We start from the raw sequence: 115,343 nt of genomic DNA on the forward strand, positions 1-115,343 counted from the left end.
GGCGGCGCGGAATGTTGAATATCATAGAGAAGCCCATGGCCGAGATGGCTGCGGCAGCAGCGTAGCTCAGGTAAGAGTTGTGGGGTATCATGGGTATGGTGTAGAACTGCGTGAGGTCGAAGTTGGACAGCTTGAGGAAGAACGCTATACCAAACGACATGGCCACAATCATGAGGAAGGTGTTGATGGCGCGCGTGAGTCCTACTTGTATGTAGTTGTCGAGCATGTCGTCGACAAAGTTGATGAGTGGCACACCTGGCACAATGAACAGGGCACAAGCCAACAGGGGGTGAAGCGGTGTGCTTGTCCACGATGAGGGCAAATAGGTGGTGGCCCAGGCTATTACGGTGCTGATAAATGCTGCAATGGCAATGCCCATGTAGTTGTTAAGCCCCTTGCGCAGCATCAAACCGCGCAGGTACATGCCAATGGCTGCTGCAAACGAGGCGTAGAAAAAGGCTGTCCAGTCGCAACCGAATTGTATGCAGAAACCGCCGCACGCAAAGCCGGTGCCAATGGCCACTTGTACGGGGGTGTAGTTGCGGGGACGGTTGGCTATTTCTTCAAGCTCCTGGGCGTACTGCTCAATGCTGTAGTCCTGGCGTATAGCCTTCCACGAGAGTTTGCTGATGAGCGAGATGGTGGTCATGTTGATACCATGCTTGTTGCAGCGTTGGAACTTTGTGAAGGAGTGTTCGTCGTCGCTGAGGTTTACCATCAACATGTTGAACTGCACGTAGATGTGCAAGTGTTCCTCGGGCAGTCCGAGGAAGGCTGCAACACGGTTCATGTTGCGTACAATACGGTTGGTGTCGGCCGCACTTTCCACCAGTAGCTGACCGGTGCGCAGCAACAAGTCGAGTTTGTGACGGATTAGCTGCTCTCTTGTCAGTTCAGAGTTGGTTGTCATTCAATAAAGTTTGTGTGATTTTGTATTTCTGGCTGCAAAATTACAAAAAAATGTGCATAACGCCTTTATGTACAGGTGATTAAACCCGTTGGTGTTACAGGTTAGCCGGTGCGTTTGTACGCATGGCAAGCATGATTGCCTCGCCGACCAGGGCTATGTTTGCAAGTGCGTAGTGTTTCTTGTTGCCCGATGATAGCGTATTTCCACAAATCTCGGCGGTGCGGAGAATGTTGCTCCTTACCTCATTGTCATTGAAAAAGGTGGCAGCTCCTGTTGAGAAGGCTGTTCCAGAGGGGCTCAGTCCCATGATGACGGGGCCTGCATCGATGTCCATACCGATGATAGGAGAATGGTCGAGCCATTCCTTCTTTGCTTTGTCCACCCATGTGTCCACAGTAGACGCGTATTCCCCTTTGTTGAGCGCAGCGTATTGCTTCAATGCTACAATAGCAACAAGCATGTCTGGCATGTAAATAAGCTGTCCGGGATTTAGCTGTGTCAGAAATGTCACTTTCCCTGCTGCTGCGATGAAAGGCAAACAACAGCCTGAACGATATGGCAAAAGTACAAATAAAATCAGAGAAATGGGAGCACTTGCCATCATGGCGCAATTATATGCTCTCAACTTTCGGATTTAGCAAGTGCGGTACGAATAACGGCGGCGACCGGTTGTAGTAAACATGTGAAACGACCGATATATATGCTTGCTTCGAACGTAGTAAGCATTTACTTCGAACGTAGTAAGCATTTACTTCGAACGTAGTAAGCATTTACTTCGATCGTAGTAAGATAACTTAAGTCGCGTATTTGAGGTATGACTTACACGTAAAGTCGTTGACTTGTCAATTTGTTTGATAATCCGGTCAGCGCGTAACTAAAATAAATTTGTAACTTAGCGGCATAATACGAATGACTAAAAAATGCAACAATGAAAAAGACAACTGTTGAAGCTTTGGCTAAAGAGAATGCCTTTGAACTGATAGGCAAGGAATGGATGCTCATAACCGCTGGCAATAAGGAACACTGCAACATGATGACGGCCTCGTGGGGCGGCATAGGTTGGCTGTGGAACAAGCCTGTGGCATTTGTCTTTGTACGTCCGGAACGTGCCACCTATCCGCTGATTGAAGAGAATGAATACTTGACACTCTCTTTCCTTGGCCACAGCGAGGCCATGCGCAAGGTGTACAATTTCTGTGGCTCAAAGTCGGGACGCGACTATGACAAGGTGAAGGAGACCGGACTGACTCCCGTTGTAACGGAACACGGTGCCATAGGTTTTGAGGAGGCTCGACTGACCATAGAGGGTCGCAAAATGTTCCGCACGGAGCTCAAGGCCGACGAGTTTGTTGACAAAGAGGCACTTGCACGCTGGTACAATGACCAGCCGGGCGGTTCGCTGCACACCATGTATGTGGTGGAGATAGAAAACGTTTACGAATAAGCATGCCGTTACTACAAATAACAAACGGGGTGACGCGTCACCCCGATTATCGTTTGGCCGAGCCGCTCAATCTGACAATAGAGGCTGGCGAGGCGCTGGCAATTTGCGGCCCTAATGGTGGCGGCAAATCGCTGCTGGTGGATATTATAACTGGTGCTCACCCGCTGCTGGGCGATGCGGCACGGTATGACTTTGGTGGCAATAATGCTGACCGCGTGGCCGATAATGTGCGGCTTGTGACCTTTCGCGATGTGTATGGTGGCAATGAACCGGCTTACTATCAGCAGCGCTGGAACCAGACCGACGAGCAGACGTTTCCCACTGTAAGCGAGGTGCTGCAGCAGGCTCGTACAGCTTGGACTGACTTGCACCAGGGCACTTCGCCCGAGATAGACTTGGACTTGCTGGCCGAACTGGGTATGGACGAGCATGCCGACAAGCCTATTAACCAACTGTCGAGCGGCGAACTGCGACGTATGCAGTTGGCCAAGATGCTGATGTCGTGTCCGCAGATGCTTGTGATAGACAATCCTTACATCGGCCTTGACAAGGACGCTCGCATGATGCTGACGCGGGTGCTCGGGCTGTTGGCACAACGTTTGACGCTGGTGCTGGTGGTGAGCCGTCCGGCCGATGTGCCGTCGTTTGTAAAGCACATAGTTTATGTGGACGGCAAGCGTGTGAGTAATTTGCTGCCCGCCACCGCTTATGCTCAGATAGAGCAGGACGGGGCACGCATGGGTGAGATGCCGGCTTTTACCCCGCCAACCGAGGAACGCTTTACACCGGCTGCCAGCAATGAGGTGATTGATTTCAGACACATCAACATACGCTATGGCCAGCGCACCATATTGAAGGACTTGAACTGGCTGGTGATGCGGGGCGAACACTGGGCCTTGACCGGCGAGAATGGGGCGGGTAAAAGTACGCTGCTGTCGCTGGTGTGTGCTGATAATCTGCAAGCTTATGCCTGCGATATCAGGCTGTTTGGCAATAAGCGCGGGAGCGGTGAAAGCATTTGGGACATAAAGCGCCGCATTGGTTATGTGTCGCCCGAGATGTACTCGGCCTACCGCAAACCGCTGCCGGCTATTGATATTGTGGCAAGTGGATTGCGCGACACGATAGGGCTGTATCAGCATGCTTCGGAGGCTGAACGCGCTTGTTGCAAGGCGTGGCTCGCGGCCTTTGATGCCTCGCACTTGGCCGATCGTAACTATATGACGCTGTCGTCGGGCGAGCAGCGCTTGATTATGTTGGTACGTGCCTTTGTCAAGAACCCGGATCTGCTTATTCTTGACGAGCCTTTTCACGGGCTTGACAACCGTCACCGCAAGCGCGCTCAAGCCATTATAGACTGCTTTATGCGCAATACGCGCAAGACGCTTATCATGGTTACGCATTATGAAGAAGAGTTGCCTTCGTGCATCGACCACCGGCTGGTGCTGAAGAAACACCGGTGACGAACTCCTTGCCCCGCTACTTTGCCTGCAGCAAAAGGGGCTGTACCATGCCATGCGGCACGCCTAACTTGATAGCTTTGTCAAGGTCGGTGCGTGCCGCTTTTTTCTCGCCCAACCGCAGCAGCATCTTGGCCCGCTCAATATAGTAGGCGCTCTCGTTGGGCTGCAGTTCAACAAGGCGGTCGTAGTCGGCACGTGCAAGGGCTGGCATGTTGAGCTCGGCCTCTACTGCGGCACGGGTGCTGAGGGCATCTACCATGTCGGGGTGTGCCGACACAATAAGGTTAAGGCGGTTGAGTGCCTCCTTGGGCTGGCCCATTTGTTGCAGTGTCAGGGCATCGAGTATTTGCGCGTTGGTGTTTTGCGGGTTGGCTGATATGATGTGCTGCAGGTCGGCATGGGCTTCGGTAAAGAGTCTCAACTGATAGCGGGCTGCTGCGCGCACAAAGCGTGCACGTTCAAGCAGCTGGGGCGTGATGCCGTCAAGTTCGGGCTGGTCGAGCACTTGTTGCGCATCGTCCTGTGCCTCGGCGGCACGCCCAAGTTGCAGGTTGGCTTCGGCGCGCGCCAAACGGGCATCGAAGTAGTTGGGGTAGTCCTTGATGACAGCGGTAAGTTTTTCGACCGCTTGCACGTTTCGACCGCGTGCCATGTCTACCAATCCCAGGTTATACTTTATTATATGATTGCCTTCGGCAGCGGGACGCAGTTTCAGTGCCTCATTAAACAAGGTTTCGGCCTGCCCCAAGGAGTCGGCGTATAGGGCGTTGAAGGCGCGCCGCAAATTGTCAACATACGCCAGGGAGTCAGATTGCTCACGCTTGTCGGTATGTTGCTCGCGTTTGTAGTCGTCCACCGTCTTCGACCTGATGCCTCCTTGTCCGCGTTGCAGGGGAATGATGGTCTGGGCACCGAGCGTGCCAGCAAGGAAGATGCTTGCAAACAATGCCAAGGGTCTTAATATATTGTTCATAGCATACATATTGTGTAAAAGCGGCACAAGCGGCACTGCATACTCATGCTGTGCCGCTTGTGTCTTTCTGTATTGTTGCGCTTATTTCTGTTTCTTACTTTCTCTTCTCCATCACGATGGCGTCAATCACGGCAACAGCGGTGACATTGACGATGTCGCTTACCGAACTTTCGAAGTCGGTAAAGTGGATAGGCTTGTTAAGTCCCATTTGGATAGGGCCGACTACTTCGCCATCGTCTTCAAGCGCCTTTACCATCTTGTATGATGAGTTGGCAGCAGAGAGGTTGGGGAAGATGAGTGTGTTGACATCTATGCCCTTGAGGCGGTTGAAGGGGTACTTTTCATCGCGCAGGTCTTTGTCCATGGCAAAGTTGAGCTGCATTTCGCCGTCAATGGCCAAGTCGGGCATTTCGTTGTGCATGCGTTCAACCACGTGTTGCACACTGAGTGCGCTGCCGTCGTTGTCTGAGCCAAAGTTTGAGTATGAAAGCATGGCGATAGACGGTGTACGGTTGAAGAAACGTACTGTTTCGGCAGAGAGGCGTGCAATGTCGTAGAGCGTGTCTTCGCTCGGGTGGCGGTTGACAAGTGTGTCGGCTACGAACAGAATGCCTTTCTTGGTGTTAATCAGGTGCATTGTGCCAAAGTGGTTGTAGCCTTCGCGCACACCAATAACCTCGCGTGCCACCTTGAAGGTGTTAGAGTATTTGGTGTAAAGACCCGTGATGAATGCATCGGCCTCGCCTGTCTCTACCATCATCATGCCAAAGTAGTTGCGCTCGTACATTTTGTCTTCAGCCTCTTGGGGGGTATAACCCTTGCGCTCCATTTTCTTGGCAAAGATTTGCGCATAGCGGTGGCGGCGCTCGTTTTGGGTGTCGTTGCGCAGATTGAGTATTTCAATGCCTTCGAGGTTGAGTTTCAGCTCTTCGGCAATTTTGCGTATTTGCACATCGTTGCCCAATAATATGGGGAAGCAGATGCCCTCCTCCTTAGCGCGCACAGCGGCTTCGAGCATGGTGGGGTGTGTGCCTTCGGCAAAAACCACACGCTTGGGGTTGCTGCGTGCTGTGTCGTAGAGGTTCTGGGTAAACTTGCTTTCTTGGCCCATCAATTCGCGCAGGTGCTGGCGGTAGGCTTTCCAGTCCTTGATAGGTGTGCGTGCCACTCCACTGTCCATTGCGGCTTTGGCAACGGCCATTGAAACTTCGGTAATCAAACGCGGGTCGACGGGTTTGGGAATAAAGTAGTCGGGGCCGAAGGTGAAGTTGCGCACGTGGTAGGCGCGGTTGACGATGTCGGGCACCGGACGACGCGCCAGGTCGGCAATGGCACGGGCCGCTGCCATCTTCATTTCTTCGTTGATGGCACTTGCTGCGGTGTCGAGTGCGCCACGGAAGATGTAGGGGAAACCAATTACATTGTTGATTTGGTTGGGATAGTCGGTACGGCCTGTGCTCATCAGTACGTCAGGACGTGCTGCTGTGGCGTCTTCGTAAGAGATTTCGGGCACGGGGTTGGCCAGTGCAAAGATGATAGGATTGCTGGCCATAGAGCGTACCATGTCTTGTGTGAGTACATTGCCCTTTGACAAACCTACAAATACATCGGCGCCATTAACGGCTTCGGCCAAGGTGTGTACGTCGGTGCGTGTGGTGGCAAACTCACGCTTTTGCGCATTCAAATTGTCGCGGTCGGCTGTAATAACACCTTTGGAGTCGAGCATCACTACGTTCTCCTTTTTAGCACCAAAGGCACAGTAAAGGCGTGTGCACGATATGGCGGCTGCACCTGCACCATTGACAACAATCTTGACGTCTTCAATCTTTTTGCCAGCCACTATAAGGGCGTTGATAAGGCCTGCTGCCGATATGATAGCCGTGCCGTGCTGGTCGTCGTGCATTACCGGTATGTCGAGTTCGGCCTTGAGGCGTTGTTCTATTTCGAAGCATTCGGGTGCTTTGATATCCTCGAGGTTAATACCGCCAAAGGTAGGCGCTATGGCTTTAACAGCGGCGATAAACTTTTCGGGGTCTTTTTCGTTCACCTCAATGTCAAAGGCATCGACGCCTGCATATATCTTGAACAAGAGACTCTTGCCTTCCATCACCGGTTTGCCGCTCATGGCGCCTATGTCGCCCAGTCCGAGCACGGCGGTGCCGTTAGAAATGACGGCTACCAAGTTGCCCTTGTTTGTATAGCGATAGGCATCGTGCGGGTCCTTTTGAATTTCAAGGCAAGGTTCTGCCACGCCTGGTGAGTATGCCAGCGAAAGGTCGGTTTGAGTGCGGTAGGGTTTTGTTGGTACAATTTCGATTTTACCGGGCTTGCCCATTTCGTGGTAGTGCAAGGCAGCCTCTTTTGTTATCTTTACCATATAATAATAGGGTCGTTAAGAGTGTTAGTTGTTACTATTCGCAAGCAAATTTACGATTTTTGTTTTATCGTGCGCGCTTGGCTATGCACAATTTTACTATTTGCTCTCATTTTGTGAAAGGTTATGCAAGAGGAAAGAGAAAGTCGTGCTATGGCGGGGTAGGGGCTGGCAGTTCTAGATTATTCTAGTTGTTCTAGATTTTCTAGAATATCTAGAATATCTAGAATTTCTAGAATATCTAGAACGTCTAGAACCTCTACTCATACCATATTCTTCATGCTATGGCGGCGCCTCAAGCTTTGCCCTTTAGCTTTGCTATTTCAGCTTTAAGGGCGGCTATTTCATCGGCTTGCCGATAGTAAGCGGCCAGGGCGCGCTGTTTGAGGTTGTTGTAAGCCTTTTGCCATGCTTCTGCTTCAGACTGGGCTTGCTGCAATGCTTGCTTGATGGCAGGTAAACTTGTTTCTAACTGCTTGAGACGCTCGTCTTGCTTATTGCGGAACCCCGTGCGTGCACGGTGCATGCGCTCCTTTATGCCTCCCTGCGTGATGAATTCTTGCTCAAGTTTCTTTAAGAAACTCATCATCATCTTGTCTGTCATGTGGCAGAGCGTGAGCGCATAGTTGCACATCTGCTCGTCAGTCCACTGGTCAAAGTAGGGCGCGTAGTCTTGCAGCTTGTTATGGTAGCGGCAGTATTTGAGCATAGGCTCGTATTGAGAGTGCGATGCGGTGTAGATTTGCTTATGACGTGATTTGAGATAATCCTCAAAGTCCTCGCGTAGCTCTTTTAACGAGGCGCGTGCCACGTTGAGCAGTTTCAGTTGCATCTCGGTTGACGTTACACCATCGGCAAGCCCTTCTACGATGTTTTGTTTGCACGAGCGTGCGGCCTGTATCATTTGGTCACGTGTGCGGTCCTTGTAAAGGTGTATAAATCTGTTGCAGAAGGCAAACGACAGCTGATAGATAACGTCAGACTTTTGATAGAAAAACAATACGTCCCAATTCGTTTGGCGGGTCAGTACTGGTTGTTCCTCGTAGTTTTCCATGGCGTGTGTCGTTAAGCAAAAGGCTGGCGCAACAAATAGTATGCTCTATTTATCGCGTCAGCCTTTTCAATATATTGTATTATCTGATAACGAGTTGTGACACCCTTATCAAGCCAGTGCTAAGTCAACCACCTTCTTTACGGCTTCTTCAAGTCCGCTGGCGTCTTTACCACCGGCAGTGGCAAAGTGGGGTGCACCGCCGCCGCCGCCCTTGATGAGCTTGGCTGCTTCGCGCACGAGTTGGCCCGCATTGAGCTTTTTGCTCTCAACAAGGTTCTTGCTTATCATGACAGTGAGCAAAGGCTTGCCTTCGTGTGTTGAACCAAACACGCACAAGGTGTCGTTGGGCAATATGCCTGACACTTGGAAGGCGAGGTCCTTGACGGCGTTAGGTTCGATAGCAGTAGGAATGACATACTTGATCAGACGTACGCCGTCCACATCGGTGGCACTGGCCACGAGTTTGTCGCGCAAGGCAACAAGTTGCTCTTTCACATAGCTCTCAACCTGTTTCTTCAAACCGTCGTTCTCCTCAATCGTCTTCTTGATGACAGCGGTAAGGTCCTTGGCATTGTTGAAGAATGACTTGAGGTTGCTCATTACGTCTTGCTGTGCGTAGACGCTCTCCTCGGCAGCCTCGCCAGTGATGGCTTCGATACGGCGTACGCCGGCGGCCACACTGCTTTCGCTAACGATGCGGAACAGGCCAATGCGTCCGGTGCTCTTGGCATGGCAACCACCGCAAAATTCTACGCTGCTGCCAAATTGTACCACGCGCACCTTGTCGCCATACTTTTCGCCAAACAGGGCGATAGCACCAAGTTTCTTGGCCTCCTCCATGGGCACGTCGCGGTGGTCTTGCAATGGAATGTCCTCGCGTATGCGGCGATTGACGATGCGCTCCACCTGGCGTAATTCCTCGGGAGTAACCTTCTGGAAGTGTGAGAAGTCGAAACGCAAGTAGTCGGGGGTGCAAAGTGAACCTTTTTGCTCCACATGCGTGCCGAGCACCTCGCGCAACGCCTGGTCGAGCAAGTGGGTTGCGGTGTGGTTGGCCTCACTGCCGCGGCGCATCTTTACGTTCACCTCAGCATGGAAGGTAGCCTTGGCGTCGGCGGGCAATTTCTTTGTAAGGTGTATTGGCAAGTTGTTCTCGCGCTTGGTGTCGAATATCTCCACCTTGTCGTTGCCAGCCACGAGTACGCCTTGGTCGCCTACCTGACCACCCATTTCGGCATAGAAAGGAGTTTGGTCGAGCACCAATTCGTAGTAAGTTTGCTTTTTCTGTTGCACACGGCGGTAGCGCAAAATGTGGCAGTCGCACTCCGTTACGTCCCAACCCTTAAATTCTGTTTCACCTTCGGCAAGGATTACCCAGTCGTCGGTTTCAACAGCCGCAGCGTTGCGGGCACGTTCCTTTTGCTTTTGCATTTCGGTGTTAAAGCCTTCCTCGTCAACCTCCATGCCATTTTCGTGGCAGATGAGTTCAGTCAAGTCGAGCGGGAAACCATAAGTGTCGAACAGTGTAAAGGCCTTTTCGCCGTCAACCACCGTCTTGCCCTCCTTCTTGGTCTGTGCAATCACGTTTTCAAGCATGTTGATACCAGTTGAAAGCGTGCGGAGAAAACTCTCCTCCTCCTCTTGCATCACACGGCCGATAAGCACCTGCTGTGCCTTGAGTTCGGGGAAAGCTTCGCCCATTTCATGCACCAAGGTAGGTACGAGTTTGCAAAGGAAAGCTTCGCGCTGGCCCAAGAAAGTGTAGGCATAACGCACGGCACGGCGCAAAATGCGGCGTATCACATAGCCAGCCTTGGCATTTGACGGCAACTGGCCATCAGCTATTGAAAATGAAATGGCACGCAAGTGGTCGGCAATTACGCGCATGGCCACATCAATCTTCTCGTCCTTGCCATATTCAAAGCCCGACAATTCGCCAATCTTCTTGATGATGGGCTGGAATATGTCGGTATCGTAGTTAGAGTTCTTGCCTTGAATAGCACGCACCAGTCGCTCAAAGCCCATGCCCGTATCAATCACATTCATGCCCAGTGGCACGAGCGAACCATTGGCTTTACGCTCAAACTGCATGAACACGATGTTCCAGATTTCGATAACCTGGGGGTCGTCCTTGTTCACGAGTTCACGTCCTGGCACCTTGGCCTTTTCCTCGGGTGTACGGCTGTCAAGGTGTATTTCTGAGCAGGGGCCGCAGGGACCTGTGTCGCCCATTTCCCAAAAGTTGTCGTGCTTGTTGCCGTCAATAATGTGGTCGGCAGGCACGTGCTTGGCCCAATACTTGGCAGCCTCGTCATCGCGGCTGAGGCCTTCTTCCTTCGAACCCTCAAACACCGTCACGTACAAGTCCGCCGGGTTAAGGTGCAACACGTCAACCAAATACTCCCAGGCATAGTCAATGGCACCCTCCTTAAAGTAGTCGCCAAAGCTCCAGTTGCCAAGCATCTCAAACATGGTGTGGTGGTACGTGTCATGTCCAACCTCCTCCAGGTCATTGTGCTTACCGCTCACGCGCAAGCACTTTTGCGAGTCGGCGCGGCGGCGTGGCTCGGGGTCGCGTTGGCCAAGGATAATATCTTTCCACTGGTTCATACCAGCGTTGGTAAACATCAGAGTGGGGTCGTCCTTAATCACCATCGGAGCAGACGGCACAATGGTGTGTCCCTTCGACTCGAAAAACTTCTTGTACGAGTCGCGGATTTCGTTAGCTGTCATCATTATTATAATGCGTTTCTTCTTTTTAGTTTTGTTTGCAAAGTTAGTGCAAACGATATGTAGTGCAAAGCAAAAGCCCAAAAAACTTGCTCACGGAGCAACCAGTATGCCCAAAATACCGGTCAAACCCCTCCGACAGCGCAAAAAAAGACACGCAAATGCTTGTATTTCAGAAAAAAGCAGTACATTTGCAGCCGATTTAGAGTCCGCTGGGGCCAAACAAGAGACTGCGGGTGCAGTCCGCCTCCCGGAAAAACCCGTTTATACATATAATACAAATGTACGCAATCGTAGAGATTAACGGTCAGCAGTTCAAAGCAGAAGAGGGCAAGAAGCTCTATGTAAACCACATCTGCGGTGCCGAAAACGGCCAGACTGTTGAATTTGACAACGTGTTGTTGATTGACAACAACGGCGACGTAAAGGTAGGTGCTCCTACTGTAGAAGGCGCCAAGGTAGTATGCGAAGTAGTATCTCCGCTCGTTAAGGGTGAGAAGGTGCTCGTTTTCCACAAGAAGCGCCGCAAGGGCTATCGCAAGCTCAATGGCTATCGCCATCAGTTCACTGAAGTGACAATCAAGAACGTAATTGCTTAATCCTTAAAAGTTTTAGAAAGAAATGGCACACAAGAAAGGTGTAGGTAGTTCTAAGAACGGTCGTGAATCGGCTTCACAGAGATTAGGCGTTAAGATTTGGGGTGGTCAGACCTGCGTTGCTGGTAACATCATCGTACGCCAGCGCGGTACTGTACACTATCCTGGTAAGAACGTAGGCATGGGTAAGGATCACACTCTCTTCGCCCTTGTTGACGGTGTAGTTACCTTCCACCGCGGTCAGCGCGACCGCAGCGTAGTTTCAGTTGAAGAAGCTAACGCTTAACGCACTACATCAGTAAGAGACTCCTACTGAAAAAAGCATTCAAAAGCGGATATGCTCCCACACATAGCGGGGGCAGTCCGCTTTTTTGCTGCACAATAGTCATATAACAAAATGGGTAGTTATATTATAAAAGAGGCCATGCCTGATGATGCTCAGGTGATAATGCAGCTTGTTGATGTGGCGCGCCGCACGATGCAAGAGAATGGTAACCCCTGCCAATGGCCAGAGGGTTATCCGTCAAGCGCAGTCATAGATGACGACTTGCAGCGTGGCGACTGCTATATTGTATGCGACGCCGCAGGCAAAGTGGTTGGTTCGTTTGTGTTGCGTCAAGGCCCCGACCCGTCATACGGGCACATATACGAGGGTAAATGGTTAGACGACAGCATGCCTTATTACGTGATACATCGTGTGACGAGTTTGCCAGCTGCGCACGGCGTGTTTTCGGCCATAGTAAGTTACTGCATACAGCACTCCGACAATTTGCGCATCGACACCCATCGCGATAACCACATAATGCGGCATTTGGTTGAGAAATACGGCTTTACCTATTGCGGAATAATCCATTTAAGTCGTGCACGTAGCGCAGAAAGATTAGCTTATCAAATGATAAGCCGCAATGTTTGTAAAGTACCGCAATGAATTTGCAGCGTTTTGCCAAATGCCGGAAATAAACACTGAGGGCGTGTCAAGAAAGAGAAATAAGCCTCTCTTCTTGGACACGCCCTTAAGCATTTGTTAGTTTGTTCTGTATGTATTAGAACATCTTTTCGGGATAAACACCGTCGTCGGCCAGCTTCTGGAACTTGGCTACTACGCCCGGACGATCCTCGGGATAAGTTACGCCAAACCACTTCGAGGTAGTGTCGAGCACCTCGCAAGTAGCCTTACCCTTGTGGATAAGTTCGTCTACCATCAAAGGAATGAAGAATTCGCTCTTGAGGTTCTCCATGTTCTTCGGGTCTGAAAGGAAAGTCTTGAAGAACTCCTTGCTGTAAGCAAAGTAGTCGGGAGTAAAGCCCCAGAAGTTCATTGACACAGGAGTGTTGTCGGGGATAGACACCCATTCGTCGTTGTCGCCAAGATACTTAACCACACCGTCGAAGCGCTGGATCTTAGTGCGTTCAACTACTGATGTAAGGTGGTGGTTAGCGTCGTTCTCGCACACGCCACGGCTTACGGTACCGCTGTCTGAAAGGGTGTTGCCTACGCGGAAGCCTACCATAGAGTACTTGCCGGTTGAGCCTTCGGGCAGTTCAGAGAGCCATTTGCCCATTACCTGGAAAGCGTCGCGGTCATAAAAGTCGTCGCAGTTGATTACGGCAAACGGCTCGTTGATTACGCTTTCGCCCATCATCAAGGCGTGGTTAGTACCCCAAGGCTTTGTACGCTCTGCAGGACAGGTGAAACCTTCGGGCAGTGCATCGAGGCTCTGGAATACGAGTTCGCAAGGAATGTGGCCTTCGTACTTTGAAAGGACGATGCGACGGAAATCTTCTTCAAAATCCTTGCGGATAACGAATACCAACTTGCCGAAGCCTGCGTGAATGGCATCGTAAATTGAATAGTCCATGATGGTTTCGCCGTGAGGGCCGAGTTCATCAAGTTGCTTCAAGCCGCCGTAGCGGCTACCCATGCCTGCTGCCAGGAGAAAAAGTGTAGGTTTCATTTTGATTTGAAAGATATTATGTGTTGTTAGATGTATTGTCGCATTTGTCTGGTGTGCATGCACAGAGCTTTGTCACGCTGCATGTAGCACTTTGACTTGTCAAGTTGCAATGCAAAAGTAACAAATTATCATGAAAGCGCAAATTACAAGCCCGCCTTATTTATAAATATTTATTGCTGTCCGGCGAAACGTAACCATGCTAACAGACTCAAGCATCAAGCACCAAACGCTACCTCTAATGGGGGCGACGCGTCTCGCGTCGGGGTAAGAAAAAGCTATTATTTAGCAGCGTTCGTGTTTTCCTCTTTTCTCTATACCGACGCGGGACGCGTCGCCCCCATTAGTGCTTGCGTTTTTTTGCAGCCCCCACCCAAAGCCCCCCAAACGCTACTTTTTCCAGCTTAGAACCTTTATAAATAGGACTTCATGCGCTTTATTCCTCACAATACGGCTTGAGCACGAAATTCACGCCTGTAGCTGCGGCATCTTGTGGGGTGTCGGTGTGCTGATACATCGTGCCTTGCAGTATGGGGTAGCCTTGTGTCGTCACATCGTTGGCGGGCTGGGCCACTTGTTGCATCGAAAAGTAGCACCCCTCGCCCTTAGCCACATACACCAGTGGCCCCCATTGCATGGCAGTCTGGTTGTAGACGGGTGCCATGCGGTTATGGTCGGGTGTGGTGGCTGGCTTGATGTATTGTGCTTGTAGTGGCAGGTCAATGTACACCTCGTCAAGGTTGCGCCAGGTGCGGGTAATGCTTACATAGCCCTTTGAGTCGATAGTGAGCGGTGAAAGTTCGTGACCGTTCACATAGATAGTGGTTTGCGTTGGCTCGGCGCCTACATATATATAAGGAGTGTTAGGGCGTTGAGCTGTCCAGTCGGGCATACGCACACGCATCGTCATGGCAATGCCTTGGGCGGGCATGTGCATGAAACGGAATTTTACGCTGCCCGAGCGTGGCATGTCGGTTATTTGGTCGAGTGTGAAACTTCCCTCCTGATGCGGAATGCGTGTGGTGCTGTTAGCGTAGAGGTTGACGTACAAGTCACCCTCGTTGCTGGTGGCATACATCATGCCCGGCAGGCAGAGCAACATTTGCGCCGCCTGCAGTTTGTCGATGGTGCCGCGTGGCTCGAGCGAATCATTCACAGTGTGCATGACGGCGTTGAATATGGCCCTTTCGGCATAGTCCATGTAGTCGGCGTGCCCTTGTGTCAGAAATAGTTGGCGCGCCAGGTCAATCCACCGCGCGGCAGCCAGCCCTTGCGGTGCACCGAGGTCTGTGCCCGAACCGCCCACGCAGTTGCGGTCGTGGGTGCCGTTTTCCCATTGCTTGAAGGCCTGCTTGCGTTGCTGCCATTCCAGTCGTGTCAGACGCAGATAGGGTGGGGCAATGGTCGAGTCTGTTTGGTAGGCCAGTGTGCGCAAGTCGTGGCCGTCGTAGCCCCAAGTGGCCACACTGTCAGCCGGCACAAAGCGCAACGGACGTTTGAGCCAGGGCGTGGCGGCCGACAGACTAAGGGCTGAGAGTGTAAAGGCTATGATAAGCGTGAGAGTCTTTTTCATTGTGTGTCAGTGTAGTGCGTTGCAAAAGTATAAATTAAAATCTGCTTAGCCTTTATGTTGCTGCCATATTTAGCTCCACGTATGAGGCGGTACACTTATTTCGCCTTATTTAATAGCTTTTATGTGTAGGCTTTCGCTTTTTCTGTCTACTTTTGCACATATACAACAATGCGCTGGCGCGGATAGTTCATTGGCATCTTGTGCCGGCGTGTGCTAATTATAATTATGAAACGCTTGATACTTTGTGTGTTGTGCCTGTTGGCAGGCTTTACAAGCCTTATGGCACAAACCAAGAATGATAATTCGTCGCAGCACCGCGTGTGGAATGACGCCTTTATGCAGCAACAGCGTGCCGACTCGTTGACGCGCGACTCATTAACCCGCGACTCGCTGAGTGTGCCACTGCCCGCGGAGAGTGGCATCACCGCCGAACTGCCGTGGAATGTGCCCGTGGTCAACCTTGGTGCCTATGGCATGGGCGGTTATGGTGCCTTGTATAATGATTGGGGTTGGCGCCTGCACGAGGGCTTCAATGCCCAATTTGGCTTGAGTGTCAGTGCCGGTCTTGGCAAGCATGCCCCCAAGGGCGTGGGCTTTGGCCAAACGGCGGCCTTTGCCTACCTCAAGCCGCTCACCCCGCGCCTGTCGGTGGCAGCCGGCGTGTTTGCCACCAACTTTGACTGGGGCAGTTGGCGGCGTACCGATGTGGGCATAGGCGGTGTGGTGGCTTACAAGGTGAACGACAACATCAACTTGTACGCTTATGGTCAGAAAACCTTTTTGCCCCGGCAGACCGACCTGTGGGGCCGCCAAGTGCGGCGCGACCCCTTCCCCGTGTTTTTCGATGTGCCGCGCGACCGCATAGGGGCAGCGGCAGAGTTCAAAATAGGTAACAACGCCATGATAGGCGTGAGTGTGGAACACCGTAGTTATTGACAGACTCAACCCGTTGACTCATCACCCCGTCAACTCAAAACTATTAAGAAAAAGATGAATAAAGACGTATCGCTTGTTCAGCAGCTGGCTCTGTTGAAGAAGGAGTACGAATATGAGAAACAGACATTCCAGCACGACACCGAAATGATGGGCATCGACCGCAAGGTGAAGCGTGGCGACTGCTGGTTCCCTATAACGGTCGGGCGCAGTTATTATAACTCGCTCGACCGCTTTGTGGTTGAAATAATGCGTCCGTCGGGCACCGACATAGAGCACAACTTTGAGTATGGGCGCCAGGTATGTTTCTTCTCGCAAGATGGTGCCGGCTTGCTGCATTACCTCAGTTTCCAGGCCACGGTGAGCTATGCCGAAGCCGACCGTATGGTGGTGGAACTGCCGGGCGAGGGTGCTTTGGCACAATTACAGAGTTTGGAGCGTGCTGGTGTGCAGTTGCATTTCGACGACTATTCGTATCGAGTGATGTTCGATGCCCTGCACCATGTGATAGAGGCAAAGGGCAACCGTCTGGCGGCCTTGCGCGACATGTTTCACTCTGCGGCCCCCGTCAGTTGGGGCGCTGAGAGCGCCGTGCCGTTGCGGTTGCCGTGGATCAATGCATCACAGGAGGCGGCTGTGCGCGATGTGTTGCGTGCCAAGGACGTGCTGATAGTGCATGGCCCTCCCGGTACGGGCAAGACCACCACCCTGGTTGAGGCTGTGAGCGAGGTGCTGCGCCGCGAACCACAGGTGATGGTCTGTGCACAGAGCAACACCGCGGTTGACTGGATGTGTCAGCAGTTGGCCGACCGCGGCATATCGGTGTTGCGCATTGGCAACCCCAGCCGCGTGACTGAGGCCATGCTGGCCAACACCTACGAGCACCGCTTTGAGTCGCACCCCGACTATCCCGATTTGTGGCAAGTGCGCCGCAGCATACGTCAACTTTATAGCATGCCGCGCAAGGGGCGGGGTGAGAACTTTCATCAAAAAATAGCCCGGTTGCGCGAGCGTGCTGACGAATTGGAAATGCGCATACGCCATGCCTTGTTCGACCAAAGCCGCGTGATAGCCTGCACGCTTACGGGGGCCGCCAACCAGCTGCTTGCCGGACAACACTACCATACATTGTTCATCGACGAGGCAGCACAGGCACTCGAGGCCGCCTGTTGGATACCCTTGCAAAAGGCCGACCGCGTGATACTGGCTGGCGACCACCAGCAACTGCCCCCCACTGTGAAGTGTGCCGAGGCCATGCGCGGTGGTTTGGGCCGCACGCTCATGGAGCAGGTGGCACACTGCAAGCCTGAGGTGGTGAGGTTGCTGCGTGTGCAGTATCGCATGAACGAGGCGCTGATGCGTTTCTCGTCCGAATGGTTCTACCACGGACAGCTCGAGGCTGCGCCCGAGGTGCGCAATCGCTCATTGCTCGACTATATTGACGACCCCTTGGTGTGGGTTGACACCGACCAGGCCCATCTTGAGGGCGAGGCTGTGCCTGAAGCCGACAATGAGGGCGTGGTGTTGAACCACGAACAGTTTGTGGGCAGTTCGTACGGTCGCATCAACAAGCGCGAGGCCGAACTTACCATGCAGACGCTCAAGGCGTATGTAGAGCGCATGGGGCGCCACCGCTTGTTGGAGGAGCGTGTCGATTTCGGCATTATTTCGCCCTACCGTGCCCAGGTGCAGTATTTGCGTGGATTGATAAAGCGCGATGCTTATTTGCGTCCGCTGCGCGCGCAGATTACTGTGAACACAGTCGATGCCTTTCAGGGGCAGGAGCGCGATGTAGTGATGGTGAGCTTGGTGCGTGCCAACGAGGCGGGTCAGATAGGTTTCTTGTCTGACCTCAGACGCATGAATGTGGCCATAACCCGTGCCCGCTACAAACTCGTCATACTCGGTTCGGCGCAAACGCTTTGCAAGCACACGTTTTACAAAAAACTGTTTGACAGCTGCCAGCACGTATAGTGCGATGGGGGGGTAAACGTAAAGAAAGTTATGCAAATTTGGAATGCCATTCCAAATTTGCATAACTTTTGCGCGTCATTGTGTAGTCGTATGGGTACAGTTTCCTGTCCGACGGCGCAAACAAAGTTATAGCTTCTATATAACAAAGTTCAAATATCATCTTTGTTATTATCTCAACTTGTTTGACATTCTGGCAAAGGGAACTGTCCGGTAAAACCATACTGATATTGTCGCTCACGGATCGCACCGATTGCACGGATTTTTTAGCTCGTGCAACGTGCTTTAGCACCACGGAGATGACGGATTTTACGGATTTTGTGAGCATTGCATGCTCACTTCGCTATTGGCCCGTAACGTACCCGTGGCGAAATACGTTAGCACAGATTGTGTAGTAAGGGACCTGGTTGCAGCAACGAGCTAATGGCGAAGTGAGCATGCAATGCTCACAAAATCCGTAAAATCCGTCATCTCCGTGGTGCTAAAGCACGTTGCACGAGCTAAAAAATCCGTGCAATCGGTGCGATCCGTGAGCGATAATATCAGAATGGTTTCACCGGACTGCAATAACTAAATAATAATAGCTGCATCTTTTCCCCGGGACGCGTCGCCCCCATTAGTGCTTGCGTTTTGTGCTTGCATTTAGTGTTCGCGTTTAGTGCTTGAGTTCGTTCGCGTGTTTACATTTCACCGAACAGCAATAATTTATAAAAGGAACAAGACAAAAAAGTTGCACTTGGGACCATCTACCATACTACAAAAGCTTTACTTACCGTGCATCTTACACAAACACGTTGCAACTCATTGGCTATCAATACTTTTCTCAGTGTAAGATGTTACTGAATCCACCTACACGCAACCTGCACAATCTACACACCCCATATACTGCCGCACGTCACAAACACGGGAGGGCGATATCACAACATAGGGGAGCAGAAAAGTCTGTTGCTCCGACAGATTTTTCTACGTCCCTTTGGCGTAAACCCCGCCGCATACGTCCAAACCGACTGCGAAGCAAAGGGGTGGGGTGTGTAAGATGTGTGCAGGGGCGTGTAAGATACTTTGAAATCATCTTACACTCTTGAAACCTCTGTGTATCAACTTGCTACGCACAAAAAGTGTAAGATGGCAGTAAAAGCACATGCACTCTTTTATAAGAGGAATGACGGGGAGGGAACAAATATTTGTGTACAAGTTGTACACTTCTTTTGATGGGTGCAATGCCTTGGTAATGCAAAGGCTCACAGACAGTCGTGTATTTAATGCTGTCTGTGAGCCTTCATTTAGTGTATGCACATTGCATCTTTCCCGCGTCCAGAGGTTGCTGAAAAATGCCCCGACGCGGGACGCGTCGCCCCCATTAGAGGTAGCGTTTGCAGCTTGAGTTCGTAAGTATGTGAAACCAACAATGTGTGTTACTTCAAGTCAAGTTCGTCAAGCACATAGCTGCTGCCGCCAAACTTGTCGATGATGAAGAGCACGTAGCGGATATCCACGTTGATGCAACGCTGCAAAGCAGGGTTGAACTTGAGGTCGGAACTGAGGCTCTCGATGTTGCCGTCGAAGGCCAGACCAATGAGTTCGCCTTTGGCGTTGAGCACACCCGAACCCGAGTTGCCACCAGTGATGTCGTTGTTTGAAAGGAAGCATGTGGGCAACTTGCCGTCCTCGCGGGCGTAGCGTCCAAAGTCCTTGGCTTGATACATGGTGCGCAACTTCTCGTTGATAAAGTAGTCGCTCTCAGTTTTGCTCTCTTTCTCAAACATACCGTCGAGCACGGTGTGCCAGTCGTAGTAAACGGCATCGCGTGGTTTGAGGTCGGTAATGTGGCCATAAGTCATGCGCAGCGTAAAGTTGGCATCGGGGGCCTTGCTCCAGTCGTACATTTCGCAAAGGCCACGCACATACACCTTGTCCAGTGCACTGCGTTTGGCAGCGTAGGCAGCGAGTGCACCGTTCAGGTTGTCGGCACGGTAGCTGTTAAATGCAGCCATTTGCTGGTAGAGCGGGTCGTTCTCGATAAGGCTGAAGTCATTCTTGGCCAGAGCATCGGCCAGTTTGGTGCTGTCGGTAAATACCGACTGGCTGTACACCTTGTCGATGAATGCACTCCAATCCTTGCCATCGGCCATGTAGGCAGGCACGGCATTAAGTTTGTGATTCTTGATAAAGTAAGGTGTGAGCAGTTTCACCTTGCCCTTGTCAATGTCGAGGTTGAGCGGCTTGATGGTGCTCAAGTATTCGCGCATAATGCTTTGCTTGGCCGCCTCGATGTCCTTGGCCTTGCCATTTTTCAGAGCCTTGCCATAAGCATCAAGTGTATGTTTCGACATCCACAGGCTTTGGTCGGCCAGCGTGATGCGGTAGAGTGAAGCGTCGTGCACCAGGTCGAGGTTGGCAGCGCAGAGGGCGTCGATGCTGTCGATGACGGTAGCATACTCAGCCTTGCCGCTCTGCTTGGCAAAGGCACGGAAACGGGCCTCTTCGGCTTTCTTCTGGTCGATAAGGTGAGTCTTCTCCACCGACTCGTTCATGCCGCCAAAGTTTTTGATGCTGTTACCCCATGAAAAGTATTCGTCCTCAAGCAACAAGCGCAGTGAGTCGCTTTGGTCCATGAGGTCCTTGTAGTATTTGAGCAGCGGATTGCCGGCCAACACGATGGGAGCATTGGTGCCCTGGCAGCGCAAGTTGACCTCGGAGGCAGTAAGGTAGCGCGAGGTAGAACCGGGGAAACCCATAATCATGGTGTAGTCGCCCTTGTCAACACCCTTGAGCGAGATGGGCAAGTATTTTTTCACCTTGAGTGGCACGTTATGCTCGCTGTAGGCTGCAGGTTCGCCATTTTTGTCGGCATAGATGCGGAACATGGCAAAGTCGGCGTTCTGGCGTGGCCATACCCAGTTGTCGCTATTGCCACCAAACTGTCCGATGTTATAGGGCGGATTGGCCACAAGGCGCACGTCCTGATAGGTCTGTTCGTAGAATATGTAGAACTGGTTGCCACCGAAGTAGGGCACAATGCGTGCATTCATACCCTTCTTCTTGCCAAGGTCGCTCTTTTTGAGCATCTTGGCAGCGAGCGGTTCAAGAAAACCATAGCTCTGCATGGTATACTCGTCGGCCTTTTTCTTTTTAGCTTCGGCGTTCACTTGTTTAGTTACATCGGCAATGCGCACCACGAAGGTGAATGTCAAGCTTTCGGGTGTGCGCAGTTCCTCAGCGCGGTTGTGCGCAAAGTAACCGTCCTTCATGTAGTCGTGGCCAATGCCGCTCATCTGGTGCACGTAGCTGAAACCGCAGTGGTGGTTGGTGAGCACAAGGCCGTCGGGACTTACCACCTCGCCGGTGCAGCCACCGCCAAATATGCCGATGCACTCGCGCAATGAGGGCGCAGTCTCGCTATAAAGCGCTTCGGGTGGCAGTTGCAGGCCAGCCTTGCGCAGCGAGTCCTCGAGGTGTTGTTGTTTCATAAGTTTGAGCAGCCACATGCCCTCGTCGGCACGTGCGCCCGTCAGGCTCAGCAGCAGGGCCGAGCACAAAAGTAATAACTTCTTCATTATATTGTATGTGTGGGTTTGCCAATAAACAACTTGGTCACTGTCGCCAGGGGTAAAACGTTACCCCGGCTTAATGATGGGTGGGGCAGGACCTTTGCATAGGCTTTGGCCTTCCCCCCCTCTCTCTCCAGTGCCTTCAGAGTGCGTTATTCTCGGCCAGGAATTGGTCAATCATTTCCACCCCCTTCAGGGTGGCGCACCCGCGTATGTAGGGCAGAATGGTGTTAAGAAATATCTCGCCTTGCGAGTATTGGTCAGCCAGTCCGTTTTGTATGCACACCTCCATTGTGGACAACAAGAGGCGTGTGATGATGTGAAAGTTGACGCCTTCGCGAAAAAGGCCCTGTTTGATGCCTCTCTCTAAAAAGCTCACGGCTTCGTCCTCCTGTTGCTGCTTGTTGCGTGCAATATGTTCCTTTATGCGTGGATATTTGGTCAGGTCGGCGAAGAAACTTGGCACAATCTCGTCAAACTCCTTCATCTTTGCCTTGAATATGATAAGCAAAAAGTCGAGCACATTGGCCGACTGCGATATGATGGCGGCCAAATGGGTGCGCACGTCGCCCTCGTGTTTGATGACACAGGCAAGCAGCAAGTCCTCTTTGTCGGTAAATAGTTGGTATAGTGTGCGTTTCGACATCGACAACTTATGCGCAATGTCGTCCATTGTGACATTGCGTATGCCTTGTGCGTGAAACATCTGCGTGGCTGTTTCAATCACCGAGTTGCGTGCGTCTTCACGCTGTGTGTTAGTTTGACTTTGAGCGGTCATATGACTTGCTGTTTGTAGGAGCCATGTAGTACTTGGCGCCGGTTGGCAGAGGCTTTGTGATGCAAATGTACAAACTTTTCTGTAACTAAGTAATGGTGAAAGAATAAGTTGGCCAATTTTGACCTGTATTTTTGTTGGTTCCGTAATTTGGAAGAGGGAGAAACGCGCTGCAAAAAACGCAAGCACTAATGGGGGCGACGCGTCTCGCGTCGGGATAGAGAAAGGAGAAAAATACAAACTATACTAAATAATAGCTGCATCTTTTCCCGACGCGGGACGCGTCGCCCCCATTAGTGCTTGCGTTTTTTACAGCGCGTTTCAGGCAACTTAAAATGCAACAAAAACGGTCGCGTTTTTGATGCCAATTTTGAACACCCTACCAGTAAGGGCAAAAGCATTACTGTGTGCTTTGGACTTTTAACGGGCAGCAGTATTACTTTCCGCCATTACCAAGTGCCGCGTCAGCGTGGCGATTGCCAAAAATAGTCGGCATTGGTAGTGTTATAGCCAGAGTAACCGGGAGCATTGACACCCTTGAGCGTGATATATTGCGGTTGCCAGCGACAGGCCTTTCCCTCGTTGTTGGCGCCAAAGCGCAGGGGTGTGTTAATGTAGTAAAGGTTCTTGCACATGTATTGGCGCAGGTATTCGTCAACGTTTGTTTTGTTCTCGTGGTTCCAGTTGGCATAGTCGTTGATAAAGAGCGGACTGCCTTTGACAAGCCTTTCACGCACCTCGCCGGGGTGCAGCAACAACCCGTTCTCGTCCATGACATAAGCGTCCCAAGTAGGGTCCATCCACACCCATTTTTGCAGAGAGTCGCTCCATGCCACACAGATGACATGGCAGTCGCTATCCTCGGTATAGTCCTTGGGCACACAAACGAGGTAACGTGCTGGAATGCCTACCGACTGGTACATTTCGCAGAGCATGATGGCCATGAACCGGCAGTTGTAACTGCGCTTCTCGCTTTGAGCCAGCGCATAAAGGTCGGGCGCATTGTAGGCACATTTCGGCCAATCGCTGCTGCCGTCGTGCCTTATGTGGTCGTGCAGCCAGGTCATGATGCGCTTCATGCGGTCGATGTCGCTGCCTTGGCCTGCTATGCTGTCAACCTTGAGCAGGCGGCGCGTGCGTTGCAACAGACTGTCGGCAGGGGTGTCATAGACAAATGCGGGCAGGTCAGTATGGGTTTGATCGTATGCGCCGGCATCAATTAACTCTTGGCGATAGATGGCTGTCGGTCTGTTGTCAAGGGCTTGCGCCAGTGAGTCTGTGGCGTCTTTGTAGGGCTCAAAATTATGTATCTTGGCCAACAGGTGCATTGTACGTATGACCGAATATGCCTGACCTGCTATTATAGGGTTGTCCACTTGTAGCATGCGCTTGCCCCATTGCATAATGCTTGCGTAGGTTTCGGGCCACAGTTTGTAGTTTGCCCGCTGGGTGCTGTCGGCATTGGCCAGCCAATCATCGTCGAGCGTGTTAATAATCAGCGCGTTGTTGGTGTAATGGGTAAATGCTTGGCACGCCTCGGGCTGCGTACATTGTGCCGAAAGACAAAAGCCGTTGATCGTGATGTCGTGCAGTTTGTCACACTTTGCGGCAATGGCGGGCCCGTCAATTGACAGCGTGATGTGGTTAAAGTGAATGCTTTGCAGTTCGGGACATTGGCTGAAAGTGTAAGGGGCTACAAAGCCTGTGATACCATTAAAGTTTACTGTGCGCAAACTTGGCCAACCCACAAATGTGTATGATGGCACGCGGTCAACATCAGCCACTTCGACGTGTGACAAATTATTGCAATAGGCAAAGGCTCGGTTAAGCACATCGGTGCTGACATTGTGGCATTTGCCCGTATATACGGTGGTGAGCTTCATGTTCAGCTTATAGGCATCTTTGGCCAGAACCACGTAGTCGGGCAGTTTGACAGTGCGTATATGGGTGTTGGCAAAGGCTCTTGTGCCGATGCTGTCGGTAAGGGCCGGTAGCAATATGGAGTCAATGGGGCACTCGTCAAACAAGCCTGCGGGTATGGCATGGGCCGAGGTGATGGCATAGCTCGTGTTGTCTTTTGTCAAGAAGGGCTTCCCTCCTGTGGCAAAAGTGACCTGTTGCAAGTCTAACTGATGTGTTATGGCAGGCACAGCGTTGCCCGCCGTGTCGCGTCCACAGAGTTTTCGCAGGTAGGCAAGGTCAGCGTTATTGAGCGTGCCTTCAATGCGCAGACCTTGTTTGCGTTGCAATTTGGCCTCCTTTACGCGTGCAGATAATGTGCCGCACCGTTTGACTTTTACTTTCAGGTAGTTATCGGCATACGCCGAACACGGCAGGGCCGCAAGGCATAAGTATGCCACAATGGTTCTAATGTTTGGAAAGTGCATGGTATGTAGTAATGAGTTGATGAGTTGATAAGTTGATAAGTTGATAAGTTGATAAGTTGACGGGTTGACCCGTCACCCCGTCACCCCGTCAACCGTAATACATAAAACGTCTGCATTGTAGCTCGTGCTGCAATGCAGACGTGATATGTGTTGGTGTTCAAACCAATGTTAATAGGAACACCCCTGCTTTAGTGTCGTGGCTTATGCCTGCACGTAGTCGTTGATGTCGGCAGGGTTGAGGTTCATTACAAAGGTGTGGTGCTTGGCAATTTCAGCCTCTGCAAAGTTGGCATACACACGCACGCTCTTGCCAAACATGTCGGCATTGGCAGTGGCGTTGTGCAGCAACAAGTGGAGCATGATGACATCGGCAGCCATCTCCACAAGGTGACGGGCGCAAAGGTCGTGGAAGGGCTGGTCGGCCGCTTCCTTCACGTGGGCCACAGCCTCCTCAAACTTGTCGGCCATAGCCTTGGCACGTGCCTGTATGCCCTTCAATTCCTCGCTCACTTCGGCCTGCTCAAACTCACGCATCTGTGCCAGATACGAGCCATTGGTCACATAGCGTATGGCTGCCACCACTTGCAGTTGCGTGGTGCCCTCGTAGATAGAGGTGATGCGGGCGTCGCGGTAGTAGCGCTGAATAGGATACTCCATCATAAAGCCCGAACCGCCGTGAATTTGAATGGCGTCGTAGGTGTTCTGGTTGCAGTACTCCGAGTTCATGCCCTTGGCCAGCGGGGTGAGTGAGTCGGCCAGTTTGGCATACTTCTTTTGCTCCTTGCGCTCCTCGGGCTCGAGTTTGCGCTCGCGGGCAATGTCGTCGAGTGCCTTGTAGATGTCTACATAGCGTGAGCACTGGTAGAGCAGGGCACGACCGGCGTCGAGCTTGGCCTTCATGAGTGCCAGCATGTCGTAAACGGCCGGGAAGTTGATAATGGCCTTGCCAAACTGCTCGCGGTCGCGGGCGTATGCCAAACCTTCGTTGTAGACAGCCTGCGATATGCCCACGCTCTGTGCCGCAATGCCCAGGCGGGCACCATTCATCAGCGCCATCACATACTTGATGAGGCCCAGCTTGCGGTCGCCGCAGAGTTCGGCCTTGGCATTTTTGTACACCAGCTCGCAGGTGGGGCTGCCATGAATGCCGAGCTTGTTTTCGATGCGGCGCACGTTCACACCGCCTTCGTTTTTGTCGTAAATGAACATTGACAGACCACGGCCGTCGGTAGTGCCCTCCTCAGAGCGGGCCAGCACCAGGTGCAGGTCGGCATCGCCATTCGTAATAAAGCGCTTTACGCCATTGAGCAGCCAGCAGCCCTCCTCCTCAGAGTAGGTGGCCTTGAGCATCACGTGCTGAAGGTCCGAACCGGCGTCGGGCTCGGTAAGGTCCATCGACATGGTTTCGCCTGCGCAGATGCGCGGAATGAAACGGCTGTGCTGGTCCTCGTTGCCAAACTCGTAAAGTGTCTCAATACAATCCTGTAAACTCCAGATGTTGCCAAATCCGGCATCGCTTGCAGCCACCAACTCGGCACACATGGTGTAGGGCGTGATGGGGAAGTTAAGACCGCCAAAGCGGCGTGGCATGGTCATACCGTTGAGGCCAGCCTTGACCATGGCGTCAAGATTGGCAGCTGTGCCGCTGGCGTAATGTACGCGGTCGCCCTCATGGTGAGGCCCTTCAAGGTCTACGCCCTCAGCATTGTCGGCAATGGTAGTGCCGGCCAGTTCGCCGGTGATGTCGAGCACGCGGTCGTAGTTGTCCATCGCGTCGTCAAAGTCGAGCGGCGCATAGTCATATTCGTCCTTGTCGCGGAAGTTGCGCTCTTTAAGTTCCACGATACGCTTCATGAGCGGGTGGTTAAGCTCAAAGCGCAGTTCTGCGTGGTCAGTATAATTATTTGCCATTGTTTTACTTGCTGTTACTCTTGTAATACTTGATAAGTTTAGGTACAACTTCTTCAACCGAGCCTGTGATGATGTAGTCGGCTATTTGGTTGATGGGGGCCTCGGGGTCGGTGTTGATAGAGATGATGATGCCGCTCTCTTTCATGCCGGCCACGTGCTGAATGGCACCGCTTATGCCGCAGGCAATGTACACCTTGGGACGGACGGTCACACCTGTCTGGCCAATTTGCAGGTCGTGCTCGCAGTAGCCGGCATCAACGGCTGCACGGCTGGCACCAACCTCGCCGTGGAGTTCCTCTGCCAACTTGCGCAACAAGTCAAAGCCCTCTTTTGAGCCTACACCGTAGCCGCCGGCCACAATGATGGGCGCTCCCTTCAAGTTGTTCTTGGCCTTCTCCACATGGCGTTCAATCACCTTGACCACGTAGTCTGTCTCGGGCACAAATTTAGCCACGTCTTCATACACAATCTCGCCATTGTAGTATTCGGCCACCTTCTCGGCCTTCATCACGCCAGAGCGCACGGTGGCCATTTGGGGACGGTGGTCGGGATTAACGATGGTGGCCACAATGTTGCCACCAAAGGCCGGACGAATTTGGTAGAGCAAGTTGTCGTAGTGCTTCTTGTTCTTCTTGTCGTCAAAATCGCCAATCTCGAGTGCCGTACAGTCGGCAGTAAGTCCGCTGGTGAGCGATGACGACACGCGCGGACCGAGGTCGCGGCCAATGACCGTGGCCCCCATCAGGCAGATTTGCGGTTTCTCTTGCTTGAACAGGTTGACCAAAATGCTTGTGTGAGGCTTTGAGGTGTAGGGAAAGAGTCCTTCGGCATCAAACACGTGCAGCTTGTCCACGCCGTATGACAGGATATCCTTTTCAACGTGTCCCTTAATGCCAGTGCCAGCCACTACGGCCTCGAGCTGCACACCCAGCTCGTTGGCAAGTTTGCGACCCTTGGTCAGGAGTTCGAAAGACACTTCCTCAACCGTGGTCTTATCTATTTCGCAATATACAAATACGTTATTCATAGTGCTTTATCCAATAGTGTGGCTGTCCAACAATTCTTTTACTAAACTCTCCACATCGGCATCGCTGCCAGTGAGGCGCTTGCTTTCCTTGGCCTTGAACACGATGTTCTGCACGGCCTTCACCTTGGTGGGTGAGCCGGCCAGACCGCATTGGGCAAGGTCGCCGTCTACATCGGCCACACTCCATTGGGCAATGGTCAGATAAGGCTTCTTGTCATACTCCTCGGCATAAGGCAGCCCTTCGGCGGGGCGCTCCATGGGGGCAGAAGCACGTTTGTATTTCATCACCAGTTTGGCGTTGCACGGACGGCAGGGCGCCGCGTTGCCGTTAACGGTCAGCAAAATGGGCATCGGTGCTTCCACACGCTCTATGCCACCGTCAATGTGGCGTGTTACCACCACCTTGCCGTCCTTCACCTCGTCCACACTTGTGACGTAGGTCACCTGGTTGAGGTCAAGTTTCTGGGCCACCTGCGGGCCTACCTGTGCGGTGTCGCCGTCAATGGCCTGGCGGCCGCCCAGCACGATGTCGGGCACACCAATCTTCTTGATGGCCTGTGCCAGTGCATAGCTCGTGGCCAGCGTGTCGGCACCGGCAAAAGCACGGTCGGTGAGCAAATAGCCACCGTCGGCGCCGCGATAAAGACCTTCGCGAATGACCTCAGTGGCACGCGGAGGGCCCATTGTCAGAATATGTACTGTCGAACCGGGGTTCTGCTCCTTCAGGCGCAGGGCCTGCTCAAGAGCGTTGAGATCTTCAGGATTAAAGATGGCAGGCAGAGCGGCACGGTTGACTGTGCCCTCGGGAGTCATCGCGTCCTTGCCCACATTGCGGGTGTCGGGTACTTGCTTGGCAAGCACAACAATTTTCAGACTCATATCTTTCTCTTTCTGTATGTTGTTAAGATTGTTATTACTCAGCTTTTTGTGCCTTGCAAACGATGTGCATACCTTGTGCAAGGCATGGCAAAATTACTCTTTTCTGTTAATCATGCAAAGTTAACTTGTCGTTTTTTGCTGCTCGCGCCAACATCGTGGCATTTCGGAACACGCAAAAGGGGCTTTCCTGGTTTCGCCAATGCGCCCCCTAAATCAACTATAGCGGGCTGACGCCGTAGCGTTGCTTGTTAGCTGCTAACGCGCCAAGCAACTAACAACCCCCGCTACGGCGTCAGCCCATTAGCAATTTAGCACATTGCCACATTAAGCGCTGGTTTTATTGGAAATCAATAATTTCGAGCACATTTTTTGCCTCAAAGCATTGCCGAGCGCATAAAAAGTCGTAAATTTGCACCGCTTTTCCACCAAGCCGCTGTCGGGATGCAGAGTTCCCCGTTAAGCTGGGTCGGGACGGACAACAATACATTTAATTACCCATCAAAGAAATGGCAGATTTAATTAAGATTGCTGAAGAAGCTTTTGCTACCGGCAAGCAGTTCCCCAAGTTCAAGGCAGGTGACACTGTAACAGTAGCATACAAAATCGTCGAAGGTAACAAGGAGCGTATCCAGTTGTATCGCGGTGTTGTTATCAAAATCAACGGTCACCAGGACAAGAAGCGTTTCACAGTGCGCAAGATGTCTGGTACTGTAGGTGTTGAACGTATCTTCCCCATCGAATCACCGAACATCGAAAGCATCGAGGTGAACAAGATTGGTAAAGTACGTCGTGCCAAGTTGTACTACCTCCGTGCCCTCACCGGCAAGAAGGCTCGTATCAAGGAAAAGCGCACTGCGCTCAAGAACGACTAATTTACGTTCACACACATATTTCTGGTGTCTTCAAGGGATATCACGAAATAAAAAGAACAAACTCCGCAACCCCGAACGGGTTGTGGAGTTTTTTTGTTATTGCTGCCCGGTAAAGCGTAAACATGCGAACGGACTCAAGCATCAAACGCTACCGTGATGGGGACTTACTTTTTCAAAAAAATCATCTGCAACGCCTGTTTATGGGCATTGCAGATAAACTTTCCATCTTGTTTTGTGTCTTACCGGACAGCACTAATAGCAAATCTATTGGAAAGTGTTATTTAATGATCTTCCATTCGCCTCCATTACGTGAGCCTCCGATGCGAATTATCCGACCACTTTGTTTCAACTTTTTGATATGGTAAGCAACGCCATCTTCAGTTATGCCACATACAGACGCTATCTCCTTGGCAGTTACCTTGGGATTGTTACCTATTATTTTGAAAATAGTTTCCGTAGTATTGGTAGTTGTTTCCGTAGTATTAGTAGTAGTTTCCGTAGTGATATTTTTGCTGTTTCCCAGTTTAAGATATGTCTCAATCCGATCAGGGTTATTCTTTTCCTCAACTATAGGTGTACTCCAACCATTGTCTTTCCAACCTTTCGCTATTACATCTGCACCAGTGCCACCTTTCTCGCCAATACCCAAGAAAACAAACATCTTTTGAATGACAGGATTTCTGCACACACTGTGTCCTCCTTCGTAGTATTCTTCCATGCTCACAAGCATTGTACCTGGGTTTGACAATACTATACGGTCGAAATACCTGTCTATAACAATGTTGCCTCTCACTGTATATGCTGCATGAATGAGACTGTTGGCAAAAGCTTCTCGCAAAGCTACATGAGCCGTGGTTGTGTTGTTCCTCATCTGCTTATTGTCAAGGCTGAATGGTACTGGCAAAGCGTGTTGTAGTAATGGTAGAACACGGGTAAAAAACTGGTAAAGGTTGGCTTCCCACGTTCCATCGGGATATATACGATTTGTCCAACGTATCTGAGGGTCATCACTCAGATGTTCACGATAGTCGGGAAAAAACTCTTGGCAACACTCAGGGTCGGTAATGCTGTTGGTCTTGCCGAACATAAGCATTCCTGCAACTGTAAAACCTTCGGTTGAAGTGGCTCTATCTTTACGATAGGCACCAATATTTTCCATAAACTGTTTGTCGTCTATCTCTGTCCAAGGATGATTTTCGTGTTTGATATTGTATGCACGACGGTACTGGTGTAGAGTCGGCATATCAATGTCATCAATGGAATATCCTCGTAGGATTCGAGAATCAGCAGATGCCTTCATGTTGTTGGCATCTGAATACATCTGCTTTATCTCATCATCAGTACAGAGATAATCGCCCTCATCTCTACGTTTGTAGGTGTGTCCAAATGGTGTGAGCGTAAGATGTATCGGACGCAAATCGTATTGAGCGCGAGGTATCCTGAAGGCAAGTAGATATTGCCCTCCGTCAGTCTTTATTTCTTCTATGTCGCTCTCAACCAACAGCGGAATATTCACGCACGATTTATTGTGTGCGTCGTCCCAAAACTGTTTCCTGTATTTTGCAATAAGTTCCTCAGAAAGACCGTCTGGCGTGAATTTATGATTTTTCTCTTTCACTCCCAAGACAATTGTTCCGCCGTTAGTGTTGGCTAATGCAGAGAAAGAACGCCAAAATTCAGCTTTTGGAAAACCGCCAGCAGCTGACTTGTATTCCACTTCGGTGTCTTCCTTCAGTTGGAGTTTTAAGCGTATTTGATCTGCTATGTTCATTGTATATTTTGAGCATTAAAATGACTATGCTTCGACTAAGTTTTTAAGCTACGATATCTGTTGGGTTCCGTCAAAATTCGACGTAATTATTATCGTTCCGACGGATAGACTTAAGCTTTGACGGAAATACATTGCTTTTCGTCAAAATTCAACGGATTATTACAAAAGGTGCCAATTACAACCATCTGTTTTAATCATCTTTTCCCAATTCATAGCCTTAAACAAATCTCCCAATAGTCGTAGTAGTTGTTTTTCCGCCTTATTTTGTAAGGCATATTAGCCAATGGCAGCGGAGCTTAGAACGGGTAACCAATGGCGAAGTGCAGGCCGAGGCCGTCCTTAAAGCGCTCGATGTTATAAAAGCCCGATTTGGCAGTTTGGTAGGGCGCGTGCAGGGCAATGCCCACGTCAAAGCGCAACACCAAAAAGTTGAGGTCGTAACGCAAACCGGCACCCGTGCCGAGCGCAATGTGCTTGATGGTAGATGTGGTGATTTGTGAGCCTGGGCGCATAGGGTCGTTGCGCAGCGTCCACACATTGCCTGCATCGAGGAATATGGCTCCGTGCAGGTCACCAATCAAGCGGGCACGCAGTTCGGCGTTAGCCTCCAGCTTTACATCGCCTGTTTGGTCCATGTACGAGTATTTCGAGTTAACCGGGCGATATGAGCCAGGACCGAGGGAACGCACGGTGAAGGCACGTACACTGTTGGCGCCGCCCACATAGAATTGGTCTACATAGGGTGCACTGTTGCTATTGCCGTAGCTGTATATAATGCCTCCAAACACACGTGTGGCAATGTTGATGTCCTTTGTCAGCTTAAACAGCTTGTGTGCCTCGGCTGTAAACTTTACGTATTGCGCAAAGGGGTTGCCAAACAACTCCTTGTTCTTTTTATTAAACTTCTGTCCGGCGGCAGCGTAAATGGCCGAGGTAATGTTGCCCGCCTCCTTGAAGGCAAGCTGCACCCACCAAGGGTTGGTGCGCCACGAGCGGCTTTGGTAAGTAAAGGAGTAGCTGAGCGATGGCACAAACTGGTCGCGCATCGACACATACAGGGCCGGGTTGGCATTCATTATAGAGTCGAAGGTGTGCGTCGTGTGGTTCAGTTTGTCAAAGTCGAGGCTGAAGAGTGTCAGGTCGTGCTGTGCCGTCTCGCGTTTGTACCAATGATAATTGGCGCTGAGGCCCATGCTCACCATGTTGAAAAAGCGCGAGCGGTTCTTCCAGTCAGCATCAAAGGCAAACTGCGTGGTGGCTGGAAAGCGCACCCGTCTGCGGCTGATGCCAGGGAATACAAAGCGTGGAAATTTGAAAGCCAGCTGTGTGCCCAGTTCATAAGAATTGAGCAGCGAGTTGCGCCCGTTGGCACCAGCCCCCGTTTGCCACTCATACGAGCCAAAAATCTTGAACGACACCTTTTCGCCCCCTCTGAAGGCGTTGCGCTTGGCCAGTTCATACGATATGCCCGGGCCCACCTGTTGGTTGCTCTTCAGCGTGGCATTCATTTCGAATGTCGAGTCGTACAGTTTGTCCATCACCGCCGACACCACGAGGTCGAGCGTGTCACAAGTGGCAGTAGTGTCGCGTGGCACATAACTCACGTCCATTTGGCTCAGCACCCCGAGCTGGCCAAGTTTCTCAACCGTCATCTTCTGGTCGCTCAAGCGGTACATCTCCCCCTTGCGGTGTGTAATGGCATGGCGCCACATGTTGGCGCGCAGTGGCATCTTTTTGCCAGCAAAGTAGTAAGTGTAGCGGCGTCGCACAAGTTGTGTGTCGAGCGGTTCGCCGTCGTAGTTGCGAATGCTGATATATGCGCGCCCCATATACCATGGGTGGTCCGCCTTGGCCGGTCGGTTGTCTACGGGCATAACCTGCAGCTGCACAAAGTTTTTGCGTTGTGTCGTGTCAGCGCGGAACGTTGTGTAGTTAGCATTAAAGTAATAGTAGCCATTGTTGCGCAGCAGCGTTTCAATGCGCGTCTGCTCCCCCGACAGGTTCACCACGCTAAAGGCATCGCCCGTTTTCAGCAGTTTGTCCTGCTCGTGCAGCCTGATGAGGCTGTCCATGGGGGCAGGGTAGTTCAAGTACGCTATCGAGTCAAGACGGTAAAGCTGCCCGGCCCGCACATTATATGCCACCTTCGCCTTTTTCGGGTTCTTCAACGACAGAATGTTATAGTCCACCTTGCCATGAAAGTAGCCATAGTTGTGCAGCGTGTTGGTTGCCACCTTGGCACGCATCTCGGGACTTACCTGGCTCACAAGCACTGGTTCGGTGCCAAAAGTCTTGTATATCCATTTGCCCAGTCCGCCTTGGGCGTCATACAACCCGTTGTGCACCCAGAGTCCGATTTTCCAGGGCCAGCTCATGGTAGACGAGCCAAATATGGCATTGTTGGGCGGATAAGCCAGCACGGCGTCCACCTCGGTTTTGGCAGTGGCAAAATCAGCCTCAGTCTGTGCTTGTGCCGCCTTTTGCGCCTTGCGTTCCTCCTTAGTCAGTTTCTTTTTGTTATTAACAAGCAGTTCGTCGGCCCCCAGTGTGCTCTTGCCTTCGATTACACTGTTAATTTTCGACACCGCGTCGGCCACCGCCGTAATCACCCCCACCGAGTCGCGTCCCTTTTTTCGCATCATGGCCGGGTCGTCGGCGTAGGTTATTTTGTCAATGCCCGTATACAGTTGTTCGTCGTCGGGCAAGGCGCGTGTAGTTGAGCAGCCAGCCAGCGCGAGCAGCAGTCCGCAGAGTAACAAGCCGCACGGCACATTGCAAAGTTTATGTTTGTATGTCATCATGTAGTGCTTCATTATCAGTTCTTGCCAGCTGTTTTCTTTTTACTCTTGTTGCGGAATATAAAGAGTTCGCCCAGTTTATCAGTTTTGCGGCGCAGCACAAGGCCGGCTCCCGTCTTGGTCAGCTGTCCTTCGAGCGGGTCTTGCGTGTCGCGGTCGTAGAAAGCCTTCACGTAGCGTGTGGCACCCTGGTCAAGGCGGTATTCCACCGACACATTATTTATAAAGCTCTCCGCCGAGTTCGTGGCATCGGCCCCAGTCGACACCTTGCCGCCAATAATCACACTGATGCGGTTGCCCCAGAAGCGTTTGGCAAACTGGAATGAGTAGTCCGTGGTCGAAGTGCCCGTTTGCGATGTGCCGCTCTCCACGCCCAGGTTAATGTCGATGGTTTTGAGAGCCGACCCCGCAATGTTCTGTATTTCGCTTTGCAAAAAGGCATTCAGCGCATTGTTGGCCTTAAAGCCCGAGCCCGACATCATCGTTTCGTCGGTCATGTACATGCCCGTGGCCATCATCGTTACCGCAGCCTTGCCGCGCTGTTCGGCCGACATGCTGGCCAGTTGGTTCTGAATGTTAAGGTCCTCGGGTGCCTCAATCGTAAACTCCAGTCCCATGTCGTTGAGCGGTTTGGTTATTTTTACTCCCACGTCAAAGGCCACCGAGCGTTGTCTATCGTCCTCAGTCACCACCGCCTTGGTGCGCTCCTTGGCAGCGATGTTAAGCGTCGGGTTCATGACATCACCCGTAAACTGCACAGACGACCCCTGTACAATTTGGAATGTTTTGAGCGGAATGACAGGCAGCTGATACTTCATTTCGCCGCTGTTGGTTGTAAAGAGTCCCGTCATGCGCATATCGCCCTGTTGCGTCATGCGCAGCGTCATGTCGCCGCCGCCCTCCAGTTTTACATAGCTCTGTCCGTCGTCGCTCAGGTTGCAGTGGAAGATGGCCGCATCGCTGATGCTAATGCCCATTGTGATGTCCATGCCGCCGTCCACAGCCTTTTCGGGTTGTACCGTCTGTGTGGAGTCCTTAAAGTTGGTAAACTGCACCAAGTCGTGCAAACGGTCGTCCACCGACAGCGGCGAGTCCTTTAATATATAAGTCACGTCCGTGCGGTCGAGCACCTCCAGTTTGCCGCGCAACGACAAGTTGTCGGTAGTGCCCTTCAGTGTGCCCACATAGTTGGCATACACCTTGCCAAAGAGCATTGACTGCGCCTTTTTGCGCGTGTTGATAAGTTCAAAGTTGTTCGCCCTCATGGCAAAGTCCATGCGCATACGTTCAAAGTCCGACATGTCAAATGTACCGTTCAGTACCATAGGCTCCTTACCTGTTGAGAACAGGCGGTAATCGCTGAAAATGATGCGGCTGTCCTTAATGTCGAGTGCCCGTTCGTCTGTGCGCAAGTCAAAGCCATACACGTCCGAGTAAATGTGTGCCGAGTCGAGGTCGAGCGAGCCGTTAATCACAGGCTTGTCCAGTGAACCATTCACCCTCAGGTCACCTCCCGCAATGCCCTTGAGCACCACGTCGGTGCCGGCCATAAAGCCGTTAAGCATTTGCAGCGGAAAGTCGTGCAGCTGTGCGTCGCCCTCAAAGGTGCCACCGTTGCGGTCAAAGTAAGTACCGTTGCATGCCAGCACCTCCTTGCCGTTAGAGCTGATAAAGGCCGAGGCCTGGTGTTCGCCGCCCGTTTTGGGCAGATACACGGCATCGATGCCCACATTGCCTAAAGGCATGTCCTCATACTTAAAGTTGTCAGCAGTGAGCGATGCCATGGCCGACAACTGCTTGTGCTGGCTGTCGTCCGTCACGTGCACATCGCCGCTCAGCATGCCGCTCAGTTTGGGCATATAGGGCAGTACAGCCGAAAGTTCGCCCAGGTTCACCTGGTTCACACTCACCGTCAGGTCGTTCACCGAGTCCTTGGGTTCACCATATATTTTAAGGCCCGTGCCGTCGTCGGCCAGCAAGTCCACGTCGGCCCGTATGCTGTTGTCCTTGCCAAGGAATATGTAGTTATCCTTGTTCACCTTAAAGTTGCGGTAAGCCAGCACTGGATTTTCGGGATAAAGGTGAATGTTCATTCCGCCGTCAACCAGAGCCGCCTGCAGTCCCACGTCCACACCGCGTTCGCCCTCGCTGTCGTAGTAACTCAGTTCGATGCCCGCCCCCGAGCGCATGACATACGACCTCATGCGCACCTCGAGCGGGTTAGGGTTCTTCTTGCCGTTCTTCACCAAGCCGCGCATCTGCACACCGGTCGAGTCCTGAAATATATGCGTGTCGATGGTGTCGAGCAGCAGTGCGCCCACATTCAGCGCCCCCATGCGTGCATCGCCCGTCATGCCCACATGTGGGTCGGTGTTAAGGTTGACGTAAGCCGACGAGAAAGAGTAGCCCTTCATGCGGGCAATGTTGTAGAGCGGATTGTCGCGTCCGGCGTCAAGGTAAAAGGCCATGACGGGCAGGTACGTTTTAAGTCTTTCCTGGTCAATGTTATAAGTCTTCGCCTCCTTTTGCAGTTCGTTGGCAAAGCGTGCCAAGTGCGTGCCAAGGTGCGGTATGTCGCCCTTGGCCCCAAGGCGCAGTCTCAAGTCTCCGGCCGAAATGTTGGCAGTGGTCGTGTCGCGACTTGTGGCCAGGTCAAACAATATGTCCTTGGCCATGGCACTCATGCGCTGTGTGGTAAAGTGGTTGTTGGCAATGCTGCCGCTCAGCGCGTAGGCCGTAAAAGCCTTGTTGGCAGTGGCCTTGATGTCGATGTCGGTACCAAAATACAGCGTGTCGGCCGTCACCCCAAGTTTTTTCAAGTCAATGTTAGGCAGCGAAGCCTTCACCGCCACCTCGTAGTTATGTCGGCCGAGCAGCGCCTCAATGTGGCCATTGCCCTGCAGCAGCGGGTTGTCGGCCTCAAAGTGTGCCACCGCCTTGCCTCCGCGTAAATTGGCTTTGACACTGATGCCCCCAAGCGGATAGCGCTCATAGCTTAGCGCGTCCACCTTGGCGTCAGCTGTCAGCGAGGCCCGTGGCGACATCACGTCCCACCCCGAGCCCGAAGCCCGCAGTGAGCCGCTGAATGGTCCCACCGGCACACCGCGCACAATGCTGGCTATGGGCAGTTGGTGCGCCGTGGCCGCCACCCTGTACGTTTCGCGTTTAACGTCCAGTTTAGCCTTGGCCGCCAGTGAGCCGCGTCCAATGCCCGCCTTGATGTCAGCATCGTAGCGGCTGCCGTTAAACGCCGCCTTGCCGCGCAGACTCAGTCCATCGGGCACATTGATGCTCTGTTTGAGCGACGCCGGCATAAGTTGGCGCACAGCGGCCATACTCTTGGTGCGCAGGTTAAAGTTGAACTTGCCGTTGCGCCAGTCCTTCGTCACATAGTTGGTGTAGCCGTTGGCCGAAGTCTGCAGCACCCCGGGCATGTTTAGCGTGAGCGAGGGCAGCCTCAGGTGGTCAATGTTACCGCTCACGGTGCCCTTAATGGCTAGCGGCTTGTGCGGCAGCGCGCGCAAATAAGCCTTGTCCACATACCCCGTGGTCAGGGTGCGTATGTCGTCATAGCCAATGCTGGCGTCAACCATGGCCTGGCAGTGTCCGCCCTTGCCTGCGCTGAACGCCTTGAAGTCGAAGGCCACATCGGCATCAATGCGCGAGGCCGGAGTGCGCAGTTGCAGAGCCGGCAATCGCAGTTGCGTAGTGTCCATGTACACACTGCCGCTCAGCCGCGTCACGTCAAGTCCGCACTTCTCGTGCAGCGTCAGTCCGCGCAGTCCGGCTCGCAACACCCCCTCATTGTTATAGCTCAGTGTGTCGAGCATGAGCGTTAAGCGTTTCACCGCTATGTGGTTAGGGTCGATGCCCGCCACGGGCTTAATGTAGGGAATGTCGTAGTTTACATCACAGTCTTGCAGTTGCAGCGTCTTCACCGCATAGTAGTTGCGTCCCGTGTCAAAGGCCCCGCCGCGCAGTGCGGCCCGTCCCAGGTTGGCATAAATGCGCATCGAGTCGCCCGGCATTTGCAAGTGCACTTTGCTGCGTTCAATATCCACCTTCTTCACTGCAATGTTCCATTTCGCCTTGCTCTCGGTAGTATCCTTTTTGGCCGTGTCGCTCAGTGTTACATAAATGTCGGCATCGTGCAGACGGGCATGGTCCAGGTTAACGAGTTCTTTTTCCCAGTCCACGCCGTGTGCGGCCGCTGTCAGTTGGCCCGCATGTCCCTTAATGCGAGTGTCCGAAATGTAGCTTTTCGTGTCAATCACCAGTCCATACAGTTCAAAACCGTCCACATCGGCCCGTCCCTCAAACAGAGGCATGAGTTTAACGTTCAACCGCAGACGGTCGGCATTGAGCAGTGTGTCGCCTTTTTCAACGGCAGTCATGTGGTGTACGGCCAGGTCGAGTGGAAAGGCCAGTCTCACTTTGTCAATGCGCACGTCCATGCCCAAGTTGCCCGACAGGTAGTTGGCCACTTGGTGCACAGCAAAGTTTTGCACGGGGGGTATGTATAGCAGTATGGCTAACAACAAAAAAAGCGCGATGGGGGTAGCCACCGTTATGCCGAGCCATTTAAGTGCTTTCTTTATAGGTTTCTTCATGTTGCAAAGATAGTGCAAACCGAGAGCAATACAAAACAAGCTTGCTTGTTTTTACTCAACTTCCGGATTTAGCAAGTGCGGGCTGAATCATCGTGCAAGGCGAATGCAATCAAGCTTGCTTGAATTGCTGAGCCGCAGCCGATGATGTCAATAAAGGCCCAAGTATTTACTTAGCCCAGGGCAAGCGAAGCGGCACCCTGGGTTGATATGAACGCAAAAGTTACGCCCTGTAAGGGCAGAAGTAACAGAGCTTTTACTTTTGCCCTTACAGGGCGCGACTGCTTCAACACGCGATACCCAGGGTGCCGCTTCGCTTGCCCTGGGCTATGAAGAACATTGGGCCTTCAGCCCGCACTTGCTAAATCCGAAACTTTAGTTATGTAGCTTATGTTTTCCGCGCTAAGCGGCTGACACAAACGTTATATCTTATGTTCTTTTGTTCTTATGTCCTCCGCGTTAGCGGTTCGCTACGGCGTCAGCCCTTATGTTTCTTTGGCCACGCGGACGTTAGTCCGTGGCCAGCCGCGCAGCGGCCTTTTGTGTATCTTATGTAAACTTATGTTGCTTATGTTTTCCGCGCTAAGCGGCTAACACGAACGTAAATTCTTTTGTTCTTATGTCCTTTTGTTCTTATGTTCTCCGCGTTAGCGGCAAACCTTATAGAGCGTAGCATTCTGTTAAGCATTCGTTTCATGGTAGTCAATACAATTTGCTTTATTACAAAAGTAAAGTGCTGCAAAGGTAACACCGAGGCATTGCATTCAACAAAAAAAGTGTACAATTTGTACACAAATATTTGTCCTCTCCCCGTTATCCCTCTTGTAAAAGAGTGCGTGCGTTTTTACTGCCATCTTACACTTTTTGTGCGTAATAGATTGATATACAGAGGTTTCAAGAGTGTAAGATGATTTCAAGGTATCTTACACACCCCTGCACACATCTTACACACTACACCCCGCAGCCAAGTAGCCGATTTGTACGTATGCGGTGGGCCTTACACCACTGGGACGTAGAAAAATCTGTCGGAGCAACAGACTTTTCTGCTCCCCTATGCCGTGACATCGCCCTCCCGTGCTTGTGCCGTATGGCAGCGTGTGGGGTGTGTAGGATGCGTGTAGGTGATATTGGCAGCATCTTACACTAAGCAAAGTGTTGACAATCAATGAGTTGCAGCGTGTTAGTGTAAGATGCAAGATACACTGTAAGTAAAGCTTTTGTAGTATGGTAAAAGCCCCGCAAGCACTAAACGCAAGCACTAAACGCTACCACTAAACGCAAGCACTAATGGGGGCGACGCGTCCCGCGTCGGGCATTAAGGAAAAGACTCATACTCCAAATAAAGGCTCACAAACAGTGCTAATTACAGGCGCAGTTTATGCTATACGACATAAATTAAGGAGTTTTATAGTGATTAAGGCAGTGCCAAAGTGCGCAAACTGTTTACATTTGCGGTGTCTGAAATATAAAGTACTACACACACTTAACCCGTTGGTGGAAACCTTGGTTAACGGGTTAACAATTTGACAGGTAAACAAGTAAGTATGCCATGCGCTGCTTATCATGTCAAGACTTGAATAGTTAGCAACTTAAAAAGGCTTGAAAAACTTACCCGTTAACCCGTTAACTCGTCGACTTGTTTACCAACACATTATTGCAACCTACTATTTATGAAAAAGTTAGCATTCTTACTCATAATGGCCCTTGGCACACTTACGGCCTCGGCCCAAAAGACACCCCATGCCATTGGTGCGCACTTTGGTGGCTCAACCATCGACCTTGAATACCAATATCACTTTAGCAAGCGCAACTTCCTCGATCTGACAGCGGGCGTGTTCAACCTCAGCGACGGCTTTGCCCTGCAGGGCGTTTACAACTGGAACATCAAGCAGTGGCCCGGCTGGACGCCACGTTTCGCCACATGGAAACTGTGGGGCGGCTTTGGTGCTGGCGTAGGCTATTACGACCACGACGACTACGAGGGTGCATTCCTCGGTCCGGTAGGCACATTAGGGTTTGGCTTTACGCTGAAAGATGTGCCTTTGACCCTTGGTGTGGACTATCGCCCCATGGTAGCCATCAACTTTGGTCATGGTGATGCCTTGATAGACCGCGGTTTCCGCAATATCGGTGTCACGCTGACATACAGATTTTAGCACAACGTGTGCTGCGTCCGCCGTCTTGCCCGAAAGTCATTCGGGTGAGGCGGCGGAGGTTTTTGGGTGCGTATTTATTATAAACGTAAAGTGCGAACGGTTTCAAGCATCAAACGCAAGCACCAAACGCAGGCACCAAACGCAAGCACTAATGGGGGCGACGCGTCTCGCGTCGGGATAGAGAAAGGAGGAAAATACGTACTCTACTAAATAATAGCTGCATATTTTCCCGACGCGGGACGCGTCGCCCCCATTAGTGCTTGCGTTTCTTCAAGCACCAAACCCCGCCACAAAACGCTAGCTCTAATGGGGGCGACGCGTCTCGCGTCGGGATAGAGAAAGGAGGAAAATACGTACTCTACTAAATAATAGCTGCATATTTTCCCGACGCGAGACGCGTCGCCCCCATTAGTGCTTGCGTTTGGTGCTTGCGTTTAGAGGTAGCGTTTGGTGCTTGCGTTTAGAGGTAGCATTGGGTGCTTGCATTTGGTGCTTGCGTCCGTTCACATATTTACGTTTTACCGGGCAGCCCAAAAAGAATTAATGGAGGCTGCGTCTCCACGAGCCTCCATTAACCAACACAAAAACTAAACTAGACTTAACTAAACTATTTGAAAGCGTTATCATCACGACAACTTGATAATGCAAATATATAACAATGTTATTAACAAACAAAGGTTTTGCAAAGAAAACTTTACAAAACCTTTGTTTTTAACATTTTGACGTGCTGTTCAGCATAATATTATCGAGAATAACCATGGCCGCCATGGCCTCGACAATGGGCACGGCGCGGGGTAATACACAGGGGTCGTGGCGGCCACGGGCCTTGAGGGTAGTGGGCTGTCCGTTGATGTCGACCGTTTGCTGCTCGCGCAACAGGGTGGCCACGGGTTTGAAGGCTACACGGAAGTAGATGTCCTGCCCGTTGCTCAGTCCGCCCTGAATGCCGCCGCTGTGGTTGGTGCGGGTGGTGATGCCGCCGTGGCCGTCGGGCACAAACACGTCGTTTTGCTCACTGCCGCGTGCGCTGACTCCGGCAAAGCCCTCGCCATATTCAAAACCCTTGACGGCATTGATGCCAAGCATGGCGGCTCCAAGCTGTGCATGCAACTTGCCGAAGGCTGGTTCGCCAAGTCCTACGGGGCAGCCTTCGATAACACCAGTGATGATGCCGCCAATGGTGTCGCCCTCGGCCTTGACGGTGCTGATGAGCTCGGCCATTTGTCGGGCTGCAGCAGGGTCGGGGCAGCGCACGGGGTTGCGCTCAATTTCGGCAAAGTCGTAATCCTTGTAACTGCCGCTCAGTGCGATGGAACCTACTTGTGAGGTGTAGGCTGTGATGCGTATGCCCTTTTGGCGCAGCACCATCTTGGCAAAGGCTCCGCCTACCACGCGGGCTATGGTTTCGCGTGCCGAGGTGCGTCCGCCGCCGCGGTGGTCGCGTATGCCGTACTTGGTTTGATAGGTGAAGTCGGCATGTGAGGGACGGAACACTCGGCGCATGTTGTCGTAGTCGGACGAATGCTGATTTTCGTTGCGTACCAAAAAACCTATGGGGCAACCGGTGGTTGTGCCCTCAAACACGCCCGAAAGGATTTCGACTTTGTCGCCCTCCTTGCGGTCGGTGGTGAGTTTGCTCTGACCGGGTTTGCGGCGGTCGAGTTCGTGTTGTAAAAAGTCCATGTCAACCTTTATGCCGGCTGGCATGCCGTCGATGACGCCGCCTATGCCGGGCCCGTGGCTCTCGCCAAAGGTTGTGAGGCGGAATATTTGGCCAAAAGTGTTCATGTAGTAGGGGGGAAAAGGGTTAGTGGGTTAATGGGTTATGGTGTAACGGGTTAACAAGTTGTTTGGCTCACTTGGTTAGGCTTCGCTGTGTCAAACAGTCGTTACCAGCCCTGTGTGAGGTACAAAACATATCAACTTGTTAACCCGTTATCCTGTCATGTTGCTAAGCAGGTATTTTCGAACACCTATTTACTTGTGGCAACCGCAACCTTCGCCGTGTTCGTGCTTGCCGCAGCATTCGCCTTCGCCATGCTCGTGCTTGCCGCAGCAGCCTTCGCCGTGTTCGTGGTGATGGCCACCGCAACCGCCTTCACAACCGCCTTCGCAGTCGCCGCCGCAGTTGCAGCCTTCGTGGTTGATGAGCGCTTGAATTTCCTCGTTAGTGGCATCGCGCATGGTTACAACCTGGCCCTTGAAGTGGAGGTCCTTGCCGGCGAGCGGGTGGTTGAGGTCGATGATGACGGTGTTGTCTTTGAGCTCGAGCACAAGTCCCTGAAAGCGCATGCCGTCGGCATTAACCAGGGGCAGTACGGCGCCGGGGTAAACCATGTCTTTGTCGAAGCGGCCGTTGATGGCAAATGTCTCCTTGGGCAATTCGATGACGTGGTCCTGCTCGTAGGGGCCATAAGCCTCGTCAACTTTCAGCACAAAGTCGAAAGCTTCGCCTTCGGTTAGGGCCAGTATCTTGTTTTCAAAAGAGTCGAGTGCAATGCCAAGGCCCGAGATAAACTGGAAGGGGTGCTCGATGGGAGCCTTCTCAACCAATTCGTGAATGCCTTTGTCGTTGTCGGTGTACAGTTCGTATGCTACTGTTACATACTTGTTCGGTGTCTGTTGTTCCATAAATAATAGTTGGTGCGTCTGGCCCGTGGCAAGTACGCAATGTTATGGGGCGTTAGCCCTTTTATTGATAATAAGATGATGCTTGTGCTTATGCCAGTTCGAGGTCGAACTCCTTGCGCAGCATTTCGAGTGCGGGATAGCGTTGCAACATCGACTTGTAGCGCTCAAGACGGCTTGTGGCGCGGCGCGGCATGTTGTTGGGTGCTATTTCAAAGTGCAGCGTGATGTAGTCGTTGCGCAGTTGTGTACGCAGATAGTTCATCAGCGATATTTGCTCTTGGCGCATGGTGGCCTCTACCAGTTCGTTTTCGACCACCGCCTTAACGCTCCAGGTTTCGGTGTCGAGTTTGAGCGGCATGCTTTTCATGCGGCCGGCGGTGGCAGCCTTCTCCTTGGGCAGCTGCTGTGCGTAGCGAAACCAGTAGTAGGTCAGGCGGTCGTCGTTGAAAGGCGTATTAAGCTTTTCGGCCGGCTGTTGCGCGGTGGTGGCCTGTGTGGCTCTGGTGGCTGCTGGCGCTTTGCCCGTGTTGTTCTGCTTTTGCAGCTCCTCGCGTATGGACAGCACTTTGACATTGTGTGTGATGCGCTTGCCGCTGTTATTGGACGCGGCAACGAGTTGCTGGTAGGTGCTTTGTGTGGCCAATATGCCGCTGGGGGTATTGGCAGGGCTTGCTGCAGCCGGTGTTTGCGCGGCAGGTTGTGCGGTGGCAGTGTGAGGGGTGGTACCGTTGGCGGCAGGGCGTGCGGCAGCCACTTGGGGCGTGGTGGTGGAGATGGGGCGCGCAGCTACGGCTGAGCCAGCGGCTGCATGCTTGAATATGGGTTTAAGTCGTCGTGTAGGGCGACGCCCACACCCCGTGTCGTCATCGCCCACGGCTGCTTGTGCCACCTCTATCAGCGTGAGCTCTACCAGCAGGCGCTTGTTGCGGGCTGTGCTGTAATGCCTGTCGCAGTCGTTGCACAGCTTGAGGGCGCGGTAGAGCAGTTTAGGCTCGCAGCGCTTGGCTTGCTCGTGGTAGTTTTGGCGCACACGCTCGCTCACATCGAGCAAGGGGAGCGTCTGCTCGTCGCGGCTCATGAGCAGGTTGCGGAAGTGGGTGGCCAATCCGCCAATGAAGTAGTTGGCCTCGAACCCTCGGTTGAGTATGTTGTTGAGCTTTGTCATGGCCGTGGGAATGTCGCCTTTGATGAGCGTGTCGGTCATGCCAAAGTATTCGTCGTAGTCGAGCACGTTGAGGTCTTCGATCACCTTTTGGTAGGTGATGTTCCCCTCGCAGTAGCTTGTCACCTGGTCGAATATGGAGAGCGCATCGCGCATGCCGCCATCGGCCTTTTCGGCAATGACGTGCAGTGCTTCGGGCTCGTAGGTGATGCCCTCCTTGCCAGCCACATATTCGAGGTGCTTGATGGTGTCGGCCACGGTGATGCGTGCAAAGTCGTATATCTGGCAGCGGCTCAATATGGTGGGCATGATTTTGTGCTTTTCGGTAGTGGCAAGCACAAATATGGCGTGTGCGGGCGGCTCTTCAAGCGTTTTGAGAAAGGCATTGAATGCAGCCTGCGAGAGCATGTGCACCTCGTCGATGATAAACACCTTGTAGCGTCCTATCTGTGGGGGAATTTGCACTTGTTCAATCAATCCGCGAATGTCATCGACACCATTGTTAGATGCGGCATCAAGCTCGTGTATGTTGTATGAACGTTGCTCGTTGAAGGCTTTGCAACTTTCGCATTCGTTGCAAGCTTCGCCGTTGGGAGTGGGCGAGAGGCAGTTGATGGTTTTTGCAAAAATACGCGCACAGGTGGTTTTGCCCACACCCCTTGGCCCGCAAAACAGGTAGGCGTGTGCCAATTTGCCTTGCGATATGGCGTTTTTGAGTGTAGTGGTAAGTGCGTGCTGGCCAACCACGCTGTCGAAGGTGGCGGGCCGGTATTTTCGTGCAGATACGATATAGTTGCTCATGTTGCGATACGGATGACTAAGTTGCACAAAGGTAGTGTTTTTTTTTGATATGTGTGCGACGGCAAATTGCTAAGTTGAAAAAAAGGCAGTACCTTTGTGCCGTCAATTAACCCAGCCCCGTTGGCATACTTGATTGGCGGACTGGCGGTGCGAGGCGTTGCCGGCCGGGTATTTTCGGTCCTGCCATGGGGCTTAAGGGTGGCTCTAATAATAGTAAACCATTATAGCAAAATGTCATTCTCTTACATCTTTTCGCGATTAGACGTGCAGCAGATAGCAAGTGCTTTTATCGTATTGTTTGCCGTCATCGATGTATTGGGGTCGACCCCTGTGTTTATCACCCTTAAGCAGCAGGGGCGCCCTGTCAATGCTTGGAAGGCTACGCTCATCTCTCTTGGCTTGTTGCTTGGCTTCTTTTTTGCCGGTGATGCCATGCTGCGACTGTTCAACGTAGATATTGCCTCATTTGCCGTGGCAGGTTCGTTGGTCATATTTCTCATGTCGCTTGAGATGATACTTGATGTGGTGATATTTAAGAATATGGGCCCTATCAAGTCGGCCACGCTCATACCGGTGGTGTTCCCCCTGTTGGCAGGTGCGGGTTCGTTTACAACACTGTTGTCGCTGCGTGCAGAGTATGCCACCGTCAACATATTGATAGGTTTGTTGCTCAACATGATTTTTGTATTTATCGTGTTGAAAGCTACCGAGAAGGTGGAGCGCATCATATCGCCCGCAGCCATCTACCTGTTGCGCAAATTCTTCGGCATCATTCTGCTGGCCATATCGGTACGTTTGTTTACCGCAAACCTGAGCACCCTGATGCAGAATTTGGGGTAGCAGAGTGTGCAGACGAAATGTCGTTCGTTGCCATTTCTGAGGTGGGGAAGCTTTAACGAATTGAATGATGGTTAAGAGAACCCTCCAATAGAATAGCCATGCTTTGTATGAAGCGTTATGGGGCTAAAATCAAAGGGAATGCCTTGATTTCTGAAAATCAAGGCATTCCCTTTGACTGTGTTTGCAATGGTCTTATATAAATAGTCAAAATGCACTCGAAATTCTGTTCTGATTGTAAAAAGACGTGTTCAGACAAATACTCTGTGTAAATGTGGTTCTCAAAAACATAATTTGCATTTGGGAAAACGATAGCGTGCGAACAAGCGCAAGCACCAAACTCTACCATTAAACGCGACCATTAAACGCTACCTCTAATGGGACGCGTCGCCCCCATTAGTGCTTGCGTCTTGTAGTAGCGTTTAGTGCTTTACCTGTTAACCCGTTAACTTGTCAACTTGTTTACTAATTCCGCCAACGCGTAAACCTTATGTTATTCAACCTTCTTGGCCGTTTCAATTATTGTATCCACCCCGCGCTGGTAATCCTCGTCGGTTATGTCGACCTTCATGTCGGGGTCGATACCCATTTCGGTCAGTTGCATCTGGCGGTCGTACATGGGGCAGGCCGAGAAACGTATGCCCCAACCGTTGGGCAGTTCGGCATTGAACGGCATGCCCGCACCACCGCCAGTGCGGTCGCCCACGATGGTGACGTTGGGCAGCCCTTTAAGAAACATGACAAAGCTGTTGGCGGCACTGTAGGTGCGGCGATTGGTGAGCACAGCCACCTTGCGCTGCCAGCGCAGCCCCTCAAATGGCTTGATGCGTATGGCCTCGGGGGTGGAGAAAGCGTTGTGGGCGGAGCCCGTTTTGTGACACATATAGCCCCCAATAATTTCGTCGTTGATGAAGAGTGAGGCCAGCTTTTCGGCAGAGGTGAGCATACCGCCACCATTGCTGCGCACGTCAACAATCAGCATGGTGCAGGTGCTGAGGTAGCTCATTATTTCGTGCAAGTTGCCGCTGCCAAAGGCGTAGTCGAAGGAGGCGCAGCGTATGTAGCCCACATTGTCGGGCAGAATGCGGTATTTCAGTCCGCTGGTTTGTTGGTACTCGTCGCTGCGGCCAAGGTAGCGGCGCTCAAGCGAGTCGCTTTGGTTCATGGGGTAATCGTCAAACCACCGCCCATAGCGGCTCACATTGTGGGCGGCCGACAAATTGACGTGGCCGTCGCGCAATTCGCAGGTCATGTTGGAGAGCACTTCAAACAGTTGTTTGTCAGTCATCTGCTCGTTTATCATGGCAGCATAGCGGCTGTGCACATTGTCCCAGTCCAGACCATAAGCCTCCTTTTTATAGTCGAAAAAGCAGTAGCGCGTGTTGAGTGTTTGCCACAGTGCCTCAAAATTGCCCCGCTTGTTGTTGTCGGGCACACTTTCGGTTACGCATGAGGTCAGCAGGCAGGTGCAAACCATCAGCGTGGCGTATGTGATGAGGCGCAGAAACTTATATACTTTTGTCATAGCCGTACCAGTTTGCGTGTGTAACCTATCATGAATGTATGGCGCCAGGCGTGTCGCTTGAGTCCGCCTAATTTGCTTTGGCGTACATCGGCCAAATAGCCTAACGTGATGCGGGCCCTTTTGACGGGAAGCACCACCTCAGACAGCAGCCTTGCCGTAGGGCAGTTGCCGGGGTGAGTAAAGTGTATGATGCCCGACGAGTGGCCAAGCGAAAATATTTCGTAATACGACTGCCCATATTCGGGGGCGAATTGCACCCCCATCATTTGGGCATCAACCTGCACACGCGCCAAGGTAGGTTTCTTGAAAAGCGCAAAGTGATATTCGGCCAGTCCCGAGGCACAGAGCGCCAGGCCCAGGCGCCCTTGTGCGGGATTGTTGCCATTGCGCGTGTTGTAAGTAAAGCCGCCCGAGCCCTCGAGTAGTCCGCCGGCAGCCAAACGCCAGTGGCGGGTTGGGCGCCAGTTGTAGTGCCAGCCGCCGCTGGCGGTAAATTCGGTGTCAAGGTATTTGCCATCGTCGGTGGGCGATTGGGCATAAGCGCCATGCACGCTGTATAGCCCAGCCACTGTAACATGGCCGCGCCCCCAGTGCGCCAATCGTTCGGTGCGGTTGAGCACGACGAGGTTGGTGCCGTGATAGGTGAGTGGCGACAGGTAGGTGTCGAGCAAACTGGCGCTGCCTGCTCCCCACAACCATTGTCGTTCGGTGGTGTGCGGTATGTCGGGAGTGTGCAGTGTGCTGGTAGCGCACGTGTCGCAACGGTTGGTTGGGGCATTGTGAGGGCGTGCCGGCACTGCTGCCAAAGCACGACTTTGCGCCCCGGCCATCATGGTGATGGCCAAGGCGCAAAGCCAAGTGTAAACTATGCGTGTGAGCATTGTATGGTATATGAAAGAAAGGGGGTGGGGGTTACTTGCTCTTTTTAAGTCCCTTGTAGGCGAGGAATGCCACCACCACTACGGCACAGGCCAATATGACATAGCCAATTTCGTGACTGTAGCGTGAAGCAAGTTCGGCCACGTCCTTGGTCGTTTTAAGGTCGGTTTGAGTGTGAATGATGTAGCCCAGCGAGGCCAGTACGGAGTTCCACACGCCAGCGCCCAGAGTGGTGAAGAGCAGAAAGCGCCACACATTCATGCCAGCCAAACCGGCCGGAATGCTGATAAGCTGTCGAACGGCGGGCACCAGGCGGCCAAAGAAGGTGGACGTGGCGCCGTGCTCGCGGAAGAAAGCCTCGGCATGTTCCACCTTGGCGCGGTCGATAAGGCACATGTGGCCCAGGCGGCTGTCGGCAAAGCGGTACACTATGGGGCGTCCTAACCACTTGGCCAGATAATAGTTGACAAGGGCACCCACATCGGCACCCAGCGTGGCTATCACTATCACCATTATGATGTTGAGGTGGCTGTCGTCCATCATGGCAAGGAATGCCGCGGGGGGCACTACCACCTCGGAGGGAAATGGTATGAACGAACTCTCGATAGCCATGAACACAAACACCCACCAGTAGTTGAGGTTGTTCAGTACAAAGTCAATAAGGAATTGCATGTGTGTCTTATATCAGTAATTAAGTGTGAGTAAATATAAGTGGATAGTTGCCAGGGTGAGAAGTTAACGGGTAAGTTTGCCCGATATTTTAAGTTTCTGACTATCTGACTTTAACCTGTCTCGAGTTTCGGCTTTAGGTTTGCACGGGCTGAAAGACGCTACCACCAAACGCAAGCACTAAGCGCTACCACCAAACGCAACCATCAAACGCTAGCTCTAATGGGGGCGACGCGTCCCGCGTCGGGATAGAGATAGGAGTTAAATACGAGCGCTACTACTGCTAATAATAGCTGCATATTTTTCCGACGCGAGACGCGTCGCCCCCATTAGAGGTAGCGTTTTCAGACCGTACTCGTCTAAAATCCGAAACTTGGGTGACATAATAAGTAGCGTAAGGCATACTTACTTGTCAACCCGTTACCCATTAACCTGTTAACCCATAAACCAAGCATTCTGCCAACGGGCGTGCTATGGATTGGCAGCAGTAACCTTCTGCACTCTGATGCCCACATCGGCAATGCCGGGCAGTATTTCGCGGCGCATGATGTGGCTGATGCTGATGTCGGCACTGGCGCCGGCAGCGATTTGCTGTTGTTGCCAAGGCATGTCGTATTGGTAGATGGTCACGCCGTGCCCGTTGGGGTCGCCGCGTTGGTTGGTGAGTTTGAACATCACCGTGTCACACAATTCGCGGTTGGGGTTGTGCCAATGCTGGCGAACCACCAGCCACAGCGACTGAAAGGGGTAGGGCGTTGACGACGACGTGCGCACCCCGAGGTCGATGCGGTATGTGCCGGCAGTCTTTACCGTGTCAACGTGAAATTTCAGCGTGTCGCCGGGTTCCCAGCCCTCCACCGGGGTAGAGCAGTAGTTAAATGCCAAAGGCTTGTCTTCACAACCCGTCATGATGCCGGCCAGGGCACTCAACCCACAAAGCAACGCAGCCATGCAAAGCGGTTTGCACAGTGCGTTCGGTGTGTGTAGTATGTATTTAGCCAATGTATTCATGCCACCAATTCGTGTCAACTAATATCGAACATCTGCTTATGCCTCGGGCATATCAGGTTTAGTGTTGCCTTGCGGTCTGTTGTTGCGGTTGTTGTCGCGTCGTTCGCGTCGGTTGTTGTCATTGCGTCGCCGGTTGTTGTCGCGTCGTTCGCGTCGTGGCGGCTGTCCGCCTTCGCCTTCGTTGCCTTGTTTGTTCTCGGCAGTGTTGCGCTCCTTGTTGTTGCGTTCGTTGTTGCGGCGGTCGCGTCGGTTGTTGCGGCCCTTGTTGCGTCGCGCCTTGTCAAAGCGTGTAAGGTCATCTTGTTCAGCCAGGTCGACGGGGCGTTTTGGCTCAGCAGATGCCTCGTTCGTCAGCGACTCCGGTTTCTCGCCCGCAGCGTTCATAGCCAGCACCTCTTTGGCGCGCTCGGCGCTGATGGTCACCAGGTTGGCAGCCAGTCGGCGGTCGGAACTATAGGTCACCTCGCCGGCCAGAATGTCGGCTTTGAAGAAGTAGAATGTACCGTCCAGCGTTTCGAGCGTGGCATTGCGTTCAGGCAGTTTGCGTGCCGCCTCCATGTAGGTGTCCACCTCGTAGTTGAGGCAGCATTTCAGTTTGGCACACTGCCCCGCAAGTTTCTGCGGATTGGGCGTGATGTCTTGAAAACGTGCCGCAGCAGTGCTCACCGAACTAAAGTTCTTCATCCACGTAGCGCAGCACAACTCACGTCCGCACGGACCGATACCGCCAATGCGACCGGCCTCTTGTCGTGCGCCAATCTGCTTCATTTCTATGCGCACGCGGAAAGCCTCGGCCAGCACTTTAATCAGTTTCCTGAAGTCAACGCGTGCATCGGCAATATAATAAAATATAGCCTTGTTGCCATCGCCTTGATATTCCACGTCGCCAATTTTCATTTGCAGCTCCAGGTCCTTGGCTATTTGTCGCGAGCGTATCATAGTGTCGTGCTCGCGCGCCTTGGCCTCCTCATACTTCTCCATGTCGGCAGGGCGTGCCTTGCGGTAGATGCGCTTTATTTCGAAGTTAGGCTTGAGGTTAGCCTTCTGCATTTGCAGCAACACCAGTTTGCCTGTGAGCGACACCACGCCGATGTCGTGGCCCGGTTGCGCTTCAACAGCCACAATGTCGCCCTTTTGCAGGTCGAGGTGGTTGTCGTTGCGATAAAAGCCCTTGCGGGTGTTTTTGAACTGTACCTCAACAAAGTCCGTTGTGTCAACATTCCCCGGCACATCAGCCAGATAGTCGTACGAGTTGAGTTGGTGGTCGCTGCGTCCGCAGCCATTGGCCGGCAGTCCGCGCAGGTTGCTATCGCCCCATTTGCAAAAGTCGCGTCCTTTGCAGTGGCAGTTGTCCTCGCAGCCAGCCGTGCAGCCGTCGCCCGAACAGTGCAGGCAAGTGTCTGCCTGGTTCAGTGCGTCGTCTGTGGTGTTTGCGGGTATGTTGTTATCTTGAGTCATTTTATGATAGAAAGGTTTAGACAAACAGCGCTGTTTTTAAGTAGGTGTTCAAAATTATTTTATACAATCAATAGGTGTCATTTTCACATTGAAAGCACATTCTCGAGACGCATCTGTTTCCTTCGGCCTCGGTCACATAGCCCGCTATGCTCCCTCACCCGAAGGAAACATCTGCGCCCCGATAATGCACTTTCAATGTAAAAATAATTTTGAACACCTACTTATTGAATCAGCAGCATGATCATTTTTAGCGAAAAGTCGAAGAACACCATGTTGGCGTTCACATTCTGCTCAATGTCGCGTTGTGCTGCCGCTATTTCGTCACTGATGCCAATCACGTTGCGTTCGTTGATAAAACGTGCAAAGTTAACGGCAAAGTCGGCCTCTTGTTTGTTCATGTAGTTGAGGTCGGCATTATGAAAGTTATATATAAAGTTTTCGCGCACCAAGCGTTGTGCATAGTCAAGGAAAGCCTTTTGCTTTTCGCGTCCCCAGCCGGCCAGTTGTTGTGACCACTCATACAAGTCCTTAATTTTGCGCATATAGCACAGGCGCATGAACAGCACAAACAGGTCGAAGAATTGCGCTTTGTCGGCATTCATTGTCACCTGGTCGAGTGCGTTCACAAAACTGCCGTTGGCAGCGCGTGCCACCATGCGTGCGTCGTCGGGTTGCAAGCCATTATGCTGTTGCAGCGCATTGGCTATGTCGTCGGCCGAAAGCGGTGCAAAATCAATGCGTTGTGTGCGGCTCAGTATGGTAGTGAGCAGCAGTTCGGGGTGATCGGCCGTTAGAATGAACACCGTTTGCGAGGGAGGCTCTTCAAGCACCTTGAGCAATTTGTTGGCACATTCGGCATTCATCTGTTCGGCCAGCCACATCACTACTACGCGGTAGCCCCCTTGGCTGCTCACGTTGGCCAGTTTGCCAATGATGTTGTCGGCTTCGGCCACATTGATGAGTGACTGCTGCTTCTCCACCCCCATGCGTTTGAGCCACGTTTGCCGGCTGAAGTAAGGCGTTTCAGCTATTTGCTTGCGCCATTCGGGCAGATACTGGTCGCTCACCACGGTGCCAGCCTTGCCAGTGGGCTTGATGGTAGGAAATATAAAGTGCAAGTCGGGGTGAGCCAGTTTGGCTGCCATGTGACAGGCTTGGCATTGGCCGCAGGGTTCGCCTTCCGCCGTAGGGTGTTGGCACAACAGTCGCTGTGCCATAGCCAGTGCCATGGGCAGTTTGCCGCAGCCCTCGTTGCCGGCAAATAGCATGGCATGAGGCACGCGGTTCTCGTCAAGCATCTGTTTGAGTTGACGCTTGACGTTGGCTTGTCCTATTACATCACTGAATAGCATGGGCTGTGTTATATTGCTTTTAATTGGTGCAATTTAATGCAATGTGCACAAAGTTACCACTTGCCGCCGAATGTGCAAAGCGTTTGCGGGCTAATTTGCTCGCAATGCTCGTTAATGTGGCAGCAATGTGCTAATATGCTAATGCGGCAATATGCTAATGCGCTAATGTGGCGCTCGCTATGCTCGCTAATGTGCCGTGCAAAAAAACAAAAGGGTTGACGCCCAAGGCGCTATATAGATAGCGCAACGGCGTCAGCCCATTAACACATTTGCGAGCAAAGCGAGCGTCACATTGCCACATTAGCATATTGCCACATTAGCACATTGCCTTGCGTAGCGAGCATCAGTATTTCATATAATCAGGCAACGGCTCCTTGAGTGCTTCGTCATATTTAGCACCGAGCAGTTGCTTCATAAGTGGCAGCACATACTTGTGCACAACTTTCTCGTTAAGCTGGTGTTCGGCTTCAATGCGCTCTGCATGGTCGTAATACTTGGTAAATGTAGCGTATGTATTGGCCGAGTTTACTGTTTTGTCGTTGATGCCGAAAAGGCCGTAGCACAGTTTGCGGTCGTCGGGTGTAATGTCTTCAAACTGTTTGCGCTCCATTTGGTTAAAGTGCTTGATGATGTCAGCCGTCACCTTGAAGGTCTTGGCACTGTCCTTGCGTCCGTTCAGCCACTTGTGCTCACCCGTGTGCAGCACTTTGCTCATGGTCGACATGCGGAAGGCCGGGTTGACACAAATGCGCAAGTGCCCGTGCATTTGTTGGGCGTACATGCCGCCCATGCTCGTGCCCATAACAAGGTCGGGCTGTTCGGTCTCCACCAAGTTTTGCAAAAAGGGGAGAGCCTCTTCGGGGTCGACGGGAATGTCGGGCGCTATGATTTCAGCCGATGGAAAAATCTTGCGCAATAATTGTACGGTGCCCGAGGCACCTGACGATGCAAAGCCGTGAAAGTAGATTAGTTTCATTGTGTAGTGAATTTAGTTGTAAAGCAAATATGACTGTCCGGTAAGACTCCGAAGCGCAGCTTTTCCCGTCTTACCCCCTATAAATAGTACTTCACGCTTTTTATTTCAAAAAATAAGCCCAGTTTTTTTACTATGTATGGTAGCAGAAGCTATTATTGGCATAAAAGCAGACATGAAATACGGTGACGGTCACGTCGTTTATGACAGGTTTTAATGCTTTTGCCCTTACAGGGCGCGACTGCACTAACACCGGGGGACCCAAGCATCAAACGCAACCTCTAATAGGGGCGACGCGTCTCGCGTCGGGAAAATATGCAGCTTTATTTAGTAGAGTTCGTATTTCCCTCCGTTCTCTATCCCGACGCGGGACGCGTCGCCCCCATTAGTGCTTGCGTTTTTTAAGCAGTCAATCTGTCCCCACAAATAAGACGGAGCTACAGCACCATGCCGTAGCTCCGTCAAAATTACTAATTATTATTCTAATAAGTAGGATTTCACTCCTTCTTAGTGCTCATATTCGTGCGATCAAGGTACCAACACCTTGCTGCCGTTCACAAGGTAGATGCCCTTGTTCACATGCAAATCCTTGTTGCCCTGTACCATATCGGCAAATACCACTCGGCCTTGGAGGTCGAAGATTTGCACCTTAGTAGCCTGGGCTGCAACCAAACGAATGTTGCCCGGAGTTACATAGTAGTCGAGAGCAGAGGTCTTTGTGGCAGAGTTGGCGCCAGTTGCATGCTTGTCAGTTTGGTAAACGCGCACCCAGTCAAACTTGGTTTCGTAGGTGAAGTTCAAATCAGGCGCAGCAGCCCAACCACCATTACCTACGCTCTGGTTGAGAATGAGGTAGAAGGGTTGGTCAAAGGGCCATTGAGCTTTTATCTTGTTTTCGTCGGTGAGGTCAGTCTTGCGGGCGTAAGAGAACACCTGCTTGCCATCGAGATACCAAGTGAGCAAGTCCTCAGTCCATTCCAGGCCAAATACGTGGTATTCGCCCAGTGTGGCGGTTGAGTTGCCGGTCTTTGCAGGGTTGTTGCCTTGTCCCATACATTCTGCGCCATCCTTAGTGCTGTTAGCCCACTTAGTGTGGATAGTGTGGTGGGTTTGAGTTTGAGCGTCAATCTGTTCCCAAATGTCAATCTCGCCGCTGTAAGGCCAGCCACCGTAAACAGAGTTGTTAGGCATCATCCAGAAAGCGGGGAAGTTACCAGCGTGACCAATGGTCATAAGGCGGCCTTCAACCTTGCCGTAAGTGAATTTAACCTTGTTAGACGATTCAATGGAGCCGCTAATCATTTGCTGTTTGTTGCCATTGCCGTCCTTTTCGCCGTCGTGCGTATTCTTCAAGCAGCGCAATACAAGTTTGCCGTCCTCAATCCAACCAGTTTCTTTCTGGCCGGCTTCGGTTTGTGCACAGAAGCGCTTCCATGTGGGATTTTCCCGGCTTGAACGGCTCCAATACTTAGAATCGGGCTGGCTACCGTTTTCACCATCAAATTCCTCGCCGAACACGAGCTTGTACTCAGAACCATTGTCCTCGAAGTTGGCTGTGATGCGCACGTCGCCATCAACGTTTTCGGCGGGTACGGTATATTTGCCGTCAACCAATGTAGCGGTGTATTCGCTCCATTGCTTCTTGCCGTCAACCGTCTGTTCGCCGTCAAGATTTTCACCATGACGCACCACAATGCTTGTTGCTGAGTAGTTCTCGTCAAGACCAACAGCTTGCACTGCAATTTCCTGGCCCTTCAAGATAGATTCAGACAGACCAGTGTTGTTGGCACCAACGATAGAACCGTTAGTGGTTCTGACGTCAAGCTTTGCCATGGGGTATTCGTCAACAACTTCAAAGTTGAAGTCTACAACGTAACCACCGTTCTCGTTAATCTGGTTCTTGCCATCGGCATTGTTGTAGTGTCCTGCGGGGTCGATGTCGTCCCAGTCAATCTTTACGCGGGCACGATACTTGCCTTTGGGCAAACCTTGTGGTAACGAGAATTGCGGGATAGAGTTGGTTGCATTAAACAGACCATTCCTTGCATCGTTGTTTGCGTTCTCGCCACGGCTGTTCTTGTTGTTGTAGTACAAGTACGAGAGCATTTCGCCGTTCCAAGCAGGTGTGCCATCGGCATTGACAGCTGTGCTGAATGTGCCATTGTTATCCAAGTCCACGTACAGGTAGACATGCATATAGGCATTTTTGTTAGGCGTGTAGTTGACGTTAGTAGTAATCACGTCACCATCCTTAACGTAAACAGATCTGTTGCTGAAGTCTTGGTAAACTAACTTGCTTGTCGGTGTTAACTTTTGAGCTGTAGATTGGGTAGTGGTGTTGAATGACAGGCTGTTTAATGCGCGGTCAGTACGTGTTATTTTCAAATCCTTTGGGAAATTCAGCGCATAGTCTCCCTTCGAACCAGCATCATCGGTCACATATTCGGGTGTTACCATCACATCACCGTCCACATATTCGGCCGGGATAGTGTAAAGGTTGTCCTTCACCATGTAAGCCGGTACGGTCACGTCAATGTACTGCGGTGTCTCGTTTACCAATGAATCGCCAGTCAGGTTGTAACCGTGGCGAATGGTGAAGCGGCTCAGTCTGAATCCGTCACCAGGCTTGAACTTGATAGTGTATGCCTTGCCAAACTCGATTTGTGTGCCATCGAGTGTAGAGCCATCGGCTTTCAGCACCTCACCATTTGTACCAGCGGCACTCTGGCCACGTGAGATGTTCACCTTGTCGCCATGCACATTGAGACGGGTGTCAATTACCACACCGCTGTTGTGTTTAATATTATTGGCTTCGGTAGTGTTGCCACCAGCGTCAATTTCGTCCCAGTCTACCTTGAAGCGCAAGCGGTAGAAGCCCGGTGTGAGGTCTGCGGGCAAGGTAAAGTCGGGCAATGCAGTGGTGTTGCAATTGCCAGTGCCAGCGCCAATGCTATTCTTGTTCTTGTAGTTTGAGTAGCTCAATACATCGCTGCTGGTGGCCGGTGTGCCGTCAGCGTTGAGTGATGTGTTGAATTTACCATCGTTGTTACGGTCAAGGTACAAGTAGGCATTCATCCAGCCACCCGTATATTGTACAGAGGCTGAGAGCTTTTCGCCAGCTTTGGCCTTGATAGACTGAGACAGGCGGTCTTGATACAAACGCTTGTCGCTCTGCTGGTTGGTGCTGATGGTCTGTGTGCCGTCGGCACTTGTGATTGTCGCGCCGCTGGTGTAACGGTTGTTGTTCTCCTTTGTAGCAGTCTTGTCAAAGTTTATAGGATAAACGTTGTATTCGATGCGCGTCAATGCCGAGCCATTAACCTCGATGTCATCGATATAAGTCACAAAGTCCTCGTTGAGGTCGTGTGTAGATTCTACATCGGGAGCGAACACCAGACTGTGCACATTCACACCGCTTGCGCCAGTGAGGGCAAACACGGCATCGAACCATTTGTCGGTGTACACCTTGCTCTTGCAAGTAGCTTCAACCTGCACCACTTCCTTCGACTGCCAAGGGCGGTCCTGGCGTGAGCCAAGTGCAAAGCACATTACGCGGCCGCTTTTGGGCTTGCGCATCTTCACGTGCACATATTGAGGCGTTTGCGACAGTTTGATAGTGTCCTTCAGTGTGACGCGCACACCGAAAGTGTTGCTGCCCCAGCGTGAGCGTTGGAAGGCCAGCACGTGGTCAGACATATTGGTGTCGCCGGCCAAGGCGTCCTTTTCCTTATAAGGGTTGGCTATAACCTTTACATTGCCTTCGAGTGCACCGGTGCGGAAGGGAGATTTTTCCCACGTATCGAACACACCCAGCTTGGTGTAGCCTTCGTTTTCTGTTTCAAAGTTGATGCTCTGTGCGTTGGCGGCCAAAGGCAGAGTCAGTGCGGCCAGAGCTATATAGTGTTTCACTTTCATATATATCAGTGTTTAGAGTAGATTTAATAGATAGAGAGCGTGTGAAGGGTGGGGCAGGCGCGGCTGTCGGTAATGCTGATTTTAACATACTTAGCCTGTGTGCCGGCATCGTAGCTGTTGTTAGTGCTGCCGTTGAGCGGAATGATACGCTTATAGCCCACAGTGGTAGTTTGAATGTTGCCACCCTTCTTTGTCCAGTGTTCGCCATCGGTACTTGTCTCGACAGTGAAGCCCTTGATGCGCTGTCCTAACTGAATGTACTCTTGCAGAGCTACATAGTGAATGGTTTGAACCGAGGGGAGCTCTACTGTGATTACAGCAGTGTTCTGAGCGTCGTTGCAAGCCCAGTAGGTAGTAGAGTCGCCGTCAATCATGTTCTTGGCATCGTAGGTGCGGTGTGCACCTGCGCTACGTGTATCGGTGGCAGTAATCTTTACGCCATCAGCCTTGGCCAGGTCGTTGCCCAGTCGGGTGCGGAGCATCTCGCCCAGTGTCTTCAAGTTAGCTACTTGGTCGTCGGAAAGAAGGCCTGCCTGGTTGGGCGGGAAGTTGAGGATAAGTGTAGCGTTGCGGCCAACTGTCTCCAAGTACATTTTGAACAGTTCGTTGGCAGACTTGCAACCCTCGTTGCCTACAACAATGTTACCATTGCCATCAACTTTCTTGCCACCTTCGTGGTAGAACCAGCCGCCAATGGTTGCCTTGGCATCGCTCTCGCCGGGGAACCACTTCCAAGCGTTCATGTCGCCGCTTGTACCGTCGCCCATCGACCAGCAAGTTTCGCCGGCCCAGCCAGCTTCGTTGCCAATCCAGCGAGCCTCGCCGCCAGTACCCCACAGAATGATGTTGGGGCAGGCATTGTGGATAGAGTCGCGCAGGTTGGGAATGTCGTAATAGCGTGTGGCGTTGTCGATGCTGCGTGTCTCGTTGGCACCGCCATAGTAGCCGTTGCTGCCGGTAGCACCGTCAAACCACATCTCAAACTGGTCGGCACCATATTCCACCATCTCGGCGCATTGTGCAAAGAACACCTTCTTGGCATAGTCGTCGGTGTAGTTGCCGTTGGCGTCTTTTTTGCCCCAATATTCACTGTTGCGGTCCCAGGGCGAGATGTAGAAGCCGTATTTCATGCCCAAATCCTTGGCAGCTGCCGCAAATTCCTTGGGTATGTTGGTTTTCTTTGCATTGGCATTGCTGCTACTCGTCACGTTGTGTTTGGTAGTCTTGGTAGGCCACAGACAGAAACCGTCGTGGTGCTTTACTACGGCTATACCGCCGCGCATACCACCTGCCTTGACAGCTTCGAGCCATTGGCGCGGATTAGGCACAGCGGTAGGTGCAAATATGCTCTCGTTTTCGCTGCCGTCGCCCCATTCCTTGTAGGTGTAGGTGTTCATGCCATAGTGGAAGAAGGCGTAGAACTCCGTTTGGTTCCACTTGAGCTGGCGCTCTGTGGGAACGGGAAATACCGGACGCGGTTCGTTGTCAGCATTAGCCGGCTGTTTGTTGACCAAGGTAAATTCAGAACTTTGTGCGTGGCTGGCAAGGGGTGCTGCCGCCATCAAGCAAAGTGCTGAAAGCATGATGGAAACTTTTTTCATAAAGTAGATTGATTAGGAGATTAGAGCCGTGTCGTGGCGTGGTGGCCAGTCTGAAAAAGGCCGGTGCCATGTCATGCTCATAGGTATTTGTTTTTAGATTATTCGTTGGCGAATGGGGGGTGGGTTAAGGGGTTGGTTAAAAACTAATAGACTAACAGACAGAAGTTTCGGATTTGACAAGGGCGGGCTGAAAGCCCAATGAAGCATATAGCCCAGGGCAAGCGTAGCGGCACCCTGGGTTCCCGCATAGTAGAGTCTCCGCGCCCTGTAAGGGCAAAAGCTTTAACCCTTTATGATGTTATTCTTGCTTGATGGCTGATTTAGCGGTCTTAAAGTGGAACATCGTATGTATATTTTGTTCAATACTTGCGCCATGTCCTAAAGCTTTTGCCCTTACAGGGCGCGACTGTTCCAACACGCGATACCCAGGGTGCCGCTTCGCTTGCCCTGGGCTATGTGCTCCATTGGGCTTTCAGCCCGCCCTTGCTAAATCCGAAACTTGAGAACTAATAGATTAACAGATTAACCTGTATCCGAAACTTCCGTTTTAACCAGGGTAATTGAGGTTAGCCTCGGTAGCGCAATTCAGCGTATTGTCGAGGTATAACTGGGCCTCATACCGCGCCATGGGCAGGTCTTGCAGCAGGTAGTTGCCACAGTCGCGCTCGGTGGCGCCGGGAATGTCGCCCTTGTATTGTGCTATAAACTCAAACGTCTCTTGCATCAGTGGCAGCACGTCGCGGCTTGTGAGGTCGCCTTTCACAATGAGGTAGTTGCCCGTAAGGCAGCCCATGGGCCCCCAGTACACTATGCGGTCCTTCCACACGGGGTGGTTGCGCAGAAAGGTGGCTGCCAAATGCTCGATGGTGTGAATGGCACCTTGTCCGAGAGCCGGCTCGCGGTTGGGCAGTTTCATGCGTACATCGAAGGTAGTGACCACCTCGCCGCCCACCTCGTCCTTGCGGCTTACGTAGATGCCGCGGTTAAGACGTGTATGGTCAATGGTAAAACTTGGTATCTTGTTCATTGCTGTGTGAATGTCAAATGTTGGTGAGTGCTTCGAGCAGAGCCTTGGTCACGCCAAATGAGCGGTCGGCCATGGTGCCCCAAAAGTTTTGGTACTGGTCGAAGTGCTTGTCGGCTCCTGGGGTGTCGCTGATGATGCGGAAACTCAGGAATGGCACATCATACAGGTAGCACACTTGGGCCAGCGCACCGCTTTCCATGTCAACGGCCAATCCGTCGGGGTAGCGGCTTTTGATTTTGTCAAGCTGTGTGCGGTCGGTAATGAATTGGTCGCCGCTGCATATCAGTCCGCCGTGCAGTTTCGTTTCGGTCGTAATGCCCATGGCAGCCTTGTACAGTTTGGCATCGGCCTCATAGTAAAGGGGGAGTCCCTGCACCTGGCCGAGTTCCGACTCGGGACCGCAGTCTACATCATGGTAGGCCACCTTTTGTCCGGCCACCACGTCCATCACGCCGAGGCATTTGTCTATGCCACCAGCCACGCCGGTGTTGATGAGTGCGTCGGGGTGGTATCTTTTAATCAGTTCAACGGCCCCCACAGCGGCATTAACCTTGCCAATGCCGCTCTCCATCAGTACGAGCTTTTGTCCGTTGAGTTTGCCTTCGACAAAGGCAAATCGTCCGTCATGTACCTCGTTTACATCAGCGAGCAGGCCCACAATTTGCTCGTGTTCCTTGTGCATGGCGTTGATGATAGCAATCGTCATAAGTTTTATGTTTTGTGTTGCAAAGCTTTGTATTAGTTCCTCTTCTTGCGCGCAAAGTTACTCTTTTTTACCCTAATTTGCAAAGTAAGTGTGAAGAAATGGGGAGTTTAGTATGAAAATTAACTTAATGTGTACGCGCGTAGTGCTCGTAGATGTGTGGGTGTGCAGATGGGCTGACACCGTAGCGGGTTATGCGTGTGGTGCGCGTTGTGCTCGCAAATGTGTGGGTGTGCAGATGTGTAGATACCGGTGAAAAACCTACACTAACTGTTTTTTGTAAAACTGTCTGCACTCTGCACTTTTTGCCGTAAGTGTACTGATTATCAATGGGAAAAATAGTGTAGGTAGTGTGTAGAATAGTCTGCACTGTGTCTGCACACTGTTGTAATCAGGTTAACACTTAGTGTAGACAAGTGCAGACAAGTGTAGGCAAGTGCAGGTAGTTGCTTGCACTGTGTCTGCACGGTGGCATTTGTCTTTGTCGGGGGTGGAATATCTGTTCGTACTTGGCGGACGGCAGGGTAACGGGAGGCCGTTGCGTCAATCCGTCCGAACGCATTTTCTGTATGCCGTGACAGAAAAACATGGCTCCCGTTGCGCAAAAAAATACACTGCCAGTGCAGAATGGTGCAGATGGCAGTGCAAGTAATTTTTGATGTTGTCTACACTACTTTAATGCTTGATTATCAATGCGTTATATGGTAAAAGTGTAGAGTGCAGACAAATTGTCGAAAAAATGTTTTAGGGGGTGGAGAGTGTGATTTCTTTTACCCGAACACCGTCCAGAGTTTGTTGCCCTCAGGGTAGGGGGCGTCCACAGCAATGAGTTTGTGGCTCACGGGGTGCTCAAACTCAATGTGGCGGGCGTGCAGACAAATGGAACCATCGGGGTTGGAACGCGGTGCACCATATTTCAGGTCGCCCTTGATGACACAGCGCATGGCTGCCAACTGGCAGCGTATTTGGTGGTGGCGGCCGGTGTGCAAATTAACCTCGAGCAGGTGGTAGCGGTCAGAACTGCCAATGAGACGGTAGTCGAGCACAGCCTTTTTGCTGCCCGGCACCTCCTGGCGGTGGGCATAAGCCTTGTTCTGCTTTTCGTTGCGTGTGAGCCAGTGTGTGAGGGTGCTAGATGGCTCTGCCGGGGCGGCGCATACAATGGCGTGGTACGTCTTGTGGATTTTGCCTCCCACGCGAAACATTTCGTTGAGTCGTGCCAGGGCCTTGCTGGTGCGTGCAAACACTACCACACCGCTGACGGGACGGTCGAGACGGTGTACAACACCCAGAAAAACCTCGCCGGGCTTGTTGTACTTGTGCTTGATGTAAGCCTTCACCTCGTCGGCCAATGTGCGGTCGCCCGTTTTGTCACCTTGCACAATCTCGCCGGGGGCTTTGTTGACGATGATGACGTGGTTGTCTTCGTATAGAACAGTCATGTGTTTTCAAGAGATAAGAAGTGTAGAAACAGAAAAGTGTAAAAGATGATAGCTCCGGAGTGCTCACCTTTTACACTTTGTGATGTTGCGTGTTGGCGGATTTCAATTATTGAAGTTTCGGATTAAACAAGGGCGGGCTGAAAGCCCAATGTAGCACAGAGCCCAGGGCAAGCGAAGCGACACCCTGGGGCTCCCGCATAATAGAGTCTCCGCGTCCTGTAAGGGCAAAAGCTTTAACCCTTTATGTTGTCATTCTTACTTGATAGCTGATTTAGCGGTCTGTATGTATATTTTGTTCAACAGTTGCGCCATGTTTTAAAGCTTTTGCCCTTACAGGGCGCGACTGCTCCAACACGTGTACCCAGGGTGTCGCTTCGCTTGCCCTGGGCTATGTGCTACATTGGGCTTTCAGCCGGCCTTTGCTAAATCCGGAACTTGAGTCAATTACATATTCATACCGCCATCAACCTGAATAACCTGTCCGCTGACATAGCTTGACATGTCAGAGGCGAGGAAGGTAGCCACGTTGGCAATGTCCTCGGGCTGGCCGCCGCGACGGAGGGGGATAGCTTTCATCCACTCCTTGCGCACGTCCTCGCTGAGGGCAGCAGTCATGGCAGTTTCGATAAAGCCCGGTGCAATGGCGTTGGCACGTATGCCGCGGCTGCCCATTTCCTGAGCCACGCTCTTGGCCAGGGCGATGAGGCCGGCCTTTGATGCAGCGTAGTTGCTCTGTCCGGCATTGCCGTGAACACCAACTACTGAGGCCATGTTGATGATAGAGCCCTTGCGCTGACGCATCATGATGGGTGTGCAGGCATGGATAAAGTTGAAGGCCGACTTGAGGTTGACAGCAATCACGGCGTCCCACTGCTGCTCAGTCATGCGGAGCATGAGGCCGTCCTTGGTGATGCCGGCGTTGTTTACCAAGATGTCGATAGAACCGAAGTCCTCCTTTATTTTGTTTACCACCTCGGCAGTCTCTTCAAAGTTGGCTGCGTTTGAGGCGTATGCCAGGCACTTTACGCCTTTGGCTTCGATTTCCTTGCGTGTTTCCTCACCATTCTCGTCAATTTTGAGGTCGGTGAATGCAATGTTGGCGCCTTCTTCGGCAAACTTCAGGGCAATGGCTTTGCCAATGCCGCGTGCAGCACCTGTGATAAGGGCTGTTTTACCTGTAAGTAATCCCATTTTAATGATGATGTTACGCGTTGGTGAATTTAGTAGATAGGTTGACAAGTTAACACATTGACGGGGTTAACAAGTAGGATTGTCCTTTAACACGGTTGGTGGTGCTTACTTGTTAGCTTGGCCAGTTTGTTAACCCGTTAACCAATAATTCTGCCAACGGGTTGATGTTATTATGTATAATCTATGTGCGGATTTTGTTTGCTGTGTTGTTACATGACGGCAGGCGGCATGTTGAGCACGCGCATTACGATGCCTTTCACAATGGGGTAGGTTTCGTCCTCAGACAGGCCCACGCCCAGGCGGTCGTAGATGTATGGCACTTCGAGCCCCTTTACCGAGTAGTACACGATGTCGGCCATGAGTCCTACGTTTTCGATGCGGAAGCGTCCTTTGTCAACGCCCTCTTGCAGCACCTTTTGCAGGATGCGGTGTTCTTCGACGTCAAAAGCTTTGCGCACCTTTTCTACCATCCAGATGTTGCGGAAGAACTCTGCGCGCAGTGTGCCGTTGCGTGCCACGGTGTCGCGTATGATGCTCAGGTGGGTGTAGATGAGTGTGAATATCTTCTCTTCAGGCTCAACGTCCATGGAGGCCACCTCGTCCATCTTTTCAGACAGGCGTTCGAGTTCCTCCTCTATTACGGCATAGTAAATCTCCTCTTTGTTGCGGAAGTACGTGTAGAGTGTGCGTCGTCCGCGTCCAGAGGCAGCAGCGATATCATTCATTGTCGTGGCCTCAAGCCCTTTGTGGGCGAAGAGTTCGCGTGCCACTTCGAGTAACTTTTGTCGCGTTTTTGTGATAGACATATTCCGTGATTTACATCTTTATGTTAAAAGCACACTTTTGCTTTCAGTGTGCAAAGTTAGTGCAAGGCGCGCGAAATACAAAACGAATGTCTTAAAACTTTCGTTTTTATTTCCGAGCCGCTTAGCTCGCGAATGGTCTCAAGCACAAAACTCAAGCTCTAATGGGGGCGACGCGTCTCGCGTCGGGATTTTTTCAGCAGCCTCGTCCCGCGTCATCGGAAAAAGATGCTGCAATTATTTCAACACGCAAGACAGCAGCCACCTGGTGAAGCGTTGCATGATGAGCCAACGGAATAAGGAATACTTGAATGTGTAATGATTGTTGGGAAAAGGGTACAGTTCGTGCGTGGCAAGGCGGGTTAACAAGGCATTGACAGACGTGGTGCCATGGGTGTGGCGCAGCGTGTTGTAAACCAGCTCCATGGCAAGGGTGGCCACACGGCGCTCAAGTCCGTAATGCGCATCGGTGGAGTGGGGCAGGGCTTGCAGACGGTAAATGATCTGTTCGAAAGTACAGAGATTGTGCAAAGTGTCGGCCCTGTTGGTACGGGTGGTGATGGAGCCTTGACGCCGGCGGTAAAAATAAGGCGTGGCAGTGGCGTCGTAAATGCGCTGCGCCTTTATAAAAAGTTGGGTGGTAAATTCCACATCTTCGTGCACGATGCCAGGCGTGAAACGCAGTTTGCCTAACAAATTGCGTTTGAACATGTAGCCACAAGCAGCCGAACGCATGTTGCGAAGAGCCATGTAGCCGTTTCCGGTAAATGGGCCGTCGGGGGTGGTCCATGTAGTAGCCACCTCCTTGCGTGTCATGTGAAAGGCCAGCAGGTCGGCATCGTGTGCAAGGGCAAAGTCTATGGCCGCTTTGTAGCTGTGGGCAAACAGGAAGTCGTCGGCATCAACAAATTGCAGGTAGGTGCCGTGGGCGTGGGCGATGCCAGTGTTGCGTGCCGCCGACAGTCCTTGGTTGGGTTGGTGGAGGCAGGTGATGCGTTGGCGCCACGTTTCGGGCCATTGTGCTGTGATGTCGTGCGTGTTGCCGTCGTCCACCACAATCACTTCGTAGCTGCCGCCGGGCAACTGCATGTCGAAAAGGTGCTGCAAGCACTCGGCAAGCATCTTGTCGGGCACGTTATAGACGGGTATGATGAATGTGATGTGGGGCATGGGACTGGGGAGGGTATATGTGCAAATGTGCAGATATGCAAATGTGCAGATGAAGAATGCTTTATGTAATCAAACGCAACAGGTTAAGGCGTCTGATTATCTGCACATCTGCATATCTGCACATTTGCACATTCGCGAGCATGCTCGCGCGTTATTTATTTGCTTGCAATTTTGGCTATTCGGCGCTTCATGTAATCGGCAAACTCGGGCGAATCGACAATTTTGATGTCCTCGTAAAGGCCCAATACAAAGCGGCCGATGCCAAGATAGCTGCAAACTTCGGTGTCGAGGCGGTGGCAGCCGTTCTTGGTGGGCGAGAGTTGGCGCTGCGCGTCAGGGTACTCTTCAAGCAATACGTTGGTGGCAAGCTGTCCAAGTACCAACGACACTGGTATGCGCTGCTCGCCGGTAAAGCCGAACAGATCGTTGAAGAAAGGCGCATGGTCGCTCTTGTGCGACCACAGCAAATCGAGCATCTCGGTGCTGCCAATGCGGCTTATCTTAAAAGTCTTGTTCATGTTGGTGGTCAACTCAAAGCACCGCACCTCGTTGTTCTGGTTGATGAACATGTAAGGCTCGACAATGCGGTTGCTCACTTTGTTGCTTGACCCTGAACGATAGTCTTTCAACACCAAAATGCGCTCCTGGCGTATGGCTTGGAATATGGTGGTGATGTTTTGCGCCACGTGGTTGTCAACACCATGGCGTGCCAATACTTCGGTGTCGTAGAGCTTGGCCAGTTTCTCGCGCAGGGCGCGAACTTGAAACGAGTTGTCGTAGACAGAATTAAGTACTTGGCTGATGGTGAGTGCTTCGTCCTCGGAGAACTGAATGTCGCTTGCGATGTCGCGGAAGAAGGGCGATAGCGGGTCGAGACGATAGCGTGACCCCTCCTTTTTGACAATGAAGCCCATGTTCTTGAAGGCATCAATATATCGGTAAATGGTGCGTCGGCTCATGCACAACTTTTGCCCCACCTCCTCAATCGTCATCGTGTAATTCTGTGTCAGCAACACCATGAGGCGCAGCTGACGGGCAAATTTTTCGAGTTCCATTTCTTTTTGTTGCTAATCCTGATAATCGTATAATGCGGCGCGAATATACAAACTTTTTCGTACAATGGTCCGCTATTATAGAGTATTAGCACAAAAAAATGCTTTTATTGCCCAAAACGAGGGCTGTGCTCAAAGGACGGCTCTAAAAAATCTGTTATTAGGGACCATACTAAAGCGCCTCGAGCAGATGTTTGAGCACTACCGTGGCAGATATTTCGCGGTTGGCAGCCTCGGGTATGACGAGCGAGCGCGGCGACTCGATGACATCGTCTGTTACAATCATGTTGCGGCGCACGGGCAGGCAGTGCATGAACTGTGCGTTGTTGGTGACAGCCATGTGAGCCTCGTCTACCGTCCACGACATGTCCTTTGACAGAATTTTGCCGTAGTCGTCGGCGTTGGCCACACCCGGGCAACTCCAGTTCTTGGCATATACAAAGTCAGCCCCTTTGAGAGCCTTGAGCTGGTCGTACTCCACATGTGCATCGCCCACAAACAAGGGGTCGAGCTCGTAGCCGTGGGGGTGTGTCACCACAAAGTCGACGTCGGCAGCGCGCATCCATTCGGCAAAACTGTTGGGTACGGCCTGTGGCAGGGCGCGGGGGTGGGGTGCCCAGGTGAGCACCACCTTGGGACGCTTGGTCTCCTTGTGTTCCTCGATGGTGATGAGGTCGGCAAAGGCTTGCAGCGGGTGGGCAGTGGCACTCTCCATTGAGAATACCGGGCGGCCGCTGTATTTGATAAACTGCGACAGAATGTTTTCGGCATAGTCGGCCTGACGGTTGGTCAAACCGGCAAAGGTGCGCACACCAATGATGTCGCAGAATGATGCCATGACGGGGATAGCCTCGAGCAGATGTTCGCTTTTGTCGCCGTCCATCACCACACCGCGCTCTGTCTCAAGTTTCCATGCGCCCTGGTTAACATCGAGCACCATGACGTCGAGTCCCAAGTTGCGGGCGGCTTTCTGGGTAGAAAGACGTGTGCGGAGCGAGTTGTTGAAAAAGATGAGCAAAGCCGTTTTGTGGTGGCCAAGATGTTCGTATTTGTAGCGGTCGGCCTTTATTTCGGCCGCTTCGGCCAACGCGAGGTCAAGCGGACCGAGGTCGTTAACGTGCAAGAAAGTCTTCATAAGTATTAATGTTGTATATTGTGCTGCGGAACGCATTGTTGCGCACCGCACATATTGTGTTTGTGGGCAAATGTAACACTAAATTCTGTATACTTTGATGCATATTCACTAAATGTTTGGCTGTGGTTGCAAAAAGTAGTACTTTTGCTAATATAACGCGTTGGCGGAATTAGTAAACAAGTTGAATAGTTGACAAGTTGAAAAGTTGACGGGTTGACTCATCAACTAATTACACCAGCGTATGATCATATCCCTCATAATATCGACAGAAATGAAAAAGACACTCTTACTTATGGCCGTTGCCGCACTTTGCGTGGCAGGCGGTTGCGCCAAGAAACCGGCACAGACTGAAAATGTAAAAACAGAAACCACCCAGCCGGCCACGACAACGGCATCGGTGGTAAAGACTATCCCGACCTCGGTGGCTGGCAAAGACGTGGTAAAGCAAATAGCCGAAAACTACAAAGGCAAGGTAGTGCTGATAGACTTTTGGGCCACTTGGTGCGGACCATGCCGCATGGCCATGAAGCAGATTGACGAAATCAAGCCCGAACTGGCCAAGAAAGGTTGCGTGTTCGTTTACATCACAGGTGAGACTTCGCCCTATGGCACTTGGCAGGACATGATAAAGAATATCGAAGGTGAACACTACCGACTCACCGCCAAACAGTGGAACGAACTCTGCCAGAGTTTGAATATACCGGGCATTCCGGCCTACCTGCTGTTGAACAAGAAGGGCGAAAAGGCTTACGACAACTTGAGCCTGGGCGGATATCCGGGCAGCGAGATACTCAAGAACAACATCGAGGTGGCTCTGACCGACTAATGTAGCGCTATTTCTATGGCTATGAACAAAATGGTAGCACTACTGGTGCTTGGGCTGGCTGCGGCCTGTGGCTGGGTTAGTTATAACGGAAATGGAAGCAAGGCCGAAGCTGCTGACGAAACCACCGACGCGGCCGAAACGGCAGAGGCTAAGTGGCAGGCCACGCAGACTCTGCCAAAGGGATTGGAAATACCCCGTTACACATCGAGCCGCGGCGGACAGCTGATAGCGCACCTGGGATATACGGTGAGTTATGATGCTGACTATAAAACACCGCAATGGGTGGCATGGGAACTGACGGCAGATGAGGCGCAGGGTGAGGTGCCGCGTTACAACAAATTTCAGCCCGACCCCGAGGTGCGGGGGGCTAAAGCCTATCCCACAGATTATACCAACTCGGGCTACGACCGTGGTCACATGGCTCCGGCAGCCGACATGAAGTGGAACAAGCAGGCCATGATGGAGTCGTTCTACATGACAAATGTCTGTCCGCAAAACCGCAACCTCAACCGCGGTGACTGGAAAGACCTTGAAGAGCTTGAACGCACCTGGGCCTTGAAGTATGGCGCGGTGAGTATTGCCGCAGGCCCTATTTACACATCAAAGTCGCCCATACGTATTGGCGGTAACAAGGTGGCGGTGCCCGATGCTTTCTTCAAGGTATTGCTGGTGGGTTACCCCAAACACACCAAAGCCTATGGTTTCGTGTTCAAGAATGTGGCCGGCAGTCACCCGCTCACTTATTATCAGTTGACGGTGGACGAGGTGGAACGTCAGACTGGCATGGACTTCTTTTCAAAACTGCCCGATGCCGTAGAGCGCAGGGTGGAGGCTGAACTGCCAGCTTTATAACGAATATAACAAGTATGCTAAATATAAAACGAATTGTAGGCGCATGCCTTGTGTGCATCAGTGCCTTGGGTGCTCATGCTCAGAATGTGCCTGACACGCTGAACGCTAACCAGCGCCGCATGTATGAAGCCTTGGATAGTGCGATAAATAGCAGCGAACTTTCTGAAAATGAAGATGTAACGGTTTACAGACACTTGCCCAAGAGTTACCGCTACCGCGTGCAACTTGCCGACAAAAAGCAGAATCGTTTCTCGGTCAAACACCCAGAGGCATTTCTGTCGGCCAAAGCGCTGGCACGCCGCAGCCGCTACGGACTCAAGGTTGATGCGTACGACCTGCCCGTGTCCGACGCCTATGTAAACGGACTGCGCAATTTGGGACTCCGCATACACAATATGAGCAAGTGGAACAATACGGTGGTGGTTGAAACTGCCGACACCACGCTCATGCAGCGAGTGCGCCAGTTGGCGTATGTCAAGGGCGTGCGCTGTGTGTGGGAAAGTCCCGACAGTCTGCCTGTGGCAAAGGTGGTGGCGCGCGAGAGCGAAGTGACCAACAAACGCGACACTACGCTGGCCGATTATTATGGCTACGCGGCGGCACAGGTGAAGATGCTCGGTGTGGACCAAATGCACCAGCAGGGCTATAATGGTAATGGCGTGACCATAGGTGTGATAGATGGCGGTTTCCATAATGCCGACCTCATGGCAGGCATTGACCAAACCCACATACTTGGCACGCGCAATTTTGTGCAGCCTGCAAAGAGCGTGTATGAAGAGCAGAGCCATGGCATGATGGTGCTCTCGTGCATCGGGGCCAACGAACCGCATTATCTGGTGGGCACTGCGCCCTGTGCCACCTTCTACTTGTTGCAGAGCGAGGATGAAGCTACCGAACAACTCGTTGAGGAGGATAATTGGTGTGCGGCCCTCGAATATGCCGACAGTTTGGGGTGTGACATGGTGAGCAGTTCGCTGGGCTACTACCAGTTCGACCACAAATACATGAACCACTACTATTACGAACTTGACGGGCAGACGGCAGTCAACAGCCGCTCGGCATCGTTGGCCGCCAGTCGTGGCATATTGTTGGTGAACAGTGCCGGCAACAGTGGCAGTGGCGTGTGGAAGAAAATAGGTTTCCCTGCCGATGCTTGCCACATTATTACCGCCGGAGCGGTGAAAACAGACAGCATCAACACCACCTTCTCATCAATAGGCAATACGGCTGATGGCCGCGTCAAACCCGACTTGATGGCTGTGGGCCTCAACTCCATGGTGTACGATATTGATGGCACTGTGGTGGGGGTGAACGGCACGTCATTCTCGTGTCCCACACTATGTGGTGCTGCCGCTTGTTTGGTGCAGGCATTCCCCAATGTGCGTCCGGCCACTATTATAAAGGCGTTGCAACAGTCGGCCGACAATGCTGCCCACCCCGACAACATCAATGGCTACGGCATACCCAATGTTGTAAAGGCTGCAGAGTGGCTGCGGAATGCCGGTGTAAAATAACTATTTAAGTTGACGAGTTGACGAGTTGACGGGTTGACAAGTTGACGGGTTGACAAGTTAATCAGATTCCGACACCTACTTATCTATCAAGAAACAATATAAATCATGGCAAACGGTTATCCTGAAAACAAGGGGCACAAGGGCATAGTATATCCCTCGCCCATATTCGGTCCCATACATAGCAGACGGCTCGGTGTGTCGTTAGGCATCAACCTTATGCCCGCCGATGGCAAGGTCTGCACCTTTGATTGTGTGTACTGCGAGTGCGGTTTTAACAAAGACCACCGTCCGCATTTGCCACGCCCCAGCCGCCAGCAGGTGGCCGAAGCCCTCGAAGCGCAGCTTGTCAAAATGAAGCAGGACGGGCTTACCCCCGATGTGCTGACTTTTGCCGGTAATGGCGAACCGACAGCGCACCCCGATTTTGCAGGCATTATTGACGATACGGTGGCTTTGCGCAACCGCTACTTCCCGACAGCCAAGGTGAGCGTGCTGAGCAATGCTACCATGGCCGTGCGCCCCGAGGTGCACGCCGCCTTGCTCAAGGTTGACAACAACATACTCAAACTCGACACTGTGTCGGCCGACTACATTGAGCGTGTCGACCGTCCCACGGGGGCGTATGATGTGAATGCCGTCATCGAGGCATTGTGCGCTTTTGACGGTCATGTCATTGTGCAAAGCATGTTTATGAAGGGACTGAGCGAAGGCCAGAGCGTAGACAATACCACCGACGCTTATGTGCAACCATGGCTCGAGGCTGTGAAACGCATCAAACCGAGCCAAGTGATGGTTTACACCATCGATCGCGAAACGCCCGACCCCGATTTGCAAAAAGCCACGCACGAGGAGCTTGACAGAATAGCTGCACTTGTAAAAGGCGCGGGAATTGATGTAGAGGTGGCGTATTAGGTATGCATTGACGGAATTTGTTAACCCGTTAACCCAGAATTCCGTCAACGCGTTCAGTAAATCTGTCTATTGTTCAATTTGTCTCAAATTACAACCTCACACTCCTGACACATGACAAACGTGAGACCACAATATTTAGTAGCCCTTTCGGGCGGAGCCGATTCGGTGTGCTTACTGCTCACTTTACTTGAAAAGGGTGAGGTAGGGGCGGCAGCACACTGCAACTTTCATTTGCGCGGCGACGAGAGCGACCGCGATGAAGAATTTGTGCGCCAACTGTGCCTGCAGCGCGGTGTAAAGCTCTTCGTGAAACACTTCGACACTCAAGCTGAAGTCGAAAAGACTGGCGAGAGCATCGAGATGGCAGCCCGCCGCTTGCGCTACGAGTGGTTCAACGCAATGATTAGAGACCTTGGCTTTGACGCCGTAGCAGTGGGGCATCATCAGGAGGATAATGCCGAAACTCTGTTGCTCAATCTGTTGCGCGGCACGGGGTTGCAAGGACTTGCTGGCATGCAGCGCATGAGCCGCAAACAAGGTTTTGCCATATACCGCCCATTGTTGGAGTGGACCAAAGCCGATATATTACAATATCTTGACAAGGCCGCCCAAACTTATGTAACCGACAGTACCAATGCCGATACGCATTATCGCCGCAACAAATTGCGCCATGAGGTTTTGCCTTTGTTGCAGACCATCAATCCACAAATCATTCGCACACTCAACCAAATGGCCAAGAACTTGACAGAGGCCAACGACATCTACCAGTCGAGTGTGCATGACATGGCCACCCAATGCGGTTTGACTAATGTGGCACAACACAAGAGATATAAGCAAATAGGCTATGCAGCGCTAAGGCAGCACCGCTTTGCCCATGCCATATTGCGCGAACTGCTTATGCCTTATGCTTTTTCCGACGCCCAAGTGCGTGATGCGCTGAGTATGGGTGTCGGGGGCGTGATTGAAAACGAACAGGGGTATGTAACACGTAGCGAAGACTTGCTCATATTCGGTCCGGTGCCTCGCACAATAAAGGCTGAGACCATATTCCGAAGCAAATCAGAATGTCTGTGTTCAGAGGACATCATTGGCGGTTCATTGAGCATAATTAACCGGCTGGTGACGTACAACAAAGACCTGTCGTTGAAGTGTGCACGCAATGAAATTAAAATAGATGTCGATGCCGTGTGTGGGCAGTTGACATTGCGTCCGGTGGCAGAGGGCGACCGTTTCACCCCCTTTGGCATGAAGGGCGGTAGCCAGTTGTTGAGCGATTACATGACCAATCATCATTTCACCCGGCTCGACAAACGACTGGCCATGGTGCTGGCCGATGAACGCGGCATTGTATGGTTGATAGGTGAACGTTGCGATGAGCGTCTGCGTGTGACGGAAAGCACCCGAAAAGTACTGCACTTCGTAGTACATAATATAGGTTGACGAGTTGACAAGTTGACGAGTTGACAAGTTGACGAGTAAGTATGTCTCAGACTACTTGTCCAGTTAAGAAACCATAGAACTTGGCAAACTTACCTGTAAACCTGTAAACCTGTCAACCTGTAAACCCGTTAACTAAATTCCGCCAGCGTGTAAATATAATATTAGAACGCAAAATGAAATCACTCATATATATATTATTGTTCAGCATAGTGCTTGTGGCCGCTTGTGGTGAGGACCGCAGTGGCGAACAACCCTTTGCCCCCACTGTGCAGACAGGTACAGCGGCCCAGACGGGCGACTCTGTGCTACTGACTGGTGCTGTACTAACTTCGCCTAACAGCTCGTTGCGTGAGTGTGGCTTTGAGTATGGCAATGACACATTGCGCGGCAAGGTAGTGGCCGATACGGCTAACACCTTTAGTGCTTATACCGACTCGTTGGGCAAGGGCACATATTACGCTGTGGCCTATGCCCGCAATGGGGTAGGCACAGGACATGGCGATACCATCTACTTTGTGGTGAGATAAAGATAATACTTGATTAACAATGAAGGAAGACAAAGAACTGCATAATGACGCGGCAAAGCACGAACAGCCGAATGATGCCGCTACCAACGAACCGCGACTTCACGCCTCAAACTTTACGCCGAGCGAAAGTCGTACCACCAACATTCCGCCCCGCTTGCCGGTGGGCTTTACCTACGACTCGCCAGAGCCTGTAACTGCAACATCCGAAACGCCTGCAACGCCAGTCTCTGTGGCAGACGAGCAGCATGAAGATACTGCGGTTGAGGCTACTCCAGCCAGCACTGCGGCGCCAGAACCCGAGCCGGTGCCTGAGCCAGAGCAACACCCCGATATGCCAGACGACGATGCCCCGTTGCGCTCAGAACCCATTATGCCGCGCCGCAAACAACCGCGTCGCAAGCACCCCAATCACACGGCGCGCCGTGTGGGTGCATGGTGCAAGCGTTATGCGCTGTGGGTGCTCTTGGCAGTGGTAGTGATTGGTGCGGCGGCAAGTTATCAGTTGTGGACACCTCTCCTTGGCGGTTGGGGGCACGATGAAGAGCCGGCACCCGTCATAGCTGCCGACACCCTGCCAAAGCCCAAACCCGTCGAGCGTGACACCATGGTTAACGTGTTGACCCACGAGGATAGCTTGCGCATACAAGATTCTGTGCGCCATGCACGGTGGTTGTATTGGCAGCGTTACAAAAAGCGCAAAGAGCAACAAGAGGCTGCAAAGAATGCGGCAGAGGGTGAAGAGACTGCAGCTCCGGCAACCGAGAACACCACACCCGCTACGGGTTCGCACCCCACGCATGCCACTCACAACGACTCTTTGCATAAGCAATAAGTTTAAGACGCGAGCACTAATGGGGGCGACGCGTACCAAGGCTGCTGTAAAGGCCGACGCGGGACGAGACTGTTGAAAAATACCCCGACACGAGACGCGTCGTCCCCATTAGAGCAAGCGTTTAGTAGTAGCGCTTAGAGGTAGCGTTTGGTGTTAGTGTTTGATGCTTGAAGAAACGCTAACTCTAATGGGGGCGACGCGTCTCGCGTCGGGGAATTTTTCAGCAACCTCGTCCCGCGTCGGTTTTTCAGCAGTCTCGTCCCACCTCGCCCCCCATTAGAGCGCAGTGTGCTCTGACGCAACGTTACCCAGTCCTCAATCACTCCCTCACATTCCACCTATGCACATATTAGAGATACCCTCGTTCTTTCCCCCCTATGGTGGTCATTTCTGCATAGACCAAAGCAAAGCACTGGTAGCTCAAGGTCATGTGGTAAGGGTGATAGCCGCCCTCAATGTCAGTGCCCGGCTCACCCCCAAATTATATCTGCGTGCCTCGCGCCGCCCTTACAATGTGATGATGGACGGCATAGAGGTGATGCGGTGTGAGGTGCGCAGTCTGCCAGCACTCAACAAACTCAATGCGCGCCGTTGGTGTCGCATGGTGCAGCGTATGGCTGATGCCTATGTGCGCCGTTATGGCAAACCCGACATGCTGCACGCCCACTGCTGTGCCTGGGCCGGCTATGCCGCCATGTTAGTGGCCAACAAATATGGCATACCTTATGTCATAACCGAGCATCTGCCCAAGTCTATACACGAACGAGGGTTCGGAAGCCAGGGTGCGCAATCGTGGCAAATACCCTTGCTCAGACGTGCATACGAAAATGCCGCCATGGTCATACCCGTGGCGGCCGAACTGGTTGACGAACTGGCGCCTTATTATGGCAAGGCATACCGCTGGACCGCTGTGTCAAATGCCATCGACACCACGTTCTATGCCTACAAAGAGCGGCCTGTTTGCGGCAGCGCACCTACCGTGGTATGCTGTGTGGCCGACTTTATACACCGCAAGGGGTATGACATATTGTTCGAGGCCATACGCCTTTATAAAGAAAAACACGACAAAAACATACAACTCATTATAGCTGGCCGTGGCACCGATTCGGATGCCATGCAGAGCCTGATACACCAAAATGCCCTCGACGGCATAGTCGAAGCGTATGGGCAGGTCGACCGTGAGGGGGTGCGCAGCATACTCTATCACAGCCGTTGCCTGATGCTTGCCACCCGTGGCGAGGTGCAACCACTCGTTTTACTCGAGGCCATGAGCACCGGTATACCCGTGGTCAGCACCGAAGTGGTGCCGCAATGCGAGCGCATTGACGGTGGTTGCTTTGTTGGCCAGACAGACAATGCCGCATCGTTGTGCACACAACTTTACAAAGCCCTGCACCAGCCTCATTTTAACGGCAAAGCCATATCTGCACAGGTGGCAGATATGGCCTCGTATGACAGTGTGGGCAAACAACTGTCGCAATTATTTGAGCGGGTGCATGACACGTTTAAGCCCCACCAACCCCTTGCGCAGTAGCAAGGCCGCCCGCCACATAAGCGGATATTTAGTGACCCACATCACACACCTCGCCTTCTTGCCCAGTGCAACTCGCCATTCGTTGGCATATTCCAATGCCTCGCTCCTCAATGCCGTGTTGTGACACCTGAAAGCGTGCATCAGCAGTTCGTACGATTTCAGGGCAAAGAAAGCCCTTGTGCGTGGTGTGTCAAGGTTAAAATGCGAGGCCAACAACCACGACAGCGAAGCAGTGCGTTGTACAAATCTGAATTGTTGCGCACTGTCGGGCAAGCACGACACCGAAGTGTGTCCAACGCTGTAGTCAAGCGTTGTTTCGGGCAGATAAGCCACGTCGCCTTGGTGGGCGAGTACAAAGGCTATCTGCAAATCCTCGCAGCCAAATTCCTTGTTGCGCAGCAGTGCGCGGTTGGTATTGTAAAAGTCTCTCAACACCTTTGCGCGGTACATGGCGGTGCAAAGGTGAATGACCGGGGCAGTAGTTTGAGTAATAATGCTTTCGAGCATCAGCGAGCCGCGTGTGATAGGGCTCGCAAAAGGCGTTTCCTTGTTTGCCACCTCGCGTTTGGTGTCCTCGTAATACCTGTTCCAGTTAGTGTGCACCACGGTCACGTTGGCATTAGCCGCCAGCACCTTCCATTCCTTTTCAAGTTTGTATTTATCCGTCCAGAAGTCATCGCCAGCACAATCGGCAATGTATTCGCCGCGGCAAGCCTCAAAGCAATCATAGTAATTGTCAACCACCCCCTTGTTGGCAGTGGCCGGCATCAGTCTGATAGTGTCGGGGTGTTGCTTGGCATAAGCCTCGCAGATGTGTCGTGTGCCGTCGGTCGAACAGTCGTCGCCCACCACCACCTCGAAGGGCGCGCTGCAGCATTGTGCAAGCACCGAGTCGAGTGTGCGGGCAATAGTGTCCTCTTGATTATACGTCAGCACAATGACCGATATGAGTGGCTCTTTCATAATCACGTGGTTCAGTTGTTGATGTGTAGAGTTTCAAACTCCTTCATGCAGTCCACCAGGGCCTGCACCCCCTCTATCGGCATGGCATTGTAGCACGAGGCACGAAATCCCCCCACCGAACGGTGCCCTTTTATGGCATAAATGCCACGTTGGGCAGCAAAGTTGGCAAAGTCGTCGGCCAGGTGGGCGTATGCCTTATTCATTACAAAGCAAATATTCATGAGCGAGCGGTCGTCCCGTCGTGCCGTACCACAGAACAACTTGTTGCGGTCCACCTCAGCGTAAAGCAGTGCCGCACGGCGTTTGGCGCGGCGCTCCATCTCCGTCACCCCGCCTTGAGCCTTAACCCACCGCAGCGTTTGCAGTGCGGTGTAGATGGGCAGCATGGGTGGCGTGTTGTACATCGACTGGTGAGCAATGTGCACGGCATAGTCGAGCATGGCGGGCAATTTGCGCCCTGTACGGCCCACGGCATCGTTGCGCACAATGACAAAGGTCGTGCCAGCCATTGACAAATTCTTTTGAGCGCCGCCGTATATCATGTCGTAGCGCTCCACGTCAATGTCACGTGTCAAGATGTCCGATGACATGTCCGCCACCAAAGGCACCCCCACGTCAAGGTCCTTGCGCAGTTCGGTGCCGTAAATGGTATTGTTGGTGGTAATGTGCAGATAGTCGGCATCGGCCGGTACGCTGAATTGCGAGGGCACATACGTGTAGTTGTCGTTAGCCGATGAGGCCACATTCACCACCTCGCCCCACAGTCGTGCCTCGTCCATGGCCTGGTGTGCCCAGTGCCCGCTGTCAAGGTAAGCCGCCTTGTGGCGTAGCAGGTTCATGGGTATCATGTCAAACTGCAGACGAGCACCACCACCCAGAAACAGCACCGAGTAACCTTCGGGCACATGGAGCAGTTCCTTCATCAAACTCTGCGCCTCGGCCAGCACCGCTTTGAACTGTGGTGTGCGGTGCCCAATCTCCATCAGCGAGAGCCCCATGCCATCAAAGTCCCTCACGGCCTGTGCTGTGGCCTCTACCACCTCGTCGGGCAGCATGGCCGGTCCTGCGCCAAAATTGTATACTTTGTGTGTCATCTAATTCGGTCTTTTGTCATACAAAAGTACGTCTAATTGTGCGTTTGGCAAAGCAAGGTAAAAAACAAGAGGGTGTGTCAAACCTCAATTTGTGCGGGCTGAAAGGTAGGGCGTTCAAAATTGGCTTCAAAAATGAGATCGTTTTAGGGATTTCTATTCGTTGTTATGGCTGTTCGGTGAAAAGTAAACATGCGAACGGTCTCAAGCACCAAACGCTACCTCTAATGGGGGCGACGCGTCTCGCGTCGGGGAAAGATTCAGCTATTATTTAGTAGAGTTTGTATCTTTCCTTTTCATTATCCCGACGCGAGACGCGTCGCCCCCATTAGTGCTTGCGTTTGGTTCTAGCGTTTTGTGCAGCGCGTTTCAGACATCTTAAAAGTCCCCCAAATCGGTCGCGCTTTTAATGCCGATTTTGAACCCCCTAGCTGAAAGCCCAATGATTGTTCATAGCCCTGGGCAAGCGAAGCGGCACCCAGGGTTATACGTAACGTGATGCAATGACGCCCTGTAAGGGCAAAAGTGAATGATAATCATTACTTTTGCCCTTACAGGGCGCAACTGTTCCTACACACATTAACCCTGGGTGTCGCTATCGCTTGCCCAGGGCTATGTACAGTCATTGGGCTTTTATTGACATCATCGGCTGCGGCTCAGCAATTCAAGCAAGCTTGATTGCATTCGCCTTGCACGATGATTCAGCTCGCACTAATTGGGGTTTGATATACCCTCTTTATAAGCAGCTATGCGAAGCAAGTGCTCAACAAAAGTTGATACGCCAGCTCGTTAGCCAATAGTAATCAGTGTGGTACCCTCCATCACGCTGTCGCCAGCGCTAACGCAGATGCCGGTCACAGTACCGTCGGCCTCGGCTGTAATGTTGTTTTCCATTTTCATAGCCTCGAGCACGAGTACAGTCTCGCCCTTCTTCACGCTCTGGCCTTCCTTTACCAATATTTTGGTTACAACGCCAGGCAGCGGAGCCTTGACGGGAGCGCCAGCGCCAGGACCGCTCTTGGCGGCGGCAGCAGGAGCAGCCGGTTCAGCAGCCGGTGCAGCAGGAGCGGCAGCAGCCTCGGTGCTTACAGTGGGCAGAGCCTCCTCAACGAGAGACGAGCCTTGCATTTCAACCTCGAAAGGAATGCCGTTCACTTCGACTTTAGCTTTCGAGCCTACGATGCTGTCGATGGTCACGTCGAACTGAGCACCGTTGATGGTATATTTGTATTGTTTCATTGCTAAATATTGCGCTATGTTTAGATTTGAGTCATCAGTTCGGCTGGGTTATTCCAGTTTGTACGATGATTTTTTACAGTGATAATACCCGGTTCGTCGTCGTGTACAATCTCCACTTCGTGCTCAATGAGTGCGAGCGAGATGGCAGCGGCGTATGCCGGCATTTCGGCCTCGGTGGGTTTGGTGTGGTAGCCATCAACCAAAAAGTCGGCTATGGTGCCTTGCTTCTCGTCCAGGCGGATAGTGATGGTCTGCTCACCTAATTTATATTGAAAAGTCTTCATTGCAATTTAATTTGCCAATGGGTTAATGTGCCGATGCGTACCGTTGGTGCAATTTTGGGTTAACGTGTTGACTGGTTGGCTGGTTAACAGGTAAGCAGCTTATATAACTTGGCAAACTTACCTGTCACCCTGTTAACTTGTCAACCTGTCACCCTGTTTGCTAATTCCGCCAACGCGTGACATTAGCATATTATTATAATGGAATATTGCCGTGCTTCTTGGCCGGGCGAGTTTCGCGTTTGTTTTCAAGCTGTGCGAGTGCGCGGCAGATGCGGAAACGTGTGTTACGCGGTTCGATCACATCGTCCACGTAGCCATATTCGGCAGCCTTGTACGGGTTGGTAAAGAGGTCGTTGTACTCCTTCTCCTTCTCGGCAAGGAAAGCCTTGGGGTCCTCTTTCGTCTTAGCCTCTTTGCCATCGAGAATGGCCACGGCACCCGAAGCACCCATTACGGCAATCTCGGCAGAAGGCCAAGCATAGTTCAAGTCGGCCTTGAGCTGCTTACAACCCATCACAATGTGTGAACCACCATAGCTCTTGCGCAGAGTCACAGTCACTTTGGGCACAGTAGCTTCGCCATAAGCGTAGAGCAGTTTGGCACCATGGTCAATCACCGCGTTGTACTCCTGGCCCGTACCCGGCAAGAAGCCCGGCACGTCAACCAACGACACGATAGGAATGTTGAAGCAGTCGCAGAAACGTACAAAGCGTGCAGCCTTGCGCGATGCGTTGCAGTCGAGCACACCGGCATAAACGCTGGGTTGGTTAGCCACCACACCCACGCTCTGGCCATTGAAACGGGCAAAACCGATAATGATGTTGCGTGCAAAGTTGCGGTGCACCTCCATAAATTCGCCATTGTCCACCACAGCACCAATAACCTTGTACATGTCGTAAGCCATGTTGGGGTTGTCGGGTATGATTTCGTTCAGCAAGTCCTCTTTGCGGTCGATGGGGTCGGTGCATTCAATGCGTGGTGCACGCTCCATGTTGTTTTGCGGAATGAATGAGAGCAATTTGCGGATAATGCCGGCAAACTCCTCCTCTGTTTTGGCAGTAAAGTGGCACACACCGCTCTTGGTAGAGTGAACGGCAGCACCGCCAAGGTCCTCCTGGGTCACGTCCTCGCCAGTCACCGTCTTAACCACCTTGGGGCCGGTCAAGAACATGTAGCTGATGCCTTCGAGCATAACCACAAAGTCGGTCAGTGCAGGTGAGTAAACGGCACCACCGGCGCAAGGGCCGCAGATACCCGAAATTTGGGGTACTACACCCGAAGCCTCGATGTTGCGCTGGAATATCTCGCCAAAGCCGGCCAAGGCGTTGATACCCTCCTGAATGCGGGCGCCACCCGAGTCGTTCAAACCGATGCAGGGTGCCCCCATCTTCATACTCTGGTCCATCACCTTGCATATTTTCTGAGCCATGGTTTCAGACAGAGAACCACCGTTAACGGTGAAATCCTGTGCAAACACATATACCAAACGGCCATTGATGGTACCGCTGCCGGCTACCACACCGTCGCCCAAAAATTGTTTCTTCTCCATGCCGAAGTTGTGGCAACGGTGGAGCTTGAACATATCCATTTCTTCGAAAGAGCCCTTGTCGAGCAAGAGTTCGATGCGTTCGCGAGCCGTGGCCTTGCCTTTGGCATGTTGTTTTTCAATAGCCTTCTCGCCGCCACCGAGGCGGGCCTTTTGGCGAAGCTCAACGAGCTGTTTAATCTTTTTCAGTTGTTCACTCATAATGTTTGATGTGTGAAGGTACAGGCGCGTGCCTGCACATGATATTTTGCGCGTTGGCCGAAAGTTGAGTTAACCCATTATTCTGCCAACGGGTCTTCTTTTGGGTGCAAAGATACGGAAAACCTCGCACACTTATGCCAAAAGTGTGCGGCTATTTTGCTAAATATACCCGTTGGCAGAATTTCAGGTTAACGAGTTAACTTGTTTACTAATTCCGCCAACGCGTTAAATATGGTTTGCTCTTGCATCAAAGTTTGCAGCAGTCTGCCAAGTGTTGTGGTACACTACGGGTGTTTGAGTGGCAGCATCGCCCTGCCGTGTGGTGTACGAGCACACATTTCATTTTGTGCATTTCGGCTCGCGCGTGTACACGCATTTTATATTTCGTAAAACTATCTGCATTCTGCACTTCTAGTCGTAATTGTATTGATAATCAGTGTAATACGTAGTGTAGGCAACTCCCAAAATAACCTACACTACCATCTGCACTACCTACACGCATGAGGCCGTCCGTTCTGTTACGACAGACCGTAATATCAGTCACGGCAGACAGAAAAATGTGTCGGATAAACTCAAAATCCGCTCCCCCTATACCGAAAAATCCCATTGGCACATGCCGTCAGGCCATGAGTGCAGACAATGACGAAACCGTGCAGACAAGTGTTGCACCCGTGCAGAGAAAAAAACAAATATAGCTGTATGGTGAAACGTATACATGCTAATGGTCTCAAGCACCAAACGCTACCTCTAATGGGGGCGACGCGTCTCGCGTCGGGATTAAAGCAAGGACTTACAGACAGGCGTGTAATGAGTGCTGTCTGTGAGCCAGCAGTTAGTGTATGAAACATTGTATTTCCCCGCGGGACGAGGCTGCTGAAAAATGCCCGACGCGAGACGCGTCGCCCCCATTAGAGGTAGCGTTTGGTGTTCGAGTCCGTCGTATGTTCACGTTTTATCAAACGGCAATAAAAAACAAAAGTAGTGCAGATAGCTGTGAACGCTACCTACACTACTTTTTACTTTGATTATCAACGCTATTACGCCCAAAAGTGCAGAGTGCAGACAAAATGCTGCAAAAGTCTGTATGGGGAGTGCACAAGCGGTTTTTAGGTCAATGCGTGCACACTCATTTCAGAACCTTGACCACCTTGCCTTGTTGCGTGCGTATAATGTTCACACCATGTTGCAGCTGCGTGATGCGTTGGCCCGATGGTGTGTAGATGGTGCCCCCCAGGGTGCTCATGTCAGGGGCATTATCTGTTTCGGTATTGTTAATTCCTACGGCGGGGTAGGTTACGTCCACGTCGCTGCCGTCAATGCCCTTGATGGTGCAAAGGCTCCATATTGGGTGGTTGGCGTATGCCTGTGCGTATTCGGGGTACACGCATAGTATGGTGCCACGGTTGGGTTTGAGCCCATCAAAGCAGTCGGGACTTGCACCAACCATTGTCATGTTGTCTTGTCCGTCGTACCAAGGCATGTGGGCATAAATTGTGTCGAGCTGGCAACCCTGGAATGTGTTGTAGAAGATAGTGCCCATTGTTGATGGCAGACTGACTGTGCGTAAGTCACCGTCCACGAAAAGCATTTGGCCAAGCATGGTGGTGTGTTCGGGGAAGGTAATGGATTTCAATTTATTACACCCCACAAAGGCCCAGCGCATCACTACCAAATTGGTGTTGCCATCGCGTGGCTCGAATATTACGCTATCAAGATTTTCGCAATCTTGTGCAAAGCATTCGGGCATGCGCAGCACGTTCTTGCCAATAATGATTTTGCGCAATTCGTCTTGTGACGAGAATGGGCCCAAGATAGACGCATGGGCGTTGGCAGCCTCGTACTTGGCATTGTGAGCGCGGTAATCGAGTGTGCGCATCTCGCCTGAATTTCCTTCAAAGGTACCCTTATAGGCACTTGACCCAATGCGTGTTACAAATTCAGGTATTGTGACATGTTGCAAATTAGGGCAACCGCTGAAGGCAAAGTCTCCTATTTCGAGTGGTGTGTCATCAGTACGTGGCGTGAAATCGATATCAGACAGTTTGTTCATGCCGCAGAACAGCCGGGTAGGTAGTTTCTCAACCTTCGGGCCGATGGTTACGTGTTCTATCGTTTTATCGCCATCGGTATACATGTCGCCATTTCGTGCGTTCCATACGATGTGTTTCAGCGAGTCATTGCGCATCCAGCCCACATAGCGCACATTTTCGGGTATGGTTATTTCGTTGAATAAGCAGTTTCCAAACACGCTTGTGCCAATGGAGTCGGTGCGCAGGGGAAAGGTGAAGTTTTTTGCCAAGGCTTTAGAACTTTCGAATGCGCGGTCGCCAATGGTAAGCGGTAGCTTGCTCTCTTCAAAATCAAATTTTGAGAGTTGTGGACAACCGCTGAAGATTTCTTCAGGTAGGCGCCTTACGTCAGCTCCTACGTTAACGCTTTGTAGTGAATTACAGTTGTGGAAAAGATGGATTGCAGGCGTGTTGGTTACATTGTAGTCAACATGCTGGAGGTAATAGCAGCCTTTGAATGCGGATTGGCCCACAAAAGCATCTTTGCAAGGCACTGATATAGTGTCTGCATAGCAGCTTTCAAATGCATACTCGCCTATATATTTAAGGTTAGCAGGTAAGTCGACTTTGTTGCGCGTTTGGCAAAAAGCAAACGCTTCATTACCGATGCTGTCCACATATTCAGGTAGCTGTATGTTGATGATATTAGTGCCGTAAAAAGCAGATTGTCCGATGGTGAGTGGCAGACTGTCGGGACGTTCCTTGAAGTTCAGTGTCTGCAATTTTTTCGCCATCTGGCAAATTTTGTTAGGAACACGTCGTACGTTAGGTCCAATATTAAATGTTACGGGCGCGAACCGTGGACTTGTTTCGTCGGGCAGATTGTGAGCCAAATAATTCACAGTGCGCAATTTGGGGCAGTCAAAAAACGACATTCCGTCGCCAGTGTTATAATATTCACCTTCCCATTTGTCTTCCAACGTGTCAACATATTCGCATTCAATGTCGGGAATGGTGATGCTTCTTAATTCATCACTATTCAAGCCGTAGCATTTCTTTAGTGTTGAAGGTATGGTTACTCTTTCAATTTTTGTACCATTAAATGCGAGGCCGTCAATAACCTCCAACCCTTCGGGCAGATTGACTGCTGTAATGTTTGTGCCGAAAAAAGCTCTGAGGCCGATACGGCGCAGCGACTGCGGCAGTACAACTTCGCGTTTGGCGGTATAGCTTAGGGCAAAATCGTCATTAATCTCGGTTGTACCCTCTTTTATGATAAGCGGATTGGGCGCATTCACGTTCAAGTCGGCTGCAATGGCGCGGTTGCCCATATAGGCTACGCCGCCGTTGGCCTTGAATTGCGCTTGAATCCACGGCGTGTCGGCAAAGCTGGTGCTACATACTTTGTCAACGCAGGAAAAGTCGGGCAGTTCGGTCAGTGCCGTGCCTCTAAAGGCTTCTTTGCCTACAAAGCGCAAGTTGCTTGAGAACTTTACATTCTTCAAATTCTCGCAGGTAGAAAATGCGTAAGCAGGTATGCTGTCGATGGCCGAAAGGTCTGCTTCAAAAATTTGCGTATTGACAAAGGCTGCCGAACCAAGCTTTTTAAGCAAACTAAAGTCCAAACGTTGAAGCCCGCTATTGCTGAAAGCGTGTTCCTCTACACATACAGGTTTTAACCCGTCGATATGTGTCAGCGATTTGCAGTCATCAAAGGCATATTGTTTTACTTCTTTGATGTTTGGAGAGCATGTAACAACCGAAAGTAATTCACAGTCAGATGCCATTTGGTAGCCCAAACTCTTTTGGTTGGCGGGCAAATAGAGCTTTTGAAGCGTGCTGCGTTGCACCTTGAATGCGCCGCTAAGATTCATGTCAAAGCAATCGTAGTAGCGGCACGAATATGCGAACATGTTACTGCTCACTTCTCGTACAAATTTGACGGTGTCTTGTGGCGAAAGGTAGTAGTCCACGCTGATGGCACTTTCGCCTCCACTGCCTCCATGTGCATAGCGTCCCCCATCAGGTGTCAGAATAGCATCAGAAAGGTCAATGGTCTGTAGATCCGAAAATTCAGGGTCTGCCTGGCTGAACATGCTGATGTCGACAGAGTTGATGGGGCCTTGCAATCTAAGGCGTTTGATGCTTGATATTTTTACGTTAGAGGCATCAAGCACATCGGGCAAGGTGCCTGCTTGGGTGAGTTTAACAGCTAATGAGTCGCCTTGTACAAAGACACCATTGTTGTCGTAGTCGTTGTTGGTGGCGGCAGTGGCTCTATATGCCGAAAAAGTGCAGATAGCCAGCGCAGCCAGAATGTGTGGTAAGGGTAATCGCATAGTGGTGTTAGGTGTTAATTGGTTAACTTTTGATTTTGTAACAGATGTATATGCAAAAATATGGCATTGTGTAGTGGTATGCCTCATTATAAATAATGATATTTCGGCACAGCTTATGGCAAATTATAGAAATATATGGTGTTTTGCTGCTTTCCTGCTCCAGACTTTAGACATAAAAGTGAGTTTTTTAACGACAGCGGAAAGGAGTATTGTGCATGGATTATTTATATTTGCATAGGTTGAGGCTCGGCATAATGCACAAGCAAGTTTGCTTGTTACCCCATTAACTCCCAAAATCAACCAACGGTATAACATAGAATAATTGACAACAACACACCTTATGAACAAGATGACAACACTAATAGCCGCCTTCGGCATAAGCATGGGCGCCCCGGCACAGAGTTATGACAAACTGTGGCAGGAGGCCAAGGCACACGTTGACAACGACCTGCCCAAATCGGCCGTTGAGGTGGTGAACAAAATACAGCAAAAGGCTGTGGCCGAGGGCAACGACGCGCAGCTGCTGCGCGTGATGCTCACGCAGCGTATGCTCGGTGCCGAATTGTCGGCCGACAGTGTGGCACCCTGGTTGCAGCGCATGGAGGCTGCACTGGCTGCCGAAACAAAGCCCGCCATGCAAGCCCTGTGGCATGTGGCGCTGGCCAAATGCTATGAAGGAACCAACTATGGGCAAGTGCTTGTGATTGACGGGAATACCTTAGCGTATGATGCCCTGCAACAGCGGGCCAAGGCACACTATGAGGCCTCGTTGACCAACCCCGACGCACTGGCCGATGCGCGGGTGGATAACTATTTGCCCTTGTTTACTAAACATGAGGGCAGCGCTTGCTACCACAACGACTTGTTGCACGTGGTGTTAAACGACTATTGTGAGAGCGGCGTGACAAAACAAGGCGACAAACAGGCGTGGACTGAGAAAGTAGCCGCCTTCTACAAGGCACGCCATGCCAACGATGCCGCCCTGTTGCTGTCGCTGCGTGCACTGGAACAGCGTTACGAAAATGCCAGCGTGAAGGGTAGCATAGAGCACAACGCATACTATAAAGCTTTGTGCCAGCTGACAGACGAATATGCTGGCGCGGGCAGTTGTGTCAAGATTTATGAAGCCATGGTGGCCCTGCAAGCGAACTATGTGCAGGACGACGGACCGTATGCCGCACACAACGACAGTGTGCTGGTGGCGCAGGCCGAAAAAGGTATCAGCCTCAGCAAGAAAGGCCTTGCAGCCAACGAATTGCGCAATTTTGTGGCGCGTATGACCACCCCGGCCGTGAGTGCCGATGGATTGCAGCGCGTGTGCTACCCCGGCAGCCAGTTGACGCTCGCTTTCACAACGCGGCATTTGCGTGAGGTTGAACTGCGGGTGACACGTTTGCCAAAATCGGCTGCCGAACTGCATGCTGCCGATAACGATGCGCTGAAGGCTTTGGCTAAAAAGGCCGGCAGTGGCGCTTGCACCATAACGCGGCTGCAGCTGACCGGGCAAACCGCCCCCTATGCCTGGCGCACCGACAGCGTGAGGTTTGAAGTGCCCAATGTGCCGGGCGTTTATTATGTAGAGCTTGTGGGCGATGGCAAGGTGCTTGAGGGTAGCACCATGGCGGTGAGCAGTTTGAGCGCCGTGCGCTTTGCCACACCCGGGGGCAAAACCCGCATCACCATGGTAGACAGCCAAACGGGGCGCCCCGTGACGGGGGTGCAGCTGACCGCCTACCGCTACGACAACCGCAGCCACAAGTTGCGGCAGATAAGAACGTATGACACCGATGCCGAAGGCAATGTCAGTTTGCAAACCGACGTCAACCGCTATGATGCTACGCTTTATGCCGCCACCACAGCCACCGATGCCGCATCGCCGTTGTTCAACATTAACGACATACGCTATTATGACACCCAGCGGCAGTGGGCCGAAACGCGTGTGCAGCTATATACCGACCGCGTCATTTACCGACCGGGCCAAAAGGTGGCTTTTTCGGCAGTGGCTTTTACCCGTGAGGGCGATGTGCACCGGGTGCGGCCCGCCTTGCAACTGAAAGCCACATTGCGTAATGCCAACGGCAAGGTGGTGGACACCCTGTTGGTGCAGACCGATGCCTTTGGCACAGCGAGTGGCGAGTTCAACCTGCCGCAAGCCTGTCTGCCAGGACGCTTCAGCATAAGCGTGGACAATCGCAGTGTGTCGGGGCGCAACTATTTCAGAGTGGAGGCGTATAAACGTCCAACTTTTACGGCCACCACGCAGCCAGTCAAGACAGCCTATGCCTTAGGCGACAGTGTGACGGTGGAGGGCGAGGCCAAAACCTACAGCGGGGTGGCAGTGGCCGATGCCCGGGTGCAGTACACAGTGCGCCGCACAGCATGGTTCTTTTACAACGATGACGAGATGGCGCCGCAAAGCGGTGAGACCACTACCGATGCCGAGGGACGCTTCAAATTGCCCGTGTTGCTCGAAAGCCCTGAAAATGAAGCCAATGCCGCCTTGCCGCGTTACAACCGCTATGCTTATGTGGTGGACTACACCGTGACAGCCCCCAATGGCGAGACTGCACAAGGTTCGGCCACGCTGAGTGTGGCCACATGCAAGGCATGGCTCGAGGTGAGTGCGCCGCAAACCATTTATCGCCGCCAGGGTGCTGCGCTGCCCACATTCGGCATACGCCAGCTTAATGCGCAAGGTGAGAATATGGCTGCAAAGGGTACATTTGTGCTGCGCAGGGGTGGGGCAGAGGTGGCCCGCGGTGTGTTCGACACCAGCGAACCGCTTGCCATCAGCCAACTGGCACAGTTGCCTTCGGCACAGTACACGCTGAGTGTGCAAACTGCTGAGGCTGCAGCCGACACGGTGAGCTTTACCCTGTTGCGCGACACCGACACCACCCCCGTGGTGGCCAACCAGCCCTTCTTCTTTTACAAAGAAACGGCCAACGATGGCGCGGCGGCACGCATGGTGGTAGGGTCCACCGAAAAGGACGCTTGCTTGTTTTACGATGTGGTGGCAGGCAACCGGGTGGTGGAGAGTCGCCGCATCATGCTCAACAACGAACTGCTGCACCTGACCTTCGACTATAAAGAGGCGTATGGCGATGGTGCCGTATTGTGTTTGGCCATGGTGCGCCACGGACAACTCTATGAGGAAAGTGTCAGTGTGGAAAAACCTAAACCCGACAAGCGCTTGCTGCTGCATTGGACCTCGTTCCGTTCGCGTTTGACACCCGGACAGCAAGAGGAGTGGCGCGTGCAAATAACCCGTCCCGACGGCACACCGGCCGATGCGCAAATGATGGCCTGCCTTTATGATGCCTCGCTCGACGCGTTGGTCAAAAACACTTGGGCCGACTATGCCGTGAACTTTTACCGCAATTTGCCGTCACCCTTGTGGCAAACAAACTGGACTGTGCACAGTTTGGCATTGTATGGGGTGTATGACTACAAGCGCCTGTCAGTGCCCGATGTGCAGTATAGCCGTTGGCGCAACGATTTGTTCCATTACGAACGCGTGTACGATTTGGCTGGCATTCGTCCACGCCGTATGCGCACCATGACCACGCTTGAGGTGGACAAACCTATGATGATGTTGGCCAAAGCCAATGTGGCCACGGATATGTACGACGCGGGTGCGGCTGAAAGTGCAAGCAGCAATCAAAAGAAAGAAGCAGCTGGCGGTGCACCGCAACCGTTGCAAACGGCTGCGCCACGCACCAACTTTGCCGAAACGGCTTATTTCCGTCCGGCGCTGCGCACCAACAGCAAGGGCGAGGTGGTGATGGCATTCACCCTGCCCGAAAGTATGACGCAGTGGAACTTTGCGGCATTGGCCCACGACCGCGACATGAACCACGGACGGCTCGACACCACGGTGGTGGCGCGCAAGGACTTTATGGTAGAACCCGCCTTGCCGCGCTTTTTGCGCCAGGGCGACACGACCGATTTGCCCGTGAAGGTGACCAACTTGTCGGACAAGGCAGTGTCGGCCACGCTCACCCTGACGCTTGGTGATGCGGTGAATGGCCAGCAGTATTACAAGGCCGATGCCAAGGTGACGTTGGCGCCGGGCGAAAGCCGGGTGTACACTTTCCCCTACCAAGCCAAGGGCAACGAGGGGGTGATGGTGTGCCGTGCCATGGCCCAAGGCAAGGGTTTTGCCGATGGCGAGGAGCACTACCTGCCCGTGTTGACCAACGAGGTGCAGGTGACACGCACATTGCCTTTTTCACAAACAAAGGCGGGGGTGCTGACATTGCGCACCGACACCCTGTTTAATGTGGAGGGGACAAGTCACCGCGCGTTGAGTGTAGAGGTGTCGTCTAATCCCACTTGGTACGCTGTGACGGCACTACCCGCACTGCAGGGCACCGATGGCTGCATCAGTGCCAACGATTGGGCCACCCGCTTTTATGCCTTGGCCATTGGGCAGCAGGTGGTGCGCGATAATCCCGAAATCAAGGCTTTGGCCTCGGGCAGCAGCACGGCAGAACTTGATGCGCTGGCCAAACTGAAGGCTGAGGGCCTGACCGACCTTACGCCGTGGTTGCAGCAGGGTGCTGCCGAACAGGAGCGCGCCGAGGCTCTGCGTCAAATGTTTGATGTGGAGTTGACGGCTGCACGCATGGCTACAGCCATTGACAAACTGAAGACTTTGCAGCAGGCCGATGGTGCTTACTGCTGGTATCCCGGCATGGGCGGCAATGCCTATACTACACTGGAGGTGGCCATACTGTTGGCACGTGTGGAAAACTTGACGAGTTGCCAGCAGGGGCACAGGCAGTTGGCACAGGCCATGGATTGGCTCAAGCAGTATATAGCCGGTGTGGTACGCGAAATGAAACGTGCGGAAAAGGAAACCGGGCACAAGGTGCTACCGGGTGAACTGACTATGCGCTATTTGTATTTGCTCACTCTGACGGGTGACAAACTTGACGACAATGCGTCGTACCTCGTGGCGCGTGCCGCTTTGCAGAACCAGGAATTTACCATGTATGGCAAGGCGGTGGCGGTGCAGGTGATGGCCCATTATGGCAAAAAGGCTGAGGCCGAATTGCTACTGAAAAGCTTGTTGGAACATACGGTGACGAAGGACAGCATGGGACGCTGGTTTGACACGCCACGCGCAGAGTGGTCGTGGCGCTCATACCGCATTCCTACCCAGTGTATGGCTATTGAGGCGCTGCACACCTTGGGCCATGAAATGGCGGCGGACGAAATGCGCTTGTGGCTGTTGCAGGCCAAGCGTACGCAGATGTGGGAAACCTCGCGCGCCTCGGCCGATGCGGTGTATGCGTTGCTTGCCACGGGTGGCAAACAGCAAGGTGTGATGCCTTTAGCTGAAAAGACTCCGGTGTATTACACGCTCTATAATCGTAACAAGGTGGTGGGCTTTAATGCCAAGAGCCAGAGTAGTGTGCCACAAACGGTTGGTTATTTCAAGCAAACTTACACAGACGCTTCGGCCACTGGTGCCACGACTGTCAGACTGGACAAGCGCACCGACGGTTTGTCGTGGGGTAGTGTGTATGCCACTTTCTCAGCCCCGGCATCGCGTGTGTCAACTGAAGGAAAGGGCTTGCTGCTGACCCGCAAATTCGAGGTGAAACGGGCTGGCGAATGGGTGGCTGTGAATGGAACAACCACGTTGGCAAAGGGCGACCGGGTGCGTCAGGTATTTACCATCACAGCAGACCGCGACTACGATTTTGTGGCGCTCTCAGCCTCGCGTCCGGCTTGTTTGCAACCGGCCCAGCCTCTGTCGGGATATGCCTGGAACATGGCACTGCCTGCATATCGCGCTGTGCACGATGCCGCTACCGACTACTTTGTAGAGAAAGTGCGCAAAGGCACCCACCAGTTTGCAGAGGAACTGTTCGTTGACCGCACCGGCCAATTTGCCACAGGTGTTGCCACAGTCAGTTGCGTGTATGCGCCCGAATTTTGTGGCACGGCGGGAGAGGTGAAACTCATTACGCACTAAGCGTTGTGTGTTGGCATACAAAAAAGTGTCGCCCATTAAGAAGCTTGCAACTTCTTAATGGGCGACACTAATATTATATGGCGCACCCGACAAACCCTGTGGAGTAGGCCGTGCAGATGCTAACCCAAAACTGTTGCTAAACGATACATGAAGAATGGTATGTCTATGACTCCTTTTACTTGTGCACGAAAGCATTTGATCTTTGAGTTCAACGATTCAGCTGAAGCGTTAGTCTTACGTCCGTCAAAGTAGTTCAGGATTTCATCCTCATAGAATCTGATGGTATCGCGTACGGACTTGATTTCACGCAGAGTGCAGGAAGCCACTTTCTCATACCACCCCTTGAAATTCTGTTTGGCAGTCTCCTTTGTGAGTTTCTTGTTTCTGAATATGGCTCTAAGGGAGTTGATCAGATTGTATGCTTCTTCAAGTTTTGGGTAGAGTGCGAAAAGTATCTTCGCACGCTTTTTCTGCGTTGCGCTCCACTTCTCTCGGCTCATGGACAATTGCTTGCGACATCGTGTCTGTGCCTCTACAAGAGTCTCGCCATTTTCAAGCCTTTTGGGTTCAAAGCGAGTGTTCAGCCTCATAGGCTTTCTTCCGCGCTTGCTCTTCTTCCAGTTCTTCCCATGCCTTTTCCTCATTCGCTCGCGGTAAGCCTTTCTCTGCGCTGCCAGATTTTCGAGGTATTTGCGAAACTCTGCCTTCTGTCTGTTCGCCTCCTTTACGGCTTTTCGTTTCAGGCGCAGGCGTATCTCTTCGCAGCCCTCTCCACCGCGTTTTACGACATGGAAGCAGTCACGTATGACTGTGGCTTTAGGGAATGCCTCTCGGGCTATGACACGCATGCAATCTGAGAGATCCATCGTGATATTCTCAACCATTTCACGCTTATCTGCAGGTAGTTGCATGAGAACCTTCAGTACGTCAGCAGGATTCGTTCCCTTGACTACTGCTATGATTGCACCCTTGCGACCATGGGCATCCTTGTTGTGAACGATAGTGTACAGTTCGCCCTGGAGGGAGGTCTCGTCTATGCCTTGCTCCTTACCTACGTTTTGCGGAATAAGAATCCACTTGGATGCGTGATCCTTCTGCTCCCACGTCTCGAAGTTACTCAGGGCGTCCTTGTATCTTTTGGCAAACGTGGAGCTGTTAATCATGTACGTATAACCAATCTGACGAGCGGTTATCGTCTCAGAGTCCATTCGCCCTCTTTAAAAAAAGCGCGAAGTCCTTCGCGTATCGAGTGCCCTTATGCTTCAGTTCAAACTCCTTGTCAAGGTCAACACTTCTTGTTGTGCCATCCGGCATTGTCCAACGCCTTCTTCGTATGTGAAGTACCGCCTTCTTGTCTCGGGCTGGATAGTCAAGTAAACATGATTCTTCCCCAAAACCATTGCTCACGGAATCCTTCATGTCTGGTGTGCGATTGTCGCGCTCATCCAGATAGATGTGAAGCTCTGTTGTGTAAAGAACATCCTTGTCCAGAGTACGCTGTGTTGCAAAGTCTGTCACCTCGAAATATTTAAGAACTCCTTCGGGGAGGAAATATGAGGCGAGGCCCTCATACATATTTTTATTGCCATTCTGATTCATAGTGCAAAGGTACTACTTTTGGGCAATCATGTATCGTTTGGCAACTCAGTTTTTGGGTTAGCATCTGCACAGCCCTCCACAGGGTTTGTCGGGTGCGCCTNNNNGGCGCACCCGACAAACCCTGTGGAGTAGGCCGTGCAGATGCTAACCCAAAACTGTTGCTAAACGATACATGAAGAATGGTATGTCTATGACTCCTTTTACTTGTGCACGAAAGCATTTGATCTTTGAGTTCAACGATTCAGCTGAAGCGTTAGTCTTACGTCCGTCAAAGTAGTTCAGGATTTCATCCTCATAGAATCTGATGGTATCGCGTACGGACTTGATTTCACGCAGAGTGCAGGAAGCCACTTTCTCATACCACCCCTTGAAATTCTGTTTGGCAGTCTCCTTTGTGAGTTTCTTGTTTCTGAATATGGCTCTAAGGGAGTTGATCAGATTGTATGCTTCTTCAAGTTTTGGGTAGAGTGCGAAAAGTATCTTCGCACGCTTTTTCTGCGTTGCGCTCCACTTCTCTCGGCTCATGGACAATTGCTTGCGACATCGTGTCTGTGCCTCTACAAGAGTCTCGCCATTTTCAAGCCTTTTGGGTTCAAAGCGAGTGTTCAGCCTCATAGGCTTTCTTCCGCGCTTGCTCTTCTTCCAGTTCTTCCCATGCCTTTTCCTCATTCGCTCGCGGTAAGCCTTTCTCTGCGCTGCCAGATTTTCGAGGTATTTGCGAAACTCTGCCTTCTGTCTGTTCGCCTCCTTTACGGCTTTTCGTTTCAGGCGCAGGCGTATCTCTTCGCAGCCCTCTCCACCGCGTTTTACGACATGGAAGCAGTCACGTATGACTGTGGCTTTAGGGAATGCCTCTCGGGCTATGACACGCATGCAATCTGAGAGATCCATCGTGATATTCTCAACCATTTCACGCTTATCTGCAGGTAGTTGCATGAGAACCTTCAGTACGTCAGCAGGATTCGTTCCCTTGACTACTGCTATGATTGCACCCTTGCGACCATGGGCATCCTTGTTGTGAACGATAGTGTACAGTTCGCCCTGGAGGGAGGTCTCGTCTATGCCTTGCTCCTTACCTACGTTTTGCGGAATAAGAATCCACTTGGATGCGTGATCCTTCTGCTCCCACGTCTCGAAGTTACTCAGGGCGTCCTTGTATCTTTTGGCAAACGTGGAGCTGTTAATCATGTACGTATAACCAATCTGACGAGCGGTTATCGTCTCAGAGTCCATTCGCCCTCTTTAAAAAAAGCGCGAAGTCCTTCGCGTATCGAGTGCCCTTATGCTTCAGTTCAAACTCCTTGTCAAGGTCAACACTTCTTGTTGTGCCATCCGGCATTGTCCAACGCCTTCTTCGTATGTGAAGTACCGCCTTCTTGTCTCGGGCTGGATAGTCAAGTAAACATGATTCTTCCCCAAAACCATTGCTCACGGAATCCTTCATGTCTGGTGTGCGATTGTCGCGCTCATCCAGATAGATGTGAAGCTCTGTTGTGTAAAGAACATCCTTGTCCAGAGTACGCTGTGTTGCAAAGTCTGTCACCTCGAAATATTTAAGAACTCCTTCGGGGAGGAAATATGAGGCGAGGCCCTCATACATATTTTTATTGCCATTCTGATTCATAGTGCAAAGGTACTACTTTTGGGCAATCATGTATCGTTTGGCAACTCAGTTTTTGGGTTAGCATCTGCACAGCCCTCCACAGGGTTTGTCGGGTGCGCCTATTATATGTATGCACCGCTGTGAGGCGTAGTTTGGTTAGCGGGTTAACCCGTTAACTTGTAAACTTGTCAACTATTAATATTACTTCTGCAGTTTCAGGCAAGCCCAGCCATCGAGCACATGCTCGTCGACAAGCGTGAGGCCCTGCTTTTGTGCCTCGGCTACGAGTTGTGGAATGTCAGTGTCGTAGAAACCGCTCATGTAGATAAAGCCACCCTGTTTCATGCGTGGCACGTAATATTTAAGGTCGTTAAGCAGAATGCCCAAATTGATGTTGGCAATGACAAGGTCGAACGGGCCCTTGTCAGCCAGCGATGAGGCATCGCCCAGCTCCACATCGATGTGGTCAAGATGGTTGAGGCCAATGTTCTCGCGCGAATTTTTGACACACCACTCGTCCACATCAATGCCCAGGCAGTGTTTGGCTCCGCGCATACGTGCCAAAATGGCCAATATGCTGGTGCCGCAACCCATGTCGAGCACTTCGAGCCCCGTGATGTCGTCGTTGAGCAAACGGCTTATCATTTGCGAGGTAGTGGCATGATGGCCTGTGCCAAACGACATCTGCGGATTGATGGTGATGCTGTATTCGGCCTTTGGCACATCGGTGTGGAATGTGCTGGCTATCACACAACGTCCGTCGACAACGAGGGGCTTGAAATAGTTTTTCTCCCATTCCTCGTTCCAGTCCTTGTCTTCGGCCTCCTGCATGGTGTAGGTTATTTCAACATCGGGCAGGGGGAATGCGGCCAGTGTTTGGTCGAGGGCGGTTTGGTCGAAGAGTGCCTTCTGAATGTAGCACTGGAAGTGGTCCTCGTCCAGCTTCTCCTCAAAGGTGGGGTCCTCGGGATTGGCGCAATGTGCCACGGCCGGGCGGTCGAGTTCGTCGGTATGTACAAAACTGTCAAAACCTATTTCGGCCAATACGGCCGACAACACGTCCTGCACGGCTTCGGTGGCCGGCCGGGTGGTAAAGGTAAATTCTAAGTATTGCATTTGATATGGGTTAAAATGGCGGTTGCGTTAAAACAGCAATAGGGACAATCATAACATGAGATTGATTGCCCCTATTGTTGCAGTAGTTAATTATGCGTTACTTTTCAGGCACGCGTTCGAGAATTGTCTTCACAAATTTCCAGTACTTCTCCACACTCGGAATGTTGCAACGCTCGTTGGGTGTGTGCGGTGAGCGCAGCGTGGGGCCGAAACTGACCAAATCCATGTTAGGACGCAAGGCACCAATTACGCCACATTCGAGTCCGGCGTGAACAACTGTCACATTGCTCTCCTCGTTGAAGAGTTCGTGGTAGATGCCCTTCATGAGTTCGACAATCTCGCTCTTGGGGTTAGGCTGCCATGCAGGGTATTCGCCATCGGTTTCCACCTTCATGCCGGCCATTGAGAAGCAGCTTTCGAGTGTTTCGACGCAGCATTCGCGCATAGAGTCGCGTGATGAGCGGATAAGGATGAGGAATTTGGTGTGGCCTTCGCCAATCTCGACGATGGCGAGGTTAGACGATGTCTCGACAACCTCCTTGTTGTAAGGTATCATGCGGTAAACGCCATTGTGTACGGCGCAAAGCGCATCGACCAGGTTGTCCTGAATTTCGGCCGGTACGATGTAGGCAGGCAAAGCCACGTCCTCAACGTCCAGTTCGAGTGTTTGCTCAACAGGCTCGTACTCGTCTTTGAAGGTCTGGCGCCATTCGGCCACAACCTCTTTGAAAGCCTCCACATTCTCCTTAGGCAGTGTGAGCACAACTTCGGCAGAGCTTGGAATGGCGTTGCGCATATTGCCGCCCTTCCACTCAGCCAAGCAAGCTTCAAAGTTGGCAATGGCGTCCTGCACGAGGCGTGCCATGGCTTTGTTGGCGTTGCAGCGGCCCTCGTTGATTTCGAGGCCAGAGTGTCCGCCAAACAGTTTGTGGAGTGTAACCTTTACAGCCGCATCGTTGGCGTCAACCTCTTGAGGCTTGTACTCCAATGTGGCAGTCATGTTAACACCACCAGCAGAGCCGATAATCATTTCGCCTTCGGTTTCGTCGTCAAGGTTGAGCAATATGTCGCCTTCAATTACGTCGGCCTTCATGTGGTTGACACCATACATGGTAGTCTCTTCGTCGGCAGTGATGAAAGCTTCGACGGGGCCATGCTTCAGTGTGTCGTCCTCCATCACAGCCATGATGGTGGCTACAGCCATACCGTCGTCTGAACCCAATGTGGTGCCTTTGGCCTTAACCCAGTCGCCATCAATATAGGTCTGTATGGGGTCGGTCTCAAAGTTATGGGTCGAATCCTTGGTCTTTTGTGGCACCATGTCCATGTGGCCTTGCAGTGTAACCATTTTGCGGTTTTCCATGCCAGCAGAGGCAGGCTTGCGCATAATGATGTTGCCGGCCTCGTCCTTAAAGGCTTTTACGCCTTTGCTGGCAGCCCAGTCGAGCAAGAATTTTTGAACCTTTTCGAGGTGGCCCGAGGGACGGGGCACCTGCGTAAGCAAATCAAAGTTTTTCCAAATGGCCTGCGGTTGCAGGTTAGCAATTTCGCTCATGATGTTTATGTATTAAGAAAGTTTTTTACGATAGTTGACCCTTGCCCAACCAAATGCGCCGAGCAGTACGACAAGGGCCGTTTGTATGGTGTGTACCACCAGGGCAAACATGACTGCTTGCGCCTCGGCCACTCCGTAAAGCACCAGCATGGTTTTTACAGCAAAATGCCAGGGACCCGCTCCGTTGGGGGTGGGCACAAGCACGGCAAAGGTGCCAACACAAAATATGAGAAATGCCGCCCCAACAGATAATGAGGTGGTAAAGTCGAAACAGAAAAATGCGATGTAGAAGTGCAGAAAATAGCCAACCCATATCAGCAGGCTGTAAAACAAATATAAAGGCAGATTGTGCACCTTGCGCAGCGACAGAACGCCCTCCCACACCTCGTGCAGCATGTCGCGCCCTTTTTTGAACACGGCAAAGCGGCGTACTGCCACCAATGTGGCAATGACTGCGGCGCAGATGCAGATGAGTGTGACAATGTAGCCGGTGCCGGTAAAGCGGTGCAGAATGTCGTTGAGGTTGGTGCCCGTCTTGCACAAGAACTCCAAGAACTTGGGCAACTGCGACAAGAATGCCACGCCTGTGAAGATGAGCATAAACAACGAGTCGACAAGTCTTTCGGTAACCACCGTGCCGAGCGATTTGGTGAACGATATGCCGTCACTCTTTTTGAGCGTGCCGCAACGGGTTACTTCGCCCACACGCGGAATGACCAAACTGGCAGCGTAGGACATGAAAATGGCGTCGGTGCAGGAGGTGCGGCGGGCATGCTCGCCAAGCGGGGCAAGGGCCATTCTCCATCGCCAGGCGCGTGCCATTTGTGGCAAAATGCCAAAGGCTAATGACAGCAGCATCCACCCCCAATTCATGTCATGCGTCACGCACTGCATGAACTCGTGCCAGTCGGTGGCGCGGTACATCCACCACAATATGCCGAAACCGAGCACAAATGGCAGTGATATTTGCAGTATGATTTTTAGCAGATGCTTCATTGTTAAGTAGTGAGTTACGGCACTAAAGGCAGTTTACATTCAAATAAAATGCTTACCTTTGCAGCGTTATATCATGATGGGCAATGATGCTTCAGGCAGATGCCAGTGTGCATTGCACTATTATGCAAAAGTAGAAAAAATATATCAGATGAAGTCTGTACGTCCTAAAAAATTTCTTGGTCAGCACTTCTTGACCCACCTGCCTACCGCGCAGGCCATTGCCGACACAGTAGATGCGTGTCCTGACATACCCATTCTTGAGGTTGGGCCCGGCATGGGCGTGATGACACAGTTCATCATTCCCAAAAAACGAGAGTTTAAGGTCGTGGAGATTGATTTTGAGAGTGTGGCTTACTTGCGCGAACACTTTCCTGAACTGGAGGACAACATCATCGAGGACGACTTTTTGAAAATGCACCTCGACCACACCTTCGACGGCCGTCCGTTTGTGCTCACTGGCAATTATCCCTACAACATCAGCAGCCAGATATTCTTCAAGATGCTCGACTACCGGCACCTCATTCCTTGCTGCACGGGCATGATACAGAAGGAGGTGGCAGAGCGTTTGGCCGCCAAACCAGGCTGCAAGGCATACGGCATATTGAGCGTGCTGGTGCAGCTGTACTACGATGTAGACTATTTGTTCACTGTTGAGCCAGGGGTGTTTAACCCGCCTCCCAAGGTGCGCAGCGCTGTGGTGCGCATGACGCGTAACCAGGTTACGGCTCCCGATTGCGACGAGCAGTTGTTGCGGCGGGTGGTTAAAACCACTTTCAACCAACGCCGCAAAATGATGCGCGGTTCAATCAAGCCACTACTTCATGAGCTCGACCAGCGTCCCGGGGTTGCCGCCCCCGACCACACGGCGTTTTTGGCTCAGCCGCTGCTCACCCGCCGCCCTGAGCAATTATCGGTGCAGGAGTTCATTGACTTGACAAACCAGGTTAGTGCACACTATGCACAGTGAACAGCGCAAGCGTGACAGTTTGAATAATAACAGAATATACCATATACATATTTTATGAAAACCTATTTGGTGACAGGTGCCGCAGGCTTTATCGGTGCCAATTACTTGAAATACATCTTGGCCAAGCATGATGACATTCGTGTGGTGGTGCTCGACTTGCTTACTTATGCAGGCTACCTCGGTACCATTGCCGGTGACATTGACAATGAACGCTGCTATTTTGTAAAGGGTGATATTTGCGACCGCGGGCTGCTTGACCGCCTTTTTGCCGAATACCGCTTTGATGTGGTAGTGAATTTTGCAGCCGAAAGCCACGTAGACCGCAGTATCGAAAACCCGCAGCTCTTCCTCAACACCAATATCCTTGGCACGCAGAATTTGCTTGATGCAGCACGTGCTGCATGGGTGATGGGTCGCGACGAACAGGGTTATCCCACGTGGCGCCCGGGTGTGCGCTACCATCAGGTGTCAACCGACGAGGTGTATGGCTCACTTGGGGCAGAGGGCTTCTTTACCGAAGACACACCGCTTTGTCCGCACAGCCCCTACAGTGCATCAAAAACATCGGCCGACCACTTTGTTTGTGCCTATCGCGACACTTACCACATGCCGGTGAGCATCACGCGTTGTTCAAACAACTATGGCCCTTACCAATTTCCTGAGAAACTCATTCCGCTCGTTATCAACAACATTCTTGAGGGCAAGCGTCTGCCGGTGTACGGCAAGGGCGAGAATATTCGCGACTGGCTGTATGTTGAGGACCACTGCAAGGCCATTGACATGGTGATAACAAAGGGCGCTAATGGCTCAATTTACAATGTAGGCGGTCATAATGAGCGTCAGAATATTCAGATTGTCAAAATCATCATACGCACCATTCACGACATCATGCAGCAGGAGCCGCAGTTCCGTGCCTTGCTCAAAAAGCAGGAACGTGGTGCCGATGGTCAAATCAGCATAGACTGGATTAACGATGACTTGATAACCTTTGTAAAGGATCGCCTTGGCCATGACCAGCGCTATGGCATTGATCCCTCAAAAATCAAGGCCGACTTGGGCTGGTATCCCGAAACCTCGTTTGAGGTGGGCATTGTAAAGACAATCCGCTGGAACCTTGAGCACCACGATTGGGTGGAGGCCGTCAGCGGTGACGACTATCAGCAGTATTACGAAAACATGTACCGCAACAAGTAAAGCAGACTTATACTGCACAATAGATATATGGTAACGCCCGGAAGCTCGTTAATCGATACTTCCGGGCGTTACTGTGTATGTTGGCAATGCAACTATGAATGAAGAAGGTTGATGCGTCTGAGAAAAAGTGTACAATTTGTACACAAATATTTGCTCCCTCGCCGTCTGCCTACTTGTAAAAGAGTGCGTGTGTTTTTACTGCCATCTTACACTTTTTATGCGTAACAAGTTGATAATCAGATATTTCAATAGTGTAAGATGATTTCAAAGCATCTTACACTCCCTTGCATACATCTTACACACCCCACCCCGTTGTCTTGCAGTCGGTTTTGTCGTATGCGGTGGGTTTTACGCCACAGGGACGTAGAAGAATCTGTCGGAGTAACAGACTTTTCTGCTCCCCTATGCTGTGACGTTCTCCTCCCGTGCTTGTGCCGTGTGGCAGTATGTAGGTTGTGTAGGATGCGTGTAGGTGGAATTTGTAGTATCTTACACTGTGTAAATTATTGATAATCAATGGATTGCAACGCGTTTGTGTAAGATGTAAGATACTCTGCATGTAAAGTTTTGGTAGTATAGTAAAGGCCCCGCAAGCACTAAACGCAAGCACCAAACACTACCAACAAACGCAAGCTCTAATGGGGGCGACGCGTCCCGCGTCGGGCATGAAAGCAAAAGTTCACAGACAGCACTAATTATGCTCCTGTTTGTGAGCCTTTGCCTTCATGCCCGACGCGGGACGCGTCGCCCCCATTAGTGGTAGCGTTTTGTGCTTGCGTTTGTTGGTAGCGTTTTGTGCTTGGGTCTGTTCGCATGGTTACGTTTTACCAGTCAGCAATATTTCAGAATAGCAGAGCTCTAAAAACAGAACTTTTAGAAACACCTTATAGCTTCTTCCACATCTCGATGACACGCTGTCGGGCACGCAAGATGCTGGCCTTGTACACGGCGCAGGTTGTGATGACATAAATGCCGGCCTGTGCCCATAACATGTACCAGTCGTGCTGTACATCGCCAAGCGTGGCCCCCATGTTGTTGATGGCCACAAAACCATTGATGCCAAATGTAGAGGGGAATATGTAGCTGATGGCCTTCCAAACTGGTGGCACAGCACTGCCCGGCCACGACAATCCGGAGATGAAAAGCAAAGGCACAGAGGTGAATACAATGAGCATGATGCACATCTCGCGGTGTCGCACAAAGGCGCTTACCGTCATGCTAAACGCAATGCAGGCAATGAGAAAGGGTAGGACAAAGAATGCCACGTCCCAAGGGTTGCCAATCTGGTTGAGGTGGAACAAATGGGGCACCACCGCCAGCACATAGACACTCAGCGGTATGTAAACCAAAAGATAGGCTGCACCCTTGCCCATGACAATGCGCAGCAAACCGCGATGGTGGCGCTCAACAGGCACAAGGTTGCGGAAGGCATTCTTCTCGCGTGCAGTACCTGCTGCCATGCCCACGCCAAGCAGCAGAGTTTGCTGTATGATGAGCATCAGTACGGCAGGTATCAAGAAGGTGGCAAAACCGTTTTGCGGATTGTAGAGCGACACTTCCTCATACTCTATGGGGTGCTCGGCCACCTTGTCTTGCTCGGCAGTAGTTCCGCCAGCGCGTTCTACCTTGATGCTTGCATTCATGGCCAGACTCACATTGGTGTTGGCAGTGAGCACACTCTTGTAGTACAGCATACCGCTCATGTCGGCGTATGCGCCCACGTATACCTGTTCGCCCCGGTTAAGCTTTTCAGAAAAGTCGCGCGGTATATGTACCGCCCCATAAGCGTCGCGGTGCTTGATGAGGCTTTTGGCTTCGTTCATGTTGGCACAGTACGATATGATGTGCACATCGGGCGATGCGTCGAGGTGGCGCAGATACTCGCGGCTCTGTGCCGACCGACAGTCGTCAACCACCGCAATTGGCACGTCACGCACCACCTCGTTGGTATAAATAAAGGTGTAGAGCAGTGGGTAGCCTATGGGCACGAGAAAGAAGAATATGATTACGCCCTTGTCGCGAATGATGGTGCGCAACTCCTCACGAAATATGTAGTTGAGATCGGAAAAAGCTTGTCTCCAGTTGTACATGACAAATAGTTCTATATGTATTGTTTATCAGGTGTTATGCTCATACATAAAAGTATAATGCTAACACCCGCTTGTCAGCCCGTTTACTCGTCACCCCATCAGCACTTATGGCTCGTAGGCATAGGTGTTCATCACCTTTTTAAGTCGGCCGAGGAAGGGGATGGGCAGCACCACAAAGCCAAGCAGTGCCATGGCGAAAGGCCACGCATTAGCCAACGGATAGCCGTCGAGCGCGCAGTTGACGTAAAGCAGGTAGTAATGGCGCAGCGGAAACAAATTGGCCAACCCTTGTAGTATGGGGTGCATGGCCATTACCGGGAATGACATGCCAGATATGCTGAACGAAATGACGCCCCACAGCGAGGCAAACGACAGTCCCAAGCGCAGTGTGGGCAACATGGTGAACATGAACACACCCATGCCCTGACAGGCCAACACAAACAGAGCCATCACGCTCCACATACGCCAAATGCCACAGTTGCACGGAAAGTGCAGGTAGCCATAAAGCAGCAGTATGTAAATAGAACCCATCAGCAGAAATACGATGGTCTGCGGTAGCAGTTTGCTTGTAAGTGCCACAATGATAGAGTTGTTTGACGAGGCCATGAGTTCGTCAGCCGTGTCAAACTTCAATTCAGAGCCGAGGCTGAAAACGGTAATCATGAATATGAATATGCCCAACATGCCCGGTATGATGATGTTTGACAGATACACATTGTAGTTGAGCCACGGATTGCCAATGGCGTGCATGTCAATGACGATGGGTTGCAAATAAGCCATGGCTTGTCGTTCGGTGGCCCCCTTGGCATAAAGCACAGTGCGCGATGCGGCTCCCGATGCCAGTTCAGACATCATGCGCATATCGCGGTAAAGCAGCGAGCCTGCCACGAGGTACGAATAGTTGGTGTAGAACGACACAGTAGGCACCCGTTGCAGTTGTGCCTGTTTGGTGGTGCCGTGTGGTATAAGGTAAAACCCATACACCTCGCCTTTTTGCACCGCCTTTCGTGCCTCCGTCACATTGGCAAACTCGTGCGTGATGTCGCTCATCTGAAAGGCATCGAGGTTGCGGGCCAGATTGCGCGTGGTTGTAGTGCGGTCCTCGTCAACAAGTCCCATGGGCAGGTTCTCGGGCAGCCCCTGCTTCATGAGTGAAGTGAAAAATATGTAACAGAACAGAGGCGCGATGACCATACAGAACCAGTAGATAGGTTGTGTGGCCATACGGCGGAGCTCACGCAAAAACGGATATGCAACACCGTATGCCTTTCCCCCTTCAGAGGGAGCCTGGTCGCCTTTGTTTATATGAACGTTATCAGACATAATAGTGAGCGTTTTGAAATGAAGGGACTATGAGTTGGCGGAGTTAGTTGACAAGTTGACAAGTTAACGGGGTTACAGGTAAGTTTGCCAAACTTTTTAAGTTTCTTACCGTTCAGACTTTAATCATAATAAGTAGTGTAAGGCATACTTACTTGTTAACCTGTCAACTTGTTAACCCGTTAACCAAAAAAAACGCCAACGGGTTGGGACTATGAATGTGTGTGAGAGCGGATAGCATACCCCGCTCACTCCATCAGCACACTCATGCCCGGTCGCAGTCCATCAACCTTTTGGGCGGGCGAGGCCTTCACCTCAAAAGTCTTCATGTCATACTGTCCGGTAGTCTTGGTAGCTTTCCATGCGGCATACGAGCCAAGGTCCTTCATATAGTAAACCTTCAGTGTCACCTCCTTGTTACCCAGTGCCGGTATGGTGGCCTTGAACGTCTGGTTCATCTTAAAGTTTGCCAGGTGGTCCTCGCGCACATTAAAGGTCACCCACATATCGTTCATCAGTGCAATGTTCATGATAGGTGCCCCTGTACCCACCAACTCGCCAATTTGCGGAAATATATCCGTCACCTCGCCGTCGGCCGACGCCGTCAGCACAGTTTCCTTAATGTACGAGTTAACTTCGCTCACAGCACCTTTGGCGCGGTTAACCAAAGCTGCAGCAGCCTCTTTGTCCTCGCGCTCGGCACCATTCTTGGCCATGTCGTATTGCGATTTTGCCGCACGTTCGGTAGCTATGGCAGCATTGCGCTGCGCCGTCACCTCGTCCAGCTTCTGTGCTGTCATCACCCCCTGGTCGTAGAGGCGCTTGACGCGGGCGTACGATTTCTCAGCAATGTCAACCCCCGCTTTCGCCTTTTGCCACATTTCGTAGGCACCGGCAATTTGCTCCTGTCTTGCACCCTTTTCGGCCTTGCGGTTCTGTGCAGCCGCAGCGTCCTCAGCCGCTTGTGCCTGGGTAAGTTTGGCTGTCACTTCAGGTGCTTCAAGAATGGCCAGTGTGTCGCCGGCATGCACATAGTCGCCCTCTTTAACCATATATTTAAGTATGCGTCCTGGCACTTTGCTCGACACGCGGTATTCCGTCACATCAGCCTGGCCCTGAATGGTGTCAGGCTCGTTGTTAAAAGCGTACAGGCTGCCAATGACAACCAAAACGATGATGCCCGCCATGATGATAATAGCTGGGAGAAAGTTTGCTTTCTGTCTCATAATTAATATTGATATGTGCGTTGGCGTAATTAGTTAACAAGTTAACTTTGCCAAGTTTCTTAACATTCGGACTTTAACATAATAATAAGTAGCGTGTAGCATACTTACTTGTTAACCTGTCAACTTGTTAACTAAGAATTCCGCCAACGGCTATGATATATGCTTTAATAATGTGTGTTGTGTGGTAAAGTGGGGCCTATGTCATTCGCCCAGCTGTCCCAAAGCCTTGTTATAGCTTGCATGGCTCAGTTTAATGTCAATTTGCGCATCAATTTTATCGCTGTGCGCTTGCAACCAAGCCGTTTGTGCTGCCAGCAGGTCCGAGGTTGTGATTACCCCCTCCTTAAATCCCACTTGTGCTGTGCGCAGGTTCTCTTCAGCCTTGTCAAGGTTCTTCATGCTGAGCGTCAGCTTGCGGTTAGCCTCGTTCACCTTGAAGGCCTCCTGGTTCACTTGCAGTTCAATCTTTTCGCGTGCCTCGTCAGTTTTGAGCGCCGCAATGGTAGCCTCCGTTCTGGCAGCGCGCACCTTATACTTAGTCTCGCCCCAGTTCCACACCGGCACCTTCAGCATCACGCCCACAGCCCATGTGCCGCGGAATTTCTTTTCAAAACCATTAAACACGTTGGGGTTCGAAATCATGTACCCACCGGTCAGCGCAATTTGTGGCAGCACCGCCGCGCGTTCAATCTTGGCCTTTTCGGCATAAATCTGTTGTGCAGTAGCCAGTTGCGACAATTCGGCACGGTTGGCAAAAGCCGTTTCCACGTCAGCCCTAATGTCCTGTGCCACGGTGGGCAAGTCCTTGTTGTCCTCGTCGGCCAGTCGGGGGGCGCTCTCCAGCGGCAAGCCGCAGAGTTGGCACAGCAGCATGCGCGACAGAGTCAAACCGTCCTCCACCTTCATCAGCGTCATTTCCGCCTCATTCAGTTTCACGCTCACCGACAGCTCATTGCTTTTGGTGGCCACCCCCTCGTTAATCATCTTTACCACGTCCGAGTCAAGGTGCGCCAACATGTTGCGGTAGCTAACGGCCAACCGCCGTTTGTTGGCCAGCGACACCACCTGCCAGTAGGCGCGGTCCACATCGAGCATCACCTGCTGCTCGTCGGCACGCAGTTGCGCATCGGCCAGCGAGGCCTGGTGCTTGGTAATGTTTTCGTAAGCCTTTATCTTGCCACCCATGTAGAGCGGCTGTGTCAGCAGTATCATGCCCGCCGTCATGTTGCGGGTGTCGGTGCGGAAAGCATCGGTAATGCCCTTGCCAAAGGCATTGCCAGCTTGTCCCAATGCTGCGGCATTTTGCTGAAACGCCCCCGACATGTCCTGAATGAGCGGCGCCAGGTCGGGGTATTTGGTAATGATTTGCTGCGCTATGGTTGGAAACTGTGCACCGAACTGGTTAACTGCAGTCGTACCGATGTTGTTGAGCGCATTCTTTTGATTATTGTTGAGCAGTGAAATCTCATCGCCTGTGCGCATGTAGCCAGCGGTGAGCGACACTTTGGGCAGATAGTTGGTGTGTGCAGCCTTGGTGTCCCAATGCGCCTTGTCAAGTTGGGCTTTGCTTTGTGCAAGTTCCTTGTTGTTGCGCAGTGCCATGGCGCGGCAACTGTCGAGCGACAAAACGGCCTGTGCATGGCCGCAGAGGCCGCAGAGCACGAGTGTGATGCTTACAAATATTCTTTTCATACAATCAAGCCAAGTGTTTGATGGTGTTGTGCTGTGTTTTAATGTGTCTGCTCCAAGCCTGCGAATGCTGAAGCCGGGGGGGCGGCATGCGCCTCCCATACAGCCATTGCACAGGGCATAGTAGCATTGCAAAAGTACGGAATTTCTCCGAGCACTGCACAATATGCACCTATTAAAGGGAGAAATAGAACAAATGTGCCGTATTTAAGTAGCCTCGTCGTTATGGCATGCCCGCCCTATGTGACAGAAAATTGCGCATACATCGTGCGTGTGCGCAATATGGTAGGCCAAAGTCAACCGGAGTGCCTGGTGTCATGAAAACTTTGCACGGATAAAGTGGAACGGCAAAAATAAATTTGTACATTTGCAACGCAAAGGAAGATAAACGACGATTGTGGATAAGGATAAAATATTTAAGATAGACATTGACAAGGTGCTCGAGAGCAAGGCCGGCAGCAAGGCACGCTATGTGCCGGGTTTTGTAAGGTCGTGGCTCAAGCATATTGTGCATCAGGACGACATAAACGATTTTATGAAGCGCGTGGGCAACATGCAAGGCGTGCCTTGGCTTGATGCCGTGATGGACTATCTTGACGACAAACTCGACATTGAGGGTTACGACAATCTGCCCGGCGATGCCGACGGACGCCGTTTCACATTTGTGAGCAACCACCCCCTCGGTGGGCCCGACGGCATAGCCATCGGCCAAATATTGGGCCACCGCTACGACGGACGCATACGCTATTTGGTAAACGACCTGCTCATGAACCTGCACGGACTGGCCCCATTGTGTGTGCCAGTAAATGTAACGGGCAAGCAGAGCCGCGACCTGCCGCTGCAAATCGATGCCACGTTCAATAGCGACAACCACGTCATCATGTTCCCCGCAAAATTGTGCTCGCGACGCCATAACGGTGTTATCCGCGACTTGCCTTGGAACAAAACCTTCATACAAAAGAGCGTTGAAACCCATCGCGATGTGGTGCCCATACACTTTGGCGGACGCAACTCCGACCGCTTTTATCGCCTCGCTTCGTTGTGCAAGAGTCTCGGCTTAAAGTTCAACATAGCCATGCTGTTCCTGGCCGACGAAACCTTCCGCAACCGTCATAAAACCTTCAAGGTAAAGATAGGCAAACCCATACCCTGGCAAACCTTCGACCGTTCAAAACGCCCAGCCGAATGGGCCAAGTGGGTAGAGGATATTGTGTATGCACTCTGACAAGTACCCCTTCAGTCTACAATCAGCATGTACGCACCACACATCTATATATACAGCACAAGACATAACAAGTAGGATTATGCAACCAATCATACCTCCAGTAGATAAGGAACTCTTAAAACAAGAATTGACGCCCGAGCGTCGCCTGCGCACTACTAACAAGGCGGGTAATGAAATATACGTCATCACCTATCAACAGGCCCCCAATGTCATGCGCGAAATAGGCCGCTTGCGCGAGATAGCCTTTCGTGCTGCTGGCGGTGGAACGGGGCAGGAGCTTGATTGGGACGAGTTCGACACCTGCGAACACCCCTATTACCAGCTCATTGTGTGGGACCCTGAGGAGGAGCTGATACTTGGCGGCTACCGTTTCTTGCCCGGCAACGAAACACCTATCGACCACAACGGACAGCCATGCTTGGCCACGAGCCACTTGTTCCACTTTTCCGACGAGTTTGTCCGCACCTATATGCCCGACACCGTCGAACTTGGTCGTTCATTCGTCACCCTCGAATATCAGAGCACACGTGCCGCAAGCAAGGGCCTTTTTGCGCTTGACAATCTGTGGGACGGACTCGGTGCCCTGACAGTAGTCATACCCAACCTCAAATACTTCTTTGGCAAGATGACCATGTATCCGTCGTTCAACCGTCCGGCACGCGACATGATACTCTACTTCCTGCACAAGCATTTTGGCGACAAGGACGCCCTTGTCACCCCCATCGAGCCATTGCACATCGACACCCCGGCCGATGAGCTTGCCCAACTCTTCGTACACGACGACTTCAAGTCCGACTACCGCATACTCAACACCGAGGTGCGCAAGCGCGGCTACAACATTCCACCATTGGTCAACGCCTACATGGGCCTCAGTCCCACCATGCGCGTGTTCGGCACCGCCATCAACCACGAGTTCGGCCAGGTGGAGGAAACTGGCATATTCATAGCAGTGGACGAGATACTGGAGCAAAAACGCATGCGACATATTGACACCTTTGCCAAGGAAAATCCTGACAGTTTGAACCTGTTTGAGCAATTATTCAAAAAGAAAAACTGAGCATAACGCGCGATATATGCTTAATAAATACTAAAAAAGTGGCGAGGCGTTGCTTTTCTTCGTAATTTTGCAACGAATTTACGAAGAGTCTGTATTTATGAACGTTATAAGGATAGTAAAGGCCTGATTATAGCCTGCATTGGTATACCCTTTGCAGGCATTTGTTATGCCGTGATGTGACATCGCCCCTTATTAAACGTGTACAAGTAGAACTATGCGACAACTAAAGATAAACAAAAGTATCACCAACCGCTCAAGTGCAGCGTTGGACAAGTATTTGGTAGAAATTGGCCGTGAGGAACTTATCTCAACCGACGAGGAGGTAGAACTCGCACAGCGTATTCACCGTGGCGGCCCCGATGGGCAAGCCGCTCTCGACCGTTTGACACGTGCCAATTTGCGCTTCGTTGTCAGTGTGGCTAAACAGTATCAAAATCAAGGACTCGCACTTAACGACTTAATCGATGAGGGCAATCTCGGCTTGATTAAAGCCGCCCAAAAGTTTGACGAGACACGTGGCTTCAAGTTCATCTCGTATGCCGTGTGGTGGATACGTCAAAGCAAAGCATCTTGCAAGCCATCTCAGAGCAAAGTCGTATTGTGCGCATGCCGCTCAACCAAGTAGGTTTCCAGAGCAAGCTCACCAAGGCCATTGTCAATTTTGAGCAGGAGTTCGAGCGCCGCCCGTCAGTGGCAGAGTTGGCCGAACTGCTCGACACAGATGTGAGCAAAGTGCAAGAGGCCCTTGGCACCAATGGCAAGAAGGTGAGCGTTGATGCCCCATTTGCCGAGGACGACTCAAACTGTCTGATAGACATCATGACCGATGATTCGGCTCCGGGCACCGACAACCAAATGGAGAAGGAATCACTCTCGTCTGACCTTGATGCTGCGCTCAAAACACTCTCCGACCGCGAACGCCAGGTGCTGAAAATGCTCTTCGGTATTGGACGTAACGAAATGACGGCCGAGGAGGTGGCCAACACATTGAACTTGACGCGTGAACGTGTACGCCAAATTAAGGAACGTGCCCTGCGCCGCCTGCGTGAGGCCGACAACATTAACATCTTGATGAAGTATCTTGGCTAACATTCAGCCATGTATGATACGACTCCCTTACTGCGGAAGTGCCCAAATGGCGCTTCCGCTTTATTTTTTTGCGACAAACGCTACCTCTAATGGGGGCGACGCGTTCCGCGTTCATCGGGCATAAAGGCAAAGGCTCATACACTTAACAAAGGCTCACAAACAGCACCAATTACACGTCTGTCTGTGGGCCTTTGCCTTAAATCCCGACGCGAGACGCGTCGCCCCCATTAGTGCTTGCGTTTGGTGCTTGAGCCTCGTTCGAGTTTATAGGTTTATAGCTTGTCTTTCTCAGATTTAATAGAGCGCCCCTTAAATCAAAAATACAACAATAAAGGTAAGAATGCCATACAATTTGTATCTTTGTGACCAAAACAACTGACAAACTGTAATATCACCAATGGATTTATTTGTAAAAAAGACCGCCGACGAACTCCTGCGTGAGGCCGGAAACGAAGGCGGTAAGGGCTTGAAGCGTGTGCTCGGCATGTGGGGCCTGATAGCGCTCGGTGTGGGTGTGATAATAGGTGCGGGACTCTTTTCGGTCACTGGCATTGTGGCTGGCGAGCACACCGGCCCCGCCATCATATTAAGTTTTGCCCTGGCCGCACTGTGTTGCGCTTTGGCCGGTTTGTGTTATGCCGAGTTTGCCTCCATGATACCCGTGGCCGGATCGGCCTACACCTATTCATACTTTACTATGGGCGAACTCGTAGCCTGGATAATAGGGTGGGACCTCGTGCTCGAATATGCCCTGGCCGCCATGACAGTCAGCATATCATGGAGCCGCTATTTCACCATCATGTTGAGCGACCTCGGGTGGCACCTGCCACAAGCCTGGACAGCCTGTCCAGCCGATGGCGGCGTGTTCAATCTGCCAGCCACATTGCTCATCGTGCTGCTGTCGTTCATACTGATGCGCGGCACCAAGGGCAGTTCAAAGTTCAACGATTTTCTTGTCGTGTTAAAGATAGCCGTAGTACTCATCTTCATATACGTTGGTTTCAAATACATCAACACCGACAACCTGACCCCCTTTGTGCCGCAAAACACCGGTGTGTTTGGCGAATACGGTTGGTCGGGCGTATTGCGTGGTGCCGCCATTGTGTTCTTTGCCTTCTTAGGTTTCGACGCCATCAGCACCGCCGCACAGGAAACCCAAAATCCGCGTCGCAACATGCCCATCGGCATATTGGGTTCGCTGCTCATTTGCACCCTGCTCTACATGGTGTTTGCCCTTGTCATGACCGGTGTGGTTGACTACCATGCTTACAAGGGTGCCGACAGCATAGCCCCCGCTGCCACAGCCATAGCCCACATGGGCCCCACGGCAGCCGATGGCACCGTCACCCCGGCCTATCCATGGCTCAACCGCGGCATCATCTTGGCCATACTGATGGGATATGCCAGTGTGGTGCTCGTCACGTTGCTTGGTCAGAGCCGTGTGTTTTACAGCATGAGCCGCGACGGACTGTTGCCGCCCATTTTCTCACATCTGCACAAGCGCTACCACACCCCGGCGCGCAGCAATGCCCTGTTTATGGTTGTTATCGGATTGCTGGCCGGTGTGGTGCCAGCCAGTGTGGCGGGCGAGATGACCAGCATCGGCACCCTGTTTGCCTTTGCCCTGGTGTGTCTTGGTGTGATAGTAGTGCGTCGCACCCAGCCCAATGTGCCGCGCGGTTTCAAAACCCCCTTTGTGCCTTGGGTGCCCGCAGCCGGTGTGGTGTGTTGTGTGAGCATGATGCTCTTTTTGCCGGCCGACACATGGATACGCCTTGTGATGTGGATGCTCATAGGTCTTGACGTCTACTCCACCTATGGCGTGCGCCACAGTGTGTCGGGCAATGGCACCATGCGCCGTACGGGCCAGAGCGTGCTCAATGGCATTGGCGTGATAGTGGCCGTGTTGTGTGTCATGACAGGTTTCTGGCACCAGCAGACGGTGGGGTGGAATGAGAGTCACCTGATGTTGTGGATAGCCGTGTTGTTTGGCATAGGCCACATATTCTATTATCTTGTACGTGGCTTTTGGCACCAGGCTCGCTAATGGGTTAATATGCTAATGCTGTTAAATGTTAATGAGCTAATGGGCTGACGCCGTAGCGTTACTAATTAGCCGCTAACGCGGAAAACAGAAGAACATAAGTACAAAAGGACATAAGGCCGCTTCGCGACTGACGGCCACGGACTAATGTCCGGGTGGCCTCAAGAACATAAGGGCTGACGCCGTAGCGGGTCTTGCGCGCTGATGTGCAGATGACAGGTTGACGCCGTAGCGTTACTACTCAAACGCTACGGCGTCAGCCCTTATGTATCTTGAGGCCACCCGGACGTTAGTCCGTGGCCGTCAGTCGCGAAGCGGCCTTATGTTCTTTTGTACTTATGTTCTTTTGTTTTCCGCGTTAGCGGCTAATACACGCTAAGCCTTATGTTCTTCTGTCCTTCTGTTTTCGCGTTAGCGGCTAATTAGTAACGCTACGGTATCAGCCAATTACCACATTTTCTACCATATAAATTAGATGCAGTGAAACATCTTGCATCTTACACTAATGGTATTTAATGCTCTGAATATCAGATGTTTATGAAGTGTAGGATATAGTGAAAACTACTTACACTACTGCCTGCACGCACCAGTTGCGGCAGCACGCAATAACAGTATAGGGGGAGCGGATTTTCAGTCGGTCTGATTGAAAATCCGCTCCCCCTATGCCGTAAGAACACATTGTTATATCGCAAAATTACAGGGCCGCATTGTGGCGTATTCCCCAGTATCAAATTCGCCCTCCTTTGCACCCGTATCCCCCTTCTCGCTTGTGTAAGATGCAGGTCTTGGCGTGTAGGTTTTGTGTAGGATTGCTTTGAAACATCTTACACTGTTGAAAGTGCTGATTATCAGTTTGTTATGTCTAATTAGTGTAAGATGCAAGATGTTTGTTGCCCAACAAAATGGTAGGTGTTTGTGCCCCGGAAACGCCTCAAAACGATAAGCCCCACATGGCAAATAAGGCTCTGGCCGCAAAGAACAGCATGGGCACGATAAGAGCCGGCAACAGATTGATGGTTTTGCAGTCCTTGATATGGAGCACACCAAGACCCGACGCCGCAATCAGAATGCCACCCACGAGCGACACCTCCGAAATAAGCTCCTCAGATATGAACGAGCGCGACACGAGGGCAATGCCGTAAATGGCCGACATCCACACTAACACGGCAACCGAGGTGATAGCCACCCCAAAGCCATACGACGAGGCCACCACCACCATGGTAACCAGGTTGAGTGTGGCGGCAGTCATAAGGTAAGTGTTGTCACCATATAGCGCGCTCATCACAGGGCCCATCATGGCCAGTGTGCCTACACAGCACAGCAATATGCCGGTGGTAATGCCCTCGGCCAGGTTGGTGGTAGATATGCGGCGCGTGGCCTTCTCCATGCGCTGGTCCATTTTGCACACCGTGCCCACAAGGCCGCCTATTGACAGGCAGAAGATGAAGAGCGCGGGGTAATGTGTCTTTTGCATACTGTCGATGGCCACATTCATGCCGAGCGCCAGGGCACAAAGTCCCATGGCGGTGTTGAGCACGTTGATGTATTTCTCGCTGATGCCACGTTTGAATAGTGCACCGATGGCGCTGCCAAGCACTACGGCTATGGCATTGATGATGATAGCGTACATTTAATGTCGTAAAATTGTTGGTTGATAGCGTGTTACGGGGTGCGAAGTTACGACAAAAAACTGGCGTGACGCAGTATGCCGCGCACAAAATGTGTGGCGAGACAGTGGCCAGAGGCACGGGTACATTATTTTGTAACGCAAAAAACACCTGTTGATGTGGTAGTGCAAAAAAGTTTTTTCGTACTTTTGCGCATCAAAACATGACAGGGCACATGCCCTTTTTAATTATAAACCCTAAAATGGACGACTATCACGCGGATACCAACGTTTGATGCCGACCCGAGACAGGCCTCTGCCCCTTGCACAAGCCGTTTCGTGCCGGACGAAACGTTGTGTGCAGGCAGTGAATTTCTCATCACAAAGTAAAACGACCTGTTTCTTTATGCGTACTTACTGGAACTACAACAAAAAGCTTCAAACCATTGATGAGTGGGCGCCCGACTGCTGGGTGCAGGTAACCTGCCCTACGCCAGAGGACGAAGATTTTTTGACCAAAGAACTGCAAATTCCCGATTACTTTCTTGACGACATTCGAGATAAGGACGAGCGCTCGCGTTATGAATACGACGACGGGTGGTCGCTCATCATATTGCGCATACCCTATGTAAAGGAGGTGGCCTCGCGCACACCGCACACCACCATACCTATGGGCATAATCCTTAACAAAGGCGTGTGCGTGACGGTGTGCAACTACGAGACCAACATGATGATAGATTTCGTGTCGTACCAGCAAAAGCGCAACCAGGGTTTTACCGACTCTGTCGACCTCGTGTTCCGCCTCTTCCTGTCATCGGCCGTGTGGTA

The 115,343-nt window shown here is 51.9% G+C and carries 81 protein-coding genes and 1 pseudogene (2 of these 82 cut by a window edge); 26 read left to right on the forward strand and 56 right to left on the reverse strand.

The annotated features are described in order from the left end of the window. Both BQ5453_RS03480 and BQ5453_RS03485 read right to left on the reverse strand, forming a co-directional pair. Window positions 1-910: the 5' portion of a threonine/serine exporter family protein gene (locus tag BQ5453_RS03480; protein ID WP_071122173.1), read on the reverse strand. It extends 461 nt beyond the left edge of the window; the window shows 910 of its 1,371 coding nt (coding positions 1-910); its start codon is at window positions 908-910; its stop codon lies off the left edge, out of view. A gap of 94 nt (window positions 911-1,004) precedes the next feature. Beyond that, window positions 1,005-1,379 (reverse strand): hypothetical protein, encoded by a 375-nt coding sequence (locus tag BQ5453_RS03485; protein WP_143033288.1) that lies wholly within the window; start codon window positions 1,377-1,379, stop codon window positions 1,005-1,007. 459 nt (window positions 1,380-1,838) lie between these two features. Between BQ5453_RS03485 and BQ5453_RS03490 the strand changes: the two genes are divergently transcribed. Both BQ5453_RS03490 and BQ5453_RS03495 read left to right on the forward strand, forming a co-directional pair. Continuing rightward, window positions 1,839-2,354 (forward strand): flavin reductase family protein, encoded by a 516-nt coding sequence (locus BQ5453_RS03490; protein WP_071122175.1) that lies wholly within the window; start codon window positions 1,839-1,841, stop codon window positions 2,352-2,354. Window positions 2,355-2,356: 2 nt separating this feature from the next. Beyond that, complete coding sequence (locus BQ5453_RS03495) at window positions 2,357-3,817, forward strand: ATP-binding cassette domain-containing protein (RefSeq protein ID WP_071122176.1); 1,461 nt, start codon at window positions 2,357-2,359, stop codon at window positions 3,815-3,817. Window positions 3,818-3,833: 16 nt separating this feature from the next. Here BQ5453_RS03495 and BQ5453_RS03500 read toward each other — a convergent pair whose 3' ends face one another. The 4 genes from BQ5453_RS03500 to alaS form a co-directional block, all read right to left on the reverse strand. Continuing rightward, window positions 3,834-4,790 (reverse strand): tetratricopeptide repeat protein, encoded by a 957-nt coding sequence (locus tag BQ5453_RS03500; RefSeq protein ID WP_161942395.1) that lies wholly within the window; start codon window positions 4,788-4,790, stop codon window positions 3,834-3,836. Window positions 4,791-4,884: 94 nt separating this feature from the next. Continuing rightward, window positions 4,885-7,167, reverse strand: a complete 2,283-nt coding sequence (locus tag BQ5453_RS03505; protein ID WP_071122178.1) for an NADP-dependent malic enzyme — start codon at window positions 7,165-7,167, stop codon at window positions 4,885-4,887. Between the two features lie 292 nt (window positions 7,168-7,459). After that, complete coding sequence (locus tag BQ5453_RS03510) at window positions 7,460-8,218, reverse strand: four helix bundle suffix domain-containing protein (protein WP_071122179.1); 759 nt, start codon at window positions 8,216-8,218, stop codon at window positions 7,460-7,462. Window positions 8,219-8,326: 108 nt separating this feature from the next. Next, a complete protein-coding gene (gene alaS / locus BQ5453_RS03515; RefSeq protein WP_071122180.1) occupies window positions 8,327-10,954 on the reverse strand; it encodes an alanine--tRNA ligase in 2,628 nt (875 codons plus the stop codon). Window positions 10,955-11,229: 275 nt separating this feature from the next. On the opposite strand from alaS, the gene rplU reads away from it, so the two are divergent. The 3 genes from rplU (at window position 11,230) to BQ5453_RS03535 (ending at window position 12,472) form a co-directional block, all read left to right on the forward strand. Continuing rightward, window positions 11,230-11,547, forward strand: coding sequence for a 50S ribosomal protein L21 (gene rplU, locus BQ5453_RS03525; RefSeq protein WP_022101889.1), 318 nt, complete (start codon window positions 11,230-11,232; stop codon window positions 11,545-11,547). A 22-nt stretch (window positions 11,548-11,569) separates the two neighbouring features. After that, the gene (gene rpmA, locus BQ5453_RS03530; protein WP_022101890.1) at window positions 11,570-11,830 is read left to right on the forward strand and encodes a 50S ribosomal protein L27; all 261 of its coding nucleotides are present in this window, start codon (window positions 11,570-11,572) and stop codon (window positions 11,828-11,830) included. A gap of 111 nt (window positions 11,831-11,941) precedes the next feature. After that, complete coding sequence (locus tag BQ5453_RS03535; protein ID WP_071122182.1) at window positions 11,942-12,472, forward strand: GNAT family N-acetyltransferase; 531 nt, start codon at window positions 11,942-11,944, stop codon at window positions 12,470-12,472. A gap of 115 nt (window positions 12,473-12,587) precedes the next feature. On the opposite strand, the gene BQ5453_RS03540 is transcribed toward BQ5453_RS03535, so the two are convergent. Further along, entirely contained in the window at window positions 12,588-13,499 is a 912-nt protein-coding gene (locus BQ5453_RS03540; protein WP_071122183.1) for a glycosyltransferase family protein, read from the reverse strand. A gap of 433 nt (window positions 13,500-13,932) precedes the next feature. Next, the gene (locus tag BQ5453_RS03545) at window positions 13,933-15,069 is read right to left on the reverse strand and encodes a glycoside hydrolase family 127 protein (RefSeq protein WP_071122184.1); all 1,137 of its coding nucleotides are present in this window, start codon (window positions 15,067-15,069) and stop codon (window positions 13,933-13,935) included. 225 nt (window positions 15,070-15,294) lie between these two features. On the opposite strand from BQ5453_RS03545, the gene BQ5453_RS03550 reads away from it, so the two are divergent. Both BQ5453_RS03550 and BQ5453_RS03555 read left to right on the forward strand, forming a co-directional pair. Continuing rightward, window positions 15,295-16,005, forward strand: a complete 711-nt coding sequence (locus BQ5453_RS03550) for a hypothetical protein (RefSeq protein WP_071122185.1) — start codon at window positions 15,295-15,297, stop codon at window positions 16,003-16,005. A gap of 54 nt (window positions 16,006-16,059) precedes the next feature. Then, window positions 16,060-17,976, forward strand: coding sequence for an AAA domain-containing protein (locus tag BQ5453_RS03555; protein WP_071122186.1), 1,917 nt, complete (start codon window positions 16,060-16,062; stop codon window positions 17,974-17,976). Between the two features lie 1,412 nt (window positions 17,977-19,388). Here BQ5453_RS03555 and BQ5453_RS03560 read toward each other — a convergent pair. The 6 genes from BQ5453_RS03560 to BQ5453_RS03585 form a co-directional block, all read right to left on the reverse strand. Beyond that, a complete protein-coding gene (locus BQ5453_RS03560) occupies window positions 19,389-21,530 on the reverse strand; it encodes a S46 family peptidase (protein WP_071122187.1) in 2,142 nt (713 codons plus the stop codon). Window positions 21,531-21,666: 136 nt separating this feature from the next. Next, the gene (locus BQ5453_RS03565; RefSeq protein ID WP_071122188.1) at window positions 21,667-22,302 is read right to left on the reverse strand and encodes a TetR/AcrR family transcriptional regulator; all 636 of its coding nucleotides are present in this window, start codon (window positions 22,300-22,302) and stop codon (window positions 21,667-21,669) included. Window positions 22,303-22,763: 461 nt separating this feature from the next. Then, window positions 22,764-24,659 (reverse strand): leucine-rich repeat protein, encoded by a 1,896-nt coding sequence (locus BQ5453_RS03570; RefSeq protein WP_161942396.1) that lies wholly within the window; start codon window positions 24,657-24,659, stop codon window positions 22,764-22,766. Between the two features lie 228 nt (window positions 24,660-24,887). Then, window positions 24,888-26,597, reverse strand: a complete 1,710-nt coding sequence (locus BQ5453_RS03575; RefSeq protein WP_071122190.1) for an acyl-CoA dehydrogenase family protein — start codon at window positions 26,595-26,597, stop codon at window positions 24,888-24,890. 4 nt (window positions 26,598-26,601) lie between these two features. Next, the gene (locus tag BQ5453_RS03580; RefSeq protein WP_071122191.1) at window positions 26,602-27,624 is read right to left on the reverse strand and encodes an electron transfer flavoprotein subunit alpha/FixB family protein; all 1,023 of its coding nucleotides are present in this window, start codon (window positions 27,622-27,624) and stop codon (window positions 26,602-26,604) included. 6 nt (window positions 27,625-27,630) lie between these two features. Beyond that, complete coding sequence (locus BQ5453_RS03585) at window positions 27,631-28,503, reverse strand: electron transfer flavoprotein subunit beta/FixA family protein (RefSeq protein ID WP_071122272.1); 873 nt, start codon at window positions 28,501-28,503, stop codon at window positions 27,631-27,633. Window positions 28,504-29,009: 506 nt separating this feature from the next. Between BQ5453_RS03585 and rplS the strand changes: the two genes are divergently transcribed. Next, the gene (rplS, locus tag BQ5453_RS03590) at window positions 29,010-29,375 is read left to right on the forward strand and encodes a 50S ribosomal protein L19 (RefSeq protein WP_022101488.1); all 366 of its coding nucleotides are present in this window, start codon (window positions 29,010-29,012) and stop codon (window positions 29,373-29,375) included. Between the two features lie 277 nt (window positions 29,376-29,652). On the opposite strand, the gene BQ5453_RS03595 is transcribed toward rplS, so the two are convergent. From BQ5453_RS03595 to BQ5453_RS03605, 3 genes are all read right to left on the reverse strand, one after another. Next, entirely contained in the window at window positions 29,653-31,146 is a 1,494-nt protein-coding gene (locus BQ5453_RS03595) for an RNA-binding domain-containing protein (protein ID WP_071122192.1), read from the reverse strand. Between the two features lie 296 nt (window positions 31,147-31,442). Continuing rightward, window positions 31,443-33,947 carry a translocation and assembly module lipoprotein TamL gene (gene tamL / locus BQ5453_RS03600; RefSeq protein ID WP_071122273.1) on the reverse strand — a complete coding sequence of 835 codons (2,505 nt, stop codon included), beginning with the start codon at window positions 33,945-33,947 and terminating at the stop codon, window positions 31,443-31,445. A 14-nt stretch (window positions 33,948-33,961) separates the two neighbouring features. Then, complete coding sequence (locus BQ5453_RS03605; protein ID WP_071122193.1) at window positions 33,962-38,554, reverse strand: translocation/assembly module TamB domain-containing protein; 4,593 nt, start codon at window positions 38,552-38,554, stop codon at window positions 33,962-33,964. 1,667 nt (window positions 38,555-40,221) lie between these two features. On the opposite strand from BQ5453_RS03605, the gene BQ5453_RS03610 reads away from it, so the two are divergent. Further along, window positions 40,222-40,707 (forward strand): hypothetical protein, encoded by a 486-nt coding sequence (locus BQ5453_RS03610; protein WP_022102835.1) that lies wholly within the window; start codon window positions 40,222-40,224, stop codon window positions 40,705-40,707. Between the two features lie 711 nt (window positions 40,708-41,418). On the opposite strand, the gene aroC is transcribed toward BQ5453_RS03610, so the two are convergent. The 3 genes from aroC to BQ5453_RS03625 all read right to left on the reverse strand — a co-directional run bounded on the left by aroC (window position 41,419) and on the right by BQ5453_RS03625 (window position 45,301). Further along, window positions 41,419-42,495 (reverse strand): chorismate synthase, encoded by a 1,077-nt coding sequence (gene aroC / locus BQ5453_RS03615; RefSeq protein ID WP_071122194.1) that lies wholly within the window; start codon window positions 42,493-42,495, stop codon window positions 41,419-41,421. A gap of 189 nt (window positions 42,496-42,684) precedes the next feature. Next, window positions 42,685-43,338 (reverse strand): FKBP-type peptidyl-prolyl cis-trans isomerase, encoded by a 654-nt coding sequence (locus BQ5453_RS03620; protein ID WP_071122195.1) that lies wholly within the window; start codon window positions 43,336-43,338, stop codon window positions 42,685-42,687. Between the two features lie 88 nt (window positions 43,339-43,426). After that, complete coding sequence (locus BQ5453_RS03625) at window positions 43,427-45,301, reverse strand: DNA polymerase III subunit gamma/tau (protein WP_071122196.1); 1,875 nt, start codon at window positions 45,299-45,301, stop codon at window positions 43,427-43,429. Window positions 45,302-45,532: 231 nt separating this feature from the next. Here BQ5453_RS03625 and BQ5453_RS03630 point away from each other — a divergent pair, with 231 nt between their 5' ends. After that, the gene (locus tag BQ5453_RS03630; RefSeq protein ID WP_074027636.1) at window positions 45,533-46,141 is read left to right on the forward strand and encodes a MarC family protein; all 609 of its coding nucleotides are present in this window, start codon (window positions 45,533-45,535) and stop codon (window positions 46,139-46,141) included. 490 nt (window positions 46,142-46,631) lie between these two features. Here BQ5453_RS03630 and BQ5453_RS03635 read toward each other — a convergent pair whose 3' ends face one another. The 17 genes from BQ5453_RS03635 to BQ5453_RS03715 all read right to left on the reverse strand — a co-directional run bounded on the left by BQ5453_RS03635 (window position 46,632) and on the right by BQ5453_RS03715 (window position 68,044). Further along, window positions 46,632-47,663, reverse strand: a complete 1,032-nt coding sequence (locus BQ5453_RS03635) for a S41 family peptidase (protein ID WP_071122197.1) — start codon at window positions 47,661-47,663, stop codon at window positions 46,632-46,634. Further along, entirely contained in the window at window positions 47,660-48,544 is an 885-nt protein-coding gene (locus BQ5453_RS03640) for a DUF3316 domain-containing protein (RefSeq protein WP_071122198.1), read from the reverse strand. Before BQ5453_RS03640 ends, BQ5453_RS03635 begins: the two co-directional genes overlap by 4 nt. A gap of 31 nt (window positions 48,545-48,575) precedes the next feature. After that, window positions 48,576-49,214 (reverse strand): DedA family protein, encoded by a 639-nt coding sequence (locus tag BQ5453_RS03645; RefSeq protein ID WP_071122199.1) that lies wholly within the window; start codon window positions 49,212-49,214, stop codon window positions 48,576-48,578. 468 nt (window positions 49,215-49,682) lie between these two features. Then, window positions 49,683-50,222, reverse strand: coding sequence for a gliding motility lipoprotein GldH (locus BQ5453_RS03650; RefSeq protein WP_083361116.1), 540 nt, complete (start codon window positions 50,220-50,222; stop codon window positions 49,683-49,685). Between the two features lie 36 nt (window positions 50,223-50,258). Continuing rightward, a complete protein-coding gene (locus BQ5453_RS03655; RefSeq protein WP_083361117.1) occupies window positions 50,259-51,680 on the reverse strand; it encodes a PSP1 domain-containing protein in 1,422 nt (473 codons plus the stop codon). A 221-nt stretch (window positions 51,681-51,901) separates the two neighbouring features. After that, a complete protein-coding gene (gene holB / locus BQ5453_RS03660; protein WP_071122200.1) occupies window positions 51,902-53,032 on the reverse strand; it encodes a DNA polymerase III subunit delta' in 1,131 nt (376 codons plus the stop codon). Window positions 53,033-53,375: 343 nt separating this feature from the next. Further along, complete coding sequence (locus tag BQ5453_RS03665) at window positions 53,376-54,008, reverse strand: YqiA/YcfP family alpha/beta fold hydrolase (protein ID WP_071122201.1); 633 nt, start codon at window positions 54,006-54,008, stop codon at window positions 53,376-53,378. Window positions 54,009-54,533: 525 nt separating this feature from the next. Then, entirely contained in the window at window positions 54,534-57,920 is a 3,387-nt protein-coding gene (locus BQ5453_RS03670; RefSeq protein ID WP_071122202.1) for a glycoside hydrolase family 16 protein, read from the reverse strand. 23 nt (window positions 57,921-57,943) lie between these two features. Further along, window positions 57,944-59,521 carry an alpha-L-fucosidase gene (locus BQ5453_RS03675; protein WP_071122203.1) on the reverse strand — a complete coding sequence of 526 codons (1,578 nt, stop codon included), beginning with the start codon at window positions 59,519-59,521 and terminating at the stop codon, window positions 57,944-57,946. Window positions 59,522-60,068: 547 nt separating this feature from the next. Next, window positions 60,069-60,548 carry an S-ribosylhomocysteine lyase gene (locus tag BQ5453_RS03680; protein ID WP_022101506.1) on the reverse strand — a complete coding sequence of 160 codons (480 nt, stop codon included), beginning with the start codon at window positions 60,546-60,548 and terminating at the stop codon, window positions 60,069-60,071. Between the two features lie 13 nt (window positions 60,549-60,561). Beyond that, window positions 60,562-61,254 (reverse strand): 5'-methylthioadenosine/adenosylhomocysteine nucleosidase, encoded by a 693-nt coding sequence (locus tag BQ5453_RS03685; protein WP_071122204.1) that lies wholly within the window; start codon window positions 61,252-61,254, stop codon window positions 60,562-60,564. Window positions 61,255-62,021: 767 nt separating this feature from the next. Next, a complete protein-coding gene (locus BQ5453_RS03690; RefSeq protein WP_071122205.1) occupies window positions 62,022-62,693 on the reverse strand; it encodes an RluA family pseudouridine synthase in 672 nt (223 codons plus the stop codon). 444 nt (window positions 62,694-63,137) lie between these two features. Continuing rightward, window positions 63,138-63,884 carry a 3-oxoacyl-[acyl-carrier-protein] reductase gene (fabG, locus tag BQ5453_RS03695; RefSeq protein ID WP_071122206.1) on the reverse strand — a complete coding sequence of 249 codons (747 nt, stop codon included), beginning with the start codon at window positions 63,882-63,884 and terminating at the stop codon, window positions 63,138-63,140. Between the two features lie 209 nt (window positions 63,885-64,093). Next, window positions 64,094-64,690 carry a TetR/AcrR family transcriptional regulator gene (locus BQ5453_RS03700; RefSeq protein ID WP_022101510.1) on the reverse strand — a complete coding sequence of 199 codons (597 nt, stop codon included), beginning with the start codon at window positions 64,688-64,690 and terminating at the stop codon, window positions 64,094-64,096. A gap of 234 nt (window positions 64,691-64,924) precedes the next feature. Then, window positions 64,925-65,857: a glycosyltransferase family 2 protein gene (locus tag BQ5453_RS03705; protein ID WP_071122207.1), complete on the reverse strand. Its 933-nt coding sequence runs from the start codon at window positions 65,855-65,857 to the stop codon at window positions 64,925-64,927. A gap of 155 nt (window positions 65,858-66,012) precedes the next feature. Beyond that, entirely contained in the window at window positions 66,013-66,912 is a 900-nt protein-coding gene (locus tag BQ5453_RS03710; protein ID WP_071122208.1) for a helix-turn-helix transcriptional regulator, read from the reverse strand. A gap of 169 nt (window positions 66,913-67,081) precedes the next feature. Next, the gene (locus tag BQ5453_RS03715; RefSeq protein ID WP_071122209.1) at window positions 67,082-68,044 is read right to left on the reverse strand and encodes a Rossmann-fold NAD(P)-binding domain-containing protein; all 963 of its coding nucleotides are present in this window, start codon (window positions 68,042-68,044) and stop codon (window positions 67,082-67,084) included. 271 nt (window positions 68,045-68,315) lie between these two features. Between BQ5453_RS03715 and BQ5453_RS03720 the strand changes: the two genes are divergently transcribed. The 8 genes from BQ5453_RS03720 (at window position 68,316) to BQ5453_RS03755 (ending at window position 76,481) form a co-directional block, all read left to right on the forward strand. Next, window positions 68,316-68,870 carry a TlpA family protein disulfide reductase gene (locus tag BQ5453_RS03720; RefSeq protein WP_071122277.1) on the forward strand — a complete coding sequence of 185 codons (555 nt, stop codon included), beginning with the start codon at window positions 68,316-68,318 and terminating at the stop codon, window positions 68,868-68,870. 15 nt (window positions 68,871-68,885) lie between these two features. Beyond that, window positions 68,886-69,722, forward strand: coding sequence for a DNA/RNA non-specific endonuclease (locus BQ5453_RS03725; protein ID WP_071122210.1), 837 nt, complete (start codon window positions 68,886-68,888; stop codon window positions 69,720-69,722). A gap of 14 nt (window positions 69,723-69,736) precedes the next feature. Then, window positions 69,737-71,236, forward strand: a complete 1,500-nt coding sequence (locus tag BQ5453_RS03730; protein WP_235860022.1) for a S8 family serine peptidase — start codon at window positions 69,737-69,739, stop codon at window positions 71,234-71,236. 105 nt (window positions 71,237-71,341) lie between these two features. Next, window positions 71,342-72,148 carry a radical SAM protein gene (locus BQ5453_RS03735; protein ID WP_071122211.1) on the forward strand — a complete coding sequence of 269 codons (807 nt, stop codon included), beginning with the start codon at window positions 71,342-71,344 and terminating at the stop codon, window positions 72,146-72,148. Window positions 72,149-72,259: 111 nt separating this feature from the next. Beyond that, the gene (gene tilS / locus BQ5453_RS03740; protein ID WP_071122212.1) at window positions 72,260-73,588 is read left to right on the forward strand and encodes a tRNA lysidine(34) synthetase TilS; all 1,329 of its coding nucleotides are present in this window, start codon (window positions 72,260-72,262) and stop codon (window positions 73,586-73,588) included. 173 nt (window positions 73,589-73,761) lie between these two features. Next, window positions 73,762-74,115: a hypothetical protein gene (locus tag BQ5453_RS03745; RefSeq protein WP_022101911.1), complete on the forward strand. Its 354-nt coding sequence runs from the start codon at window positions 73,762-73,764 to the stop codon at window positions 74,113-74,115. A 19-nt stretch (window positions 74,116-74,134) separates the two neighbouring features. After that, window positions 74,135-74,947 (forward strand): hypothetical protein, encoded by an 813-nt coding sequence (locus tag BQ5453_RS03750; protein ID WP_071122213.1) that lies wholly within the window; start codon window positions 74,135-74,137, stop codon window positions 74,945-74,947. Window positions 74,948-75,287: 340 nt separating this feature from the next. Then, entirely contained in the window at window positions 75,288-76,481 is a 1,194-nt protein-coding gene (locus BQ5453_RS03755; RefSeq protein WP_071122214.1) for a glycosyltransferase, read from the forward strand. Here the strand turns inward: BQ5453_RS03755 and BQ5453_RS03760 are convergent. The 6 genes from BQ5453_RS03760 to BQ5453_RS03790 form a co-directional block, all read right to left on the reverse strand. Next, the gene (locus tag BQ5453_RS03760) at window positions 76,428-77,444 is read right to left on the reverse strand and encodes a glycosyltransferase family 2 protein (protein WP_071122215.1); all 1,017 of its coding nucleotides are present in this window, start codon (window positions 77,442-77,444) and stop codon (window positions 76,428-76,430) included. The two genes, BQ5453_RS03755 and BQ5453_RS03760, sit on opposite strands and share 54 nt — an antisense overlap. Before the next feature lie 11 nt (window positions 77,445-77,455). After that, a complete protein-coding gene (serC, locus tag BQ5453_RS03765; protein WP_071122216.1) occupies window positions 77,456-78,538 on the reverse strand; it encodes a 3-phosphoserine/phosphohydroxythreonine transaminase in 1,083 nt (360 codons plus the stop codon). 786 nt (window positions 78,539-79,324) lie between these two features. Then, complete coding sequence (locus BQ5453_RS03775; protein WP_071122218.1) at window positions 79,325-79,774, reverse strand: biotin/lipoyl-containing protein; 450 nt, start codon at window positions 79,772-79,774, stop codon at window positions 79,325-79,327. A gap of 20 nt (window positions 79,775-79,794) precedes the next feature. Beyond that, entirely contained in the window at window positions 79,795-80,058 is a 264-nt protein-coding gene (locus tag BQ5453_RS14435) for a hypothetical protein (protein ID WP_022101906.1), read from the reverse strand. Between the two features lie 193 nt (window positions 80,059-80,251). Beyond that, window positions 80,252-81,805, reverse strand: a complete 1,554-nt coding sequence (locus BQ5453_RS03785; RefSeq protein ID WP_071122219.1) for an acyl-CoA carboxylase subunit beta — start codon at window positions 81,803-81,805, stop codon at window positions 80,252-80,254. 1,126 nt (window positions 81,806-82,931) lie between these two features. Continuing rightward, the gene (locus BQ5453_RS03790; protein ID WP_071122220.1) at window positions 82,932-86,153 is read right to left on the reverse strand and encodes a leucine-rich repeat domain-containing protein; all 3,222 of its coding nucleotides are present in this window, start codon (window positions 86,151-86,153) and stop codon (window positions 82,932-82,934) included. A gap of 340 nt (window positions 86,154-86,493) precedes the next feature. On the opposite strand from BQ5453_RS03790, the gene BQ5453_RS03795 reads away from it, so the two are divergent. Continuing rightward, on the forward strand, window positions 86,494-92,139 hold the full coding sequence (locus BQ5453_RS03795; protein WP_071122221.1) for an alpha-2-macroglobulin family protein: 5,646 nt from the start codon (window positions 86,494-86,496) through the stop codon (window positions 92,137-92,139). A gap of 119 nt (window positions 92,140-92,258) precedes the next feature. On the opposite strand, the gene BQ5453_RS03800 is transcribed toward BQ5453_RS03795, so the two are convergent. From BQ5453_RS03800 to BQ5453_RS03830, 7 genes are all read right to left on the reverse strand, one after another. Further along, window positions 92,259-93,302 (reverse strand): transposase, encoded by a 1,044-nt coding sequence (locus BQ5453_RS03800; RefSeq protein ID WP_074027632.1) that lies wholly within the window; start codon window positions 93,300-93,302, stop codon window positions 92,259-92,261. A 34-nt stretch (window positions 93,303-93,336) separates the two neighbouring features. Further along, complete coding sequence (locus BQ5453_RS03805) at window positions 93,337-93,714, reverse strand: ISAon1 family transposase N-terminal region protein (RefSeq protein WP_143033257.1); 378 nt, start codon at window positions 93,712-93,714, stop codon at window positions 93,337-93,339. 168 nt (window positions 93,715-93,882) lie between these two features. Next, window positions 93,883-94,926, reverse strand: a complete 1,044-nt coding sequence (locus tag BQ5453_RS03810) for a transposase (RefSeq protein WP_074027632.1) — start codon at window positions 94,924-94,926, stop codon at window positions 93,883-93,885. Window positions 94,927-94,960: 34 nt separating this feature from the next. After that, window positions 94,961-95,338, reverse strand: coding sequence for an ISAon1 family transposase N-terminal region protein (locus tag BQ5453_RS03815; protein ID WP_143033257.1), 378 nt, complete (start codon window positions 95,336-95,338; stop codon window positions 94,961-94,963). A 204-nt stretch (window positions 95,339-95,542) separates the two neighbouring features. After that, a complete protein-coding gene (gene prmA / locus BQ5453_RS03820) occupies window positions 95,543-96,457 on the reverse strand; it encodes a 50S ribosomal protein L11 methyltransferase (protein ID WP_071122222.1) in 915 nt (304 codons plus the stop codon). A 97-nt stretch (window positions 96,458-96,554) separates the two neighbouring features. Then, complete coding sequence (locus BQ5453_RS03825; RefSeq protein WP_071122223.1) at window positions 96,555-98,012, reverse strand: aminoacyl-histidine dipeptidase; 1,458 nt, start codon at window positions 98,010-98,012, stop codon at window positions 96,555-96,557. Between the two features lie 12 nt (window positions 98,013-98,024). Next, window positions 98,025-99,008 carry a lysylphosphatidylglycerol synthase transmembrane domain-containing protein gene (locus tag BQ5453_RS03830; protein ID WP_071122224.1) on the reverse strand — a complete coding sequence of 328 codons (984 nt, stop codon included), beginning with the start codon at window positions 99,006-99,008 and terminating at the stop codon, window positions 98,025-98,027. 148 nt (window positions 99,009-99,156) lie between these two features. Between BQ5453_RS03830 and rsmA the strand changes: the two genes are divergently transcribed. Together rsmA and rfbB are read left to right on the forward strand one after the other, a co-directional pair. Beyond that, window positions 99,157-99,975 (forward strand): 16S rRNA (adenine(1518)-N(6)/adenine(1519)-N(6))-dimethyltransferase RsmA, encoded by an 819-nt coding sequence (gene rsmA, locus BQ5453_RS03835; protein ID WP_071122279.1) that lies wholly within the window; start codon window positions 99,157-99,159, stop codon window positions 99,973-99,975. 54 nt (window positions 99,976-100,029) lie between these two features. Further along, window positions 100,030-101,169, forward strand: coding sequence for a dTDP-glucose 4,6-dehydratase (gene rfbB / locus BQ5453_RS03840; protein ID WP_071122225.1), 1,140 nt, complete (start codon window positions 100,030-100,032; stop codon window positions 101,167-101,169). Between the two features lie 295 nt (window positions 101,170-101,464). Here the strand turns inward: rfbB and BQ5453_RS14035 are convergent, their stop codons facing one another. The 5 genes from BQ5453_RS14035 to BQ5453_RS03860 form a co-directional block, all read right to left on the reverse strand. Further along, entirely contained in the window at window positions 101,465-101,686 is a 222-nt protein-coding gene (locus BQ5453_RS14035) for a hypothetical protein (protein WP_143033289.1), read from the reverse strand. A gap of 367 nt (window positions 101,687-102,053) precedes the next feature. Then, window positions 102,054-103,259 carry an ABC transporter permease gene (locus BQ5453_RS03845; protein ID WP_071122226.1) on the reverse strand — a complete coding sequence of 402 codons (1,206 nt, stop codon included), beginning with the start codon at window positions 103,257-103,259 and terminating at the stop codon, window positions 102,054-102,056. A gap of 105 nt (window positions 103,260-103,364) precedes the next feature. Next, complete coding sequence (locus BQ5453_RS03850; protein ID WP_071122280.1) at window positions 103,365-104,483, reverse strand: ABC transporter permease; 1,119 nt, start codon at window positions 104,481-104,483, stop codon at window positions 103,365-103,367. Window positions 104,484-104,827: 344 nt separating this feature from the next. After that, window positions 104,828-105,766: an HlyD family secretion protein gene (locus BQ5453_RS03855; protein WP_394365335.1), complete on the reverse strand. Its 939-nt coding sequence runs from the start codon at window positions 105,764-105,766 to the stop codon at window positions 104,828-104,830. 240 nt (window positions 105,767-106,006) lie between these two features. Beyond that, the gene (locus tag BQ5453_RS03860; protein WP_071122281.1) at window positions 106,007-107,497 is read right to left on the reverse strand and encodes a TolC family protein; all 1,491 of its coding nucleotides are present in this window, start codon (window positions 107,495-107,497) and stop codon (window positions 106,007-106,009) included. Window positions 107,498-107,891: 394 nt separating this feature from the next. On the opposite strand from BQ5453_RS03860, the gene BQ5453_RS03865 reads away from it, so the two are divergent. The 4 genes and pseudogenes from BQ5453_RS03865 to BQ5453_RS03880 all read left to right on the forward strand — a co-directional run bounded on the left by BQ5453_RS03865 (window position 107,892) and on the right by BQ5453_RS03880 (window position 112,912). Next, window positions 107,892-108,719 (forward strand): lyso-glycine lipid O-acyltransferase GlsA, encoded by an 828-nt coding sequence (locus BQ5453_RS03865; RefSeq protein ID WP_071122227.1) that lies wholly within the window; start codon window positions 107,892-107,894, stop codon window positions 108,717-108,719. Window positions 108,720-108,798: 79 nt separating this feature from the next. After that, complete coding sequence (locus BQ5453_RS03870; RefSeq protein WP_071122228.1) at window positions 108,799-109,776, forward strand: glycine N(alpha)-acyltransferase GlsB; 978 nt, start codon at window positions 108,799-108,801, stop codon at window positions 109,774-109,776. Between the two features lie 214 nt (window positions 109,777-109,990). Continuing rightward, window positions 109,991-110,865, forward strand: a pseudogene (locus BQ5453_RS03875) (sigma-70 family RNA polymerase sigma factor). A gap of 397 nt (window positions 110,866-111,262) precedes the next feature. Next, complete coding sequence (locus BQ5453_RS03880) at window positions 111,263-112,912, forward strand: amino acid permease (protein WP_071122229.1); 1,650 nt, start codon at window positions 111,263-111,265, stop codon at window positions 112,910-112,912. Between the two features lie 928 nt (window positions 112,913-113,840). Here BQ5453_RS03880 and BQ5453_RS03885 read toward each other — a convergent pair. Beyond that, window positions 113,841-114,539 carry a DUF554 domain-containing protein gene (locus tag BQ5453_RS03885; protein WP_071122230.1) on the reverse strand — a complete coding sequence of 233 codons (699 nt, stop codon included), beginning with the start codon at window positions 114,537-114,539 and terminating at the stop codon, window positions 113,841-113,843. A gap of 382 nt (window positions 114,540-114,921) precedes the next feature. Here BQ5453_RS03885 and BQ5453_RS03890 point away from each other — a divergent pair, with 382 nt between their 5' ends. Further along, window positions 114,922-115,343: the beginning of a magnesium transporter CorA family protein gene (locus BQ5453_RS03890; RefSeq protein ID WP_022101643.1), read on the forward strand. Its footprint extends 505 nt past the window's final position; only the first 422 of its 927 coding nucleotides appear in the window; it begins with the start codon at window positions 114,922-114,924; the stop codon falls past the right edge of the window.

It is taken from the genome of Prevotellamassilia timonensis, from assembly GCF_900106785.1.
GTDB classification, from domain to species: domain Bacteria; phylum Bacteroidota; class Bacteroidia; order Bacteroidales; family Bacteroidaceae; genus Alloprevotella; species Alloprevotella timonensis.

Excerpts from the sequence above, each read along its gene's own strand:
- BQ5453_RS03850 (WP_071122280.1), bottom strand. The coding sequence starts at position 104,483 with ATGGCCACACAACCTATCTACTGGTTCTGTATGGTCATCGCGCCTCTG.
- rpmA (WP_022101890.1), top strand. The coding sequence starts at position 11,570 with ATGGCACACAAGAAAGGTGTAGGTAGTTCTAAGAACGGTCGTGAATCG.
- serC (WP_071122216.1), bottom strand. The coding sequence starts at position 78,538 with ATGACACACAAAGTATACAATTTTGGCGCAGGACCGGCCATGCTGCCC.
- BQ5453_RS03775 (WP_071122218.1), bottom strand. The coding sequence starts at position 79,774 with ATGAAACAATACAAATATACCATCAACGGTGCTCAGTTCGACGTGACC.
- BQ5453_RS03625 (WP_071122196.1), bottom strand. The coding sequence starts at position 45,301 with ATGAGCAACTATATCGTATCTGCACGAAAATACCGGCCCGCCACCTTC.
- holB (WP_071122200.1), bottom strand. The coding sequence starts at position 53,032 with ATGCTATTCAGTGATGTAATAGGACAAGCCAACGTCAAGCGTCAACTC.
- BQ5453_RS03855 (WP_394365335.1), bottom strand. The coding sequence starts at position 105,766 with ATGGCGGGCATCATCGTTTTGGTTGTCATTGGCAGCCTGTACGCTTTT.
- BQ5453_RS03595 (WP_071122192.1), bottom strand. The coding sequence starts at position 31,146 with ATGAACATAGCAGATCAAATACGCTTAAAACTCCAACTGAAGGAAGAC.
- BQ5453_RS03730 (WP_235860022.1), top strand. The coding sequence starts at position 69,737 with ATGCTAAATATAAAACGAATTGTAGGCGCATGCCTTGTGTGCATCAGT.
- BQ5453_RS03830 (WP_071122224.1), bottom strand. The coding sequence starts at position 99,008 with ATGAAGCATCTGCTAAAAATCATACTGCAAATATCACTGCCATTTGTG.
- BQ5453_RS03505 (WP_071122178.1), bottom strand. The coding sequence starts at position 7,167 with ATGGTAAAGATAACAAAAGAGGCTGCCTTGCACTACCACGAAATGGGC.
- BQ5453_RS03805 (WP_143033257.1), bottom strand. The coding sequence starts at position 93,714 with ATGTATGAGGGCCTCGCCTCATATTTCCTCCCCGAAGGAGTTCTTAAA.
- BQ5453_RS03690 (WP_071122205.1), bottom strand. The coding sequence starts at position 62,693 with ATGACTGTTCTATACGAAGACAACCACGTCATCATCGTCAACAAAGCC.
- BQ5453_RS03560 (WP_071122187.1), bottom strand. The coding sequence starts at position 21,530 with ATGAAGAAGTTATTACTTTTGTGCTCGGCCCTGCTGCTGAGCCTGACG.
- BQ5453_RS03700 (WP_022101510.1), bottom strand. The coding sequence starts at position 64,690 with ATGTCTATCACAAAAACGCGACAAAAGTTACTCGAAGTGGCACGCGAA.
- BQ5453_RS03810 (WP_074027632.1), bottom strand. The coding sequence starts at position 94,926 with ATGATTAACAGCTCCACGTTTGCCAAAAGATACAAGGACGCCCTGAGT.
- prmA (WP_071122222.1), bottom strand. The coding sequence starts at position 96,457 with ATGCAATACTTAGAATTTACCTTTACCACCCGGCCGGCCACCGAAGCC.
- BQ5453_RS03540 (WP_071122183.1), bottom strand. The coding sequence starts at position 13,499 with ATGAAACCTACACTTTTTCTCCTGGCAGCAGGCATGGGTAGCCGCTAC.
- BQ5453_RS03815 (WP_143033257.1), bottom strand. The coding sequence starts at position 95,338 with ATGTATGAGGGCCTCGCCTCATATTTCCTCCCCGAAGGAGTTCTTAAA.
- BQ5453_RS03655 (WP_083361117.1), bottom strand. The coding sequence starts at position 51,680 with ATGACTCAAGATAACAACATACCCGCAAACACCACAGACGACGCACTG.
- BQ5453_RS03490 (WP_071122175.1), top strand. The coding sequence starts at position 1,839 with ATGAAAAAGACAACTGTTGAAGCTTTGGCTAAAGAGAATGCCTTTGAA.
- BQ5453_RS03795 (WP_071122221.1), top strand. The coding sequence starts at position 86,494 with ATGAACAAGATGACAACACTAATAGCCGCCTTCGGCATAAGCATGGGC.
- BQ5453_RS03605 (WP_071122193.1), bottom strand. The coding sequence starts at position 38,554 with ATGAAGAAACCTATAAAGAAAGCACTTAAATGGCTCGGCATAACGGTG.
- BQ5453_RS03860 (WP_071122281.1), bottom strand. The coding sequence starts at position 107,497 with ATGAAAAGAATATTTGTAAGCATCACACTCGTGCTCTGCGGCCTCTGC.
- BQ5453_RS03755 (WP_071122214.1), top strand. The coding sequence starts at position 75,288 with ATGCACATATTAGAGATACCCTCGTTCTTTCCCCCCTATGGTGGTCAT.
- BQ5453_RS03620 (WP_071122195.1), bottom strand. The coding sequence starts at position 43,338 with ATGGAACAACAGACACCGAACAAGTATGTAACAGTAGCATACGAACTG.
- BQ5453_RS03575 (WP_071122190.1), bottom strand. The coding sequence starts at position 26,597 with ATGGCAAATAATTATACTGACCACGCAGAACTGCGCTTTGAGCTTAAC.
- tamL (WP_071122273.1), bottom strand. The coding sequence starts at position 33,947 with ATGATGACATACAAACATAAACTTTGCAATGTGCCGTGCGGCTTGTTA.
- BQ5453_RS03545 (WP_071122184.1), bottom strand. The coding sequence starts at position 15,069 with ATGAAAAAGACTCTCACGCTTATCATAGCCTTTACACTCTCAGCCCTT.
- BQ5453_RS03750 (WP_071122213.1), top strand. The coding sequence starts at position 74,135 with ATGAAGGAAGACAAAGAACTGCATAATGACGCGGCAAAGCACGAACAG.
- BQ5453_RS03585 (WP_071122272.1), bottom strand. The coding sequence starts at position 28,503 with ATGAGTCTGAAAATTGTTGTGCTTGCCAAGCAAGTACCCGACACCCGC.
- BQ5453_RS03735 (WP_071122211.1), top strand. The coding sequence starts at position 71,342 with ATGGCAAACGGTTATCCTGAAAACAAGGGGCACAAGGGCATAGTATAT.
- BQ5453_RS03880 (WP_071122229.1), top strand. The coding sequence starts at position 111,263 with ATGGATTTATTTGTAAAAAAGACCGCCGACGAACTCCTGCGTGAGGCC.
- BQ5453_RS14435 (WP_022101906.1), bottom strand. The coding sequence starts at position 80,058 with ATGAAGACTTTTCAATATAAATTAGGTGAGCAGACCATCACTATCCGC.
- BQ5453_RS03675 (WP_071122203.1), bottom strand. The coding sequence starts at position 59,521 with ATGAAAAAAGTTTCCATCATGCTTTCAGCACTTTGCTTGATGGCGGCA.
- rsmA (WP_071122279.1), top strand. The coding sequence starts at position 99,157 with ATGAAGTCTGTACGTCCTAAAAAATTTCTTGGTCAGCACTTCTTGACC.
- BQ5453_RS03550 (WP_071122185.1), top strand. The coding sequence starts at position 15,295 with ATGAAACGCTTGATACTTTGTGTGTTGTGCCTGTTGGCAGGCTTTACA.
- BQ5453_RS03500 (WP_161942395.1), bottom strand. The coding sequence starts at position 4,790 with ATGAACAATATATTAAGACCCTTGGCATTGTTTGCAAGCATCTTCCTT.
- BQ5453_RS03725 (WP_071122210.1), top strand. The coding sequence starts at position 68,886 with ATGGCTATGAACAAAATGGTAGCACTACTGGTGCTTGGGCTGGCTGCG.
- BQ5453_RS03745 (WP_022101911.1), top strand. The coding sequence starts at position 73,762 with ATGAAATCACTCATATATATATTATTGTTCAGCATAGTGCTTGTGGCC.
- BQ5453_RS03565 (WP_071122188.1), bottom strand. The coding sequence starts at position 22,302 with ATGACCGCTCAAAGTCAAACTAACACACAGCGTGAAGACGCACGCAAC.
- BQ5453_RS03580 (WP_071122191.1), bottom strand. The coding sequence starts at position 27,624 with ATGAATAACGTATTTGTATATTGCGAAATAGATAAGACCACGGTTGAG.
- BQ5453_RS03630 (WP_074027636.1), top strand. The coding sequence starts at position 45,533 with ATGTCATTCTCTTACATCTTTTCGCGATTAGACGTGCAGCAGATAGCA.
- BQ5453_RS03845 (WP_071122226.1), bottom strand. The coding sequence starts at position 103,259 with ATGTACAACTGGAGACAAGCTTTTTCCGATCTCAACTACATATTTCGT.
- aroC (WP_071122194.1), bottom strand. The coding sequence starts at position 42,495 with ATGAACACTTTTGGCCAAATATTCCGCCTCACAACCTTTGGCGAGAGC.
- BQ5453_RS03535 (WP_071122182.1), top strand. The coding sequence starts at position 11,942 with ATGGGTAGTTATATTATAAAAGAGGCCATGCCTGATGATGCTCAGGTG.
- BQ5453_RS03685 (WP_071122204.1), bottom strand. The coding sequence starts at position 61,254 with ATGACGATTGCTATCATCAACGCCATGCACAAGGAACACGAGCAAATT.
- tilS (WP_071122212.1), top strand. The coding sequence starts at position 72,260 with ATGACAAACGTGAGACCACAATATTTAGTAGCCCTTTCGGGCGGAGCC.
- rplS (WP_022101488.1), top strand. The coding sequence starts at position 29,010 with ATGGCAGATTTAATTAAGATTGCTGAAGAAGCTTTTGCTACCGGCAAG.
- BQ5453_RS03785 (WP_071122219.1), bottom strand. The coding sequence starts at position 81,805 with ATGAGTGAACAACTGAAAAAGATTAAACAGCTCGTTGAGCTTCGCCAA.
- BQ5453_RS03870 (WP_071122228.1), top strand. The coding sequence starts at position 108,799 with ATGCAACCAATCATACCTCCAGTAGATAAGGAACTCTTAAAACAAGAA.
- BQ5453_RS03665 (WP_071122201.1), bottom strand. The coding sequence starts at position 54,008 with ATGAAACTAATCTACTTTCACGGCTTTGCATCGTCAGGTGCCTCGGGC.
- BQ5453_RS03650 (WP_083361116.1), bottom strand. The coding sequence starts at position 50,222 with ATGAATACATTGGCTAAATACATACTACACACACCGAACGCACTGTGC.
- BQ5453_RS03635 (WP_071122197.1), bottom strand. The coding sequence starts at position 47,663 with ATGACAAAAGTATATAAGTTTCTGCGCCTCATCACATACGCCACGCTG.
- BQ5453_RS03610 (WP_022102835.1), top strand. The coding sequence starts at position 40,222 with ATGAAAAAGTTAGCATTCTTACTCATAATGGCCCTTGGCACACTTACG.
- BQ5453_RS03485 (WP_143033288.1), bottom strand. The coding sequence starts at position 1,379 with ATGCCAGACATGCTTGTTGCTATTGTAGCATTGAAGCAATACGCTGCG.
- rfbB (WP_071122225.1), top strand. The coding sequence starts at position 100,030 with ATGAAAACCTATTTGGTGACAGGTGCCGCAGGCTTTATCGGTGCCAAT.
- BQ5453_RS03825 (WP_071122223.1), bottom strand. The coding sequence starts at position 98,012 with ATGAGCGAAATTGCTAACCTGCAACCGCAGGCCATTTGGAAAAACTTT.
- BQ5453_RS03800 (WP_074027632.1), bottom strand. The coding sequence starts at position 93,302 with ATGATTAACAGCTCCACGTTTGCCAAAAGATACAAGGACGCCCTGAGT.
- BQ5453_RS03715 (WP_071122209.1), bottom strand. The coding sequence starts at position 68,044 with ATGAAGACTTTCTTGCACGTTAACGACCTCGGTCCGCTTGACCTCGCG.
- BQ5453_RS03720 (WP_071122277.1), top strand. The coding sequence starts at position 68,316 with ATGAAAAAGACACTCTTACTTATGGCCGTTGCCGCACTTTGCGTGGCA.
- rplU (WP_022101889.1), top strand. The coding sequence starts at position 11,230 with ATGTACGCAATCGTAGAGATTAACGGTCAGCAGTTCAAAGCAGAAGAG.
- BQ5453_RS03670 (WP_071122202.1), bottom strand. The coding sequence starts at position 57,920 with ATGAAAGTGAAACACTATATAGCTCTGGCCGCACTGACTCTGCCTTTG.
- BQ5453_RS03885 (WP_071122230.1), bottom strand. The coding sequence starts at position 114,539 with ATGTACGCTATCATCATCAATGCCATAGCCGTAGTGCTTGGCAGCGCC.
- fabG (WP_071122206.1), bottom strand. The coding sequence starts at position 63,884 with ATGGGATTACTTACAGGTAAAACAGCCCTTATCACAGGTGCTGCACGC.
- BQ5453_RS03680 (WP_022101506.1), bottom strand. The coding sequence starts at position 60,548 with ATGAACAAGATACCAAGTTTTACCATTGACCATACACGTCTTAACCGC.
- BQ5453_RS03760 (WP_071122215.1), bottom strand. The coding sequence starts at position 77,444 with ATGAAAGAGCCACTCATATCGGTCATTGTGCTGACGTATAATCAAGAG.
- BQ5453_RS03790 (WP_071122220.1), bottom strand. The coding sequence starts at position 86,153 with ATGCGATTACCCTTACCACACATTCTGGCTGCGCTGGCTATCTGCACT.
- BQ5453_RS03495 (WP_071122176.1), top strand. The coding sequence starts at position 2,357 with ATGCCGTTACTACAAATAACAAACGGGGTGACGCGTCACCCCGATTAT.
- BQ5453_RS03705 (WP_071122207.1), bottom strand. The coding sequence starts at position 65,857 with ATGCCCCACATCACATTCATCATACCCGTCTATAACGTGCCCGACAAG.
- BQ5453_RS03710 (WP_071122208.1), bottom strand. The coding sequence starts at position 66,912 with ATGGAACTCGAAAAATTTGCCCGTCAGCTGCGCCTCATGGTGTTGCTG.
- BQ5453_RS03555 (WP_071122186.1), top strand. The coding sequence starts at position 16,060 with ATGAATAAAGACGTATCGCTTGTTCAGCAGCTGGCTCTGTTGAAGAAG.
- alaS (WP_071122180.1), bottom strand. The coding sequence starts at position 10,954 with ATGATGACAGCTAACGAAATCCGCGACTCGTACAAGAAGTTTTTCGAG.
- BQ5453_RS03645 (WP_071122199.1), bottom strand. The coding sequence starts at position 49,214 with ATGCAATTCCTTATTGACTTTGTACTGAACAACCTCAACTACTGGTGG.
- BQ5453_RS03640 (WP_071122198.1), bottom strand. The coding sequence starts at position 48,544 with ATGCTCACACGCATAGTTTACACTTGGCTTTGCGCCTTGGCCATCACC.
- BQ5453_RS03510 (WP_071122179.1), bottom strand. The coding sequence starts at position 8,218 with ATGGAAAACTACGAGGAACAACCAGTACTGACCCGCCAAACGAATTGG.